Genomic DNA, 113506 nt, shown 5'->3' with positions numbered 1-113506 from the left:
ATGGCTGAAGCACTAAAGGCGGAACGGCAGGCTGCTGCGGCCAGCATCGCATACCTCACAAAGAAGGTGGAACTCCAATATGCAGAAATACGGGCGGCCGCGCGTTACAAGGATATCAATGTACCGTTTCGCGAACCTCGCCGGCAGAAGGTAGTTGATTGGGACGCGGCCTAAATCATTGAACAATTTAGACTGGCATCAATAGTATTGGTCGAAATGTACCAAAAGCGCCGAGTTCCATACGGTATATATGAGGGGGTCGGAAATTTTCGGCCGCCTCATGTGCTTTTTCGTGGCGCGGTGCTGCGTACTCTTATGAGAGGAATGGCCATCGCCACCGAAATCATTGAACAATTTCGATTGACGTCAATGGTTTTCGCCGAAATGGCCACAAAACGCAGTTTCGTGGAGTATATATATGAGAGGGTGGAAATTGCGCTCTGCGATACTCCAGACCTTTCGTTTGATTTTCCTACGCTTTCTAGGTTGGCATTTATAAAACGCCCCATCTGGACCTCTCAAACAGTCCCAGGTCCCCAAGTAGTGGGAAGACATTCACAAGTTTCAGCCCGCCGCGTGCGGGCTTTTTCTTTCCTCGCGACGCCGGATGAACGCGCGCGAGTATACCTTCGGCCTTAGCTCCATTAGGCCGAACGATAGGCCCGACCGCGGCAGCAACGATCGCGGTCGGGTTTATTTTTGCCGCCTCACAAGCAATTTGCACAATAAACAGGAGGCCACCGTGGCCACATTAAACGCTGCCATCGCTGCGCTGGAGCGACGCGTTGGTTTTTCTGCACCTCGAGCGCGGGTCGTCGCGCGTCATCTCCGTGAACAAGGATTACTGCCCGCCGGTGCGCCTGGCGTTGCGCCGAGCCTTGATCTCGACGATTTCACCAATCTTTTGATTGCACTCGCTGCCGACGTTCCGCTGCATCAGTCGGCCGACGCGGTACGCACGTATCGCAGCCTGACGCCTGGGGGCGCTGACGTGTCCCGCGCACCTGCGTCCGTGCCGCACAACGCTGGCGAAGAGATCGACGCCATTTCCAGTTTAGCCGCCGACGGCAATGGTGATGTCCGAGGCGTCAAGCTCGAATTTGTAACCAACTGGCCGGAAGTCGCCCTGCACTGGCACGACGGGAGCATCAGCCGCTTTCGAGAGCTCGGCGCGCTTGCTGCTGTTTGGGGCGCCGGCGGCCATCGACGCTCCACCAGCATCAGTGTCGCGGCTCTAGCCGACGCAATCAAAGAAACATTCAAGGGAGCCTGACAATGGCAGTTTTCAAGAAATCCTCGCCGGCCGCTGAGCCTTTTCGAGTGCCCTCGCTCGCATCGGATCCGGAGTATGGCGTGCATCACGCCAAGCAGGCCGAACTCCACCAGAGGCGCGGCGAGGTTGCGGCCGAGCGTCGTGAAGTAGAACGGCAGATCACTGAGGCTCCTGCTCCAGTGTTTAGGCCGGGTGTCGCCGCACTTCTCGGCGAAGCCGCTGACGGCACCACCAACCTGCGAACCCGCCTCACGGAACTCACTGCTCTGGAACGCGACATCGACGCGGCCCTCGAGGAGGTGCGCAGGCGTCTCTCCATTGCACGATCGGCTGCGAGCATGCGAATCTGTGATGCCGTAAAGCCCGAATATGGAAGGCGCGTCGCCAACGTTTGCCGTGCGTTAGAAGCAGTCGCCGAGGCTCGCGCAGAGTTCGAGGAGCTTAGAGACCAGTTCGAGCGTGAAGATATCGCTTGGTCGCGGCTCGTCCCGTTCTCACCCACCTTCCTTGGCGATCCACGCGATGGGCATATCGCGCGCTATCTTAAGGAAGCGAAGGAGGCCGGCTATGTCGATTGAGCGCGCCACCAAGAAAAGCGCAAAGGCAACGCGCAGTGTTACGCTGCCAGGCAAGCGGGCCGCCTACCTCAGCACAGACCCCGTCGACATCGCGCGTGAGCTTCGGGCTAAGTCGCGCCTGGGGCAGCGAGAGGCCAAGTTGGCTGCCGCGGAGGCCAAGCTGCGTGGCTGAGCAAATCTCTGGCTACGCAGCCAACTTCAATTCTCCCACCACCATCGCTGGTGAGTTTCGAGAGATGCTGGCTCCAGGCTGTTTCACCCGCACCCTCAGGGAAAACCCCGACGTTCTTGCCGTCCTCGATCATGATTTCGGCCGTATTCTTGGTCGCACAACGGCTGGCACCCTTGAGCTCAAAGAGGATAGCACTGGCCTGTGGTTCAACCTGCTGCCCGACCCGACCACACCAAGCGGCCAAGAGGCCATCGGGACAGTGCGGCGGGGAGACGTGAAGGGCTGCAGCTTCTCGTTCCGGGTGCGGGCCGAGCGATGGGAAGATGGCGGTGATCGGCTACCCCTCCGTATCCTCGAGGATGTAGACCTGTACGAGGTCACACTTACCGGCGTACCGGCGTATCCTACGACCACGGCAAGCCTACGCGTCGACGGCAGCGCGAACGCAACCTCATCGGCCATCAAGGCAAGGGCCGAGGCTAAGATGCTAGCCAGAGGCATCCCCCTCGCCTGACCGGGAGGGGGTGGAGTCATCCTTCCGGCCGCCGGCAGCGCATACCGGTGCTGCCCCACAGCGCGCATTTGTGATGCCCCGGTTGCCTAAAAAATCCGACCGGCCGCAGGCCCCCATTTTCAAGGATTCTGATAGGAGAAGACGGTGGCAAAATCACCGAAAACGCCGCCATATCTGCGGCCAGAGACACAGAAATGGTTTAAATCGGTGCTCGCCGACTTCGATCTTGATGGCCATCACGTGCGCCTTCTGACGCTTGCGGCCGAGGCTCTGGATCAAGCAAAGACGGCCCGCGAGGTACTAGACCGCGACGGGCAGACCTACACCGACCGCTTCGGCCAGCCAAAAGCTCGACCTGAGGTCGATATTCTACAGAACGCGCGCATATCGTTTGCCAGGCTCATTCGAGAGCTCGCACTGGATGGCGTCGACGCGCCAGAAGCGCCGCGCGGGCCGAGAACGGCCGACTACGGGAGTCGTCGCTGATGCCGGTTCGCCGTAGGACAAACCGTCGCCACGCTGGCGAGGCTGAAGCGTGGGCAGGATACATGATGTCTGGCTTCGATTTCTTCGATGAACTTAGCGCTATCGGCCTCACCGAGGAAACCGCCTGGCCGATAGCTGAAGCCACATGGCGACGCATCGGCCAGGATGTTATCGCGCACATCGATCGCCTCCATGAGGGGTACTACCCACCTCCCCGCCCGTTCTGGGCCGAAGAGGAATTCGGGCCGCCCAGTGCCCGCAAACGCTTGCGATAAGGGCGCGCCGCCTTTGTCTCCAGCACAGTATAGCGGCGGGTATCGTGCTGTCGGTCCAGTTACCGCATCTGGCGACCGTGCGTTTGGCCGATATCAGGTCATGGGATCCAACATTGCCGACTGGACAAAAGAAGCGATCGGCACTGCGCTCACCAGCGAGCAATTCCTGAATAATCCGGAGATTCAGGACAAGGTTTTCGACAAAATCTTCGGTGGTTACATTGATCGCTTTGGGCAGGAAGGCGCAGCGCAGGCTTGGTTTGGTGGCCCTGGGGCCGTCGGCAAGACTGGCCGGCAGGACCAACTTGGGACCAGCGTCGGCGATTACGGCAATCGCTTCACTGAGGGACTCGGCCAGGCAAAGGACGCATGGGAAGGTCTGCGGGACATAACGGCAAGCACGCGCCAGGAGACCGAGGCGCTAACCACGCAATACGACCAATTCGGCCAAGTGGCGCAGACCGCCATGAATGGTCTGGCAACGGCGCTCGCTGATGGCAAGCTGGAGGGGCGCGAGCTGCTGCAGATCCTTATGCAGGTGGTGCAGCAACTCATGTCGATTCCGTCACTCGGCGCCGGCGGGGGCGGTCTTGGCGGCATCTTCAGCGCCCTGCTCGGTGGTATCCCTGGCTTTGCGAACGGCACCCGCTCGGCACCCGGCGGCCTAGCCGTTGTGGGTGAGCGTGGGCCGGAATTGGTCAATCTGCCCAAGGGTTCGCAAGTCATCCCAAGCGCGCAGTCTATGCGGATGATGCGAGGCGGCCAGCAGGCGATGCAGGTGCAGGTCGGCGTTAGCGTCGACGACGAAGGTAAGCTGCAGGCTTACGTCAAGAAAGTGAGCAAGCAGGAGGTGGCCAGTGCCGCTCCGCGGATAGTGGGTGCGGCAAACCAGCAGGCCCCTGCCGCCGTCGCTCGCCACCAGGCCACCAAAGGCGGCGCCGATTGGCGCTGACCATCTAGCCCTCCTCCACAAATTACAGCCCGCCTCGCGGGCTTTTTCTTTTCATAGGAGACATCATGGTTCTCAACGCAGCCACCGTTTGGCGCGACTATAAAACCGACGGCATTCCGTCATCGGGTCCGCATAAGATTAAGAAGAGCGAGATTCGCACATGGGGCGGTGATCTTGAGAATTCTGTCTATGCCCTCACCCTTTCCACCAACGCGGCCGTCGTCCGGAGTACGAAAGCAGAGTTGGATGCAGTTGTTGGCAACTTCGCTGATGGAGACATTGGTCTTGCCGTTACCGATCCCACTATTGCACTCCGCGGCGTCTACGAGAAAACAGGAGGTGTTTGGGTCAAGCAGTCGGACCTTCCGACCGACGTTGCGCAGATTGCTGCTAATGCGGCTGAAGCCGCGCAGGCTGGCGCGGAAACCGCGCAAGACGGAGCCGAAGCGGCCCGCGACCTTGTTGAAGGGTGGGCTGGAGACATAGTCAGCCAAGGTAACGTGCCGATTTATGGCACAGTTTCCGGCATCTCTGCACTCACGATTCCTGTCGGCATCAATTTTATTCGCCTCAACGGCTATGCGAGCGTTGGCGATAAGGGCGACTGGCCGCTTGTTAAGGAGATCACGGAGGACGGCTCGCCTGTTCTGCCTGGTCAAGTAAGGTCCAACAGCAATACCCGTCGCTGGGAGCTAATTGCCGACGAAGCAGTGCCGGAGATGTTTGGGTCTGTTGCCAATAACACCGGCATCGACAACAGCGCGGCGCTTGTCGCGTGGCGTGACTACTGCAACAGGACGGGATCAAAACCAAAACTCCCGCGGGGGCGCATTTACAACGTCGCCAGCAGCCCTTCGCTCGGTGGACCAGGCGTCTTCATCATCGACGCAGAGCCAGGAAGCGGCTTCCGTGGTCCGTTTGTCGTCAATCCCAACATCCGAGCACGTGGCGCGGAATTCACCCTGAATTATGTCGGGACAGACGTGTATCAGTACGTCATGTCGCCGGCATATCAGTCGGACATGACGTCGCGACGGATTTGGCTTGATGCTGAAGGCGGCCTGGACCGATCAACGGTTCGTGCGGTCGATTGCACCACCGAGCCGGAGCACCTGACGCTGGCGTATCCTGGCGGTGATACGTATTCGGCGAGTACCGCCAGCAACGTCACCGCGGATTCGTTCACTCGTTCGCTCGCGAATGACGGGTTGATGAGACTTTCCCTGCTGCCCGCAGAACCGGCCGCAGAGCTGTCCGTCTACATGGATGACGTCGGCTCTGTGTTCAATCGAATTGCACACCTTAGGACCAGCAAAGGATACGTGCAGTTGCGTGCGAATGGCGATAGCGGATTCACTATCGAAGAGAAGCTCATCGGAGCAGCAGTTACTTCGTCGTCGACCTTGTGGGTAGGTCAACCGTTCCATACGGCCTACAGCCCAGTGAATGCGATGTGGACGCTGCGCAACTACGACGGCCGCACTGTCGGGCTGCTCCTTAACGGTCGCGAAATCGCGCGGTACAAGGCCGCCGGGTTTGTCACGCATTGGGGCTTCGGTGGCCTGGCTACCGCTTCAATCCAGATAGCGATCCGGAATTGGGCTATTCGCCGCAATATCGCGGTCCCATACGGCATCCCAGCCCTAAAAGTCGCCACCTTCGGCGATAGCTTCACCGCGCCCATCCAAGGCGATTGGCCTACCTACATGCGGCAGGTTCTTGAAGGTGCTCTGAGTGCGAGTGCGAAGGTAGACAATCTCGCCGTGAATGGGGCGAACAGCGATGGTGTCCTGAGCCAGATTACTGCTTATGATAAGACCGGATTGACCGATGCGGTCATCATGGTCAGCGTCAACGATCAGCAGGCCTCTGTTTCTGCGGCGACCCTCAGGGCTCGGCTGATATCGTCGATCGATGCTCTCCAGGTCGTTGGCGCTCGCGTCTACATCGTCCTTCAGACGCCATATTATGACAAGACGCTCGCTAATGGCGTCAATGCGAGCAACATGAATGGGGCGGGAAAGTATCGTTCCTACGTCCAGCGTGTGGCGGCGGAAAAGGGTTGCGTCGTGATCGACACGATGCAGCAACTGAAACCGGCGCTCGCGACGATGCTGTCTGACGGTTCTCTTGATCCAGGGCTCCGCGACAACCTGCACCCGACGGCGTTTGCCTACATGTTGATCGGCCGCATGGTAGCCCGCGCGATCCTGGCCGGTGCCTCGGCGAAGATCACGAAGTTGATGCCGCCGCAGGACCTACCGACATGGGCGCTGGCATCGTCTTGGACGCTCGGTACGCCGGCAGGCTCTGCAGAAATGAACGGCGACGGGATCGCGCGGCTTTCCGGCCGGCTCGTCCCCAGTGGCACCAAGACCGCGGGGACCGTGATCCTCAACTTGCCGGCGCCGTTACGTCCGGTGAAAGCCCAGCATTTCATCGTGAGAAGCGAGCTCGCATCTGTGTTGCTCGACATCGCGACGACGGGAGCGATCACGCTGCGAACCAACATGACTGGCATGAGCGACACTTGGGTATCGCTAGATGGGATCTCGTTCGCGACAGCGGCGAGCGCGTAAAGCAGGAGACCACAATCAATGAAAGACCTACTTGCGAAGCTCCATGGCGGCGCTGAATCAGCCATGTTCGCAACCATGGCTGCCACCAGCCGCATCGTTGATGTGCTGGTGGCCAAAGAAGTGCTGACCAAAAAGGAAGCCGCGGCTACTCTCATAGCAATCGCCGAAGAGATCCGCGACGACACCGGCGACATGGCGGCTCGAGAGCCGGCCGAAGAGATCGCCGCTTGGTTCGATAAGGTGGCGGCCGGGTATCGGGCGTAACTATGCCTTCGGCGCCACCGTCGGGCACTCAAACCAAAACTCGAATAGCGGCTTGCTCAACAGGTACCCGCGCGTGATCTTGCAGCCACCACGGCCAGTGTCAGCCAAATGTTGCTGCGCGGCTGCCTCGATCCTCTTCTCCGGCGTCATAGTATCGGCCAGTCCAAGGGTGGCGCCTTGGGCTGCGCCAATTGCCATGGTTTTGCCGAGGCTCGGCGCGACCATCAGCGAACTGTCAGTCTTGTGTTCGTAGACGCGGTAAGTGTCGTCGGCCATCTTCACGTGATGGACCGGAAACTTATAGGTGTTCATGCGCGACATGCTTTCGCTTGTGGCGCATGAAGTCATGGTCACGACTATGCCAGCCGCGGTTAGGATTTTGAGTTTCACGAGTCGCCCCCAGATTGTTGCTGGCAGGATGTTTGCTCGACTCTGGGTGGTGGTCAAGGGGCGAAGGCTGCCCGCCGAGGGCGCCGGTAACCGGACCCCTCAAAAAACTAACCGAACACTTGTAGAACATTTAGAATTCTACAACTATATAAACGCGAGAATCACGCGCGGGGACTCATGTTTCCGCGCCTTTTCGCTTGGCTTGTGGCACCAGAGGGAGGTTGCTGCTTTGAACAACACCCGACATGTGGTCAACACACTGCTACAGCGTGCCTTCAAGGAAGGCCGCACGGACGTTTCTCCGATGAAGGCCCAGAAGCTGCTGTTTTACACGCACGGCTGGCATCTCGCTACAACAGGCCGGCCCGCAATCGACATGCCGTTTCTCGTTTGGCCCTACGGCCCGGTTGTAAGCGACGTGTACCACGACCTAAAAAAATTCGGCTCGGGAGCCGTCACGTCGTACATTACCGCCCCTGGCGAGGATCGGCCCTACGTGATTAATCCTGACAACAAGTCACTTTACGAGTCCCTCGACATTGCCTGGGAGAAGTATATTGGCATTCCAGCGGTGAACCTGTCGGCGATGACGCACGAACCGGGTTCTCCTTGGGATATTGCTAGGAATCGTGGAATGTCCCAGATTCCTAACGAGTTGATCAGAGATTACTTTGTTAGAACCGCAACCAACTGACATTCACCTAGTGTCGATCGAGGATGCCCGCCGAGTTGAACCGACCGTGCGGGCTCCAGATGCGCTGGCACTAGAAGAGATGAAAAACAACCATGCGGCCGGGATGCACAAGATGCAGCGCGGCCTGGTTGGACTTGTAGTTGGCACTGGGCCAGAGAAGGCGGGAAACGTGGCGACATTAGCCATCGTTGCGTCATTTGCCCTAGTCATGATCTCGTTCTTCAAGTTCGATTTCGGAACGCAGTTCGACCTTTTTTACAAGATCCTGACAACAATGCTTGGCCCGGTTGGCCTTGCCCTGGGATACCTATTCGGATCGAAGGAGACGAAGTAGTTCGGCGCTCAAGGCGCCAAGTTCTTCCACTTCTTCAAGCGATGCAGTTCCGCACGTCCCTCGTCGGTCAGTGCGTAGCGAAACGCATTTCCGCTGGTGCCGACCAGGCGGGTAACCCCCTTCTCTATCAGCGCGTCTAGAACCTTCTGACCGGCGCCAGGGATCGTGTCGAAGGTGTCGCAGTCGGGGTGCTCCGCCATAAAGCGAAGAATTCGCTCCTGCCGAGCGTCTAGGCCCAGTAGCGGCCGGTGCTTCTCACGGCGCTTTTCTTTCTTCGCGCGCCAATCGTCGTAGTCGCTGCTGCTCTTTGCCCCGGCGCGCCCAGCGTCCCGTTCGCGCCGCCACTTCTGCAGGTCCGTCTCCTGCTTGCCGTGCTCGCGCATCCACTTGTCATATGCGCCTTCCGGTTCTGCTGAAGAACCAATGCCACTAATCTCGTCGAGCTTGGCATCAATGGCGCGCTTGTCCCACTTGCGGGTGCCAGGGACGGCAGGAGGCATCTTGTGCGTTGAAACCCAAAGGGAAAAGGTGCTTTCACCGATACCGCAATATGTCGCGGCTTCCTTGCGGCCGATTAGGCGGGGGGCGTCGGTCATGTGCGAGCCCTCCCGACTCGACCTCGCCCCTTCTTCTTGGCGGTAAGTTTCTGCAAAGTTTCATAGAGCCTCAGATCAGGCACATGCGCTTTCGCTGTCGGCAGTTTCGGGACTTTCGGCGGCTCGCGTAGAACCTGCCATAGCGCTAAAAGATCACTCTCGGAGAACAGATAGTTGCGGCCGGAGCGGGAACATAGGCCATGTTCCTTGGCGAGTTTGATCACGCCACGGTTGGTCAAGCGAAGACGTTCCGCAGCCTCATCAGCGGTGTAAATCGTATCGAGCGGAGCGGTTGGCACCATAGCCACCTCCATGAGCGAGAAAAGACATTTGCCGGCGGCACGGATGCCGACTGCAGGATCGTTGTCTCCTCGATGTGGTGGTACGCCTCGGAAGGCTGCGCTTGGTGGGCGCTACGGGAAGCTATTGGCAGAAATTGGCGCGGTCAAGAACATCTTAGTTCGTCGGGTGCATTGCGACGCCTGGCCCAGCAGCAACGTCGCCGTCTTCCAAGAATGTAACGCCAACCGCCTCGAGCGCAGCGCGGATAGCGGCCAGGTTGTTGGCGATCGGCACCCGCTTGCCGGACTCGAAATCACGAAGCGTCGAGGGTGATACGCCGGCCGCTTCGGCAAGATGCGGCTGTGTCCAGTTTACAAGTGCGCGCGCGGCGCGGCATTGCGCGGGTGTCACGGTCAACCTCATTAAAAAACACCAATGTCAGTATTTAGTGTTGACATTGGTGTGATGTTGGTGTTTTTTAATGACATACCGCTTTTTCGGCAACATCGCAACATGAGGAGACCGCCCATGACCACCAAAGCAAGATTAAGAGTAGTGCCTCCCATCGCCGTCGAACTCGACGAAGGCAGATTAAGACGCCAGTCCAACGAGACTGGCAGAAGCAACGTGCAGGGCGCTGGCAACGGCCGCCCTCACCACCCAGACGAGCTCCAGGACTGCCTGATGCGCGCTCGTATCTGTTACGCCCTCCTTGAGGAGGTATTCAGCAACGTGCGCTGCGTGGCAGACATCTACGAGACAACCATGCTCGACGACATTGGCCTTGATGAACTGGCCTATCAGTTATCAGAGGTTCGGAAGTCGGCCGAACGGCTGGCCTCTTGAGTTTCCTGCCCGCTGCACGGGCACCTTGCCGCGCTCCGTTCATCGTCGAGCGCGGCCTTTTATCCGAGACCCCGCGCGGGGCGCTGCGCCGCTTGGACCGGTGCAGCGGGCGGGTGGCGGCATTTCACAGGTGCCGTCGCCCGTCACCGAAACAAGAGGAATGGTGTCACATGAGAAAGTCGTATCCAGTTGGGTCGATAGTTTGCATTGGCGGGAAGCTTTACGAAGTCACGCGCCACGAAAATGATTGCACGATCCTTACCCAGAAGGGTCGCGAGCTGGTCACGCTCAAGTCGGCGATGCAGCACATGGTCACCGACTTCATCATACCGAACGTGAAAACAGCTGCCTGATCCAATGCAAGCCACACAGCGACCCGCCGGCCTCACCAGTCGACGGCTTATTAGCGCCAGTAGCTTCGCTTGGTGTCGACCGACGATCGACCCATCACGTAGCCAATAGCAAACGACAGCAAGCCGACCGTCAGTGTCAAGCCAGTTGCCGTATATGGATGGTCGGCGGCGCCGGTCACGAGAGCGTTCGCTTCACGACTGACAGCGTCGGTGGCTGTCTGGGCAGCCTTGCGCACGCCGGAAAGAGGTTCGTTGGGTGTGCCGTATTCGTCTTCGTTGGCCATGGGTTGGTTTCTCCTGTCGAGGCTGCAGGAGAAACGGAGGGCGGGGCAATCTGTTCCGGGGGAACGACGTGACGGTCTTTGCCTTCTGAATGACTTGCGCGAGTCACAGCGACCCGCGGGTCTCGCCAGCCGGCCGGTTCATTCCTGTGAATACCAGGCTTTGCGACGGCTAGTTTTCAACACCACATTGGAAGGATTACTTTTTTTCTCCTTGATTTGGAGAGAAATTCCTGTATGCGACGGGACAAGAGTCAAGCCGTTGATCGACAAGGAGTTTTTTCCGTATTCGATTCGCGATTCGCTGCGACTCGCGCATAATTGACAATGCTAGCTGTTGCAACATGTTGCAAATCAGTCTACTCGTTTTACGTATCCACAGTGGATGCAAAAAAAGAGCCCCGCAAAAGCGGGGCTAAGTTTGGTCACTTTGGGCTGGGTTTAAACGATGACTGCGCGGGAACGCGGCCAACGTCTGCAATGGGCGCAAACTTGCTCCCATTGCCCCAGTCTAAAACGCCAATATCGGATCACCGATACCGGCCTGTGAATCGGGCACACTATGCGCATGGCCCTCTCCTTCTTTACGAAGGCAAGAAGAGCTTGCCACCCCTTCGGTCACTTCCGCCGAAGCTAAAGTCCTCCCAAGCTAAGTTGGTCAGAAAGCTCCGAATCGGGCGTGCGCGAAAGCGTATGCCACAATTGGTATCTACAGGTTGCACAAGAAGTTCGCAAGCCGGGGGGCGTGTTCCCCCTATGTTTTCACTGACTAAGAACAGATTCTTGTCTTATGGCAAGCTTTAGGCCATGGGCTGAGTCTGCCATCTAAGTCCTTGAAAACAAACAGATGATGGCGGACAGAGAGGGATTCGAACCCTCGATACGCTTTCACGTATACACGCGTTCCAGGCGTGCGCCTTCAACCACTCGGCCACCTGTCCATCCGTCAGCAGCCGACGGTCAATCCGGCTGGATGGGAAGGGCGAGGCCCTTCGGTGCCAGCCGGCGTGAACCGGCGGACGCGCGTCTATATACCGATGATTTGCTTGGGATCAACTGCTTTCTGACAGATTGTTGACATCTTGTGAGACGAGCGACCCGTCGTCCCCATTGTGCGTGCCGGGCGGCACGCTTATCTCTTGCGCCGGGACGAGCGTCACGCTCCCGGGCAGGTCCAGACGCCGCATCGGCCAGTGTGCAGATCACCGCATAATTTCGCCGCCGGGCCTTGTCCGAGACCCATGCGATCGAGGAAGATGCCGCCGGGCGCCGCGCCTGACCATGACGACGCGCCCACCGATGGGACGAAGGGAATTTAGATCGATGCGGTTTCTACTGAGACTGGCGAGCGCCGTCGTGTTGTTTGCCGCCGTGCTTGCGGGCGTCGTCGATGCGATCCAGTCGGTCGCCGCATCGGAGCTGGTCATGACCTCGCTCGGCGACGATCTGGAAGCGCTTGGCGCCGATACGGCGAGCTGGGTCCAGTTTGCTGAGCGTTCCGATACGGCGCCGACGATCTGGCATCTGATTCTGCATTGGGTGCTGATGCAGCCGGCCTTCGCGGTGCTGGCACTGCTCGCGCTCGTTCTGTGGATGGCCGGATACAAGAAACGGCCGGCGGCTGGCCGCTTCGCCGCCTGATTTTCGCGGGGCTCACCTCCGCACCGACGAAGGGAGTAGGCTGATGTTCCTGATCGACATGTTCAACAAGAAGACGATCATGCCCGACGCGCAGACGGCGCTGCCGGGTCGCGACGAGGCGATCCCGACGGCCGAGACGCATTTCGTTTCCGGCCGGCCGCTGAAAGGCCCCTACCCGGAAGGCACGAGGAAGATCCTGCTCGGCATGGGCTGCTTCTGGGGCGCCGAACGGCTGCTCTGGAACATTTCCGGCGTCTATGTCACGGCCGTCGGTTATGCCGGCGGGCTGACGCGGAACCCGACCTATCAGGAGACGACCACGGGGCTCACCGGCCATGCCGAGGTGGTGCTGGTCCTCTATGATCCCGAGAAGGTTCCGCTTGCGACCCTGCTCAGGACTTTCTTCGAGGAGCACGACCCGACCCAGGGCATGCGCCAGGGCAACGATATCGGCACCACCTACCGCTCGGCGATCTATACCTATGACGACGAGCAGTTGGCGGAGGCCAAAGCTGCGCGCACGGCCTTCCAATCGGCACTGAAGCACGCCAACCATGGCGGCAGGATCACCACGGAGATCGGCAAGGCCGGCCCGTTCTACTTCGCCGAAAACTATCATCAGCAATATCTGGCGAAGAACCCGAACGGCTATTGCGGCCTGCGCGGCACCGGGGTGACCTGCCCCATTGGCCACTAGACCAGGGTGGTCGGGGTCAACTCGACCCGAACCATAAACATGATCGCTTCGTTTCGGCCAAAGCGGGATCGGGCAACAAGCACACATTTCCCGATCCCGCTCTGACACAGAGGCGCCGCTTTGGGCATCTCGAGCGCAAGAGGGATACCCACAACCCTGAGGCCGCGCCGGAGGGGCGCACACACTTGCCCGCGTCCTCAAAAGCACAACAGAACCGGTGCCTTAAGGGCAGCGGCATCTGTGGCTTCAATTTTTACCATCTGAAAAATTTTGAGTGTTTTTTTGCCGTGGCCGTGCAAGGATGCGCCACCCTAGCCCCAAGGAGAAGGGGGTGGGTTCCGCAGACAGGCTACCGTCAGGCAGCCGGCGGGAGGACCCAATAAGATCAATAGCGACAACAGGGCTGCACGATGAAAAAAACAATTCTCGGTCTCTTTGCCTTTTCGATGATGTCCGCCACGGCATTGGCCGCCGACATCAAGCCGGCGATCATCTACGATCTAGGCGGCAAGTTCGACAAATCCTTCAACGAGGCTGCCTATAACGGCGCCGAGAAGTTCAAGACGGAATCGGGTGTCGAATACCGCGAGTTTGAAATCGCCAACGACGCCCAGCGCGAGCAGGCGCTGCGCCGCTTTGCCAGCGACGGCAACAGCCCGATCGTCATGGCCGGCTTCAACTGGGCAGCTTCGCTCGAGAAGATCGCCCCTGAATATCCGAACACCAAGTTCGCGATCATCGACATGGTCGTCGAAAAGCCGAACGTCAAATCGGTTGTCTTCAAGGAACAGGAAGGCTCCTACCTCGTCGGCGTTCTCGCCGGCCTCGCTTCCAAGTCGAAGACCGTCAGCTTCGTCGGCGGCATGGACGTTCCGCTGATCCACAAGTTCGCCTGTGGTTACGTCGGCGGCGCCAAGTCGACCGGTGCTGATGTCAAGGTTCTGGAAGCCTACACCGGCACGACGCCCGACGCCTGGAACGACCCGGTCAAGGGTGGCGAAATCGCCAAGTCGCAGATCGACCAGGGCGCGGACGTCGTCTACCACGCTGCCGGCGGCACCGGCGTCGGCGTTCTGCAGGCGGCAGCGGATGCGGGCAAGCTCGGCATCGGCGTCGACTCCAACCAGAACGGCCTGCAGCCGGGCAAGGTCCTGACCTCGATGCTGAAGCGCGTCGATGTCGCCGTCTATGAAGCCTTCAAGGCGGCCAAGGACGACAAGTTCGAATTCGGCATTTCCAACCTCGGCCTCAAGGAAGACGGCGTCGGCTATGCGCTCGACGACAACAACAAGGCGCTGATCACGCCCGAGATGCTTGACGCGGTGGAAAAGGTGAAAGCCGAAATCATTGCCGGCAAGGTCGAAGTTCACGACTACATGAGCGACGAGTCCTGCCCCTACTAAGAGCAGCGCTTAGGTAACGAGAAAGGCCGCCGGTTCGTTGGACCGGCGGCCTTTTTGTTTGCTCCGGCTTTTGCGGCTGCGCTCAATAGTGCGGCGGCCGGGTGATCGCCGGCGCGTCGAGCGACTGCTCCTCGAGCGTCAGGAAGCGCTCCGTCAGCCGGTCGAGCTTGGCGCGCGTCTGCTCCACCACCTTCCATTGCTCGGCGAGCTGATCGGAAAGTTCCTCGATGGTTTTGGCCTGATGGGCGACCGTTTCTTCGAGATGGGTGATCCGTTCGTCCGTCTTGTTCATGTGCACCAACTCCGTCCTGCCATGCGCCGCCTGCGCGCAGCACAATGGGATTTTGCCGGCAGATTGGCCACAGCCGGCATGATGTCAAGCAAGGACGCCTCCTCAGGCCTTCGCCGCAGCACTGCCCGACAGCGAAAATCCGGGGTCCTTCGCCGAAAGTCGCTTATGCAGATGCACCATCAGACCGGCAGCAAAGAGCGGCGTCAGCAGGTTGACGACGGGCACCGCCAGAAAGGCCGCAAGCAGAAGGCCGGCGAGGAACACGGTGGAGCGGTGCTTCTCACGGAAGAGCCGGGCCTCCACCGGCGCACGATGGCGCATCGCCGCGAATTCGAAGAATTCGCGCCCGAGCAGGTAACCGTTGACCAGAAAGAAGGCGACCAGATTGACGCCCGGAACGAGCAGCAGGAAGAGTGCCACCAGGTTGCCGAGGATGACGACGCCGAGGAACTTCGCCGAGCCGGCGATCGCCTCGCCGAGCGGCAAAGGCCGCCCTTTGGGCTCGTTCGGATAGTCCCGCGTCTCGATCACCTCGGCAACGTCGTCGAGGAAGAAGCCGGCGATCAGCGCGGTGACGGGCGCGAGCAGCAGAGCAAGCGCGAGCGCCAACCCGAGGCTTGCAAAAATACCGAGAACGAACGTCAGCCAGCCGGCCCAGACGGGCGTGCCCGGCATCAGCGTATCGATCCACGGCAGCGCCAGCCAGACGAACAGTTCGCGCAGGGCAAACCAGAGGGCGACGAGCGCCAGGATCGTCAGGCCCAGCACCTTCCAGAACACCGACCTCGTCTCGGGCGCCAGCAGATTGGCGAGCGCAAGCCGTGCCGCATCCAATATCATCATCGCTCTCCAGTCTCGGCCAAGGTCCGATGCGGCATGTAGTGAGAGGCGTTGCGGCCGACAAGGCGTGCCCGGCCTGCGCATGGTCTTTATGCAAGATTCATGCGTCTCGCCTATGTGGAGCATGGAAAACGCCAAGGGCGACGATATGCTAGGGCGTATGCGCGGTTGCCCGTAGCAGGCAATAACGATGGTACGCGGAGGATGACATGACAGAACAGAAGACACTCGCCAGCCTTTCCGTGCTCGTTCAGAGCGGCAAGCTGGACCCCGTCGACCTCGCCAAGGAAACCTATGCGGCCATAGACGCGCATGGCGACTATGCCATCTTCGTCGAACTCACGACTGAGCGCGCGACGCGCGATGCGGACGCCGCCTCGAAACGCCTCAGGGCGGGACGTTCGCTCGGGCTTCTCGACGGCCTGCCGGTTGCGTGGAAGGACTTGTTCGACATGGCCGGCAGCGTCACGACCGCCGGCTCGACCGTGTTGCAGACAAGCGCGCCGGCAGGGAGCGACGCGCCCGTCGTTGCCGCCATTGCCGCCGCCGGCATGGTCAGCGTCGGCCGCACCAATATGAGCGAGTTCGCCTTTTCGGGCCTTGGCATCAACCCGCATCACGGCACGCCGAGGAACCCAGCGGCCACGGACGTCGAACGCATTCCCGGCGGCTCGTCGTCAGGCTCTGCGGTCGCGGTCGCGGCCGGGCTGGTGCCGGTGGCAATCGGCACCGATACCGGTGGCTCCGTCCGCATTCCCGCGGCGATGACCGGCATCGTCGGCTACAAGGCGACACGCGGCCGGTACGCGATGAAGGGCGTCTATCCGCTGGCCGAAAGCCTGGATTCGCTTGGACCGCTTTGCCATACGGTTCAGGATGCGGTCTGGGTCGACGCCGCCATGCATGGGCTGACGGCGCCGACGGTGCGCCGCGCCGACCTCTCGGGTGTTTCGCTGGTGATCCCGGAAACGGTGGTCTTCGACGATGCAGAGACAGAAGTCGTAGAGGCCTTCGAGGATGCCATCCGGCGGCTCGAAAGAGCCGGTGTTGCCATCACCCGCCGCGCCTTCCCGGCCTTTTCGGCGATCTTCGGGCTGATGGCGCGCCATGGCGCCCTGGTGACGGCGGAAGCCTATGCCCTTCACCGCGAGCGACTTGCCGGTCCCGAAGCCAATGCCATGGACCCGCGCGTCGTTGCCCGCACGCGGCTCGGCGAGAAGATCGCCATGCCCGATTACATTGCCCTGCTCGACGCGCGCGACCAACTGATCCACGAGACGGTCGATAGCCTGAAGCCGAACGAGCTCATCGCCCATCCGACGCTTCCGCATGTGGCGCCGCCGATCGCGCCGCTGATCGAGGACGACGAGCTGTTCTTCAAGACCAACGCCAAGACGCTCCGCAACACCTCGATCGGCAACTTCCTGGATTTCTGCGGCATCTCCATTCCCTGTGGTACCGGTGCGGCGGAAATGCCCGTCGGCTTCCAGCTTGCGGCCCCGCATCACCAGGACGACAGGCTGCTTTCGGTCGCGCTTTCGGCCGAAGCGATCATCCGGGGTGAGGCATGATCGTCTGTTTCGATATCGGTGGCTCGGCGATCAAGGGCGCGATCGTCCACTCGCGCGATCGGATCTTCCCGTTGCCGCGACGGACGACGCCGCTCGACAACTTCCGCCAGTTCGTGCAGGTGCTCGAATCGGTGCTCGACGAGGCCGGCGGACACCCGGACTGCGTGGCGATCTCGATCACCGGCGTCATCGATCCGGAGACGCGGCGGATCAAATGCGCCAACATCCCCTGCATCGACGGGCGTGAACTGGTCGCCGAACTGGAAGCGGCGCTGCACCTGCCAGTGAAGATCGCCAATGACGCCGACTGTTTTGCGCTCGCCGAAGCCGGCGCCGGCGCCGGGCGTGGGCATCGTATTGTCTTTGGCGCCATCCTCGGCACCGGGGTCGGCGGCGGCCTGGTGATCGACGGCCGACTGATCAATGCGGATGGCGGCTTTGCCGGCGAATGGGGCCACGGCCCGGCGATCGCGGCGCAGGCCGGTTATCCGCCGATCGCGATTCCCGCCTATGACTGCGGCTGCGGCCAGAAGCGCTGCGTCGATACTGTCGGCGGCGCGCGCGGGTTGGAGCGGCTGCACCAGACCGCACATGGCAAGACACTTTCGAGCCATGAGATCATCGAGGCCTGGCGGGCGGGCGACGCCGAGGCGAAGCGTACGGTCGAGCTTCTCGTCGATCTCGTCAGCTCGCCGCTGGCGCTCGTCATCAATATCACCGGCGCGACGATCGTGCCGGTCGGCGGCGGCCTTTCCAATTCTGAGGAATTGCTTGCCGAAATCGACGGCGCGGTCCGTAGCCGGATTCTGAGGCAATTCGACCGGCCGCTGGTGGTGCGGGGCGAGTGCCGGGTCGAGCCTGGCCTGATCGGCGCCGCACTGCTCGGACTGGAAGAGGAAAAGGCATGAACGGCATCAAGCTCGAAGTCTGCGTCGATGATACCGACGGGCTGAAGGCGGCCATTGAGGGCGGCGCCGACCGCATCGAGCTCTGCGCAGCACTTTCCGTCGGCGGCCTGACGCCCAATCCCGGACTGATGGCGCTGGCCGGTCCGCCGCCGGTACCCGTTTACGCGATGATCCGCCCCCGTCCTGGCGATTTCGTCTTCTCCGCCGCAGACCTCGACGTCATGCGCCGGGATATCGATGCGGCGCGGGCCGCCGGCCTGGCGGGCGTCGTGCTCGGCGCCTCGCTTGCCGACGGTCGCCTCGATGCCTCAATGCTCATCAAGCTTACCGGCCACGCAGCCGGCCTCGGCATGACGCTGCACCGCGCCTTCGATCTCGTGCCGGATTTTGCCGAGGCGATGGAGGTGGCGGTCGAACTCGGCTTCGAGCGCATCCTGACCTCGGGCGGCGCCAAGAGCGCGCCGCAGGCAATCGATCGGCTGGCCGAAATCGTCAGTCTCGCCAAGGGCAGGCTGTCGATCATGCCGGGGTCCGGCGTCACGCTCGATACGGTCGATGGTCTTCTCGACCGGTTGAGCGTCAGCGAGGTGCATTCCTCCTGCTCCGTTCGTGATCCGGCTCAGGATCGGCGGCTGGTCGAGATGGGCTTCGTCTCGGCAGATCGGCGGCGCACTGATATGGAAACGGTCCGGGCGATGAAGGCAAGGCTTTCAGTGCGCTGAGACAAGGTCACCCGACGTGAAAAGCCCCGGACAGGCTTTGCGTTGTCCGGGGCTTTTGCCTGACGGTGTGACAATCAGGCGGCGTAGACCTGAACGCCGCCAATCCAGGTGGAGCCCATGCCGAGCTCCGGCGTCAGCAGCACGAAATCCGCGTCGGCGCCAGGCTTCAGCCGTCCCTTGTGAGTGGCGATCCCCATGGCATCGGCCGGATAGGCGGAAGCCATGCGCAAGGCTTCTTCCACCGGCAGGCCGAGCTTCTCGTGCACGAAGCGGACCGAGGAGAGCATGTCGGTGTCGGCGCCGGCGAGCGTGCCGTCCGCAAGCGTCAGCCGGCCACCTTCGCGCAGGATCTCGCGGCCGTTCAACTGGAAGCTGGTCATGTCGGTGCCGATCGGCGACATTGCGTCAGTGACAAGGAAGATCTGGCCCGGACCGGTCTTGGCGCGAAGCGCCACGCCCATCGAGGCCGGCTCGACATGGTAGCCGTCGGCGATCAGGCCGGCATGCAGCGTGCCGGTGGCAAGCGCGGCGCCGACCACGCCCGGTTCGCGATGACCGAGACCGCTCATGGCGTTGAAGAGGTGCGTCACCGTCCTGGCGCCTGCTCTTGCATAGGCAACGGCGGTCTCGTAGCCGACATCGGTGTGGCCGAGGCTGACGACGACGCCGGCATCGGCCAGCGCCCGCACCTGCTCTCTGGTGGCGTTTTCCGGCGCCACCGTCACCATCAGAACGCCGAGCGCTTTCGCGCAATCGAGCATTTCCGCGAGATCGGCATCGTCCATCGGACGGATCAGTTTCGGATCATGGGCGCCCTTGCGCGCGACCGAGAGATGCGGGCCTTCGAGATGCAGCCCGAGGAAACCGGGCACGTGTGCGGCCTTGGCATCAAGCCCCGCCTTGATGGTGGCGCTTCTGACTTCGCGCGTATCGGTGATCAGCGTCGGCAGCAGTGCGGTGGTGCCGAACTTGGCATGCGCCGAACAGATCTGCCGGATGCCCTCGACGCTCGGCTCCTCATTGAGAAGCGCGCCGCCGCCGCCGTTGACCTGCAGGTCGATGAAGCCCGGTACGAGCAACATGCCATGCGCATCGATCCTTTCGGCATCGGCAGGAACATCGGCCGATGCCACGATCGCCTTGACGCGGCCGGCCTCGATCACGAGGGCACAGCCGTCGTGCCATTCGACGCCGTCGAACAGGCGGGCGCCGGTGATTGCCTTCCTCTCGCTCATCTCGTCTCCGTTACCTTCTTGAGGCTTGCCGGCGCATCGGGGTTGAGACCGCGCGAGCGCGACCAGGCTTCGACGAAGCCGTAAAACGGCAGGATCAAGGTCAGCGCGTCCGTGATCGGATGGCCCGTCTCGACGAACGGCAGGCGCTTGGCCTTGGCCGCACGGCTCGAGGTAACATGAACCACTGCGCCTTTTTCCGCCATACCGTCGGCGATGCCTGCGACCGAGGTTTCCGCCGCGTCGCGGGCTGCGAGCGTCAAGACCGGGAACTTGGCGCCGACGAGCGCCACCGGTCCGTGCAGCACTTCCGCCGCGGAATAGGCTTCGGCGTGCATGCCGGAGGTTTCCTTGAACTTCAGCGCCGCCTCGCTGGCAATCGCCAGAGCCGGCCCGCGGCCGAGCACGTAGAGCGATTCCGCCTCGCCGAGATCGTCGGCAAAGGCCTGCCAGTCGAGCTTCACCGCCTTGGCGAACTGGTTCGGCAGGTCGGCAACCGCGCTCTGAAGCGCGGCGTCACCGGTCCATTCGCCAAGGACGGCAAGGCCGGCAACGATCGAGTTGACGTAGGACTTGGTGGCCGCGACCGCGATCTCGGGGCCAGCCAGAATGTCGAGCGGGTGAGTGCAGGCCTCGGAAATTGGCGAGGGCAGCGTGTTGGTGAGCGCAATCGAGACGGCGCCGGCGTCGGTCGCGGCTTTAGCCATGGCGACGATATCCGGGCTCTTGCCCGATTGCGAAATCGCGATCGCCGCCGCACCGCCGAGCTTCAGCTTGGCGCCGTAGATCGAGGCGAGCGACGGGCCGAGCGAAGCGACCGGCCGATCGGCCTGCAGTTCGATCGCATATTTCAGGAAGAGCGCCGCGTGGTCGGATGAACCGCGGGCGATCGTCACCAGGAAGGCCGGATCCTTGGCGCGCAGAGCAGCGCCAGCGGCCTTCAACTGATCGGCGGAACGCTCGAGCAAGCGCTGGGCGGCTTCGGGTATCTCGTCGATTTCTCGGCGCATGTTGGTCTGCATGGTCAATTCCTTTCTGCGGGCGGTCGCTTTAGGATTCCGAAAGCGTCAGTTCCGCGACAAAATCATAGGCGTCGCCCCGGTAGAGCGAGCGGGTGAATTCGACGACACGTCCCGATGCAAGATAGGAGACGCGTTCGATGGAAAGGCCGGCCGAGCCGACGGCAACGCCGAGCATCGAGGCATCCGGGTCCTTGATGTTGCAGGCGGAGATGCGCTGAACGGCCCGAACCGGTCGCGAGCGGGTCTTGTCGAGCGCGGAATAGAGCGACGAGGTGACGGCCTGCGGATCCGGCAGGAACTCGGCCGAGATGCTGGCACGCTCGATCGCGAGCGGCATGTCGTCGGCAATGCGCAGGCGTCCGAGGCGGGCGACCAATGCATCAGCCGGCAGGCCCAGCGCCATCATCTCGTCCGGCGAAGGATGGAACAGGCCGCGCTCCAGCCAGCGCGCATGGGTATTGAGCCCGCGGCGCGCCATGTCCTCGGTGAACGAGGTCAGCCGCGACAGCGACTGCTGCACCTTGGATACCGGCTTGACGACGAAGGTGCCGGAACCGTGGCGGCGCACCAGCAATCCGTCGCGCACCAGATCGTCCACCGCCTTGCGCACGGTCACACGGCTGATATTGGCGTAGTCGGCGAGGTCGCGCTCCGGCGGCAAGGCGTCGCCGTGATTGAGCTTGCCCGATTGGATCGCCTCTTCGAGCGACTGCCGAAGCTTGAGATAGAGCGGCCCCGCTCCTCCGGATTGCAGACCCTCGAGCGGCAGGATGGATGCGAGCTGATGCGTCATGCGCCTGCCCTCGCCTGGGAGCCGAAGCGCTGGGCGGCAAGTGCGACCGCGCCGGTCAATGCGTCCGCTTCCGCCTCGACGAGCAGCGCCTGATGCCGCTCGGCAAGCCAGGGTCGATAGAGCGGCGCCAGTCCGCCAAGCAGGCACAGCCGCTCGCATCCCCTGGCGACGACCACGTCGAGCGCCTCATCCACGGTGACCGCCGCGGCTTTCAGGAGCCGCACGGCAACGGGGTCGCCGGCGGCAGCGCCTTCGAAGACGCGCGGCGCATAGCGGCCGAACTCGCCCGGCTTGGCAAGGCGGGCGAAATCGACGACATCGCGCGGGTCATTGTTGAATTCCGCCATGACGCTATCTGTAACGGCGGACGCCTCGTGGATATTGTCGAAGGCGAGCAGGCTTTCCTGCAAAAGGGCATGGCCGATGCGTGCGCCGCTGCCGTGATCGCCGATGGTGAAGCCCCAGCCGCCGACATAGCTGACGGTTTCGCCCTGGCGCAGGATATAGATGGTGCCGGTGCCGAGGATGGCGACCGCGCCGTCCCGGTTGCCGAGCGCGCCCTGCAGCGCGATCAAACCGTCCGATTCGATATCCGCGGCAGCGAAGGGCAGACGACGCTTCACGTAGTGCACGGCGTCACCGACATTATGGCCGGCCACACCGACTATCGCCTTCGCGGCGGTGATGCCCTCAGGATCGAGGCCGGCCTCTTCGAATGCAGCGCCCGCGGCTTCGCCAATATTGGCGAGCGCGGTCTCCGGGTCGGTCAGGATGTTGGCGGCGCCGGCCTTGCCGCGCCCGAGAATGCGCCCATCCGCCGTTGCCACGGCCGCCCGGCAGCTCGTTCCGCCGCCATCGATTCCAATCAGGTAATTTGTCATGAGCACCTCCGCCCATTGAGGATACCAAAAAAATACCAATAACCAAGTCCGAATCCGTTCAGCACTTTCGATTTCGACGCAATGCATTGAAATTTAAGCGCTAATTTAGACAATCAGTTTTTTCAGGCGCCAAAAGTTAAATTCTGCTGGACAATTGGTATTTTTTTGGCATTAATTTCAACCGAGAGGAGACACGACCCATGCCGCCAGCAAAGACCGAAGAGCGTCACGACAACGCCAAGGGCCTGGATCTCATGCATCCGGCGCTGGCGCTGCGGCTGCTCGCATCCGGCCAACAGGCGGCCGCCAAGAGCGTCGATGCGGCCATCGAGTCGATCTCTGCCGCTGCCTCCATCGCCGCCGAAGCACTTTCTTCGGGCCACCGCCTCGCCTATGCCGGCGCCGGCAGTTCCGGCCTGATGGCGATGGCCGATGCGCTCGAGCTGCCCGGCACCTACGGCATTGCCCAGGAGCAGATCGTCATCCTGCTTGCCGGCGGTTCTGCCAGCCTCAGTGATCTTGCCGGCGGCTATGAAGACGATATGGACCTTGCCCGCGAGGACGTGCGCAAGGCCGGCATCGGTGCGGGCGACTGTCTCGTTTCCGTTTCCGCCAGCGGCTCCACCCCTTATGCGCTTGCCGCCGCCGACGAGGCCCGTAAGCGCGGCGCGAAGGTGATCGCCGTCGCAAACAATCCGGGTGCCGCGCTCTTTAGGGATGCCGACGTCTCGATCCTCCTGCAAACGCCGCCGGAAGTGGTCTCCGGCTCGACCCGCATGGGCGCCGGCACGGCACAGAAGATCGCCTTCAACATGTTCTCGACGCTGGTCGGCATCCATCTCGGCCACGTGCTCGACGGCCATATGGTCAACCTGCGCGCCGACAATATCAAGCTGCACGGCCGCGCCATCCGCATCGTCACCGACATCACCGGCGTCAGCGCCGCCGAAGCCGGCCGGCTGATCAACATGGCCTCGGGCTCGGTCAAGGTCGCGATCCTTCTCGCCTCGGGCGCGAAGGACGTGGCGGCTGCCGACGCCGCGCTGAAAGAGGCCAAACAGAACCTGCGCCGGGCGATCGACATCGTCTCGGCCTAAATGAACTCTGGGATCTGAACCGCGCCGAAGTGGCGCCTATAAAGAGGGAGAACCTGCATGACCCGTACAACAATCAAAGGCCTGCTGCTCGCTTCGAGCATTCTCGGCACGGCCGGCCTGGCGCACGCCGAGGACGTGACGCTGACGATCGAAAGCTGGCGCAACGACGACCTGGCGATCTGGCAGGAAAAGCTGATCCCGGCCTTCGAAGCGAAGAACCCGGGCATCAAGATCAAGTTCGCCCCGACGGCGCCGACCGAATACAACGCGGCGCTGAACGCCAAGCTCGACGCCGGCTCTGCGGGCGATCTCATCACCTGCCGCCCGTTCGACGCCTCACTCGAGCTCTTCAACAAGAAGCACCTGACCGACCTGACCGCGCTGCCGGGCATGGAGAACTTCTCCCCGGTCGCTAGGTCCGCCTGGACCACCGACGACGGCAAGACGACCTTCTGCGTGCCGATGGCTTCGGTCATCCACGGCTTCATCTACAACAAGGACGCTTTCGACCAGCTCGGCATCCAGGTCCCGACGACCGAGGCCGAATTCTTCGCCGCACTCGACAAGATCAAGGCCGACGGCAACTACATTCCGATGGCGATGGGCACCAAGGACCTCTGGGAAGCCGCAACCATGGGCTACCAGAACATCGGCCCGACCTATTGGAAGGGTGAAGAGGGCCGTGCTGCCCTGATCAAGGGCGAACAGAAGCTGACCGACGAACCGTGGGTCGAGCCCTACCGCGTCCTTGCCAAGTGGAAGGACTATCTCGGCGACGGCTTCGAAGCCCAGACCTATCCGGACAGCCAGAACCTCTTCACGCTCGGCCGTGCCGCGATCTATCCGGCCGGCTCCTGGGAGATCGGCCTGTTCAACACCCAGGCACAGTTCAAGATGGGCGCCTTCCCGCCGCCGGTCAAAAACGCCGGCGACACCTGCTACATCTCGGACCACAACGACATCGGCATCGGCCTCAATGCCAAGAGCGCCCATGCGGAACAGGCCAAGACCTTCCTGACCTGGGTCGCTTCGCCGGAGTTCGCCGAGATCTACGCCAATGCGCTCCCGGGTTTCTTCAGCCTGAATTCGACCCCGGTGAAGATGGCCGATCCGCTCGCCCAGGAATTCGTCTCCTGGCGTGAAAAGTGCAAGCCGACGATCCGCTCGACCTACCAGATCCTGTCGCGCGGCACGCCGAACCTGGAAAACGAAACCTGGGTTGAATCGGCCAACGTGATCAACGGCACGGATACGCCGGAGGTTGCTGCCGAGAAGCTGCAGAAGGGCCTCGACGGCTGGTACAAGCCGGCGAAGTAAGACGTAAGCGCAACAGGTTCCCTCCCCTTCGGGGGAGGGTCGGCCCTACGGCACGCCCCCCGTGTCCTTCCGGACGCAGAATGGTCGCCGTAGCACTTTGAATGCTGCATGTTTGTCCTTGGGACATTTGCAGCAAGGCCGGGCGGGGCGGCATGCCGTATGAGGCACTCCCCCAGCCGAAGCGTCACAGGCCTCCCTTCTTGGGAGGCCACCGACGCAGTCGTTTGCAAAAGAACGCGATAGACTTAACCTTCGTCATGAAGCCCAAAACGGGCAGATGGCACACGGCGAGACCGGCCGTGTGGCGTCGGTGCGCATCGTGATTGTCTGGGGACCGGTCTTCTAGAAACGGATGGACCAATGAGTGACGCTCTTTCAGTGCAAGACGGACAGCCGACCGCAAGGCGGCCGAAGCGCTGGCACATCCTCGTTTTCCTGCTGCCGGCCTTCCTGATCTACTCGGCGGTCATGATCCTGCCGCTGATCGAAACGCTCCGGCTCTCGCTGTTCAACACGGTGGACGGACAGCCGGCCTTCGTCGGGCTCGCCAACTTCCAGACATTGTTCGGCGACGAGCGCTGGGCCCACGACTTCTGGAACGCGCTGAAGAACAACGTCATCTTCTTCATCATCCACATGTGCGTCCAGAACCCGATCGGTGTCGCGCTCGCCGCGATGCTGTCGATCCCGAAGCTGCGCTTCGTCACCTTCTACCGCACGGCAATCTTCCTGCCGACGCTCTTGTCCTTCGTCATCGTCGGCTTCATCTGGAAGCTGATCCTGTCGCCGATCTGGGGCGTGTCGCCCTGGATGCTCGATCTGGTCGGCCTGAAGTCGCTGTTTGCGCCCTGGCTCGGCAAGCCCGGTTCGGCGCTCATCGCCGTGTCGCTGATCTCGGTCTGGCAGTATGTCGGCATCCCGATGATGCTGATCTACGCGGCCCTGCTCAACATTCCGGATGAGGTGATCGAGGCCGCCGAATGCGACGGCGTCACCGGCTGGAGCCAGTTCTGGAAGATCAAGCTGCCGCTGATCCTGCCGGCCATCGGCATCATCTCGATCCTGACCTTCGTCGGCAACTTCAACGCCTTCGACCTGGTCTACACGGTCCAGGGTGCGCTTGCCGGTCCCGATGGTTCGACCGACATCCTCGGCACGCTGCTCTACCGCACCTTCTTCGGTTTCCAGCTCCAGCTCGGTGACCGCTCCATGGGCGCGACGATCGCCACGGTGATGTTCCTGATCATCCTCGCCGGCGTCTCGCTCTACCTCTTCGTCATCCAGCGCCGCATGCGCCGCTACCAGTTCTGAGGAGATCGGAGATGTCGAAAGCACGCAATTCCATCTTCCGCACCGGCTTCGTGCATGTGGCGCTGATCGCCTACACGCTCGTGTCGCTGTTCCCGGTGTTCCTGACGATCATCAACTCGTTCAAGGATCGCAACGCGATCTTCCGGGCGCCGTTGACGATCCCGACGCCGCAGACCTTCAGCCTGATCGGATATGAAACCGTCCTCGGCCAGGGGGATTTCGCCACCTATTTCCAGAACAGCTTCATCGTCACGATCGTCTCGATCGCGCTGGTGCTGCTCTTCGGCGCGATGGCCGCCTTCGCACTGTCGGAGTATCGCTTCCGCGGCAATACGGTGATGGGCCTCTATCTGGCGATCGGCATCATGATCCCGATCCGGCTCGGCACCGTCGCCATTCTCCAGGGCATGGTCGCCGCCAACCTGGTCAACACGCTGACAGCGCTGATCCTGGTCTATACGGCGCAAGGCTTGCCGCTCGCGATCTTCATACTCTCGGAGTTCATGCGAACGGTTTCGGACGATCTCAAGAACGCCGGGCGCATCGACGGACTGTCGGAATACTCGATCTTCTTCCGCCTGGTGCTGCCGCTGGTCAGACCGGCCATGGCGACGGTTGCAGTCTTCACGATGATCCCGATCTGGAACGACCTCTGGTTCCCGCTGATCCTGGCACCGGCGGAAGCGACCAAGACGGTGACGCTCGGCTCGCAGATCTTCATCGGCCAGTTCGTCACCAACTGGAACGCAGTGCTGGCCGCGCTCTCGCTCGCCATCCTTCCGGTCCTCGTTCTCTACGTCATCTTCTCGCGGCAACTGATCCGCGGCATCACGGCAGGAGCAGTCAAGTGAGTGCAAGCAGCAAACCGGTCCGGGTCCTCGTCGCAGGACTCGGCAACATGGGGCGCAGCCACGCGCTCGCCTATCACAACAATCCCGGCTTCGAGATCGTCGGCCTCGTCAACCGCTCGAAGGTGCCGCTGCCGGAGGAGCTCCGCGGCTATGAGATCCATCCGGATTTCAAGACGGCGCTTGCCGAGCTGAAACCGGATCTCTGCTCGATCTGCACCTATTCCGACAGCCATGCCGATTTTGCGGTCATGGCCTTCGAAGCCGGTGCCGACGTCTTCGTCGAGAAGCCGCTTGCAACCACGGTTGCCGATGCCGAGCGCGTCGTCGCGGCTGCGAAGAAGCACGGCCGCAAGCTGGTGATCGGCTACATCCTGCGCCATCACCCCTCGTGGATCCGGCTGATTGCCGAAGCGCGCAAGCTCGGCGGCCCCTACGTCTTCCGCATGAACCTGAATCAGCAGTCGAGCGGCCCGACCTGGGAGACGCACAAGGCGCTGATGAAGACGACGTCGCCGATTGTCGATTGCGGCGTGCACTATGTCGACGTCATGTGCCAGATCACCGACGCCAAACCGGTGGAAGTCCGTGGCATGGGCCTGCGCCTCTCCGACGAGATCGCACCCGACATGTACAACTATGGACACTTGCAGGTGATCTTCGAGGACGGTTCGGCCGGCTGGTACGAGGCCGGCTGGGGCCCGATGATCTCGGAAACGGCCTTCTTCGTGAAGGACGTGATGTCGCCGAACGGATCGGTGTCGATCGTCATGGACCAGAATGCGAAGTCCGACGACATCGACATGCATACCAAGACCGCGGTGATCCGCCTGCACAGCGCCGAAACCGGCCCGGACGGGCGGTTCCTCAGGGCTGACAAGGACCTGAAGATGGACGGCGAGCCCGGCCACCAGGAACTCTGCGACCGCGAGCAGGCCTATGTGCTGAAGGCCATTCGCGAGGACATCGACCTCGACCGTCACATGAACGACGCCGTCCAGTCGCTGCGCATCTGCCTCGCCGCAGATGAAAGCGTACGCACCGGCAGACCAGTCAAACTCTAAGGGGGCAACCAGGTGGGATCGCTTCAACTCAAATCCATCCGCAAGGCCTATGGTAGCCATGAGGTGCTGAAGGGCATCGACCTCGAGGTGAAGGACGGCGAGTTCGTCATCTTCGTCGGCCCGTCCGGCTGCGGCAAGTCGACCTTGCTGCGCACCATTGCCGGTCTCGAAGACGCGACCTCCGGCAGCGTCCAGATCGACGGCACCGAAGTCGGACACGTGGCACCGGCCAAACGCGGCATCGCCATGGTGTTCCAGTCCTATGCGCTCTATCCGCACCTGACGGTGAAGGACAATATGGGGCTCGGCCTGAAGCAGGCCGGCGCTCCGAAGGCTGAGATCGACAACAAGGTTGGCAAAGCGGCGAGCATGCTGTCTCTGGACCCCTATCTTGCCCGGCGCCCGGCCGAGCTTTCAGGCGGCCAGCGCCAGCGCGTCGCGATCGGCCGCGCGATCGTGCGCGAACCGAAGCTCTTCCTGTTCGACGAGCCGCTGTCCAACCTCGATGCGGCACTGCGCGTCAACACCCGTCTCGAGATCGCAAGGCTGCATCGCAGCCTCAAGGCAACGATGATCTACGTGACCCACGATCAGGTGGAGGCGATGACGCTCGCCGACAAGATCGTCGTCTTGAACGCCGGCAAGATCGAGCAGATCGGCTCGCCGATGGATCTCTACAACCGCCCCGCCAACGTCTTCGTCGCCGGCTTCATCGGCTCGCCGCAGATGAACTTCATCGAGGGCGCGCGGCTCGGCGACGCCGGCGCCAAGACGGTCGGCATCCGGCCTGAGCACATGGCGCTTTCGCGCGAGAGCGGCGACTGGAAGGGCAAGGTGATCCACGTCGAGCACCTCGGCGCCGACACGATCGTCTACATCGATTCCGAACAGGCCGGCACCATCACCGTTCGCCTCTTCGGCGAGCATCGCTATGCACCTGACGACATCGTCTATGCGACGCCGATGGTCGGCAGCATGCATCGTTTCGGCAACGACGACCGCATTCTCGCCTGATCCATCTTGGGGCCGGCGCCCCATCACAGCTGCGTGAAAATCAGCCGCTACAGGACTAACCCCCTGTGGCGGCTGAATTATTTTTTGACCCGACCTGTCGCAACACGCTGTTGCACTGCAACGCGAATTAACATACATTTGTGTTTGTATATTAGCTTTCCGGTATTTGCCGAACCTGATACCGGTTCCGCTCCCCTTCACATCCGGACCGCACGGGCACCTTGCGAGATGCACCTGTTGCCTGCGGTCACCGAATATGGACATCGCTATGCGCATGAACCGACCGACACTGGCCGCCGCCTTGGCAACTGTGATTCTTCTTTCCGGCTGCCAGAAAGAGGAAGCACAACAGGGCGCTGCCGCATTCCCACCGTCCGCCGTCGCGGTCTTCACGACCAAGGCCGAGACCCTGCCGATCACCAACGAGTTGCCCGGCCGCATCGCCGCGACCCGAGTCGCCGAGGTCCGCCCGCGCGTCTCCGGCATCGTCGTCGAGCGCGTCTTCCAGCAGGGCTCCAAGGTCAATGCGGGTGACGTGCTCTACCGCATCGATCCGGCTCCCTTCCGCGTGCAGGTCGAAAAGGCGGAGGCGACGCTGCGGCGCGCCCAATCCATCCGCGTCCAGGCTCAGCAGAAGGCCGACCGCCAGGAACAGTTGAAGAAGGCGAATGTCGTCGCCGCGCAGCAGTTCGACGATGCGGCCGCCCTGCTCGCGACCGCCGATGCCGATGTCGCGATCGCCGAGGCCGGCCTCGCCGCAGCCAAGCTCGACCTGCAATATGCCGACGTGACGGCACCGATCAGCGGCCGCATCGGCCGTGCGCTGATCACCGAAGGCGCCCTCGTCAGCACCAACAGCTCGGAAAATCTCGCAACGATCCAACAGCTCGATCCGCTCTATGCCGACTTCACCCAGTCGGCGACCGACCTCATTCGCCTGCGCAAGGCGCTCGAGGACGGCAAGATGATGAGCGGCGACGGCGAAGAAGCCGAAGTGCAGCTCGTGCTCGACGACGGCACGGCCTACGAGCACAAGGGCAAGCTCCTGTTCTCCGAAGCGGCCGTCGATGCGACGACCGGCCAGGTGACGCTGCGCGGTGAGTTCCCGAACCCCGACAACGACCTGCTTCCGGGCATGTATGTCCGCGTGCTGGTGCAGCAGGGCGTCGAGAAGGACGCGATCACCGTTCCGCAGCAGGCCGTCCAGCGCAACAATGCCGGCCAGTCGCAGGTCTATGTCGTAGGCGCCGACAACAAGGTCGAGTTCCGCAACGTGACGCTCGGCCGCACGATCGGCACCCGCTGGCAGGTGACCGCCGGCCTCAAGGCCGGCGAGAAGGTCATCGTCGAAGGCTTCCAGAAGATCGGCCCCGGCGCACCGGTCGAGCCGACGGATTGGAACCCGGAGGCCAAGCCTGTCGCCGAAGCGGCGCAGACGACGGCATCTGCCGACGAGAAGCCTGCCGAAGTTACAAAGTGAGTTTGATTGATGCCTAGTTTTTTCATCGACAGGCCTATTTTTGCCTGGGTGGTGGCGATCTTCATCATGGTCGCCGGCGTCATTGCGATCCCGCTTCTGCCGGTTTCGCAATATCCCGACGTCGCGCCGCCGCAGATCTCCATCAACACGAGCTACCCCGGCGCCTCGTCGCAGGACACCTATCAGAGCGTCACCCGACTGATCGAAGACGAGCTCAACGGCGTCGAAGGTCTGCTCTACTTCGAATCGACCTCGAGCGCCTCCGGTTCGGTCGAAATCAGCGCCACCTTCGCACCCGGCACCGATCCGGGACAGGCGGCGGTCGACATCCAGAACCGCGTTCGCCGCGTCGAGCCGCGCCTGCCCGATTCGGTCAAGCGCCAGGGCGTCCAGGTCGATGAGGCCGGCTCCGGCTTCCTTATGATCGTGGCCCTGACCTCGACCGACGGTTCGATGGATGCCATCGGCCTCGGCGACTATCTGAGCCGCAACGTTCTGAGCGAAATCCAGCGTGTACCCGGCGTCGGCCGCGCGCAGCTCTTCGCAACCGAACGCTCGATGCGCGTCTGGCTCGATCCGGACAAGATGCTGGGCCTCAACCTGACGGCCGCCGATGTGACGGCTGCGATCACTGCGCAAAACGCCCAGATCGCCTCCGGCTCGATCGGCGCACAGCCGAACCCGATCACCCAGCAGATCAGCGCGCCCGTCGTCGTCAAGGGCCAGCTTGAGAGCGCCGAAGAGTTCGGCGCGATCGTCCTTCGCGCCAATCCAGACGGTTCGTCAGTGCGGCTGCGCGACGTCGCCCGCATCGAGATCGGCGGCGAAAGCTACGCCTTCTCGACGCGGCTGAACGGCAAGCCCTCGGCAGCGATCGCTGTCCAGCTCTCGCCGAGCGGCAACGCCATGTCGACCTCGGCCGCCATCAAGGCGCGCATGGACGAACTGGCGAAGTTCTTCCCGCAGGGCCTCGAATATTCGGTTCCCTACGACACCTCGCCCTTCGTCGCCGTTTCGATCGAGAAGGTGCTTTCGACGCTCGTCGAAGCGGTGGCATTGGTGTTCATCGTGATGTTCCTGTTCCTGCAGAACATCCGCTACACCATCATCCCGACGCTCGTCGTGCCGGTGGCCCTGCTCGGCACCTGCGCGGTGATGCTGGCGATGGGCTTCTCGATCAACGTTCTGACCATGTTCGGCATGGTGCTGGCGATCGGTATCCTCGTCGACGATGCGATCATCGTCGTCGAAAACGTCGAGCGCATCATGTCCGAGGAAGGGCTGACGCCGAAGGAAGCGACCCGCAAGGCAATGAGGCAGATCACCGGCGCGGTCATCGGCATCACGCTGGTACTGGCTTCGGTGTTCATCCCGATGGCCTTCTTCCCGGGTGCCGTCGGTGTGATCTATCGCCAGTTCTCGCTGACGATGGTCGTCTCGATCCTGTTCTCGGCGCTTCTTGCGCTGTCGCTGACGCCGGCACTCTGCGCGAGCTTCCTGAAGCAGGTGCCGAAGGGCCACCACCACGCCAAGCGCGGCTTTTTCGGCTGGTTCAACCGCAGCTTCGACAAGACCTCGCACGGCTATAGCGGCATCGTGAAGCGCCTGGTGCACCGGACCGGCCGCTACATGATCGTCTATGTCGCGGTGCTCGCCGGCCTCGGCTGGCTGTTCATGAAGCTGCCGTCATCGTTCCTGCCGGACGAAGACCAGGGCTTCGTGATCGTCATGATGCAGCTACCGTCGGAAGCGACGGGCAACCGCACGACCGAGGTAGTGGAGCAGGCGGAGAAGATCTTCGGCCAGGAACCGTCTGTCGAACGCATCATCGCGATCAACGGCTTCTCCTTCTTCGGCACCGGCCAGAACGCAGCGCTCGCCTTCGTGACGCTCAAGGACTGGAAGGAACGTGACGCCAACAACGCCGCGCAGTCGATCGCCATGCGTGCGACGATGGCGATGAGCCAGATCAAGGACGCGATCAGCTTCGCGCTATCGCCGCCGGCGATCCAGGGCCTCGGCACCACGGGCGGCTTCTCGTTCCGCCTGCAGGACCGCGGCGGCCTTGGCCAGGCGGCACTGTCGCAGGCGCGCGACCAGCTTCTCGGTATGGCGGCCCAAAGCAAGGTGCTCGCCGGCGTCCGCTTCGAGGGTATGCCGGATGCGGCCCAGGTCAGCGTCAACATCGACCGCGAAAAGGCGAACACCTTCGGCGTGACCTTCGCCGACATCAACTCGACGATCTCGACCAACCTCGGCTCGTCCTACGTCAACGACTTCCCCAATGCCGGGCGCATGCAGCGCGTGACGGTACAGGCGGACGAAGGTCAGCGCATGCAGACCGCCGACCTGCTGAACCTGAACGTCCGCAACGCCAATGGCGGCATGGTGCCGCTGTCGGCCTTCGCGACGGTGGAATGGGTCAAGGCGTCGACGCAGACGATCGGCTACAACGGCTATCCCTCGGTCCGCATCAGCGGCGAGGCGGCACCCGGCTATTCGTCCGGTGACGCGATCGCCGAGATGCAGCGTCTCGCCGGGCAGCTTCCGGCCGGCTTCGGCTACGAATGGACGGGGCAGTCGCTGCAGGAAATCCAGTCCGGCACCCAGGCGCCTCTCCTGATCGCGCTGTCGTGCCTCCTGGTGTTCCTGTGCCTTGCGGCGCTCTACGAGAGCTGGTCGATCCCGGTTGCGGTGATCATGGTCGTTCCGCTTGGCGTCATCGGCGCCGTGCTGGCGGTCACCATGCGCGACATGCCGAACGACGTGTACTTCAAGGTGGGTCTGATCGCGATCATCGGCCTTTCGGCGAAGAACGCGATCCTGATCATCGAGTTCGCGAAGGAACTGCGCGAGCAGGGCAAGTCGCTGATCGACGCGACGCTGGAGGCGGCACATCTTCGCTTCCGGCCGATCCTGATGACGTCGCTGGCCTTCACGCTCGGCGTTCTGCCGCTGGCGATCGCCACCGGCGCCAGCTCCGGCAGCCAGCGCGCCATCGGCACGGGCGTCATGGGCGGGATGATCTCGGCAACGGTGCTTGCCATCTTCTTCGTTCCGGTCTTCTTCGTGTTCGTCACGAAGATCTTCGGACGAAAGAAGGTGGAAAACACACCGGCAGCCGCAGAAAACCCGACACCCGCCGAGTAAAATGACACTACAGCGCCGCGCGTCTATCAGACGCGCAAAGGTCGCTGTAGCACTTGGAAATGCTGCATGTTTTGTCCTTAAATCGGATACGATTTAAGGAAACATGCAGGAGACGGCCCGCTGCACATCACTGTCGGCGGGCCGTCTGACGAGGAGGAATGAATGCGCCGAACAAAAGCCGACGCAGAAGTAACGCGGCAGAAGATCCTCTGCGCCGCCGAGCGGGTCTTCTACGAAAAGGGCGTCTCGAACACGACGCTCGAAGAAATCGCCAGGGCTGCGGGCGTGACACGTGGTGCCATCTACTGGCACTTCGCCAACAAGACGGACCTGTTCCTCGCGCTGCACGATGCCGTGCCCCTGCCGCAGGAAGACATGATCGCCCGTGAAATCGAAGCGGAGGCCGCCGATACTCTTTCCATCCTCGAAAGCGCCATGGGCGATTGGCTGGATGCTCTCGCCGCCGACGAACAGCGCCAGCGCATTCTCACGATCATGCTGCGCACCAATTACGATGGCGACATGAGCGAGGTCCTGACCCGCCAGAAAGAGCTCGACGAGCGCCATAATGTCCTCCTGGAACTCGCTTTCTCCCGCGCCCTCGCCAAGGGGCAGATGCACGAGACCTGGACGCCGGCTTCGGCGACGAGAACGCTGCACTGGATGATGCTCGGGCTCTGTACCGAGTGGCTGCTTTTCGGCCGCCGCTTCGATCTGACGGCCGAGGGACGCGAAGGCTTGAGCCGGCTCTTTGCCAGCTTCCGCGCGCCGGCGGTCACCGCCACGGCCGTTGCAGCACACCCGTAACAGCCTTGACCGGCGCCCGTTCGGCACCGGCCAATCAGGTGCCTTTCTTAGCTGATTAGTTGAACACCACGGTCTTGTGGCCATTGAGCATGACGCGCCGCTCTAGATGCAGCTTGACGGCACGCGCGAGCACGCGGCTTTCGATATCGCGGCCGGTGGCGACGAAGTCCTCGGCCGTCAGCGCATGGCTGACGCGTTCGGTTTCCTGCTCGATGATCGGACCTTCGTCGAGGTCGGGCGTGACGTAATGCGCCGTCGCACCGATCAGCTTCACCCCGCGCTCATGCGCCTGATGATAGGGCTTGGCGCCCTTGAAGCTCGGCAGGAAGGAATGGTGGATGTTGATCGCCTTGCCGTAGAGTCGCTTCGACAGATTGTCGGAGAGGACCTGCATGTAGCGGGCGAGGATGACGAGATCGGCGCCAGTCTCCTGCACGAGGCGCAAGAGCCTCTCTTCCTGGTCGGCCTTGTTGTCCTTCGATACCGGCCAACAGTGATAAGGCAATCCTTCGGTCTCCGCCGTGCGTCGGCTGTCTTCGTGGTTGGAGACGATGGCGACGACTTCCGCGTTCAGCCAGCCGACACGGATCTGGTAGAGCAGGTGCAGGAGCGCATGATCGAACCTGGAGACGAGCACGAGGATCTTCGGCTTCACCGTGGCGTCGGCCAGGACCGTCCGCATCTGGAAACGCTCGACGGCCGGGGCCAACGCCCGCTCGACATCACTTGCCTGAACGCTCGCCGCAACCTGAAAGGCGATGCGCATGAAGAAGCTGTTGGTCTTGGTATCCCAGAACTGGTTGCTCTCGGCGATATTGGCGCCGAGGCCGGCGAGCTCGGTGGTGACGGCCGCAACAATGCCGGGTTTATCGTCGCAGGACAGGACAAGAATGAAGGTCTTCGGCGCCATGATCTCCTCCGATTGCAGCCGTTCCGGATGGGGCTTCAGGCCCCTTCCCAACCGCTGCCTATGAGGAGTTGAACGCGCCGGCAATCGTTCCGGCTGCGACAGCCGGCGCTTTCTATCATCCTGATGGAAAGGCGCCCGAAAGCCTCAAATGCCCCCGGGCGCTGCAAGATTCATCGCAGGCGATTTTTGCGGTTTCCTGAGAGGATTCCATCAGAAAACCCGGCACTGCGCCGACGGATTAATGCGCCTCGTCCCAGTTGGTCGCGGCCCGTGCGTCGACCTTGAGCGGCACCTTCATGTCGAGCGCCGGCATGGCGGCGTTTTCCATCACCGAGACGACGACCGGGATGGTCCTTTCGACCTCGGCGTCCTCGACCTCGAAGATCAGTTCGTCGTGCACCTGCAGCAGCATGCGGGCCGAAAGTTTCGCCTCGGTCAGTGCCGGCTCCATCTTCACCATGGCGCGGCGGATGATGTCGGCCGCCGAGCCCTGGATCGGCGCGTTGATCGCGGCGCGTTCGTTGAAGGCGCGATGCGACGGGATCGACGAGCGGATGTCCGGATAATGCGCGCGGCGGCCGAAGATGGTCTCGACGTAACCGTGTTCGCGAGCAAAGGCCTTGGTGCCTTCCATGTAGTCGCGAATGCCGGGGAAACGCTCGAAGTAGCGCTTGATGTAATCGCTCGCCTCGGAGCGTTCGATCGACAGCTGGTTGGCGAGGCCGAAGGCCGAGATGCCGTAGATGATGCCGAAGTTGATCGCCTTGGCGCGACGACGGATCTCGCCCGGCATGCCCTCAACCGGCACGCCGAACATTTCCGAGGCCGTCATCGCATGAATGTCGACGCCGTCGGCGAACGCCTGGCGGAGCTGCGGAATGTCGGCGACATGGGCGAGGACGCGCAGTTCGATCTGGCTATAGTCGGCGGAGACGAGCTTGTGGCCCGGCGTTGCGATGAAAGCCGTGCGGATCTTGCGGCCCTCGGCCGTGCGCACCGGAATGTTCTGCAGGTTCGGATCCGAAGACGACAGGCGCCCGGTCGTCGTCGCGGCAAGCGCATAGGACGTGTGCACACGCTTCGTCTCGGGATGAACGAAGCCCGGCAGCGCATCGGTGTAGGTCGATTTGAGCTTGGTCAGCTGCCGCCAGTCGACGATCTTGCGCGGCAATTCATGCCCTTCGGCGGCCAGGTCTTCCAGCACCTGGGCCGAGGTCGACCATTGGCCGGTCTTCGTCTTCGACCCGCCGGCAAAGCCCATCCTGCCGAACAGGATATCACCCAACTGCTTCGGTGAACCGATGGTGAAGGTTTCGCCGGCGAGCTTGTAGATCTCATCCTCCAGCGCTGCCGCCCCTTGCGCCAGTTCGCCCGAAAGCCGTGACAGGATCTGGCGATCGATGGTGATGCCGCGGTCCTCCATGCGTGCGAGCACGGCGACCAGCGGTCGCTCCAGGCGCTCATAGACGCGCGTCAGCCCCTTGGCAGCCAGCCGCGCCTTCAGGACGTGCCAGAGCCTCAGCGTGACGTCCGCATCCTCGGCCGCGTAGGCCGTTGCCTTGTCGATGTCGACGAAGTCGAAGGTCAGCGACGACTTGCCGGTACCGGTAATGTCCTTGTAGGCGATCGGCTTGTGGTTCAGCCAGCGCTCGGAGAGCGAGTCCATGCCGTGGGTGCCGTTGCCGGCATCGGCGACATAGGACATCAGCATCGTGTCGTCGAAGCTCTCGACCGTGATGCCGTGCCGCTTCATCACCAGGTAATCGTATTTCAGGTTCTGCGCGACCTTGAGCACCGATGGGTCTTCGAGCAGGCGCTTCAAGCGGCTGAGCGCCTCCCCAACCGGGATCTGGTTTTCGGCAAGCCCGCCGCCCAGGAGGTCGCCGATACCGGTCTTGTGGATCAGCGGGACATAGGCCGCCCGGACGGCGGTGCCCGTGGGGTCCGCCCGATGGTCGGCGATCGCCAGCGAGAAGCCGACGAGATCGGCCTGCATGGCATCAAGCGAGTTCGTTTCCGTGTCGAAACCGACGACGCCCGCTTCCCGCGCGGCTGATATCCACTGGTCGAGAACCGCGATATCGCGGATCGTCACATAGGCGCTGTGATCGAACGGCGCCTTGGCAAAGACTTCCGCCCGCGCCGCGGCCAGCGCCTGCGGTGTGGCATCGGTCGCGACCGGTTCGCCGGCGCGCGACAGCACAGCCGCCGCTTCGGCCGCCTCGCCTCGCGCGGCTGCCTTGGCGGCGGACGCCTCGCTGACGGCCGCCGCTTCGCCCTTGTCAAGGTCAGGCCCCCGCGCGTCCGCACCCCATTCGACCGGCACGTTGGCAGCTTCGACGGCGTCCGCGTCCGTGCCCGTCGCCGCCGCGACGCGGCGCGTCAGCGTGTTGAATTCCATCGCCTTAAGGAAGGCGATCAACTTCGGCCCATTTTGCGGCTCCAGGCTCAGCTCTTCCAGCGGGACATCGAGCGGCGTGTCGGTCTTGAGCTCCACGAGCTGGCGCGACAGGCGCGCGAGATCGGCATTGGCGATGATGTTTTCGCGGCGCTTGGCCTGCTTGATTTCGCCGGCGCGGGCAAGCAGTGTATCGAGTTCGCCGAATTCTTCCAGCAGCTGCGCCGCCGTCTTTGGACCGATCCCGGGAATGCCGGGAACGTTGTCGGTGGAATCACCGGTCATCGCCTGGAGATCGATCATCTTCTCCGGCGGCACGCCCCACTTTTCGATGACCTCGGGGATCGAGATCTGCTTGTCCTTCATGCTGTCGTACATCGACACGTTCGGTGTCACGAGCTGCATCAGGTCCTTGTCGGAGGAGACGATGGTAACATCGGCACCGGCCTGCTCGGCAAGCCTGGCATAGGTGGCGATCAGGTCGTCCGCCTCATAACCTTCCTTCTCGATGCAGGGCAGGTTGAAGGCGCGGGTCGCATGGCGGATCAGGCCGAACTGCGGAATGAGATCTTCCGGCGGCGCAGTCCGATTGGCCTTGTACTGATCGTAAAGCGCGTTGCGGAACGTCTTCGAGGAATAGTCGAAGATGACGGCGAAATGGGTCGGCGTGACGCCGACGGACGTGTCGCGCGCGTCGGTGAGCAGCTTCCACAGCATGTTGCAGAAACCCGATACCGCGTTGACCGGGAGGCCATCGGATTTGCGGTTGAGCGGCGGGATGGCGTGGAACGCCCGGAAGATGAATCCGGAGCCGTCGACGAGGAAGAGGTGATCACCGTTTTTCATGGGCAAATGGATAGCGCGGGGTGAGGCAAAGGTCCATTGCGGTTTTCCCGCCGAACACTACATTCTCGTCTCGAAAACAAGGCATCGAGCCGCTACCGGCAATTGTACCGGCGAAGTGGATTTCGCCATTTGCAAGGGGTGACGAGAGAGCGTCGCGTTTTCACGGAAACGTTACGTATTTGTAATGTCCGATTCGTGCCGCCTATCCTTGAAAAGCCACATTTGACTCCTCAAATCTTACCCAACGGCACCGAGTGATGCCGTCTTCTGGTGATTGGCCTGTCCCCCGCCCGCACCAGATGAGGACAAAGGCCTTATCCCCCTCTCCGGGCCTTTGTCCCGTTTTCAGGAAACCGTCACGGCGCCGCCTCCGCGCCGTGACGGTTTTTTGCTTTCCGGCCACGGCCTGCGTCTTTCCGGCCAGGGCCTGCGATCAAGTCCGCTCAATTCAAGGTGAGTGCCGGCTTTCCCTACAGCGGCGCGTGTCTTACCAGGCGCGCAAAGGTCGCTGCAGCACTTTGATTTGCTGCATGTCTTTGTCCTCAAATCGAAGTCAATTAAGGGAGACATGTAGTAGGGTTCATCGCCTGCATTGTAACTTGTCTTCAGGGCGCTTCGAGCGTACCGATAGGCATGGCCTTCAATCGGATGGAATCTGCGACCTATCTGGCCAGCCTGCTGGCGAAGAGCTTTTCGCGCGCCCTGCACGAGCGCGGCCAGAAGCTCGGGTTCGCGCCGGGACAGTTTCCCATTCTGCTGGAGCTTTGGGCCGAAGAAGGCCTGACGCAGAAGCAACTGCTTGATCGCCTCGACATCGAACAGGCGACGATGGCCAACACGCTCTCCCGCATGGAGCGCGACGGGCTCATCGTCCGCCGCAAGCATCCGCAGGACAAGCGCTCGCAGCAGATCTTCCTGACCGAGCGGGCGAAGGAGATGGAGGCAGCGGCCAAGGAAGCAGCCCTTGCCGCCGACCAGTCGCTGCTCTCCGGCCTCAGAAACTTCGAGCGCGAACTGATGCTCGAATATATGCGCATGGCGCTTGCCAACGTGGCGCGCGGCGACGGCCGCGCCTGACGCCTCGCACCGCCCCTGATCGATCCATCAAAATATTTGGCTTAAAGAGGATGGCCTTAGGCTCTAAACCAGAGCGCGCGCCTCCGGTGACTTTGCGCGCCTGAAGGCGCAGCGTCGAATGCCCGCCGGTCGCTGTAGAAGTTTGATTTACTGCATGTCTTTGTCCTTAAATCGAAGTCGATTAAAGGAGACCATGCAGGAGAACGTCGCCCGCGTGATTTCGTGCGCAAATCGATTTCGATTTGGCGATTCATGCAGTAGGTTCCGGCCAAACGAAGCAAGGATATGCATGATGGCAGATATCACCCCCGTTCTCGAACGCGCAGACGCCAACCTGCCGAAGAGCCTCGACCGGCTTTTCGATCTCGTTCGGATCAAGTCGATCTCGACCGACCCGGCCTTCAAGGCGGAATGCCGCAAGGCAGCCGAATGGCTGGTGGCGGAACTCAACAGCCTCGGCTTCACCGCCTCGGTGCGCGACACCCCCGGCCATCCCATGGTCGTCGCCCATCACGATGGCTCCAAGCCGGATGCGCCGCACGTGCTGTTCTACGGCCACTACGACGTCCAGCCGGTCGACCCGCTCAATCTCTGGGACACGGATCCTTTCGAGCCGGGCATCAAGGAAATCGAACCCGGCCGCAAGGTGATCACCGGCCGCGGCACGGCTGACGACAAGGGCCAGCTCTTGACCTTCGTCGAGGCAGTGCGCGCCTATAAGGACGTGCATGGCGGCCTGCCCTGCCGCGTCACCATTCTGTTCGAAGGCGAAGAGGAATCCGGCTCGCCGTCGCTGAAGCCCTTCCTCGAAGCCAATGCCGCCGAACTCAAGGCCGACTATGCGCTAGTCTGCGACACCAGCATGTGGGACCGCGAGACGCCGGCCATTTCCGCGGGCCTGCGCGGCCTCGTTGGCGAAGAAGTCATCATCAAGGCGGCCGACCGCGACCTGCATTCCGGTTACTTCGGCGGTGCCGCCGCCAACCCGATCCGCATCCTAACCACCATTCTCGCCGGCCTTCACGACGAGAACAGCCGCGTGACACTCCCCGGCTTCTACGAAGGCGTCGAAGAGACCCCGGCTGAGATCAAGGCTGCCTGGGAAACGCTCGGCCAGACGGCGGAGAAATTCCTCGGCGAAATCGGCCTCGCGATCCCGTCGGGCGAAAAGAACCGCTCGGTGCTGGAACTGACCTGGGCGCGCCCGACGGCGGAAGTCAATGGCATCACCGGCGGCTATACAGGCGAAGGCTTCAAGACGGTGATTGCGGCAGAGGCTTCGGCGAAGGTTTCCTTCCGCCTCGTCGGCAACCAGAACCCGGAAAAGATCCGCGAGGCGTTCCGCGCCTATGTCCGCTCCAAGGTTCCGGCCGATTGCTCGGTCGAGTTCCACGCCCATGGCGGTTCGCCGGCCATCCACCTGCCCTACGAATCGCCGCTGCTCAACACGGCGAAGGTGGCTCTTTCCGACGAATGGCCGAAGCCGGCCGTCATCATCGGCATGGGCGGCTCGATCCCGATCGTCGGCGACTTCCAGAAGATGCTCGGCATGGAATCGCTGCTGGTCGGCTTCGGCCTTTCCGACGACCGCATCCATTCGCCGAACGAGAAGTACGAGCTGCAGTCCTACCACAAGGGCATTCGTTCCTGGATCCGCATCCTGGACGCGCTGGCAGCCTGAGACGGTCAGGGCGGGATCGCAAATGTGCGCGGATTTCCGCCCGCACCCGCTCAACCGACTTGAACCAGGGCCGCGGCGAAACGACCCGCCGCGGCCTCATCGATAGGGTTGCGCACCCGCGACGATGCAGCCCCCACGGGCAATCCGTCTGCCGATGCGCTCGTGTTGCTATTCGATTGCCGTCCCGCCCGCGTTTTACCGTTTCCCCTTCACCGTTTCCGGGCGGTTTCTCCGTTTTCGGCGGGCCCTCAATCCTTGACCTCAGGGGTCTCAGGTGCTTCCTTTTTGTGAAACAAATCACAAAGGGAAATCGGATCGTTGGCAAGGGTAAGGACCGAAGCGTCGCGCTGCGGACGTGACGCTATGACGAAGCGGCTAAAACAGAATGTCTCCGCTTGGAGAACCACTCCGGCAGCCGCAACAGAAGCGTCCTCAGAACGCCTTGCCCAGGTCCTCACACCAATCGCGGCAGCGGTATGAAGAGGCTGCAAACCTATTTCTGGCCCGTTGTCGGCCTTCTCGCGATCCTCTTTTCGGTGAATGCTCTTTATCACGAGCTTCGCGGCCTTTCGCTCGACGAGTTCATCGCGAGCTTCAACGCCATTTCGTTCAGGAGCTGGCTGTTGGCGATCGCCTCGACGCTGGTCGCCTATGCGGCGCTTGCGGCCTACGACCGATTGGCGCTCGACCATCTCGGTCACCGCATCTCGATCTGGTTCATTACGCTCTGCTCGTTCACGACCTACGCACTTTCGCACAATCTCGGTGCATCGGTCTTTTCCGGCGCCGTCGTGCGCTACCGGGCCTATCGCTCCAAGGGGCTTTCTCCGGGTGAAGTCGGCGTGCTCGTCGCCTTCTGCTCCTTCACCTTCACGCTCGGCACGCTGGTGCTTTCCGCCATCGTCCTCCTGGTGCGGCCCGACATCATCGAACGCTTCGCCGAGTTCCTGCCGGTGGAAATGTCGCTGACGACCGGCGTGCTCATTCTCGTCGTCATCGGGCTCTATGTCATCGGCAGCCTCGTCGGGCTTCCATCGTTCCGGACGCGCTGGTTCCAGCTTCACTACCCGAAGCCGAAGATCGTCTTCCGGCAATTGGTGATCGCGCCCGTGGAACTGATCGGCGCTGCCGGCATCATCTATTTCGCGCTGCCGGAAACCGGAAACCCGGGTTATGTCGTCATCCTCGGCATCTTCCTCGCCTCGTTTTCGGCGGCGCTGCTCTCGCATGCGCCGGGCGGGATCGGCGTACTCGAACTGGTCTTCATCGCCGCGCTGCCGGAGATGGATCCGGCTGACGTTCTCGCCGCCCTTGCGATCTTCCGCCTGCTCTACCTGGTCATCCCCTTCGTCCTGGCGTTGGTGGTGATCCTCGTCTTCGAGCGGGCGCGCTTCGTGGCACAACGCCCTCCCCCTGGAGGGGCCGACCTTCCCTAGCGAGGACGGACGCCTTTCCGTGCTTCAGGGCGCATTGCAGACGGCCGGCAGCGCCTGCTCGAGCGGCCCCCTCACTTCCTCAAGCCGCGCCGCCTCGATCTGGTAGGGCGTGAAGGGCGGCACTTGCAGCGAGGGGTTGATGATGCGCGTAACATAGCAGCCGGCGAAGAACCGGACCCGTGCGCGCTTCTCGATGGATTTCACCGCAACCGGGACGGCGGAATAGATGCTGCCGGCACCGGCTTCGGTCTTCACCTTGCCGATCCTTACCTCGACCGACACGGTGCGATCATAGCCGCGGGTGAAGGACTTGAAGCCGCCGACGGGCTTCGATTCGCCGAAATAGCCGTAGGCGCGGGCATATTCCTTGCGGTTGATGGCGTTGTAGAGAGAGCGGACGAGGGTTGCCCCATCGGAGCGATCGTCGATATAGGCGACGTCGTCTTGCGCCAAGGCCTCGCCGTTCATCGCTGCGAATGCGCCGAGCGCGAGGACGGTGGATCGAAGCTGCATGGCAACCCTCCTTTGTCGTGCGATAGCCAAGCACAACAATAAGGCGAAGCCATAGCAGGATTCGCCGCCTGCCGGTTTCCTTAAATCGTCTCCACGCCGATGCCCGCGAGAACCCGCCGCGGCGCCCATGCCGCACGACAGATGCGACATGCGGGGAAACACGACTGCATTCGAGACATGAAAAGAGCCCCGTGTGGGAGGAGGTACACGGGGCTCTCGAACTTGATCGGCGACTGGGAGGAGGAGTGTCACCGATCCGCATCGGGCGCCGCGGGAGGAGGTGCAGCGCTTCGATAAGTCATATAATAATCATGCATCGCAGCAATTTCAAGTCATTATTTTTGCATTGCACAAAATCGTGAAGGCGAGCGCACTTGGTGCGATCTCGAACTCCTTCACCCGCGCCCGAGACGCGGATTCCCGCGCTAAAGACCGATGCTCGAAAGCCAAGCTTGGCGCGGTAACCGGCTGGAAACTACAACCCTTGATGGCCTTTTACTTTCCCTTCAGCTTTTCGGATATACGACTCTCAATAAGCTAAATGTATATTTTACTCTCATTAATTGCAGGATTTCAGATGAAATTGTTGCTCCAGATCCCCACCGCAATCATCGTCGTCCTGATCCTCGCGACCTGGGTTGCCAGCCTGCGCCTCGTGGTGCTGCCGCCGGGCTCCCTCAAGCTGAGGGCGATGACAGCGCTCGTTTATCAGGGACACGGCTACCGCCTGGTCGACAGCCCGCGCGCCATGTGCGGCCGGCAGGCCTATCCCGCGAAGGATTGCGAGGAAGTGGCGACAAACCATCTGGGCAAACGGGTCCTGCTTCAGCTTCCCTACAGCCAATGGCTCTACGACTTTACCGCGCCCGATGCTGCGGGACCGAGCGTGGCAGTCGAAGATACGCCGCTGCGTACCTCGATCCAGTAACCGCGACCCTATTTGGCGCGTCAACATAATGGGGGCGCGCGTCACCGCTACGATCCGGCGCACCGCCTGAACGCAAGTTGTTGAAGACCATGCGTATTTCACGTTCCGCTTCTTAACTCCCCCTTAAATTGCCGTATTTAAAGTTCACCCGGTCGCCGTGGCGGATGGGCGCAGAGTGCCGGTACCGCCGTCGAGATCGAAGTCACCGTCGCGGTTGAGCCAAGCGGCCCCCGCGGACGGCAGAGGGACAAATCCAAACGGCATGGCAACAAACGGCAGGTCAGGACAGCGGATCGAGCCATCGTTCGGCGGAAACGAGGACGACGATGACGATTTTCGCGTCGAGGCCAGCGATCGCGTGACCCGCAGCCGCAAGGCGTCCCGCAGCAAATCGTCGGGCAGCAGCAAGAAGGGCAACGGCAAGAAGAAGGCAGCCGGCAAGCGCGGCAGCGCACGGCGCTCCTCCGGCGGCGGCGGCTTCATCGGCCTTGTCCGCACGCTCTTCTACTGGTGCATCGTGCTCGGCATCTGGGGCGCCATGGGCGTCGGCGGCCTCGTGCTCTACTACGGCGCGCGCATGCCGAGCGCCGACAGCTGGTCGATCCCCGAACGGCCACCGAACGTCAAGATCCTTGCGGTCAGCGGCGACGTCATCGCCAATCGCGGCACCACCGGCGGCGAAGCGCTGTCGCTCGAAAACATGTCGCCCTATATCCCCCAGGCCGTCATCGCCATCGAGGACCGTCGCTTCTATTCGCATTTCGGCATCGATCCGCTGGGGCTCGCCCGCGCCATGCTGACGAACCTCACCACCGGCCGCATGGCGCAGGGCGGCTCGACCCTGACGCAGCAGCTTGCCAAGAACCTCTTCCTTTCGCCGGAGCGCACGCTCGAGCGCAAGGTGCAGGAAGTGCTGCTCGCCTTCTGGCTCGAGCAGAAATATTCCAAGGACCAGATTCTGGCGATGTATCTCAACCGGGTGTTCTTCGGCTCCAACGCCTATGGCGTCGAAGCGGCCTCGCGGCGCTACTTCAACAAGTCGGCGCGCGACGTGAACCTCGGCGAGGCCGCCTTGCTGGCCGGCCTGCTCAAGGCCCCCTCCCGCCTATCGCCGGCCCGCGACCCTAAGGCGGCGGAAGAGCGCGCCCAGGTCGTTCTCGGCGCCATGCGCGAGGAAGGCTACGTCACCGACAGCGAGATCAAGACGGCGATGTCGCAGACACCGACCAAGGCGAAGAGCTACTGGTCGGGCGCCGAACACTATGTCGCCGACATGGTGATGGACCAGCTTCCCGGCATGATCGGCGAGATCAAGGAAGATCTCGTCATCGACACGACGATCGACCTCGACCTCGAAAAGAAGGCCGAGGAGGTGATCGGCGCCACGCTTGATGCCGACGGCAAGAAGCTCGACGCTTCGCAGGCGGCGCTCGTCTCGATCGATGGCACCGGCGCCATCCGGGCGCTCGTCGGCGGCAAGGACTATGCCGAGAGCCAGTTCGACCGCGCCTCCAGGGCGAAGCGGCAGCCGGGCTCGGCCTTCAAGCCGTTCGTTTATGCCGCCGCGATGGAAATCGGCCGCACGCCGATGTCGATCCGCAATGACGGTCCGGTCCGTATCGGCAACTGGACGCCAGAGAATTACGACCAGAAATATCGCGGCGAGGTGACGCTCGCCGATGCGCTCGCCAATTCGCTGAACACCATCGCCGCGCAATTGGTGATGGAGGTCGGGCCGCAGAACGTCGTCAAGGTCGCCCATCGCCTCGGCATCGATTCCGAGATGCAGGCCAACGCCTCGATCGCGCTCGGCACATCCGAAGTCAGCCTCGTCGAGCTGACGTCGGCCTATGCGCCCTTCATGAATGGCGGCTTCAAGGCGACGCCGCATGTCATCCGCCGCATCTCCAAAGCGGACGGCACGGTGCTTTACGAGAATACCTACGACAACCCGCCGCGCGTGCTCGACCCGGCAATCGTCAGCGAAATGAACCAGATGATGGTCAGGGTGCTGACCAAAGGCACCGGCAAGAAGGCGCAGCTCAAGGGCTGGGAGGCGGCCGGCAAGACCGGCACGACGCAATCCTTCCGTGACGCGCTGTTCGTCGGCTACACCTCGAACCTCACGACCGGCGTCTGGTTCGGCAACGACGACGGCAAGTCGATGAAGAAGGTCACCGGCGGCGGCCTGCCGGCCAAGGCCTGGCACGATTTCATGATGGCGGCCCACGAAGGCCTCTCGCCCTCGCCGCTCTTCGGCACGACCGGCGTGCAGCCGGTCTTCGATGAAAGCGTGGGCGCACCGGCCAGCGACTTGGTCTCGGGCGATCCGGAAGCGTTTCCGGAAGCACCCGTTGGGGTCGATGGCGCCGTCGCGGTCGGCCAGCGTCCCGTGGACCAGGGCGGCGCATGGGGCGGCCAGAGCGCGGACGAGAGCAATGGCGGTCTCGTACCGCCGGCCGATGTCGGCCAGGCGACGGGTGCCACGCGCCGCACGACCCTCTTTGACATTTTGACCGGCGGTTGAGCCGGCGCGCGACCGGCGCCACAAGCGTGTGACTGGCGGCTTTCTCGCCGGCGGCGGATGGCCCATTTCCAGCTAGGCAAATCCCGCACTTGCATTTGCCCCCAAACGCCCCGCAGAATGCCTTGCAGTCCGAAACGCCGGTCCTTATATACGCCGCATCGGCGCAGTCTCGGCTGCGAAGAAATCCAGAGACCATCCCGTTAGGGGCTGTCTTACGAATGCCTGACCGGGTTCCGACAGTCCGCTGCAAGGAGAGAACGACATGGCTAAAGTTATTGGTATTGACCTGGGAACGACCAACTCCTGCGTCGCCGTCATGGACGGAAAAGATGCGAAGGTGATCGAAAACGCCGAGGGTGCGCGCACGACCCCCTCGATGGTGGCATTCAGCGACGACGGCGAACGTCTCGTCGGCCAGCCGGCCAAGCGCCAGGCCGTCACCAATCCGGAAAATACGCTTTTTGCGATCAAGCGCCTGATCGGCCGGACCTTCCAGGACCCGACCACGCAAAAAGACAAGGGCATGGTTCCTTACAAGATCATCAAGGCCGACAATGGCGATGCCTGGGTCGAAGCGCACGGCAAGGATTATTCGCCGTCGCAGATCTCCGCCATGATCCTCCAGAAGATGAAGGAAACGGCCGAATCTTATCTCGGTGAAAAGGTCGAAAAGGCCGTCATCACCGTTCCGGCCTACTTCAACGACGCCCAGCGCCAGGCAACCAAGGATGCCGGCAAGATCGCTGGCCTTGAAGTGCTGCGCATCATCAACGAGCCGACCGCGGCAGCGCTGGCCTATGGCCTCGACAAGAAGGACGGCAAGACGATCGCCGTTTACGACCTTGGCGGTGGTACCTTCGACATCTCGGTCCTGGAAATCGGCGACGGCGTCTTCGAAGTGAAGTCGACGAACGGCGACACCTTCCTCGGCGGTGAAGACTTCGACATGCGTCTCGTCGAGTATCTCGCTGGCGAGTTCAAGAAGGAACAGGGCATCGACCTGAAGAACGACAAGCTCGCCCTTCAGCGCCTGAAGGAAGCTGCCGAAAAGGCCAAGATCGAACTGTCCTCGTCGCAGCAGACCGAAATCAACCTGCCGTTCATCACGGCTGACGCTTCCGGTCCGAAGCACCTGACGATGAAGCTGTCGCGCGCCAAGTTCGAAAGCCTCGTCGACGACCTGATCCAGCGCACCGTCGCGCCGTGCAAGGCGGCCCTCAAGGATGCCGGCGTCTCGGCTGCCGAGATCGACGAAGTCGTTCTCGTCGGCGGCATGAGCCGCATGCCGAAGGTTCAGGAAACCGTGAAGCAGCTGTTCGGCAAGGAGCCGCACAAGGGCGTGAACCCGGATGAAGTGGTCGCCATGGGCGCCGCCATCCAGGCCGGCGTTCTGCAGGGCGACGTCAAGGACGTGCTGCTACTCGACGTCACCCCGCTGTCGCTCGGCATTGAAACCCTCGGTGGCGTCTTCACCCGCCTGATCGAGCGCAACACGACGATCCCGACCAAGAAGTCGCAGACCTTCTCGACCGCCGACGACAACCAGTCGGCCGTGACGATCCGCGTCTCCCAGGGTGAACGCGAAATGGCCGCCGACAACAAGCTGCTCGGCCAGTTCGACCTCGTTGGCATTCCGCCGGCACCGCGCGGCATGCCGCAGATCGAAGTCACCTTCGACATCGACGCCAACGGCATCGTGCAGGTTTCGGCCAAGGACAAGGGCACCGGCAAGGAACACCAGATCCGCATCCAGGCGTCTGGCGGTCTTTCCGACGCCGACATTGAGAAGATGGTCAAGGACGCCGAAGCCAATGCCGAGTCCGACAAGAAGCGCCGCGAAGGTGTCGAAGCCAAGAACCAGGCCGAAAGCCTGATCCACTCCAGCGAGAAGTCGCTGAAGGATTACGGCGACAAGGTTTCGGAAACCGACCGCAAGGCGATCTCCGACGCGATTGCCGCGCTGAAGACCGCCGTCGAAGCCTCCGAGCCGGACGCCGAAGACATCAAGGCCAAGACCAATACGCTCATGGAAGTTTCCATGAAGCTCGGCCAGGCGATCTACGAAGCACAGCAGGCTGAGGCGGCGCATGCGGATGCCGCAGCAGACGCTGCCCGCGATGGCGACGTCGTCGATGCCGACTACGAAGAAGTCAACGACGAGGACGACCGGAAGCGTTCGGCCTAAGTCGCCTTCGAACAGACGAAAAGCCCGGGTTCGCCCGGGTTTTTTGTTGCCTGCACAGTCGGGTGCGACGGACAAACATGGCGACAGGTGCCGCGACCCGCTGCAAACATTACTTTTCCGACAAAAAACCGCGTCTACCGCCGTTCGGGCTATGGTATCGCGCTTCAAGGTTTACTAAATCGGTGGCAAGGTAAACGGGCAGCCGCCGAGCCCTCGCGCTGGCACGCCTCGTCAATAGGACAGTCTTCGACGAATGAAACGTGATCTGTACGAAACGCTTGGGGTTGCCAAGAATGCCGATGAGAAGGAGCTGAAGAGCGCCTTCCGCAAACTCGCGATGAAGTATCACCCGGACAAGAACCCCGGCGACGCGGCATCGGAAAAGACCTTCAAGGAAATCAACGAAGCCTACGAGACGCTCAAGGACCCGCAGAAGCGCGCGGCGTACGATCGTTACGGTCATGCGGCCTTCGAGCAGGGTGGCATGGGCAACGGCTTCGGCGGCGGCGGTGCCGGCGGCTTCTCCGACATCTTCGAGGACATCTTCGGCGAGATGATGGGCGGCGGACGCCAGCGGCGCTCATCGGGCGGCCGTGAGCGCGGCGCGGATCTTCGCTACAACATGGAGATCTCGCTCGAAGAAGCCTTTAGCGGCAAGACCGCGCAGATCCGCGTCCCGACTTCGATCACCTGCGACGTCTGCAGCGGCTCCGGCGCCAAGCCCGGCACGAGCCCGAAGACCTGCGGCACCTGTCACGGCTCCGGCCGTGTGCGCGCCGCCCAGGGCTTCTTCTCGATCGAGCGCACCTGCCCCACCTGCGGCGGACGCGGCCAGACGATCACCGATCCCTGCGGCAAGTGCCATGGCCAGGGCCGGGTCACCGAAGAGCGCACGCTCTCGGTCAACATTCCGGCCGGCATCGAGGACGGAACGCGCATCCGTCTCTCCGGCGAGGGCGAGGCAGGGCTTCGCGGCGGACCGGCGGGCGACCTCTACATCTTCCTTTCCGTCAGACCGCATGAATTCTACCAGCGTGATGGCGCCGATCTCTATTGCAGCGTGCCGATCTCGATGACGACGGCAGCCCTTGGCGGCAAATTCGATGTGACGACGCTTGACGGCACCAAGTCGCGCGTCACGGTTCCCGAGGGCACCCAGGCCGGCAAGCAGTTCCGCCTCAAGGGCAAGGGCATGCCGGTGCTGCGCTCGGCCCAGTCCGGCGACCTCTACATCCAGATCCAGATCGAGACGCCGCAGAAGCTGACCAAGCGCCAGCGCGAGCTGCTGCAGGAATTCGAGCAGATCTCGTCCAAGGACAACAATCCGGAATCGACCGGCTTCTTCGCCAGGATGAAGGATTTCTTCGACACGCTGAGCGAATGAGGCGCGCGCCAAGCGTTCCCAAAGCGATCTTGCGCGCCGGAGATGGCGCGCGGCGCCGGGCGCTTACGTCATGGCCGCAAGCTGCCACAGCCCGGCCATGACGAGCCCCACCCCGGCGACACGGGACAAGAGCCGGCCGCCGGGCACGACCTTTTCGGCGAGCACGAAAATGGCGATCGCCGCAATCCACAACACGTTCATCACCCCGCCGACGAATAGAAGCGCCATCAGCGCCCAGCAGCAGCCGACGCAATAGAGGCCGTGCTGCAGCCCGAGGCCGAGGGCAGCGCCTGCCTCGCGGCGAAAACCGCCGTGGCTCTGGATGAAAAGCAGCGGCGCCCGGCATTGCCGGAGGCATCGCTCCTTGAGCGGCGTCCACTGGAACAGGCCGACGACGACCAGGACAACGCCGCTCATCGCCTGGCTGGCGCTCGAAAGCATCGGGGTGAGCAGCAGAGCGTGGTCCAGGAGCCATTGCCCGAGAACGGCAATCAGTGCGAACAGGGTCCAGGCCAGCAGATAGCCGCCAGCGAAGTAGCCGGTCCCGGCGAAGGGCTTTCCCTGCTGGGCCGCCTGGCGGCCGACGCGGGCATAGAGCAGGATCATCGGCGTTGCCGACGGCACCATCATGCCCACCATCATCACGGCCCACATGACAAAGGCGTAGGCGAAGGTCGCCGTGGTCCAGGGACCGGCCGCCGCAGTCGCCATGGACGTCATAGAGCCCTCTTGCGCCTCCGTGGGCATGTTCATCGGCATGTCCATGGGCATATCCATGTCCATGCCAGAACCCATATCCATGCTGCCGGAAGACGCTGGCGCGGTGGCCGTGTCCATGGCCGACGCCAGCCACAGGATGTAGAGCCAACTGACTGCCGTCAACGTGACCAGCGCCACCACGACAATGGCGCGATCGCGTCTGAGCAGAGTTTCGAGCGCCGTATCCCTCATGGGCGTCAGTGGATCACGCCGCTTTCAGTCAGGTGCGTTCTGGCGAAATGGGCGTGCGAGTCCGCGAGCGCCAAAGTCAGCGGCCCCTTCGTGTCGGCCCATCCGCGTCCGACTTCGCAGAGATCATATTCAAAACCCTGCGGGAGATTGATGCGAGCCTGGTGGGCGACACCGGTCACCGGGTTGAGGATCGGCTCGCCGCGCGCGGTGATCCAGCCGGGCACATTCAGCCGTGCCGTACGCCCACTCACATCGACATCGAAGTCGATCTCGGCAAAGACCGGATCGTACATGGTCTCGAAGGTGGTCGCGAAGACCTGGAAGAATGTGGCGCCCGGTTCGGTATCCTCACCGCTCATGATGCGCAGCAGTGCATTGCGCTGCGGCTCCGAGGCGCGGATGTCGATGATCGGCACCACCTGCCCCCGCCCCTCATGGATCGCGCCCGGCCAGGCGGCGATCAGGCCGCAGCGAAGTCCGTCGAGCCGCGTTTCGCCGTGATAGCCTTCCTCGATCTCGAAGGCGCCGATGGCACTGCAATGGCCCTGCGTCGGTCGCGCGTTAAACTGGCAGGGGCAGCCATAGGCACAGTTGCAATGAATGAACTCGCGCCCCTTCATCATCCATCTGACACTCGTCATCGTCTCCTCCCGGGATCTGATCGGTGTTCGTCTCGCGGCTCCCCCGCGAACGGATGCATTTTATTAGATCGCAGAAATATACTCTTCTCCATTGCCAATGCCAACGGAGGCAGGCACGACAGCGCCGCGGATCCGAAGGAACGCGCGGCGCTCGAAGAGTGTTCAGGCTGCTCAGTTCGCTGGCACCAGCACGATCACAGCGTCGCCATGCCGCCGTCGACGATCAACTCGGCGCCGACGGTGAAGGTCGCTTCGTCGGAGGCGAGGAAGACGACCGCCTTGGCGATCTCGCTCGGGTCGCCGAAGCGGCCAAGCGGGATCTGCGCGGCAATGGTATCGACAACCTGCCTGTTTTCCTCGGGCGTCGGGGCGTGACCGTCATGGAGCGGTGTGCGGATCGGGCCGGGGCTGACGGCATTCACCCGAATGCCGCGACCGATGAGCTCGCCGGACAGCGTGCGTGCCAGCGAGAGAAGTCCAGCCTTGGTCAGCGCATAGACGCTCGACGTCGGCATGCCGATATGGGCGTTGATCGAAGTGTTGAGCACGACCGAAGCCCGCTTCGAGAAGACAGGCAGCAGCGCCTGGATCAGGAAATACGGTCCCTTGAGGTTGATGGCGAGCGAACGGTCAAAACCTTGTTCGTCCCACTGTTCGATCGGCTGCAGCTTGGCGATGCCGGCATTGACGAACAGGATGTCGAGCGAGCCGAAGGCGGCGCGGATCTTTTCGGCGACCGCCGCTTGACCCGCGACATTGCCGGCATCCGCCTCGATGATGAGGGCCGCCTCGCCAAGGATCGCACGAGCTTCGGCGATGTTCTTCGGATTGGTGCCGGTCACGGCGACCCTGGCGCCTTCGGCGATGAATTGGCGCGCGGCTTCGAGGCCGATGCCGCTGGTGCCGCCGGTGATGAGTGCCGTCTTGTTCTCTAAACGTGACATGATGAAAGTCCTCTTGCTGGGTTGAAGAAGAGGTCGGTTCAATTGGCTGGAACCGTCGTCCTCGGATGCAGGGAAATATGGCGGAAAACGATCGTTCGGATTAGTCTTCCAATTCTGGAACTCGAATTCGGAAAAGCCGAACGATGATGAAGATCGAAGGAATAGCGGCCTTTGTCGCGGTGGCCGAAGCCGGCTCGATCAGCGAAGCGGCGCGGCGCCTGCGTCTGTCGAAATCCGTAGTCAGCGAAAGGGTTGCAGAGCTGGAGCGGACGCTCAACGCCACCCTGCTCCATCGCACGACGCGCAAGCTGACGCTCACCGAGGATGGCATCGCCTTCCGCGAACGCGCGGTCCGGATCGTCAGCGAGGTGCAGGCCGCTGCCAGCGATCTTGCCGAACGCCGCGGGCTCCTGACGGGACCGCTCAGGATCGCTGCTCCCGTCAGTTTCGGCCGCCGGCATCTCGGTCCGGCGCTCTATCCGTTCCTGGCGCGCCATCCGGAAATAGAACTGACGCTCGATCTCGATGACCGCCGGGTGGACGCGGCGTCGGAAGGCTATGACGCGATCGTCCGCCACGGCGTGATCGCCGATTCCCGCCTGGTCGTCTGGAAGCTTGCGAGAAGCCGGCGTTTGCTCGTCGCCGCGCCGGATTATCTCGGACGCCACGGCACGCCGGCGTCGCTTGTCGAGCTCGGAGGCCATCGCGGCATCTTCTACACCAATCGCGGCGCGGCCGACTGGCGGTTCGAGGGACCTTCAGGTGCAACGGTCGTCCGGGCGCGCCAGGCACTCGGCATAAACAATGGCGACATGATGCACGATGCTGCCGTCGCCGGGCTTGGCATCGCGCTGTTGCCCGCCTTTATCGCCGGTCCCGCAGTGCGCGAAGGACAACTGCGCGAGATCGATGTCGGGCTGCGCCCGGAGCCCGAATTCATCTACATGGCTCATCCGGAAGGACGACGGGTCTCGGCCAAGCTCCGGGCCATCGCCCAACATCTGAAGGAAGCGTTCGGCGATCCGCCCTATTGGGATCCGTGACGCATTTCCGCAATCTCGGCGCAATCGTTGCCGGCGACGGTTCCTCACCGATTGCCGATCAAGCCTCGACAGAAGCTTGATCGAAGCCGGCTGGCATCCGCCTCACCTTTGCAACCAAAGATTGGCCTCCTATCTTTTCATCATGCGGACCTTCTTTCTGAACTGGATCGTCGTCATGACGCTTGGCACCACCGCCCATGCGGGTTCCCCTTCCACGGCCCCGACCGATGCCGAAATCCTGGATATTCTGACCGACCGCATCGACAAGCAGCAGCAGTCGATCGGCATCGTCGTCGGCATCACCGATGCCAATGGCCGGCGCATCGTCGCGCACGGCCATCCGGCCAAAGGCGACCCGCGCCCGGTCGATGGGCGCACGGTGTTCGAGATCGGCTCGGTCACCAAGGTGTTCACCGCACTGCTGCTCGCCGACGCGGTCGAGAGAGGTACGCTCGGCCTCGATACGCCTGTCTCGACATTGTTGCCGCCCGGAGTGACGATGCCGGAGGACAAGCAGGCTCCGATCACGCTGACAGACCTGGCGACGCACATGTCGGGCTTGCCGCGGCTACCGACCAATTTAACGCCGGCCGACATCACCAATCCCTATGCGGACTACGACACTACCAAGCTCTACAGCTTTCTCTCCGGCCACAAGCCGCAGCGCCGCCCGGGCGTCGAGCACGAATACTCCAATCTCGGCGCGGGGCTTCTCGGCCACGTGCTGGCGCTGAAGGCCGGGCTTTCCTATGAGGATCTCGTCGGAAGACGCATCTCCAGGCCGCTCGGCCTCGAGGATACGGCGATCACGCCGCAGCCCGACTGGTCCGGACGCCGGGCAACGGGCCACGATGCGGCACTGGAGCCGGTGAGAGACTGGGATCTCAACGCGCTGCAGGGAGCCGGTGCTCTGCGCTCTACAGCGGACGACCTGCTGATCTTCCTCGAGGCCGCCATGGGGAAAACGCCCTCACCGTTGGCGTCCGCCTTCGCCACCCTGCTGGCGACACGGCAGCCGTTCGGCGAGGGCGCGGGCGAGCAGGCGCTGGGCTGGGTGATTTCCGGCAAGGGTGACCAGCAGGTGATCTGGCACAATGGCGGCACTGGCGGCTATCGATCCTTCGTCGGCTACCGTCCGTCGACCGGGATCGGCGTCGTCGCCCTGTCGAATACGTCGACCGAAGTGGGCGTCGACGATATCGGCCAACATCTGCCCAACCGCAACGTCCCGCTCGCGCCCGCCACCGTCCGGCGCACTGCCATAACGGTCGATCCGGCGACCTACGATGCCTATCTCGGCACCTACAGGCTGGCGCCGGGTTTCGACCTGACGATCTTTCGTGACGGCAATCGACTGTTTGCCCAGGCAACCGGCCAGGACCGGCTTGAAATCCTTCCGGAGGCCGAACATCGGTTCTTTGCGAAGCTCATTGATGCGCAGATCAGCTTCACGCTCAACGGTACCCGCGCCGAAAGCCTGACCTTGCATCAGGGCGGGCGGGACAGCCCTGCGCCGCGCGTAGAGAAATGATGCATATCTCCCGCCCAAAAGGCGGGAGATGGTCCCTGTATCGATCAGAACAGCAGATCGATCGTGAAGTAGGCCAGCGCCGAGATCGCCGCCGCTGCCGGCATGGTGATGAACCAGGCAATCACGATATTGCCTGCAAGCCCCCAACGCACGGCCGAGACGCGGCGCGCAGCACCTACGCCGATGATCGCGCCGGTGATGGTGTGCGTCGTCGATACCGGAATGCCGAGCCAGGTGGCGGCAAAGAGCGTGATCGCTCCGCCCGTTTCGGCACAGAAACCCTGCATCGGATTGAGCCTGGTGATCTTCGAGCCCATGGTGTGAACGATGCGCCAGCCGCCGAACAGCGTGCCGAGCGCGATCGCCGCCTGGCAGGTGATCACGACCCAGAAGGGCACGTAGAACTCCGAACCGAGATAACCCTGCGAGAAGAGCAGAACGGCAATGATGCCCATGGTCTTCTGCGCGTCATTGCCGCCGTGGCCGAGCGAGTAGAGCGACGCCGAGAGGAACTGCATCACGCGGAAGGTGCGATCGACGGCAAAGGGCGTCTGCCGCACGAACAGCCAGGAGACGATCAGCACCAGTATCAGCGCCAGGAAAAAGCCGATCGCCGGCGACATGAAAATGGCGCCGACGGTCTTGAGAAGACCGGTCCAGACGATGGAATTGAAGCCCGTGCTGGCAAGGCCGGCGCCGACGAGGCCGCCGATCAGCGCGTGCGATGAGCTCGACGGAATGCCGAACAGCCAGGTGACGATGTTCCAGACGATGGCCCCCATGAGGGCCGAGAAGATCACCAACGGTGTCACGATGCCGGGATCGATAATGCCCTTGCCGAGCGTCTCGGCCACGTGCAGACCGAAGAACAGGAAGGCGATGAAGTTGAAGAAGGCCGCCCATAGGACCGCATATTGCGGCCTGAGCACCCGCGTCGAGACGATCGTCGCGATGGAGTTGGCGGCATCGTGCAAGCCGTTCAGGAAGTCGAAGAACAGCGCGATGGCGATCAATCCCGCGAGCAACGGAAAGGCGAGCGTCGCATCCATCAGACGTTCTCGATCACGATGCCGCTGATTTCATTGGCAACGTCCTCGAACCGGTCGATGACTTTTTCCAGCTGGCCATAGATCTCGCTGCCGACGATATAGGCCATCGCGTTGCCGGTACCGTAGCGGTGGAACAGCTCCTTGAGGCCTTGCTCGTGCAGTTCGTCGGAATGTCCCTCGATGCGGGTGATCTCCTCGGCGATGGCGATGAGGCGATCATGATTGGCGCCGATACGGTCCAGCAGCGGGACAGCCTCGGCAATCAGGTGCGCAGCCCGGCCGACAATCGCGCCCATTTCGCGCATGCCCGGTTCGAAGCTCTTCTGTTCGTAGAGCCTGATCGTCTTGACCGTCTTGTGCATCATGTCGATGGCATCGTCCATCGACTGGATCAGGTCCTTGATGTCGCCGCGGTCGAAGGGCGTGATGAAGGAGCGGCGGACCGCCAGGAGCACTTCGGCAGTGATGTGGTCCGCTTCATCTTCGAGCGCGACGATCCTGTCGCACTGTTTCTCCATGTCATCGCCGCCGGCAAGCAGCTTGTCGAGCGCCTCGGCGGCGCCGACGACGGTGAGCGAGTGTTTTGCGAAAAGCTCGAAAAAGCGATCCTCGCGGGGAAGTAGTTTGCGGAACCAGGCCAGCATCACAAATATGTCCATTCGTGGATTGTCATGAAACTGTCATATTGGACCGGAGCGCCCAAGAAAAGCACCTGATCCAAGTGGTTTGTCGCCTTTCCCCCGCCGAAATCGGCCAACTTGCACCGATATGGACAAGCATGCCGTTTCACCTTGCCTTGGCGCCTGCTTTCGTCCTAGCTGCGCCCAACGTCGAATCCGGACTGCCGATGCCACACAAGGTCTTTCTCAATCGCCTGAAGCTCACGGAGTTCCGCAACTATGCGGCCCTCTCGCTGGAGCTCGACCAGCGCCACCTGGTGCTGACGGGAGAGAACGGCGCCGGCAAGACCAACCTGATGGAGGCGGTCTCGTTCCTCTCTCCCGGTCGGGGCTTGCGGCGTGCGGCCTATGCCGACGTCACCCGTGTTGGCGCCAGTGACGGCTTTTCCGTCTTTGCCGCTGTCGAGGGCATGGAGGGGCCGGTCGAAATCGGCACCGGCACCGCCGGCGTGACCGAGGGGCAGTCCCGACGACTGCGGCTCAACGGAACGGCAGCGGCGAGCGTCGACGAACTGACCGATCACCTGCGCGTCATCTGGCTGACGCCGTCGATGGACGGCCTCTTCACCGGGCCGTCTTCCGATCGACGACGCTTTCTTGATCGGCTGGTGCTTTCGCTTGATCCGGAACATGGCCGCCGCGCCAGCGAGTTCGACCGCGCGATGCGCAGCCGGAACCGGCTGCTGACCGAGTTTCGCCCGGACCCGGCCTGGCTGACCGCGATCGAACGCGAGATGGCCGGCCTCGGCGTTTCCATGGCGCTGGCGCGGCAGGAAATGCTCGGCCTGCTCACCGCGCTCGTCGAACGGAACGTGGACGGCGACGTTTTTCCGTCGGCGCGGCTGGCGCTATCCGGGTTTCTCGACGACGAGGGTCATCGCCCTGCCTATGATCTCGAAGAGCAATATCTGACGATGCTGCGAGATGGACGGCCGCGCGACGCGGCGGCAGGCCGCACGCTCGACGGGCCGCATCGGAGCGACCTGCTCGTTCGCCACCGTGAGAAGGATATGGAGGCGGCACGCTGCTCGACCGGTGAGCAGAAGGCGTTGCTCGTCGGCCTGGTGCTGGCGCATGCACGTCTCGTCGGCGACATGACCGGCCACGCGCCGATACTTCTGCTCGACGAGATCGCAGCGCATCTCGACATCAACCGGCGCGCGGCCCTGTTCGACCTCGTCGACGGCCTCGGCGGCCAGGCCTTCATGACCGGCACGGACCGGGCGATGTTCGAGGCGCTTGGCGATCGCGGCCGTTTCCTGACCGTTTCGCATGGCAGCGTTACGGGCTAAGCAGGAGCCGGATGAGGAAAGTGTTTGCGGTTTTCCGTGCGGAACCGCTCTCCCTTTTGGGTGTCGATCACGTTTATGATTTGGTCGAGCCGACCCAAGATCTAGAGATCGGCCGCCACCGAGGAGGATGTTGCCATGACCGGTGAGAACAAGCTCGACCAATCGGAGATCTCCCGCTACGCCCGCCATATCGTGCTGCCGGAAATCGGCGGCGCCGGCCAGCAGAAGCTGAAGGCGGCGAACGTGTTGGTCATCGGCGCCGGCGGTCTCGGCGCGCCGGTGCTGCACTACCTCGCAGCCGCCGGCATCGGTCGCATCGGTATCGTCGATGATGACACCGTTTCGCTCTCCAACCTGCAACGGCAGGTCATCCATCGCACCGAGGACATCGGCCGCGCCAAGGTCGAGCGGGCGGCGGAAGCAATTGCCTCGCTCAATCCGCATGTCGTCGTTGAGGGCCACCAGATCAGGCTCAACCCCGACAATGCCGAGGCACTGTTCCGGCAATATCACCTGGTGATCGACGGCTCGGACAATTTCGACACGCGCTACCTCGCAGCCGATACGGCGGCAAGGGTCGGCATTCCACTGGTGACCGGCGCCGTCGGCCGCTTCGACGGCTCGCTGACGGTGCTGATGCCGTACAAAGCCGGCGCGGACGGCCGGCCGAACCCCTCCTATCGCGATCTTTTTCCCGAAGCGCCACCGGCGGGCGTCGTGCCCTCCTGCGCCGAAGCGGGCATCGTCGGCGCGTTGACCGGCGTCATCGGCACGCTCCAGGCGATGGAAGCGATCAAGGTGATTGCCGGCTTCGGCGAGCCGCTCGTCGGAAGGCTGTTGATGTATGACGCGCTGACGGCGCAGTTCAACACCATCCGCTACCGTCGCAGGGCATAGGCCAACCATGGTGCAGATCTTTCGCATCGACGAAACATTCGACCGGCACGAGGAGTTGCTGGCGCTTATCCTTGGCGCCTTCTCCTACATGGACGGGCAGATCGACCCGCCCTCGTCGGCGCATGCATTGAACGTCGGATCGCTCCGGCAAAAGATCGCTGACGAGATCGCCTTCGGTGTCAGCGACGGCGAAAGACTCGTCGGCTGCATCTTCTGCAAGCCCGAGGCCGATTGTCTCTATATCGGCAAGCTCGCGGTTGCTCCGCAGACACAGGGAAAGGGCATTGGCCGGCGGCTGCTCGCGGAAGCGGAAATGACGGCACGGAGGCTCGGCCTTCCCGCGCTGCGTCTGCTGACCCGCATCGAACTCGTCGACAACCACCGCGCCTTTGCCGCCTGGGGATTCGTCCAGAGCGGCACGATGTGCCATCCCGGCTTTACCCGGCCGACGGCAATCGAAATGCGCAAGACGCTCTAGCTTTCAATCCGGACGGACAGCGGCACGTCAGGGCCGTGCGGTGCTTCGCGATCAATCGCGGCCCGGAAGCACGCGGTCCGGCGGGCGGTGACCGTCGAAGAAGGTGCGGATGTTGATCACGACCTTGTCGCCCATGTCGATCCGGCCCTCGAGCGTCGCCGAGCTCATGTGCGGCAGCAGCACGACCTTGCCTTCGCCGGCGAGCTTGATCAGTTTCGGATTGACGGCCGGCTCGTTCTCGAAGACGTCGAGACCGGCGCCGGCGATCTTGCCTTCGCGCAGGCACTTGATCAGCGCCGTCTCGTCGATGATGCCGCCACGGGCGGTGTTGACGATGTAGCTGTCAGGTCGCATCAGCGCCAGGCGGCGGGCCGAGAGCAAATGATAGGTCGCCGGCGTCGACGGGCAGTTGACCGAAACGATGTCGACGCGGGCAAGCATCTGGTCGAGGCTGTCCCAGTAGGTCGCCTCCAGCATCTCTTCGGTCTCCGCCTTTACCCGGTGGCGGTTGTGGTAGTGGATCGAGAGGCCGAAGGCCTTGGCACGGCGGGCAACGGCAGTGCCGATCCGGCCCATGCCGACGATGCCGATGCGCTTGCCGGCAATGCGGCGGCCGAGCATCCAGGTCGGCGACCAGCCGGCCCATTCGCCCTTGCGGTCGGTCAGGATCTGCGCACCTTCGGCAAGCCGGCGCGGCACGGCGAGAATCAGAGCCATCGCCATGTCGGCCGTGTCTTCGGTCAGCACGTTCGGCGTGTTGGTGACGGTGATGCCCTTGCGCGCGGCGGCGTCGACATCGATGTTGTCGACGCCGTTCGAGAAGCTGGCGATCAGCTTCAGTTGCGGGCCGGCCTGCTCGATCAGCGCCGCATCGATGCGATCGGTCACCGTCGGCACCAGCACGTCGGCGCGTTTCACAGCCGCGACAAGCTCCGGCTGGCTGCGCGGCGTATCGTCGATGTTCAACTCCGCGTCGAAGAGTTCGCGCATGCGCGTCTCGACGATATCCGGCAATTTGCGGGTGATGTAGACCGTGGGCTTCTTCTTGCTTGTCATTGCTGCGACGGGCCTTGTTGACGGGTCTTTAACCAAGTTGGGCGATACTTTCTCCCTGTAGCCGCATTTTCTAACAGACCCCACCGGGAAGACAAACAAAACTCGCGTCGTCGTCCCCGCGATTTCAGCCCGCGAGCTGGGCCTCGAATGAACTGCGCCTGCATAAGCGCCTGCATGTCTCCTTAAATCGTTTCCGATTGAAGGACAAAGACATGCAGCAACTCAAAGTCCTACAGCGACCTTTGCGCGTCTCAGGACGCGCGGCGCTGTAGTGCCACGGATAATGAGCTTCGTCATGCGTCATGTCATTTCCAGATTCTCGTTCTCGTTGATCGCCGCCTGCCTTGGCGCCGGGATCATGACGTCGGCGGCTTACGCTCAAGCCGCCAAGGGCGCCAGCGGACTGCCGCTGCCGCGATTCGTCAGCCTCAAGTCCAAGAGCGTCAATCTCAGGATCGGCCCGAGCGTCGATTACGCGGTCGCGTTCCGCTACATGAAGCCCGGCGTGCCGGTGGAGATCATCCAGGAATACGATAACTGGCGCCGTATCCGCGATGCCGACGGCACCGAAGGCTGGGTGAACCAGGCGCTGCTTTCCGGCGACCGCACTGCAGTGGCAGCGCCCTGGATGCGCGGCAAGGGCGAAGGCGTCTTCGTCAACATGCGCCGCGACCCGCAGGGAACGGCCCCGATCACCGCCCGCATGGAACCTGGTGTCATCGTCCGTGTCGGCGAATGCAATGGCGACTGGTGCCATGTCGAGACGCAGGGCGTCGAAGGCTGGATCGCCCAGAGCGAGATCTGGGGTGCCTATCCGGGCGAGGCCTTCAAGTAAGGCCGCGCCCGTTTTTCGCAAAACTCAATCAGGGCGAATCAGGCGAGACCGGCCTGCTTGGCGGCAGTTGACAGCGACACCATCGGTCGCGGTCCGATCTGACCGATGACGATGCCGGCAGCGAGGTTGCCGAGCCTGCTGCAATCTTCGAGCGAGCGTCCGGTCGTGTAGCCGTACAGGAAGCCCGCAGCATAGAGGTCGCCGGCGCCGGTGGTATCGACGACCTGGGCGATCGGCTTTGCGCCGACGCGGACCCGCTCTTCTCCACGCACGACCACGGACCCTTCTTCGCTGAGCGTCACGGCGGCGAGCTTGCAGTCCTTCGAGAGTTTTTCCAGCGCCAGATCGAAGTCCTCGGTCTCGTAGAGCGCCAGCGCTTCCTGCTTGTTGGCGAAGACGATATCGACCGTGCCGGAACGCATGAGCTCGAGGAACTCGTCGCGGTAGCGATGGACGCAAAAGCTGTCCGAGAGCGTGATCGCGGTTTCGCGGCCGTTTTCGTGGGCGATCCGGGCGGTTTCGCGGATCGCGTCCTTGGCCCGCGGCGGATCCCACAGATAGCCTTCGAAATAGGTGACCTTGGACTGGGCGACGACGTCAGCCTCCACATCCTCGGGGCCGAGCTCGACGCAGGCGCCGAGATAGGTGTTCATCGAACGCTCGCCGTCCTCGGTGACGAAGATCATCGAGCGCGCGGTCGGCGGCACGCTTTCGAGCGGCTTCGTCTCGAAGTAAACGCCCTGGGCGCGGATGTCGTGCGCAAAGATCTCGCCGAGCTGGTCGCTCGCGGTCTTGCCGAAATAGGCGGCACGACCGCCGAGGCTGGCGACACCGGCTGCTGTATTGCCGGCACTGCCGCCGGAGGCTTCGACTGCCGGCCCCATGCGCGAGTACAATAGCTCGGCGCGTTCGGCATCGATGAGGTTCATGGCGCCTTTTATGATGCCGTTTTCATTGAGAAAGGCATCGTCGCAGCGCGCGATGATATCAACGATGGCATTGCCGATCGTCAGCACGTCGTATTTTGTCATGAACCTCGTCCGGTCTCCGTGGTGGCCGGTGTTCGTTAATACCGGTTTTCCCACCATTTGGAAGCCAAAAGACGCGTGCCGGCTCCTCACGCCGCAGGAAGCGCGCTCTCATCATATACAGCGGCGAAATCGGCGCTCGGCGGAACGATCTGACGATATCGATCAGCTTGCGGCGGAGATGATCTGCGGCGGCAGTTCGACGAGCGGCGCCGGGACATCGCAGGTCTTTTCCGGCGACTTGCAGAGATCGGCGATGACACAGCGTTCGCATTCGGGCTTGCGCGCCTTGCAGCAATAGCGCCCGTGCAGGATCAGCCAGTGATGTGCGTGGTAGAGATACTCGTCCGGGATGATCTTGATCAGCTTCTCTTCCACCTCGTCCCGGGTCTTGCCCGGCGCCAGGCGGATGCGATTGGCGATGCGGAAGATGTGGGTGTCGACGGCGATCGTCGACTGGCCGAAAGCCATGGAGAGCACCACATTGGCGGTCTTGCGGCCGACGCCCGGCAGGGTCACCAGCTCTTCGCGCGTGCGCGGCACCTCTCCGCCGAAATCGCGGATCAGTTTTTCGCTGAGCGCGATGACGTTCTTCGCCTTGTTGCGATAGAGACCGATGGTCTTGATGTAGTCCCGGAGCTTCTCTTCCCCGAGCGCCAACATCTTCTCCGGCGTATCGGCGACGGCGAAGAGCGCCCGCGTCGCCTTGTTGACGCCGGCATCGGTCGCCTGCGCCGAAAGCGCCACGGCGACGACCAGCGTGAACGGATTGACGTGCTCCAACTCCCCCTTCGGCTCCGGCCGCTGGATCGAGAAGCGGCGGAAGATCTCCTTGAGCTCGTCCCGGCTATAGAGGCTCTTCACGCGCGGTGTTGCGCGGCGGGCGGTCGCCGACTTCGGTTTTGCGGCGCCAGCGGGCAATTTCGGCTTCACGTTTTTCATGATGCATCTATAGTCAAAGGTCATGATCAATGGCAACGTCACCACCCCGCCCGAAGATGCGCCGGTCTTCACAGCCGAGCTCACGCCCTATCGCTCGCTCGGGCGCCGCGGCTTCAGGATCTTCTTTCTGATCGCCGGGCTTTTGAGTCTCGTGCACGCCTTCGTCTTCCTCGTCATCGGCGCCTGGCCGGTCGTGTTCTTCTTCGGCCTCGACTATCTGCTGCTGTTCGGCGCCTTCTGGCTGAACAATCGCTCGGCACTCAGCCGCGAGGAGGTCAGCGTATCCAGGACCGATGTTTCCGTGCGCAAGTTCACCCCCTCCGGAAAGATCACCGAACACCGCTTCAATCCTTTCTGGGCGCGCTTCAACGTCGCCCGGCACCAGGAGATCGGCATCGTCTCGATGACGATCAGCGGTGGTGGCCGGCGGACCGATATCGGTTCGTTTCTCAATCGCGACGATCGCGAAACCTTCGCGCTCGCCCTTTCGGGCGCGCTTGCGACCGTTCGCCGCCGCTAACGTCCGCCGATCGACCAATGGGATCCAAATCCGCGCATTCACTCAAGTTTCGGGTGGTTGCCGGGGCCGCCAAATGGTTACCTGTGGCATGACAGGAGAAGAGCCATGAACATTGCGACATCCGTACCCACAGACATCACGCCGAAAGGCACCGACTACGATACGGTCAGCCGCGTGATCGAAATGCTGACCGAGGACTATCGCGACCAGCCATCGCTGGAAACCGTGGCGCAGCGCCTGAAACAATCACCGACGCAGCTTCAGAAGGTCTTCACCCGCTGGGCCGGACTTTCGCCGAAAGCCTTCCTCCAGGCCGTGACGCTCGACCATGCCAAACGCCTACTGCGCAAGGAAGACATGCCGCTGCTCGAAACCAGCATCGAGGTGGGGCTATCAGGGCCGAGTCGCCTGCATGACCTGTTCGTCACCCACGAGGCGATGTCACCCGGCGAATGGAAGGCGCGCGGCGAGGGTCTCACGATCCGCTACGGCTACCACCCCTCCCCCTTCGGCACCGCGCTCGTGATGATCACCGAGCGGGGACTTGCCGGCCTTGCCTTCAACGATGCCGGCGGCGAAAAGGCAAGCTTCGAGGACATGGCGCAGCGCTGGCCGAACGCCAGCTACATCGAGGACAGCGCGGCGACGGCCTATTATGCTGCACGCATCTTCGATCCGTCGCGCTGGCGCCCGGACGAGCCGTTGCGTATCTTCCTGATCGGCTCCGATTTCCAGATCCGGGTGTGGCAGGCGCTGTTGAAGATCCCGCTCGGCTGCGCCACCACCTATTCGAACATCGCCGGAAACATCGGCCAGCCGACGGCGTCGCGCGCGGTCGGTGCTGCCGTCGGCCGCAACCCGATCTCCTTCGTGGTCCCCTGCCACCGCGCACTCGGCAAGAGCGGGGACCTCACCGGCTATCACTGGGGCCTGACGCGCAAGCGCGCGATTCTCGGATGGGAGGCCGGAAAGGCGGCGGACGGCACGATCTGATAGGTCACGCAGTACGGAAAACCGCTTCACAACTTTTCCCGGCACTGCTTGGCAATAATAAAAGGGGCGCTTGCTCGGCGCCCCTTCTCCATTCTGCATTCCGGAATGCTCAGTGGGCGCCGGACATGTCGCCCAGCACTTCCTTGGAAGCGACGGTCGAGTCGGCGTTGAGCTTGTAGACCATCGGCACGCCGGTCGCGAGATTGAGCTTCAGGATCTGCTCCTTGGTCAGGCGGTCGAGCACCATGACCAGCGAGCGCAGCGAGTTGCCGTGGGCGGCAACCAGGACCTTCTGGCCGGACAGCACGCGCGGCAGGATCTCGGTCAGGTAATAGGGCCAGACGCGGGCACCGGTGTCGCGCAGGCTTTCGCCGCCCGGAGGCGGCACGTCGTAGGAGCGGCGCCAGACATGCACCTGCTCCTCACCCCATTTCTCGCGCGCGTCGTCCTTGTTGAGCCCCGCGAGGTCGCCGTAGTCGCGCTCGTTCAGCGCCTGGTCACGGATCGTTTCGAGCGAGGACTGGCCGACGGCGTCGAGCACGAACTGGCAGGTACGCTGGGCGCGGACGAGGGCCGAGGTGAAGGCGATGTCGAATTTGATGCCGTAGTCGGCAAGCGCCTTGCCGCCGGCCTTGGCTTCCTCGACGCCGAGTTCCGTCAGGTCCGGATCGCGCCAGCCGGTGAACAGGTTCTTGAGGTTCCAGTCGCTCTGGCCATGCCGGACGAGGACGAGAGTACCGCTCATGTCGAATTCCCCTTGAGACTTGAGAGTGAAAAGGTCAGTTGAGCCCGAGCACATCGAGCATGGAGTAGAAGCCGGGCTTCTGGCCGCGGGCCCAGAGCGCCGCAGTCACGGCGCCGCGCGCGAAGATGGAGCGATCCGTAGCGCTGTGCGACAGCGTCACCTGCTCACCTTCGCCGGCGAGAATGACCGAATGCTCGCCAACGACCGAGCCGCCCCGCAGCGTCGCAAAACCGATCGCACTGGCCGGACGCGGGCCGGTATGGCCGTCACGCACGCGCACCGAATTGTCGGCAAGGCCGATGCCGCGGCCCCTTGCCGCCGCTTCGCCGAGAAGCAGCGCCGTGCCCGAGGGCGCATCCACCTTGTGCTTGTGATGCATTTCGAGGATTTCGATGTCCCAGTTGGCGGGATCGAGGGCCCGCGCCGCCTTCTCCGTGAGCACGCCAAGCAGGTTCACGCCGAGGCTCATGTTGCCCGATTTGACGATGCGGGCGTGGCGCGCGGCAGCACGAATCTTCGCCTCGTCGTCGGCCGAGCAGCCGGTGGTCCCGATGACATGGACGATACGAGCCTGGGCCGCCAGACCGGCGAACTCGACAGTGCCCGCCGGCGCCGTGAAATCAAGCACGCCTTCGGCCTCGACGAAAGCCTCCAGCGGCTGGTCGGTGACCGGCACGCCGATCGGCCCGAGACCGGCCAGTTCGCCGGCGTCACGGCCGATGAAGGGGGAACCCGGACGTTCGATGGCGGCGTGCAGGCTGACGCCACCCATCGCGTGAACCGTGCGAATCAGCGTCTGGCCCATGCGGCCAGCGGCACCCACCACCACGAGCTTCATATCGGTTTCGCCCATCGGTGATTTCCTTCTCGTCCGTTTTTAGATTTCCGCGCCGGCCGGCGCTTCGGGAGTCTTGGCCTCGGGCGACTGACCCTGAAGATTGTGAAGCCGAGCGTAGAGACCGTCCGGTCGCCGTGCAAGGTCGGCATGCGTGCCCTCCTCGACGACAGAACCATCCTTCATGACGATGATCTTGTCGGCATTGACGACGGTCGAGAGGCGATGCGCGATGACGATCACCGTGCGGCCGTTCATGGCGTGATCGAGTGCCTTCTGCACGGCGGCTTCCGATTCGGTATCGAGCGCCGAGGTGGCCTCGTCGAGCAGCAGGATCGGGGCATTGCGCACGAGCGCGCGGGCGATCGACAGGCGCTGGCGCTGGCCGCCGGAAAGCGTCATGCCGTTCTCGCCGACGGGAGTGTCGTAACCCTGCGGCTGCGCCAGAATGAAATCATGCGCATAGGCAAGCCGTGCGGCTTCCTCGATCTCCGCTTCGGTCGCGTCGATGCGGCCGTAGCGGATGTTGTCGCGGATCGATCCTTCGAAGAGATAGGGTTGCTGCGACACATAGGCGATGCCCTTGCGCAGCGACTGCTTGGTCACGTCGGCAATGTCCTGTCCATCGATCAGGATCTGGCCGGAAGCCGGATCATAGAACCGCGGGATGAGGCTGATGACCGTCGATTTTCCGGCGCCGGAGGGACCGACGAGCGCCGTCGTCTTGCCGCCTTCGGCGACGAAGCTGACGCCTTTCAGAACCTCGTCGCCATTGGCGTATTGGAAACGGACGTCGCGCAGCTCCACGGCGGCGGCGGTGAAGGCCAGTTCCTTGGCATCGGGCTTGTCGCGCTGGTGCGGCACGGTGTCGAGAATCTCATAGACCATGCGGGCATTGACGGCGGCACGTTCCAGCGAGACCTGCAGCCGCGCCAGTCGGCGGGCCGGATCGTAAGCCATCAGGAGGGCCACCACGAAGGCGAAGAAGGCACCGGGCGGCACGTCCGCATAGATCGAGCGGAAGGCGGAATAGGCGAGAACGGCGGAAATCGCGAGGCCGGCGAAGGTCTCGGTCATCGGTGCCGTGCGCTCGCTTAAGCGCGCGATTCGGTTCGCCCGGTTCTCGGCCCGATCGATGATGGCCTCGACCTTGCCGCGCAGTTCGCCTTCCATGGTGAAGGCCTTGACGATGGTGATGCCCTGGATCGTTTCCTGCATCGCGCCGAGAACGCGGCTATTGACCTCGATCGATTCGCGCGTCGCCGAGCGCAGGCGCCTGGAAACGTAGCGCAGGCCGAGCAGCAAAGGCGGCGCGGCGACGAAGACGATGATCGACAGCAGCCAGTCCTTGGCGAACATGACGCCGACCAGGCCGATCAGGGTCAGCAGATCGCGGGCGATCGACGTGACCGTCAGATTGAGCACGTCGCGAATGCCGCTGACGTTCTGGCTGATCTGGGCCGCAAGCTGTGCCGACCGCGTCTCGTTGAAATAGCCGACGCTCAGCGCCATCAGGTGGGCGTAGAGCCGGCGCTGGTAACGCGCGACGATGTTGTTGCCGATCTTCGACAGGGCAACGGCCTGGCCGTAGGTGGCGAAGCCGCGCAACACGAAGGCCGCAAGGATCGCGCCGCAGACGAGCAGGACGATGTCCGCCCGCTTGTTGGCGAAGGCCTCGTTGATCACGGTTTCCATGATCGAAGCCGTGAATCCGGTTGTTGCCGCAACGACAGCCAGGCAGGCGATAGCAAAGACATAGCCGCGAATGTGGTCGCGACCGTTTTCCGCAATGACCCGTTTCAGAATTCCGCTGATCGTATCGGAATCGACCGCGTGCTGTTTTCTATTGCTGGCGCTCAAAAAGCCCGTCTTCCCTGGACCCAGTGTGGCGAGCCAGTTTCCGGCCCGACCTTTCCCGGGGCTCTATAGTGCTTTGGTGTCGTTTTGGCGAGTCTTTGCACGCGCCGACTGCTTAGCTTCTCCAGCGGCGTCCCTCCGTTGCAACACCGAAATCCCACGGCGTGCGGGCAAAGGCGGCAAGACCCGAGAGGGCTGCCATCGGATGAATGACGGCAAAAGTCGGGATTGTCTTCATCAGCGCCGAGTGCGGTGCCTTGTCTTCAAAGGCGGCACGGAACGGTGATTTCATGAGCGCCGGCAGGATCTTCTGCGAAATGCCACCGGCCAGGAAAACGCCGCCGCGGGCCATGAAAATCAGCGCCATGTCGCCGGCAACGCGGCCGAGATAGGTGCAGAACAACGAAATCGTCTCGATGGCCGCCCTGTCGCTCTCGGCAAGCGCCTGCGTCGTCACTTCCGCCGGTTCGGCGAGCACCGGATCGACACCATCGGCAGCGCAGACGGCGCGATAGAGATTCATGATGCCGCGGCCGCAAAGGATCTGCTCGCCGGCCATGCGCCCTTCGATCGGCTCGAGGAAGGGCCAGATCTGAAAGTCGCGTTCGCTGCGCGGGCCGATGTCGACATGGCCGCCTTCGCCCGGTACCGGGATCCAGGTGTGCTGGGCAAAGACCAGTCCGCCGACGCCGAGACCGGTGCCCGGGCCGAGAACGACGCGCGACGTCAGCGGGCGGACGCTGCCGCCGCCGATCTGCACGAGATCCTCGTCCGCCGGCGCGGCGACCGCGAGCGCCTGCGCCTCGAAATCGTTGATGATCAGCACGTCTTCGAGGCCAAGGCTCGAAAGCATGTCCTTCGGCCTGATCACCCAGCCGGCATTGGTGAGCGGAATTTCGTCGCCCCGGATGGGACCGGCCACGGCCAAAATAGCCGAACGCGGCTGGACCGAGGTCTTGTCGAGGATGCTCTTCTGCATCGCCTCCTCGATCGTTTCGAAATCACCGGTCTTGATCGGCGGCAGCTGTTTCGGCTCGGCAAAGGCATCGACGAGCAAGGCAAAGCGGGCATTGGTGCCACCGATATCGCCGATCAGGATCGGAAAGGGGAAGACGTTTTCACTGGTGCCGGGCATCGCAAGATCCATCCTGATCGGTCGTGGCAGGTATATAGCGTTGTCTATCAGTTAGGGCGGGATAAGGGAAAGTGTGCGACTTTCCGCCGGCATCCGCCCAACTCATGAGAAGCGATCACGTTTATGGTTTTGGGTTGAAGTCGAGCAACTGTTCGGCCGTCGCCCGGTTAAGAGCCATCGGAATGTCGTAGACGATCGCAAGACGCATCAGCGCCTTGACGTCCACGTCATGCGGCATTGCCGTCAGGGGATCGACGAAGAAGATCAGTAATTGCACCTCGCCGGTGGCAATCATCGCGCCGATCTGCTGGTCACCGCCGAGCGGACCGCTTTTCAGTCGCGTGATATCGAGCCCCGGACAGACATCGAGGACACGGCCGCCTGTCGTGCCTGTCGCAACGATGCGCCATTGGGACAAAACCGCCTCATGCGCCTTGGCGAACGCAGCTAGATCGTCCTTCTTCTGATCGTGAGCGATCAGGGCAATGCATTTCCGATCCGCCATGTCGGGCCTCGCATCAATCTTTAAATCGATTTGATCGCCCTATACATGAACGCTGCGGCAATGGAAAGGTTGAAGCCTTCCCACTCCGCTCATGCGTCCATGATCTATTGCAAGGTCGGACGGGCCAGCGGCACCGGAACATCGGCCGGCGGCACGTCGCCTGCGACAGCGCCGATCACCTGCTCTATCCCCTTCTCGGCCGCGGGGGCCGGCGCAGCCGCGCGATAGGCCGTGCCAAAGGTGGCGGCCTCTTCCGAGGCCGGCGCGGGGCCGTTCAGCACCAGCGCACAGGCCTTCGGCAGGTCGGCGAGCGTCGTCACCTTCGGCTTCACGGGTTTTTCGCCCGGCTTCTTCGCAGGCTTCGCCCAGGGCTCGTCGGTAAACCACCAGGCCAGCGATTTGTCGCAGCCATCGCCAGCGGGCACGGCCGCCTGATCCTTGCAGCTCGTTGCACCCGCCGGGCATTTGATGCGGATGTGGAAGTGATAGTCGTGACCATAGATCGGCCGAACCTTGCCGAGCGCCGAACGGTCGCCGGTCCAGGTGTCGCAGAGCTTCTTCTTGATCGCCGGATTGACAAAGACGCGCTCCACCTGCGGGTAACTCGCGGCCAGCATGATGAGCTGCGCGTGTTTCGGCGTCCAAATGGAACGGTCGACGGTCAGGAACTTGTTCTTCTGCAACATCGAGGTCGCGGAGATATCCTCGCGCTCACGATAGGTGAGCGTGCGCTGCGGCATCGGCGTCAGCCAGATATCGGCATCGAGGCCGATCTGGTGGGAGGCATGTCCCGACAGCATCGGGCCGCCGCGCGGCTGCGAGATATCACCGAGCAAAAGGCCCGGCCAGCCGACCTTTTCGGCAGCATCACGCGAAAACTGTTCGATCAGCGAGATCATCTGCGGGTGACCCCAGCGGCGGTTGCGCGACAGCCGCATCGCCTGCCAGGTGGGCCCGTCGGTCGGGATCGCGACCCCGCCGGCAAGACAACCCTTGGCGTAGAAACCATAGGGGTTGGCAGCCATTTCGGCCGGCAGGGCCTTGGCGCCGAACAGCGCCTTGGCCGGCGTTTCGTCCGCTACCGCATTGTCGGCAATCAGTAGGCTTGTGCCCAGCAAGAGCGCCAGAAGCGCCGAACCGCAGCGTCGAAATGGAGCAATCATCAAAACTCGTCCCGTTTGTCCCGCGGACATCCGCGCCGACGCGCAGCCTGCGATGTCCTACGAACCCCTATCCTAGAGCCAGGTCTTTGCCTGAGCCTTGCGACTCACGCGGTCGTGAATCACCGGGATGTGACTCAAAAATTTCGCCTGATTTGCGGCAGTGCCTGTCAATTGCCGGGATTTCGCCTATGCTCTCAAAAAAGAAGATTGAAATATAAAGGGGTACCGGCTGGATGCCAAACTTCTGCAGGACCATGAAACCTGGCCTCGCAACGTCACTTCTGGCTGCGGCGCTTCTTCTCCTTCCTCCTGCAGCCAATGCCGAACACCCCGACTGGCATCATGGGCTGTCGCTCGTCGGCGAACTCAAATACAAGCCCAACTTCCCGCACTACGACTATGTCAATCCGGACGCACCGAAGGGCGGCGACGTCAGGCTCTCGAACACCGGCACCTTCGATACCTTCAATCCGATCCTCGACAGGGGCGAGGCCGCCGTCGGTTTGGCGCTGGTCTTCGACACCTTGATGAAGCCCGCGGACGACGAAATCTCGACGGCCTATGGCCTGCTTGCCGAGGGCGTCTCCTATCCCGCCGACATCTCTTCGGCCACCTTCCGCCTGCGGCAGGAAGCGAAATGGGCGGACGGAAAGCCGGTGACGCCGGAAGACGTCATCTTCAGCTTCGATAAGACCAAGGAACTCAATCCGCTCTATTCGAACTACTACAAGCACGTGAAGTCGGCCGAAAAGACCGGAGAACGCGACGTCACCTTCCATTTCGACGAGAAGAACAACCACGAACTGCCAAATATTCTCGGGCAATTCCTGATCTTGCCGAAGCACTGGTGGGAGGGGCAAGGGCCGGATGGCAAGCCGCGCGACATCAACAAGACGACGCTGGAACCGGTGATGGGCTCCGGCCCCTACAAGATCGCTTCCTTTTCGGCCGGAGCGACAATCCGCTACGAGCTCAGGGACGACTATTGGGGCAAGTCGCTCAACGTCAATGTCGGACACAACAATTTCGGCTCGATCAGCTATACGTTCTTCGGTGACCGCGATGTCGAGTTCGAGGCGTTTCGTTCGGGCAACAGCGACTATTGGCAGGAGAACCAGGCGAGCCGCTGGGCCACCGGCTATGACTTCCCGGCGGTCAAGGACGGCCGCATCAAGCGCGAGAGCCTGCCCAATCCGCTGAAGGCCACCGGCATCATGCAGGCCCTGGTGCCCAACATGCGCCGGGCGCCCTTCAACGACGAACGGGTGCGCCAGGCACTGAACTATGCCTTCGACTTCGAAGAGATGAACCGCACCGTCTTCTACAACCAGTATACGCGGGTCGACAGCTACTTCTGGAACACGGAGCTCGCCTCTTCGGGCCTGCCGGAAGGGGATGAGCTCGCCATCCTCAACGAAGTGAAGGACAAGGTGCCACCGGAAGTCTTCACGACGCCCTACAAGAACCCCGTGGGGGGCACGCCGCAGGCAGGGCGCGACAACCTGCGCCAGGCGATCGCCCTGCTCAAGGAAGCCGGCTACGAGCTGAAGGGCAACCGGATGGTCGAGGCAAAATCGGGAAGGCCGTTCTCGTTCGAGATCCTGTTGAGCAGCGCCACGCTCGAGCGCGTCGCACTGCCCTATGCGCAGAACCTCAAGAAGATCGGCATCGATGCGCGCGTACGCACGGTCGATCCGTCGCAATACACCAACCGCACGCGCGCCTTCGACTATGACATGACCTGGATCGTGTGGGGCGAGACCCTCAGCCCCGGAAACGAGCAGCTCGACCAATGGGGATCGAGGGCCGCCAAGGAGCCCGGCTCGCGAAATTATGCCGGGATCGCCGATCCCGGTGTCGACGCGCTGATCGAAAAGGTGATCTTCGCCAAGGACCGCAAGGCGCTCGTAGCGGCGACGAAAGCCCTCGACCGCGTCCTGCTCGCGCACGATTTCGTCGTGCCGCTCTACTACGGCAGGGACATGCACATCGCCTATTGGGACAAGTTCGCCCGGCCTGCCGAGCTACCGACCTATGCGATCGGCTTTCCCGAGATCTGGTGGTCGAAAACCGCCGCTGCCAAATGAAGTCCTTGCACTCCAGCGGCGTCTCGATTCCAAATGCAAAAAAACGAATCACTGAAACAAGCACCAGCCCCGATCCGGGCCTGACAGCCGCAAGGAGACGCAAGGATTGAGACATCATAGACGGCATGCCGACGCTTCGCGGGTCCGGGCCACCGCCCACACGTCGATCGAAAGGCTGGCCTGATGGGTGCCTATATCCTGCGCCGCCTGCTGCTGATGATCCCGACGCTGTTCGGGATCATGGCGATCTCCTTCATCGTCGTTCAGTTCGCGCCGGGCGGCCCGGTCGAGCAGGTGATCTCTGAACTTACCAATGCCAGCGGCTCCGATCGGCTGAGCGGCAATGGCGGCGACCTGCTGCAGCGCGGCGGCGAGGAAAGCGGCCGCTATCGCGGCGCCCAGGGTCTTGATCCGGAATTCATCGCCAAACTTGAAAAGCAGTTCGGCTTCGACAAGCCGCCGCTCGAACGCTTCGTCACGATGATGTGGAACTATATCCGCTTCGATTTCGGCGAGAGCTTCTTCCGCAACACCTCGGTCATCGATCTCATCAAGGAGAAGATGCCGGTCTCGATCTCGCTCGGCCTCTGGATTCTCCTGTTTTCCTACGCGATCTCCATCCCGCTCGGCATCAAGAAGGCGGTCACCGACGGCTCCACCTTCGATGTGTGGACCTCCGGCGTCATCATCATCGGCTATGCCGTGCCGAGCTTCCTGTTCGGCATCCTGCTGATCGTCGTGTTCGCTGGCGGATCGTTCTTCGACTGGTTCCCGCTGCGCGGCATCGTCTCGGACAATTTCTGGCAATTGCCCTGGTGGCAGAAGCCGCTCGACTATATCTGGCACATGACGCTGCCGCTGATCACGCTGCTGCTTTCGGCGTTTGCGACCACGACGCTCCTCACCAAGAATTCCTTCATCGACGAGATCAAGAAGCAATATGTGACGACGGCGCGCGCCAAGGGGCTCAACGATCGCCAGGTGCTCTACGGCCACGTGTTCCGCAACGCCATGCTCATCATCATCGCCGGCTTTCCCGGTGCCTTCATCTCGGCCTTTTTCACCGGCTCGCTGCTGATCGAATACATCTTCTCGCTCGATGGTCTCGGCCGTCTCGGCTATGATTCGGTCGTCAAGCGCGACTATCCGATCGTCTTCGCGACGCTCTTCATCTTCTCGCTGATGGGCCTGCTCGTCAGCCTGCTCTCGGACCTCATCTACACCTGGGTCGATCCGCGCATCGACTTCGAGCGGAGGGATGTCTGATGGCTGATGTGACGACCTCTCCGACTGCCCCCGCGGCCGTGCCGCCGCGCGGCTGGCTATCCCCGGTCAACCAGCGGCGTTGGCAGAATTTCAAGGCAAACCGGCGCGGCTACTGGTCGCTCTGGATCTTTCTCGTGCTCTTCGGGCTCAGCCTCTGTGCCGAGTTCATCGCCAACGACAGGCCGATCGTTGCCTCCTACAAGGGCGAACTGCTGTTTCCCGTGGTCATCAACTACGCTGAAGAGAAGTTTGGCGGCTTCCTTGCGGAAACCGACTACCGCTCCGACTTCATTCGCGACGAGATCGAGGCTAACGGCTGGATGATCTGGCCGCCGATCCGCTATTCCTACCAGACGGTGAATTCCAACATCCCGCATTCGGCGCCGACGGCGCCCTTCTGGCTGATGAGCAAGGAGGAGCGCTGCTCCGCCTATCCGGACGGTGTGAACGACCGCAACTGCGTCGTCGGCAATCTCAATTGGCTCGGCACCGACGATCAGGCGCGCGACGTCATGGCGCGGATGATCTACGGCTTCCGAATCTCGGTGCTCTTCGGCCTGACGCTGACCATCGCCTCCGCCGTGATCGGCGTTACGGCCGGCGCCGTCCAGGGCTATTTCGGTGGCTGGACGGATCTCCTGATGCAACGCTTCATCGAAATCTGGTCGTCAATGCCGGTGCTCTACATCCTGCTGATCATCGCCGCGATCCTGCCGCCCGGCTTCTTCATTCTGCTCGGCATCATGCTCTTGTTTTCCTGGGTCGGCTTCGTCGGCGTCGTGCGCGCCGAGTTCCTCCGGGCACGCAACTTCGAATATGTGAACGCAGCCCGCGCCCTCGGAGTCGGCAACGGCACGATCATGTATCGCCACCTGCTGCCGAACGCGATGGTCGCAACGCTGACCTTCCTGCCCTTCATTCTCTCCGGCTCGATCACGACGCTGACCTCTCTCGACTTCCTCGGTTTCGGCATGCCGCCGGGCTCGCCTTCGCTGGGTGAGATGATCGCCCAGGGCAAATCCAACCTGCAGGCGCCCTGGTTGGGACTGACGGCCTTCTGCGTCATGTCGATCATGCTGTCGCTGCTGATCTTCGTCGGCGAGGCAACGCGCGACGCCTTCGACCCGAGAAAGACGTTCCGGTGAGCGCGACGATGACAGATCCCCTTCTCTCGGTCCGTGACCTCTCCGTCGCCTTCCATCAGGGCGGCAGCACCTCCATTGCGGTCGACCACATCTCCTTCGACATCCAGCGCGGCGAGACCGTTGCGCTCGTCGGCGAATCCGGTTCCGGCAAATCGGTCTCGGCCAATTCGATCCTGAAGCTTCTGCCCTACCCTTCCGCCAGCCATCCGAGCGGCGAGATCCTCTTCAACGGCAAGGACCTCCTGAAGGCCAATGACCCGGAGCTGCGCAACGTGCGCGGCAACGACATCACCATGATCTTCCAGGAACCGATGACCTCGCTCAATCCGCTGCATTCGATCGAGCGGCAGATCGGCGAGATCCTCGAACTGCACCAGGGGCTCGAAGGGGCCGCTGCGCGCACCCGCATTCTCGAACTCCTGAACCAGGTCGGCATTCGTGAGCCGGAGAAGCGCCTCAGCGCCTATCCGCATGAGCTCTCCGGTGGCCAGCGCCAGCGCGTCATGATCGCCATGGCGCTCGCCAACCGGCCAGAACTGCTGATTGCCGACGAACCGACGACCGCGCTCGACGTCACCGTCCAGGCGCAGATCCTCGAGCTTCTGAAGAAGCTCAAGGACGAACACGGCATGTCGATGCTGTTCATCACCCACGACCTCGGCATCGTACGCAAGATCGCCGACCGGGTTTGCGTGATGACCAAGGGCAAGATTGTCGAGACCGGACCGACCGCCGAGATCTTCGCCAACCCGCAACACGCCTATACCCGCCATCTGCTGGCGTCCGAACCGAAGGGCAACCCGCCGCCCTCTGATGCGTCGAAGCCGATCGTGATGGAAGCCTCCGACATGAAGGTCTGGTTCCCGATCAAGGCCGGCTTCCTGCGTAAGGTGGTCGACCATGTGAAGGCGGTTGACGGTATCGACCTCAGGCTGCGTGCCGGTCAGACGCTCGGAGTCGTCGGGGAATCCGGCTCCGGCAAGACGACCCTCGGGCTGGCGCTGACACGACTGATCTCGTCCAAGGGACGCATCGCCTTCGTCGGCAAGGACATCGACCGTTACAGCTTCAACGAGATGCGGCCGCTGCGAAACCGGATGCAGATCGTCTTCCAGGACCCCTATGGCTCGCTCAGCCCGCGCATGTCGGTGGCCGACATCATTGCCGAGGGCCTGAAGATCCACGAGCGATCCCTCTCTGAAAACGAGCGCGATGCGCGCGTCGCCGCCGCACTCGACGAGGTCGGCCTCGATCCTTCGACCCGCTGGCGCTACCCGCACGAATTTTCCGGCGGGCAACGCCAGCGCATCGCCATCGCCCGTGCCATGGTGCTCAAGCCGCAATTCGTCATGCTCGACGAACCGACTTCGGCCCTCGACATGAGCGTGCAGGCGCAGGTCGTCGATCTTCTGCGTGACCTGCAGAGTAAACACGACCTCGCCTATCTGTTCATCAGCCACGACCTGAAAGTCGTGCGGGCACTTGCGAACGAGATGATCGTGATGCGCATGGGGAAGGTGGTGGAACAGGGGCCGGCCGAACGCATCTTCAACGCGCCGACCGAGGACTATACCAAGGCGCTGATGGCGGCCGCATTTAACATCGAAGCCGTCAATCTCAACGCGATCCGCCAGTAGAGTGCCCGCAATGTCTGCAAAGAGCCCCGTCATCGTCGATCTGAAGTTCATTCCGGAAGAGGTGGAGGAGGCCCTTCGCGGCGCCTTTCCCGATCGCGAGGTGATCAATCGCGCCGATGTCGTGCATCACAATCGCGACCTCTCGGGCATCGACTATGCGGTCGTCTGGAAATCGGCACCGGACCTCTTCGAGCGGGCGCCTGATCTCAAGGTGGTCTTCTCCGGCGGTGCCGGCGTCGATCACGTGCTGACGCTTCCCGGTCTTCCCGAGGTCCCGCTCGTGCGCTTCGTCGATCAGACGCTGACGACGCGCATGAGCGAATGGGTCGTCATGCAGTGCCTCATGCATCTGCGCCAGCACCGCGCCTACGAGGCGCTGGCGGCGAAGCGCGAGTGGCGGGATCTGACCCAGCCGGAAGCCGCCGACGTCACGGTCGGCATCATGGGCATGGGCGTGCTCGGCCAGGACGCCGCCCGCAAGCTCTCCCTGATGGGCTTCAAGGTGGTGGGTTGGTCGCGAACCAAGAGGTCAGTCCCGGGCATCGAGACCTTTGGCGGCAGCGAACTCGACACCTTCCTGGCGCGCACGGATTTCCTCGTCGGCCTGCTGCCGCTGACCCCGGATACGCGGGGTATCTTCAATCTGCGCCTGTTTGCCAAACTCAGCCGCAATGGCCCGTTCGGTGCGCCTGTCTTCATCAATGCCGGCCGCGGCGGCAGCCAGGTCGAAGCCGATATCCTGAAGGCACTCGACAGTGGCGTGCTCGGCGGCGCCTCGCTCGATGTCTTCGAAGAGGAACCGCTTGTCCGCGACAGCCGCTTCTGGACCATGCCGAACGTCTATGTGACGCCGCATGTGGCGGCATCCTCCGACGTCAAGGCGCTGTTCCGCCATGTCGAGAACCAGATCGCCCGCTTCGAGAGCGGGCAGCCGCTCGAACATGTGGTCGACAAAGTAGCCGGCTATTGATCGAGCTGAGGCGCGGCGCACAAGCTTACAGCGTCGCGCGTCCTTTCAGACATGGAACTGTCGCTGCAGCGCTTTGAATGCGTTTTGTCCCTGGATCGGCGACGACGAAGCAAGCAGTAGCCTCCTTCCCCCGCACAACGGGCAATCAGGGACGACGATAGCCCGTCGGCTGCTCATAGAGCCAACCAATACGTTCGATCGAGGCTTCCAACCCCTCGCGCGCAACGGTCATCGTGTGACCGTTGGCATGGATCAGGGTTTTGTCGTCCTCCATCAGCGCGACGTGCCCTTTCCAGAAGACGAGGTCGCCGCGCTTGAGTTCCTCGCGCGCAATCGGCGTTCCCAGGCCTGTCGCCTGCATGTCCGAATCGCGCGGCGCGAGCCTGCCGACCATCATCATCGACAGTTGCACAAGGCCGGAGCAATCGATGCCGAAGCCGGAGCGACCGCCCCAGAGATACGGCGTTTCGACGAAACGGGCAGCGACCGAGACATAGTCTCCCGGCACGACACTGCCGACCTCGATGCAGTGATTGGCGATGACCGCCTGGCCGCCATCGAGCAGAAAGTAGCGCGTTCCCCGGGTCTCACGCTCGTCGACAACCGTCAAGCGACTGCCCATCGACAGCGGATAAACGGTCGGAAGGCGCAGATCATGGCCGGTATAGACGAAGGTGCGCGGCGCTGAGACGATATGTGTCGGGCTCTTGACCACCGGCGCGAGGCAATATTCCGGCAGGTAGCCGACATAACCGTCGAGATCGGCCTTCACCCAGCACCAGCTCGCGTTGGTGTCGAGCACCCGAACCGATTCGCCAAGCAGCAGCTCCGTGTCGGTGCCGCAGGTGAGTTCGGGCTTCGCCCGCAGGGGCGCAACCGGAACCGAGACGCGGGCTACGCTTCCCTCGACATAGCGTTCGGCCTGCACCACACCGCGAAGACGGCTCTCTGCGAGGTCGGGTCGATAGGCATTCAAGCGGCGATCGGGGAGTGCAGACATATCTACTCACTTGGGCTGTTTGCGGCCCTGATCAATGATCAGGTCACCGAATTTTTCAAGATAGATGGCACCCTCGACTGTCCTTTTGATGACGACGTTGCGGCGATCGCGGTCATCGCGGACGCGATCGACAAGACCAAGCGCCCCCATGGTATCGAGCGCGCGGGTGATAACCGGCTTGGTGACGCCCAGCGTCGCCGCCAGACCGCGCACGGTATGGGGCGGTGGCACGAGGTAGATATGCAGGAGGATCGCCAACTGCCGCAAGGTCAGGTCGCGGCTGTCGACACGAACCTGGGCGAGCGACACCGCATGCCAAAGCCCGAGGGCCTGGGAAGGCGTAAGCTCGATCGGCAATGGCGGCTCCTGCGCATGAGACTGATCCGCCACGATAGCGGCGGATCGTTACGCAAGCGTTTCTTTTTACAGACCGAATAGGGCCAGTCTATTTCGCCATCTTCTGGATGTGATGATAGAGCGCCCGGATGGCCTGTGCCTCGCCGCCAACCGGCGAATGCGGCCGCTCGGACTGCGCCCATCCGAAGATGTCGAAATGCACCCAGCTCTTGGTATTGGTGACGAAACGCCTGAGGAAGAGCGCCGCGGTGATCGAGCCGGCCATGCCGCCCCCCGGCGCATTGGTGAGATCTGCGATCCGCGCCGAAACGTCCTTGTCGTAGCCATTGTAGAGCGGCATGCGCCACATCGGATCGTCAACCTCGAGGCTTGCTTCCGAGAGATCGTGGGCGAGATCGGCATCGTCGGTGAAGAACGGCGGCAGGTCCGGGCCAAGCGCGACGCGGGCGGCGCCGGTCAGCGTCGCCATATCGACGAGCAGGTCGGTCTTTTCCTCGTCGGCGTAAGCCAGCGCATCCGCCAGGATCAGCCGGCCCTCGGCATCGGTGTTGTCGATCTGAACCGTCAGCCCCTTGCGGCTGCGGTAGATGTCACCGGGGCGGAAGGCATTGGCGGAGATCGAATTTTCGACCACCGGCACAATGACGCGCAGATCGACCTTGAGCTTGGCGTCCATGATCATCAGCGCGAGGCCGAGCACGTTGGCGGCACCGCCCATGTCCTTCTTCATCAGCAGCATTGAGGCGGACGGCTTGATGTCGAGGCCGCCGGTATCGAAGCAGACGCCCTTGCCGACCAGCGTTATCTTCCTGTGACCCTTCTTGCCCCAGCGCAACTCGAGAAGGCGCGGCGCCTCGGCGCTGGCGCGACCGACGGTATGGACCAGCGGGAAGTTCTGCGTCAGCAGCGCTTCGCCTGATATGACGGAGACATCGGCCTTGTAATGGGCGGCCAGCGCCCGGAATGCCGCCTCGAGCGCTTCCGGTCCCATATCGTTGGTCGGCGTGTTGATGAGGTCGCGCGCCAGGAATACGCCGGCAAGCTGCCGCTTGATGTCAGTCGCGTCGGCGTCGGCGGGGATTAGCAGCGTCGGCGGCTCACCCTTGGCGGATTTGTAGCGTTCGAAGCGATAGGAGCCGAGGCCGTAGCCGAGCGCCAGCCGGTTGGCGGTCAGCGGGGCGGTTTCGATATGCCACTTGCCGGCCGGCAGTGCACGCGCCAGCTTGCCGGCCAGAAACGGCGCCTCCGACGGGTTGCTGCCGAGACCGAAGAGCGCGCCGCCGAGATGGCCGTCGGAAGACGGGATCAACAGCACCGCGCCGGATTCGGCGGTAAAGCCAGCCTTGCGCGCCCAGTCCAAAGCGATCGGATCGATCGTCCCCGTCTCGATGTGCGCCGGCGTGACCGCGAAGATCGGCAGGGTCTTGCCGGCGCTGGTGTTGAACGGCGACGGCCGCTCGATGAACTGATAGGGAGCCATGAAAGTCCTCGGCTGACAGAGATGGAATCGCGCCATTAACGCTCTGTTAGGGTTAACAGATTATTGCTGGAGTGAAAGTTGCGCCGGTGTTGTCTGAAGTTCAGGTGCGCGAATGCATGCTGGGGACACTCATGGCCAAACGCACGACTTCACGCTTGAAAGCCGCTTATCTCTTCCAGGGCACGGCGATTGCGCTGGTGGCGCTCACGCTGGCGGGCTGCGCCAATCAGCCGAAGAAGGAACTGACCACGGGCTCGATTTCGCGCACGCCGAAGCCGGTGCAGTCGATGACCGCGACGGAGCTTTCGGCAGCGGCCGAAAGCATCGGCCAGGCCTATGAAAAGAACCCGAGGGATCGCGAAGCCGGGCTGAACTACGCCAACCTTCTGCGCATGACCGGCCGCAACGAGCAGGCCCTCGCCGTCATGCAGCAGGTCGCGATCAACAATCCATCGGACCGGGAAGTGCTCGGCGCCTATGGCAAGGCGCAGGCCGCGGCCGGCCAGCTCGACCAGGCGCTGGCGACGATCAGCCGGGCCCAGACCCCAGACCGTCCGGACTGGAAGCTGAAATCGGCCGAGGGCGCGATCCTCGACCAGCTCGGACGCCCGCAGGAGGCGCGCACGCGCTACCGCGAAGCGCTCGACCTCAAGCCGAATGAGCCGTCCGTGCTCTCCAACCTTGGCATGTCCTACCTCCTGACCAAGGATCTTCGCACGGCAGAAACCTATCTCAAGTCGGCAGCAGGCCAGCCCGGCGCCGATAGCAGCGTGCGGCAGAACCTGGCGCTGGCCGTCGGGCTTCAGGGCCGTTTTCAAGAGGCCGAGACAATCGCCCGGCAGGAGCTTTCCAGCGAACAGGCGGAAGCGAACGTCGCCTATCTGCGCTCGATGCTCTCCCAGCAGGGAGCGTGGAAGCAACTCGCCAAGGCTGACGAGGCAAAGGCCACCAACTAACGAAGAGCGCAAATCCCCGCGGTCGCGCGCGCAAGCGCTCCCCGGACGGGTGATTTCAAGCTAACCGAGGCGGATTACTGCGCGCCCGGTTGCCGCCTACGGCGGCGATCTGGTGCAACGCCGAGACAGGTTCGACTGCCACCGGCTATCCTCCAAAACACACCGCGCAAAGCGCAAGGTCGAATCTCAAGGTCGGCGACGCGTTTTAGAACTTATCGGCGATCTGGATGCCGGCCGGTCCGAGGATGACGGCGACCAGCACCGGCAAGAAGAAGAGGATCATCGGCACCGTCAGCTTCGGCGGCAGCGCCGCCGCTTTCTTTTCAGCCGCCGTCATGCGCTGATCGCGGCTTTCCTGCGCAAGAACACGCAGGGCCTGGGCGATCGGCGTACCGTAGCGGTCCGCCTGGATGAGGGCCTGGACGACCGACTTGACCTCCTCGAGGCCGGTGCGGAGGCCGAGGTTTTCGAGCGCCGCACGACGGTCAGGCAGGAAGGAAAGTTCTGCGGTCGTCAGCACCATTTCTTCTGCCAAAGGCTGCGACTGGGCCGCGATTTCGTCTGCGACACGCCGCATGGCCAGTTCCATCGACACGCCCGATTCCACGCAGATCAGGAGAAGGTCCAGCGCGTCCGGCCAGGCGCGACGAATGGACGCCTGGCGTTTGGAGACGGCATTGGCGACAACAATGTTCGGCGCGTAGAAGCCCAGATAGGCGAAACCGATCGCGAAGAAGAGGCGCACCATCAGCGGCTTCTCGACGAAATTTCCGAGCACGAAAATGTAGACGAGGGCGATGAGCAGAAACAGGAAAGGCAGGCAGAAGCGCGCGAACAGAAAGGTATTGAGGGCATTCTGTGAGCGGAAGCCGGCCATTTTCAAACGGTTGACCGTGTTGTCATCCACGAGCGCCGTACGCAGATTGAGCCTTTCGACGACCTGGCGAATCGAGGCGTTGTTCTGGCCACGCAGGCTCGCCCTGCCGCTCTGTGCTTCGGCAAGCCGCGCCCGTTCGCGTGCGCGGATTTGCTCCCGCTCACTCGCAACCGACTTCATCCGCTTTCCGAGATCGCCCCGTTCGAAGAACGGCACGATTAGCGAGTAAAATGTCGCGAGCACGGCGAGTGAAACCAGAACGGCGATGACGACGTTCCGATCGGTCAGCGTCTTGATCAGGTCCATGCTCATCGATGCGCCTCAGATATCGAAATTGATCATGTTACGCATCACCAAGATGCCGATGCTCATCCAGACGAGGCCAGCGCCGACGATGAGGTGGCCGCGCGGGTCGGTGAACAGCACCATCATGTATGCGGGCGAGGTCACGTAGACCAGTAATGAAACGATGAATGGTAGGGCACCGATGATGCAGGCCGACGCCTTGGCCTCCATCGACAGCGCGCCGACCTTGGCCTTCATCTTCCTGCGGTCGCGCAGCACCCTCGACAGGTTGCCGAGGGCTTCCGAGAGGTTCCCGCCCGCCTGCGCCTGGATGGCGATGACGATCGCGAAGAAATTCACCTCGGGAAGCGGAATGCTGTTGATCATGCGGGCACAGGCCTCGGCAACACTCAGGCCGACCTGCTGGGATTCGACCACACGGCGGAACTCTGTCTTGACCGGCTCCTGCCCATCGGCGGCGATGAGGCGGAGCGCGTCATTGAGCGGAAGGCCGGATTTGATCGAGCGGACCATGATCTCGAGCGCGTTCGGAAACTCCTCGAGAAACTTCTTGCAGCGTCGCTTGACGAGGAAGCCGACAAACCACCGAGGCAGGCCAAGGCCGGCGATCAAGGCGATTCCGAGGCCGATGGCGGGTCCGGCTCCCATGATCAGGGCGACGAGAAAGGCGAAGACGCCGAAAAGCGCGCTGAACAGATAGAAGCGTCCCAAGGACATCGAGAGGTCCGCCTGGGTCAGTCGGACCTTCATCGAGGGCGAAGACTTGGCCGAGCGCTCCTGCTGTTTCTTTTCGAGTTCCTTCAGCGAATCCTGCACGGATTTGCGCCGCTTCGACAGTTCGCTGACACGGTCTCGCGCCGCCTTAACCTTCGCGCGATCCGTTTCCGCCGCGCTGACCTTGCGCACGCGACTTTCCGCCTTCTTTTCGCTTTCGATACGCGAGAACAGCAGGCCGTAGGCAAGCGTCGCCGCCGATATCGCGACAAGAGCGGCCAATGCAAGAACGGTGATGTCTGTGCCGAACATCGCGGCTCCTAGTTCTTATCCATCGTGTCAAGGGTGGCGGCCAGACGCTTGTCCTCGTTGAAGTAGCGGGCGCGCTCCCAGAAATGCGGCCGGCCGATGCCGGTTGAGGTATGGCGGCCAATGATGCGTCCGTTGGCATCCTCGCCTTCGATCTCGTAGCGCATCAGGTCCTGCGTGATGATGACGTCACCCTCCATGCCCACCACTTCGGTTATGTGGGTAATGCGGCGGGAGCCGTCGCGCAAACGCGACGCCTGGATGATCACGTCCACCGATCCGGCAATGATCTCGCGCACGGTCTTGGCTGGCAGGCTGTAACCGCCCAGGGCGATCATCGATTCCATTCGGCTCAAGCATTCACGCGGCGTGTTGGCATGGATCGTTCCCATCGAGCCGTCATGGCCGGTGTTCATCGCCTGAAGCAGATCGAAGACCTCGGGGCCACGCACTTCGCCGACAATGATGCGTTCCGGCCGCATGCGCAGGCAGTTCTTGATGAGATCGCGCATGGTGATCTCGCCTTCGCCTTCGATGTTCGGCGGGCGTGTTTCCAGGCGCACGACATGCGGCTGCTGCAGTTGCAATTCCGCCGTATCCTCGCAGGTGATCACCCGCTCGTCGGCGTCGATGTAGCGCGTGAGGCAGTTGAGAAGTGTCGTCTTGCCCGAGCCCGTACCGCCAGAGATGACAATGTTGCAGCGGACACGACCGATGATCTGCAGCAGGGTGGCGCCTTCCGGCGTTACCGACCCGAAGCGGACGAGCTGCTCCAGCGTCAGCTTGTCCTTTTTGAACTTTCGGATCGTCAGCGCCGTGCCGTCGATCGCAAGCGGCGGGGCGATGACGTTGACGCGCGATCCGTCCGGCAGGCGGGCGTCGCAGATGGGGCTCGATTCATCGACGCGGCGGCCGACCTGGCCGACGATACGCTGGCAGATCGACAGGAGCTGGGCATTGTCGCGGAAGCGGATTTCCGATTCCTGTACCTTGCCGCCAACTTCGATGAAGGTCTGCCCCGCGCCGTTGACCATGATGTCGGCTATGTCGTCGCGGGCAAGCAGCGGTTCGAGCGGGCCGTATCCCAGCACGTCGTTACAGATATCGTCGAGCAGCTCTTCCTGCTCGGAGATCGACATCGCGAAATTCTTGATCGTGATGATGTCGTTGACGATGTCGCGAATTTCTTCGCGCGCGCTTTCGGTATCCAGCTTGGCGAGCTGCGACAGATCGATCGTGTCGATCAGCGCCGAAAACACCTGCGACTTCGTATCGTAATAATCTTCCGTTCGTGCGGTGCGACGACGGGCGGGCGACGCGGCGGCAGGCTGGATCTTCGGGATCGCGGGGGTCGGCTCGCCGAGGACCGGGACGGCGGGCCGTTCGGTCGCCGCCGGTTGCCCAACAGCCACGGGCGGAGGAACGGCGGGACCCGGGGTACCGCTTTTGCCGAAGCCTTCGTTTCCGCGTTTGCCAAACATTTGCGTGATCCTACGTCCTGTCTATTTCCTACCGAGCGCGGCAAGCACCTTGCCAAGTCCGCCGCGCCGGGCCTTCTTCATCGTTACCCGGCCGGTCAAGAGATGTGCGAGCTGTGAGAACGTTTCGGCTGCCGGCGCCTTCTTGTCGATTTCCGCGATCATCCGTCCGCTGTTCGAAGCGTTGCCGAAGAGCGCCGCGTCAAAGGGAATAATGGCCACCGCTTCGGTTTCCAGCGAATCGCAGAACTCGCTCGCCGTAATCTCCGGACGCTTCGGCATCCCGACCTGGTTCAGAACCAGGTGGGGCGGCTTGTCGTTTGGACGCAGCTTCTTCATGGCGTCGAGCAGGTTCTTGGTGTTGCGCAGGCTGGCGAGATCGGGGATCGCGGTAATCACCACTTCGTCGGCTTCCGCGAGCACGGCGCGGGTCCAGTCCGTCCACAGATGCGGAACATCGAGAACGGAAACGGGCGCGCTGCGCTGCAGGATCTCCAGGATCGGGTGGAACGCACCGGTCTCGAAATCATAGGCGCGGTCGAGCATGGAGGGAGCAGCCAGCAGCGACAGGTGGTCGGAGCATTTGGTCAGCAGCCGGTCAAGGAACACCTCGTCCAGGCGCTCCGGCGCAAACACCGCTTCGGCAATGCCCTGCGGCGGATCCTGGTCGAAATCGATATTGGCCGTACCATAGGGAAGGTCGAGATCGGCGAGAATGGTCTCGGTCGAGAAGAGGCTGGAGATGCCCCAGGCGCAATTGTGCGCGATCACCGACGAGCCGCAACCGCCCTTTGCACCGATGAAGGCGATGCTTCGGCCGAGCGGCTCGGCATCCGGATCGACGAAGATCGCTGAAACGGCAGTGAGAATATCCGGCATGGACACCGGTGCGACCATGTATTCGGAAATGCCGTTGCGGATGAGTTCGCGATAGAGCCCGATATCATTGTGCTTACCGACGAGGATCACCTTGGTACTCGGGTCGCAGACCTCCGCAAGCGGCGCGAGTTCCGCCAGAAGCGACCGCGGTTCGGTCGATGTCTCGAGGATGATGAGATTGGGAGTGGATACGGTCGCGAACATGTTTGCGGCTGCGTCGATGCTGCCGCTGTTGATGCGCAGGCTGACCTTCGTCATGCGCCGGTCCTGCCCGCAACACTCCATCAGCCGCTGCATTGCATTGGTTTCGCAGAAGGCGTGGATCGAAATCCGCGGCAGCGGACGGACCTGCTCCAGATCGCCCGTACGCACCTGGTCGAAGAAGGGATCGCCCCCCTCGCCACCGGTCTCGATCTTATAGTCGATCGTGCTCATTTCCTCATCCCGCCGCTATCAGTTGAAGATGACGACCGGGCCGTCGCTCTTGTCGGTTCCACGCCAGTCCTTGATGACCTGACCGCGTTGTTCCGCATCGATCGGCGACGTCTGGCGCGGACCGAGCAAGTCTGTCGGGTTGGCGATCTGGGCGGCCAGGTTCGATTGCGAGGCGCAACCGAAATTGTAATAGTTCTTGTTTTCCATCGTGTTGAGGTTCAGATCCTCCGGCCAGGTGCCGCAAGGCGCCGTCTGGGCGGTAATCGCAACATAGCTCAAGCGGATCGGTGCCGCGTCGCCATAGGCTCCGGCGTCGTAACTCGTCTCGAGGAGGCGTTTGGCCGGGACGCCCGCGGCAACCAGAACGCTGCGGATCTCCCTGCGCATCGCTTGCGCTGCATGGCTGTTGGCCGCGCCGCGCGGCATCATGATCTGCACGACGCCGCTTGCCGAATTGTGATAGTCGGAAGCGAAACCGGCGATGACATCGCGCGTTCCCTGGGTCAGGCGACGGTCTCCCGACGCGATCGGGATATCGATGGCGCGTTCGCCTTCGGCGAGCACGATCGGATGCCGCGTGCGATAGTCGTCCGGAATCGAGCCGGTGGCGAGATTGTCCTTCGTCCCGCAGCTCGCAAGGAAGATGCCGGCGATGGCCAGCATGGCCACGCGGCCCGTGCATCGCATGACGACGCTGGATGTGCTCAGGGGCATGGCATTCGGCCTTTCAGGTGACTTGTGGGAACCGGTTCGAAGCGTCATGACCCGACCTATTTGTAGATGAAGCCAACATTGCCGTGATAGCGCCCTGCCGGAGCCGCGGCCTCCGGCCGCCCGTAGATGCGGTTCACGCGGCCAAGGAAGTAGCTGTCGAGATCATTGGCCGGATTGAAATTGTCGTCAGGCCGGGAGATCGCGCTTCTGGCGACCGGACGGACCAGATAGGGCGTCGCGATGATGACGAGCTCGGTCTCGTTACGCACGAAATCCTTGCTGCGGAACAGCGTTCCGAGGATCGGGATCTTAGCTGCCCCCGGCAGGCCCGACATCGCCTGGCGAATATTGTCCTGAACCAGGCCTGCAATCACGATCGAGCCGCCGGACGGCAGTTCGACGCTGGTTGATGCCTCGCGCTTGCGGATCCCAAGGAAGGTGTTGCCGGGAACTGTGGCTTTGCCGTTACCGGTGACAACCGATCCCTCGTAGGTGGGCTCCGAAACGTTTGTTTCGATCTGCAGACTGATGCGCCCTGGGCCCAGAACGACGGGCTTGAAGTTCAGGCGAATGCCGTATTCGACGTCATTGACTTCGCGTGTGACCTTGTCGTCCCCGGTCTTTTCGTCGGCCGAAACTTCCTGGGTTCCCGCCAGGCGGAATTCACCACCGACATAGAACTTTGCTTCTTGACCGGAAATCGCCGTCAGGCTCGGCTCGGCCAGCGTGCGCATCACGCCCGCCTGCTCCATCGCGTTGATGTAGCTCGCAATCGTCGTTCCGCCGACCGTCCCTCTGACAATCGCGTTGACACCGACGCCGACCGCATCCCCGAGATTGGCCGGATTGCGGAAACCGATGCCGCTTTCGCCATCGCTGACACGGCCGTTGAAACCGAGCTGCTTCAGCACCTGGCGGCTGACTTCTGCAACTGTGACCTTGAGGTTGACCTGGTCATCGCCGTCGATCGTCAGGAGGTTGACAATCTGCGAGACCTGCCGGTCTTCTGCGAAGATGTCGGCATCGCCGTTGTTGCCTTGGGCGGTAATGTTGCGCGTGGTCGCCTCACCGCCCTGGAGGAAGGCCTTGGCGAGATCGACGGCGCGGGTGGAATCGAGCGGTGTTCGCACCGTTCCGGTCAGTACGATGTTGTCGGAGATGATCTCGACATTGATATCGGCGTCCGGAATGAAGCGACGCAAATTCGACTGAAGGTTGGCGATATCGCGCTCGACTTCGATGTCGAGGCTGACGATCTCCTCACCATTGGGACCGAAGACGAAGATGTTGGTCTGACCGACGGACTTGCCGAAGAGGTAGATGCGCCGTGACGTACGGGTCACGGCATCGGCCAGCGAAGGATCTGCCACGAGAATATCGTGCGCGTCGGCGGGGAGGTCGACGACCACGGCCTTGTTCAGGCCGAGGCTGACCTTCTTCTTGACGCCGGGACCACTTTCAACGATCCGTACGACCGAGGAAGCGGCGGCGAGTGCCACCGACGGCATCGGCAGGTACATGCCGGAAAACGCCAGGCAGAAGGATAGACCGGCTGCGACAGTCACCCGAAATTTGTTCCCGCTCCGTTTCACCTTATGCCCCGTTCTAACCTGATTACTGCTGTGTATGGCCGGCGGCGCCATCGCTCTTGACGATGGATCCGGACTTGATGACCTGGATGCTCGGCTGGCCGTCACCGCTCAACAGATAGTCTGCGGCGTCGGTGTCGGACTCCTGTGCGTCGGCGACGCTTCTGAGGGCCAATGAAATGCGCTCGGCCATTTGCTGCGCGACCGTCATTACCTTCGACTGGTCGGGCGTCAGCTCCAGGGTGGCCGTGGTACCGACGACGGCTTTCGTGCCGTCGTCCTTCTCCTCGACCTGCTGGTCGATTGCCAGGACACGCACATTGCTGAGCACGGTTTCGGTCAGGTAAAGTTCGCCATCGCCCTTGCGGACCATGATGACGTCGACACGGTCATTGGGAAGGATGAAGCCGCCGGCACCGGTTGCGACCGTGATTTCCGTCGCGACGGCGCGTTTGCCCGCCGGCAACAGCGACGACATGATGCGGCTGGACGAGTCTGCGACCTTCTCGTGGCGGACCGGCTCGCCGTTGAAGATCGGCAGGCGGACGACGGCCCCCGTGAGGTCGTCGATTGCCGACGGTTGATTTTCGTCGGTGATCAAGCCGTCAACCACACCGTCCTTCGGCCAGGCCATCCACTGGATGGAATCGCCGCCAAGGCGCGATCCGACGGGCAGGCTCTTGCTGGCAACCAGGACGTTGACGGTCGGAGCCCGCTCGATCACCGGCTCGGCCATCTGGGGCGCCGGCGCCCGCGTCAGTTTCATCGCCAAAAGACCGGCCATCGCAGCCGAAAGCACGGCCACCGCCAGTATGATGATGCGAACCGGTTTCATGATCGTTTCCAAGCCCCGAAGAAATGCAGGGTCAGATTGATCAGGAATTGGTGTAATTATGGTTAACGGATTACTTATGAGGAGAGTTAACGAAAGGTGACGCCTCGCACCTGAGCCTCAAGCGCGTCGCGATCTTTCAGATTCGCTCCGTTGCTTTAAGTTTTTGATACTTCGCATGTCGTTACCGCAAAACCGCTTCGCACTTTTGCGCGACATGCTTTAGGAAAGACGCGCAAAGGCCGTCTCCATAAGCGGCGAAGACGGGTAGGCGGCAAAGCCACCAAGCGCGATTGCGACACCGTAGGGAATCTTCTTGGCTGTCAGCAAAAGTTGCGGAACCGGGATGCCACTCGCAAGAATCACGTTCTCCTGCCGGCGCAGCAGCAGGATGGCCAGCGTCAGCAGACCGCCGAAAATGGAGACGTAGAGGAGAAAGGCGGTCAACGACGGCGTGAATCCGAACCAGATGGCGCTGGCGGTCAGGAGCTTGGCATCACCGCCGCCCATCACGTTTGCTGCAAACAGGCCGAAGCACACAGCAAAGACAGCCAGGGCCACAGCCATATGCTGGCCGATCTCCCCGAAATCGAGTCCCGCCATCAGCGCCACGACAAGAAAGCTGCCCAGAAGCACCACCGAAACGCGATTGGGAATCGTCATAGTCAGCAGGTCTGAAAACGCCGCAACCCCCAGACAAAATGGAAAAACCACGAAAATAGCAGCCTCAGTCATGGTTCCTGCCTCCAAGATGAGTGCACGTAATCTCCGGTTCCCCATGGGGTTCCAGATAAAAATGGAGCCGCTCTTGCAGCGGCTCCATTTCAGGTTCTTGCGGGACCGGTTCGTTAGCTCTTGCCGCTCGTCGCAATACTGGACGCAATGGTACTCAGCGTTGTATCGAGCGTATTGCCGATCGTTGTCGCGCCGGCAATCAGGGCCGCGGAAACGAGCACCGCGATCAGGCCATACTCGATGGCAGTCGCGCCGCTGTCATCCCGCTGCAGGCGACGGAAAATCTTCGCCATGCGAATCTCTCCTCGCTTGAACCGGTCGCACCGATTAGAGTTTGGAGGTGCTATCCGTCAGCGCGCCGCCGAGGGAGCTGAAGGTGGTGTTGAGCGCGTTGCCGAGGGTCGTTGCACCGGCGATCAGGGCAACGGAGATAAGGGCGGCGATCAGGCCGTATTCAATGGCGGTCGCGCCGGACTCGTCCTTCATCAGACGGGCAAAAATCTTCTTCATGATGATTCTCCTACTTCACATTTGTTGTTCAGCACTTCCGCCAACTGTTGCCGTTGATCGGATGGCCTCAAACTAGTCCTGGCGCATTGCCATCGACTTAAGGAAGGCGGTTACCGACAAGTTAACGAAGCGTCCCTGATTTTTGGGTAAACGAACAGAAAACGGCGCAGCATCCGCAAAGCCTCGAAATGGCGGGCTTAACGGTTCATTCACCAAGATGAGTAAGTGTAGGGGGTGAGCACCATCCCAAGGATCCGCCATGACCATGCCATCAGCGACGAGCCGAGCCGCCATCTTAGCATTCGCGATCGCCGCGCTTGCCCCGGCGGTTGCCGTTGCGACCGAAAGCGACATGATGCGCGTCTACATGGATCACGCGCGCGTGCTCAAGCTCGATCGCCCGGTCAGCAAGGTCATCATCGGCAATGCCGAAGTGGCGGACGCCACAGTTGCCGACGCCCGAACCATCGTCATCACCGGCCGCAATTTTGGCACCACCAATCTCGTCATCCTCGACCAGGACGGAAACGCCATTGTCGATGAGCGGATTCTGGTGTCGATCGACGAAGGAAACACCGTGCGTGTCTACAAGCAGACATCGCGCACCGTGCTCTCCTGTACGCCAAATTGTGAACGGCACGCCGAACGTAAAACCACAGGTAGCACCAACTGAATTTTATGGGTTTTGACCCGCGATTCGTTAAAATGCACCTGATCCGCGGGAACGAAATATCAACGGTTGCTCCATAATCTGCCGCCCGTCTGGCGTAACATGATGGGACGGCACAATGAGCATCGAGCAGGCAATCGAACGTCCGAGCGGGCCTGATATCAGACGAAAAGGCATTCTGCGCCGCTTCGTCCGCAACCGCAAAGGCACGACGAGTATCGAGTTCGCCATCCTCGCTTTGCCCTTCTTTCTGGTGATTTTCGCCTCGCTTGAAACCTTTGCCGCCTTCTACGGCGACCAGCTCCTGGCGAACGCAACGGAGACGATGGCGCGCAAGGTCCGCACCGGCCAGATCACCTTCCAGCAAGGCAAGGTCACGGACATGACGCAGGCGCAGTTCCGCCAGGCCTTCTGCGATGAAATCTCGGTCCTGATGAAATGCTCCGCCACCGAAGCGACCCAGCCCTCGCAGTTCTACCTGGACGTCCGGGCGGTCTCAGACCTCACCAAATTTCCCGTGCACATCCCACGGAAGGCGGGCTCGACAGATATTGATACGGCTGACTTCAAATTTGCCCCCGGCGGCCCGGGTACCTTCAACGTGGTGCGTGCCTACTACCGATGGAGTGTGATCACCGACCTCGTCAGGCCGTTCGTCACCAACTTGCGACCCGCCGGCGCGAGCATGCCGAAGGATTATCTCATGGTGGCAACGGCCACGTTCCGAAACGAGAGCGAGTGAGGTTCGCCATGAAGCAGATTGCGGGGCAAAAGATCCGGCGCCTCCAGGCGGTTTTCGGCATGTTTCACGCGCTACGGCGGGATAGGCGCGGCGTGGGAGCCGTTGAATTCGCGATTGTCGCACCCTTGCTGATCATGACCTATCTGGGCGCGTTCGAGCTTTCGGTCGGCTTTACGGTTGCAGGCAAGACTGCACGCGCCGCAAGCGCCGTCGCCGACGTCGTCGCACAACAGTCGGAAGTCAACAAAGCCTTCCTCACCAACGTGTCGAATGTCGCAAAAAGCATTCTCCAGCCCTATGGGAACGCGAATTACACGCTGAAGATCACCGGCATCGAGGTCTCGGGCACCAACGAGGGAACCGTCATTTGGTCGCGCGATCAGGCGGGCGCGGTTCCCTACACCGTGAATTCGAAAGTCACCCTGCCCGGCCAATTCACGGCCAACAAGTCCTTTGTCATTCGGACGGAGCTCACCGTTCCGCATGAGTTGATGCTCTATGCTCCGAGCCTTCAGGCCACGTCCAAAACGATAGACCTCTCCAAGACAGCCTACTTCCACTCGCGCCTGGCTCAATCAATAAAATGCACCGATTGCTGATCGGGCACTGATCCGGCGCAATTGCATTGCGTCCTGTGCAGCGTTATCCCTTCGGGATTGCGGCGGCGCGCCTTTAGGCGTCGTCGCGCCCTTCCAGAAGCTATCGGAGCGCGATGCCAGCGCTTCCGCTGTCAGGTGCATCATGGCGCGTGCATTTCTTTTCGTTCTCGATTCCTTCGGCATAGGCGGCGCGCCGGATGCCGAAGCCTATGGTGACCTTGGCGCCAACACGCTCGGACATATCGCTGAGTTCTGCGCTGTCGGCGCTGCCGACCGGGCGGGTCTGCGCGAAGGCCCGCTCAGCCTGCCGAACATGTCTGCCCTTGGTCTCGTCCATGCGGCAAAGCTTGCCAATGGCACCATTCCTCGGGGCATGCCGGTGCCCAACCGCGTCTACGGCGCCTTTGGCGCCGCGAGCGAGGTTTCACGTGGCAAGGACACGCCTTCCGGGCACTGGGAAATCGCCGGCACGCCGGTCATGTTCGACTGGGGTTACTTTTCGGCCGAAGGCGACGCCTTTCCGGCCGAACTCGTCGAAGCCATCTGCCGCGAAGGCAACATTCCCGGCATCCTCGGCAATTGCCATGCTTCCGGTACCGACATCATCGCCCGCTACGGCGAGGAGCATATGCGCAGCGGCAAGCCGATCTGCTACACGTCTTCGGACTCGGTCTTCCAGATCGCGGCGCATGAGCAGAGCTTCGGGCTCGACCGCCTGCTCGAGCTTTGCCAGACCGTCCGGCGTCTGCTCGACGACTACAATATCGGCCGGGTGATTGCGCGCCCCTTCGTCGGCACGAGCCCGCAGAGCTTTACCCGCACCGGCAACCGGCGCGACTATTCGGTGCTGCCGCCGGAGCCAACGGTCCTCGACCGGTTGACGGAAGCCGGGCGCACGGTTCACGCGATCGGCAAGATCGGCGACATCTTCGCGCATCAGGGCGTGACCAAGCTTACAAAGGCCGATGGCAACATGGCGCTCTTCGACGCGAGCCTCGCGGCCATTGACGAGGCTGCGGACGGCAGCCTGGTGTTCACCAATTTCGTCGATTTCGACATGCTCTACGGCCATCGCCGCGACGTCGCCGGCTATGCAGCCGCGCTCGAGGCGTTCGACGCGCGCCTGCCGGATCTCGACCGCCGCCTGCAACCGACCGATATCGTCATCCTGACCGCCGATCACGGCTGCGACCCGACCTGGCGCGGCACCGACCACACGCGCGAGCGGGTGCCAGTGCTGATGTTCGGACCGTCGCTGCGCAGCCGCTCGCTCGGCGTTGCCAACACCTTCGCGCATATTGGCGAGAGCGTCGCCAAACATCTCGGCATCGCGCCGGGCCACCATGGGAGAAGCCTCATTTGACCGCACATCTGAAGAAGGCGGAACTGCATTGCCACATCGAAGGCGCAACACCGCCCGAGCTGGCGCTCGCCCAGGCCGAAAAATACGGCATCGATACCAGCGCGATCATCCGCGACAAGACCTATGTCTGGGAAGACTTCACCAGCTTCGTGAAGTGCTACGACGCCATCGCCTCGCTGTTTCGGACCGAGGAAGACTATGCGCTGCTTACCGAAGCCTATCTGACCGAGCTTGCCGAAGCGGGCACGATCTATAGCGAGATCATCGTTTCGCCCGATCACGGCAACACGATCGGGCTGGGCGCCCATGCCTATCTCGAAGGCCTCGCTGCCGGCATGGAGGCCGCCCGGCAGAAGACCGGCATCGAATCACGCATGCTGATAACAGGCATTCGCCACCTCGGCCCGGAATCGGTCATCAAGACAGCCGAATTCGCGGCCAGACGCGAACATGCGCTCGTCACCGGCTTCAATCTGGCCGGAGAAGAACGCATGCACAAGGTTGGCGATTTCGCCCGCGCTTTCGATATCGTGCGTGACGCCGGTCTGGGGCTGACGATCCATGCCGGCGAGCTCTCCGGCGCCTTCAGCGTTCGCGACGCGCTCGACCACGTGCGCCCATCCCGCATCAGCCACGGTGTCCGGGCGATCGAAGACATAGAGCTCGTGCGGCGCCTTGCCGACGCCGGCGTGGTACTCGAAGTCTGTCCCGGTTCCAACATCTCGCTACAGGTCTTCCCGGACTTCGCCTCGCATCCGTTGCGGGCGCTTCACGAAGCCGGCGTGCGCGTGACGCTCAACTCGGACGATCCGCCATTCTTCCATACGTCGCTCGCGCAGGAATACGACATCGCCTCCGCGGTCATGGGCTTTTCCGACGAGGAGATCAACGGCATGACCCGCACGGCGATCGAAGCTGCCTTCGTCGACGAGCCGACACGTCAGCGGCTGCTCGCGCGGATCTAGAGGGGCGTGCGTTCAGACGAACGCACCAAGCTCGCTCTAGAATTTTGATTATGTCTCCTCAAATCGAGGTCGATTTAAGGAGACATGCCGTACGGGCGCGCACCGACAGGAATTCGTCGACTGGGGATGACGTTCTCCGGCCGGCCAATACCCTTGCGGCGACGACGCTTTCCATGGAAAAAGGACGGATACAAAAATCCGGAAAGGTGAGCCATGAACGGCGTTACAGTGATCGATCATCCGCTTGTGCAACACAAGCTGACCATCATGCGCAAGAAGGAGACCTCGACCGCGGGTTTCCGCCGGCTTCTCCGGGAGATCTCGACCCTGCTCTGCTACGAGGTGACGCGCGACCTCGAGCTGACGATGGAGCGCATCGAAACGCCGCTGCAGGAAATGGACTCACCGGTCCTCGAGGGCAAGAAGCTCGTCTTCGCCTCGATCCTGCGCGCCGGCAACGGGCTCCTGGAAGGCATGCTCGAACTCGTGCCTTCGGCCCGCGTCTCCCACATCGGCGTCTACCGCGACCATGAGACGCTGGAAGCGGTGGAGTATTTCTTCAAGGCGCCGGAAAGCCTGTCCGAACGCCTCATCATCGTCGTCGACCCGATGCTCGCCACCGGCAATTCCTCGATCGCGGCGATCGACAAACTGAAGGAGCGCGGCGCCAAGAATATCCGCTTCCTGTGCCTGCTCGCGGCTCCCGAAGGCATCCGCAACTTCCAGAGCGCGCATCCCGATGTGCCGATCTTTACGGCGTCGATCGACAGCCATTTGAACGAACTCGGCTACATCATGCCGGGTCTCGGCGATGCGGGCGACCGCATGTACGGCACCAAGTGATTTCCTGATCCTTAACCAGGATTGCAATTGCACGCGAAAGCCGCCGGTCTCCGGCGGCTTTTTTATGTCGTCTTAGGCGTCATCCAGTCTACTGCCCTGTAGCGCGCGCGGGCGCGTCAAAGGTTGCCGCGGCATCTTGAGATTGCTGCATCCGCTGCCATGGGGAGTGATGTCCATGCTCGTTCGCCTGCTTACATTGGCCGGTGTGGCCGCATTTGCAGCAATGGTGGTACCGCATCTCGCGACGACCGCCCTGACACCACGCAGTGACAGGACGGCTGCCGAAGCACCGGCCCCGCCGGCGACCACGGCAAAATACGCCGCGGGGCGGAGCGTGGTGCTCGATGCCGATGGCACCGGCCATTTCTTCGGCACGTTCCGTATCAATGGCCGGAGCGAGCGCGGGCTGGTCGACACCGGCGCCAGTGCGATCGCCATCAACCTTTCGACCGCGCGCCGCCTCGGCATTTCGCCGGGCACGCTCTCTTTCACCGCCCGCGTCAACACCGCCAATGGTGTCGTCGAAGCGGCCCCGGCCGTGCTGAACCGGATCGAAATCGGCGGCATATCCGTACGCGACGTCCAGGCGCTGGTGCTGCCGGACAAGGCACTTTCCGGCACGCTTATCGGCATGACGTTCCTGAGCCGGCTGTCATCCTTCCGCGTCGAGGACGGCGCCTTGCATCTCGTCAGGTAATCTTCGCCAGGATCGGCGAACGTTTCACCGGCTCGATATCGTCGATCGTGTAGAGCTCGTGCAGGCGACGGCGGGCCGCCTCTGCCGCATCCTGGTCCGCCGCATGGACGAATGCGATCAGTTCGCCCTTCTCGATCCGCGTTCCGAGTGGCTTCAGCGCGTCGAAGCCGACCCGATGATCTATCCTGTCATCCGGATGCGACCGCCCGCCGCCAAGCGCAATGACGGCCACGCCCAGCTCGCGCGTCTCGCAGGCCGCAAGGTAACCGGACCGCTTCGCTTCGACCGGCAGGATGACCGGCGCCCGCCCCAGATAGTCCACCGCGCTCTCGACAAAATCCGCCGGCCCGCCAAGGGCATGCACCATTTTCCCGAAGCGTTCGAGCGCCGCACCGCTGCCAAGCACTTTGCGCGCCAGCGCCTCGCCCTGCTCCGGATTGTCGGCGAGACCTCCTGCCACCAGCATTTCGGCGGCGAAAGCCAGGACGACCGTTTCAAGCCGCGTCCCGGTCTTTTCGCCGCGCAGGAAGGCCAGGCAATTGTCGATCTCAAGCGCATTTCCGGCGGCATCGGCCAGCGGCTCGTTCATGTCGGTCAGGAGCGCAGACGTGCGGACGCCGGCGCCGTTGGCAACGTCCACCAGCGAGCGCGCCAGGATTTCGGCCTCTTGCGCATCGCTCATGAAGGAGCCGTTGCCGAGTTTGACGTCGAGCACCAGCGACTGGAGGCCGGCGGCGAGCTTCTTGGAAAGGATCGAGGCCGTGATCAGCGGCACGGAGTCGACGGTCGCGGTGACGTCGCGGATCGCATAGAGCCGTTTGTCGGCCGGAGCGAGGTTCGCCGTTTGGCCGATGATCGCACAGCCGATCTCGTCGACCGTCTTGCGGAACACTGCCGCCGACGGCTGGATGTTATAGCCGGGTATCGATTCGAGCTTGTCGAGCGTGCCGCCGGTGTGTCCCAAGCCACGCCCTGATATCATCGGCACGGCAAGACCGCAGGCAGCGACGATGGGCGCCAGCATCAGCGAGACATTGTCGCCGACACCACCGGTCGAATGCTTGTCTGCGATCGGGCGGCCAATCGCACTCCAGTCGAGTGTTTCGCCGGAGTCGCGCATCGCGAGCGTCAAGGCCACGGTCTCTTCGCGGCCCATGCCGGAGAACCAGACAGCCATGGCGAAGGCTGCCACCTGCCCTTCGGAGATCGAGCCATCCGAGAGGCCGCGGACAAAGTCGGCAATCTCGGCCGGAGCGAGGCGTTCACCGTTACGCTTGCGCCTGATGGTTTCCTGCGGAAGCATCGTCACCCGCGCACCGTGTCGGCGGCGATCATGTCGGCGAGGATAGCGGCAAGCCGCTTGCCGCCGACCGGCGCCATGTCCTTGGTCTCGTGGTGGCTGATCTCGCCCCCGGTCATGCCGGCGCCGAAATTGGTGATCACCGAAGCGGCGACGACCCGGAGCCCGAAGAAGCGCGCGAGAATGACTTCCGGAACGGTGGACATGCCGACGGCATCGGCACCAAGGATGCGTGCCATACGGATCTCGGCCGGCGTCTCGAAGCTTGGCCCGGAGAACCACATATAGACGCCGCCGATGAGCGGGATACCGAGGCGCTCGGCGCTCTTCTGCATTCTGGCGGCAAGCTCGGCATCATAGGCATTGGTCATGCCCACGAAGCGATCGTCGCTCTCGACGCCGATCAGCGGATTGAAGCCCGAATAGTTGATGTGATCGGAAATCCGCATCACCGAGCCCGGCGGCAGATCTTCGCGCAGCGACCCGGCGGAATTGGTGAGAACCAGGCACTCGATGCCGAGTTCCTTCAGCGTCTCCAGCGGCAGGCGCATCGCATTGGCGTCGCCCTGCTCGTAATAGTGGACCCGGCCGGAAAGCATGATGATCGGCACGCCCGAGAGCGTTCCGGCGACCAGTTCGCCGGCATGACCGGAGACGCTGCTGACCGGAAAGCCGGGGATCTCGGCATAGGAGAGCCGCAGCGTCTCCTCCACGGCATCGACCAGCGAGCCGAGCCCGGACCCAAGCACGATGCCATAGCGCGGAGAAAAGCCCGCGAGCCGGGCCTTCAGCAATTCAGCGGCGGCGGTCATCCGAGGATCTCGGTCTCGAAGCTGTGTGGCAGCAGATCCGACAGCGCCAAGGTCTTTTTCACGCCGGTCTCGTCGCACAGGAAGATGCGCGTGCTGGCGCCGGAGAACTCCGCGAGCCGCTGGCGGCAGCCGCCGCAGGGCGGGCAGAGCGCCAGTTTCTCGGCAATGACAGCCACTTCCAGGATCTTGCGCTGGCCGGCCATGACCATATGGCTGATGGCGGTGGTCTCAGCGCACCAGCCCTCCGGGAACGACAGGTTCTCGATGTTGGCGCCGGTATAGATCTTGCCATCCTCGGCGCGGATCGCCGCACCGACCGGAAACTTCGAATAGGGCGCATGTGCCTTGGCCATCGCGTCACGGGCGGCCTCGAACAGTTCGTTTTCCATGGTTCTAGCGCTCCTTGACATAGGGGACGCCGCCAGCCTTCGGCGGGATTGCCTTGCCGATAAATCCGGCCAGCAGGATCACAGTGAGGATATAGGGCAGCGCCTGCATCAACTGCACCGGCACCTGGCCGATCAGCGGCAGCGGATTGCCCTGGAGACGGATCGCCAGCGCATCGAGGAAGCCGAAGAGCAGGCAAGCCAGCATGATGTTGAACGGCCGCCATTTGGCGAAGATCAGAGCTGCAAGCGCGATGTAGCCCTTGCCGGCGGTCATCCCCTTGACGAAGCCGGCGGTCATTGCCAGTGACAGATAGGCGCCAGCAAAACCGCAAAGGATGCCGCAGCAGATGACGGCGCGATACCGCAGCCAGAGAACCGAGATGCCAGCCGTATCGACCGCGCCCGGGTTTTCGCCGACTGCGCGCAAGCGGAGGCCGAAGCGGGTGCGGTAGAGGATCCACCAGCTGATCGGCACCATGGCGAAGGCGACATAGGTCAGGAGGAAATGCCCGGAGAGCAGGTCCGAATAGATCGGGCCCAGGATCGGGATCTCCCTGACGCTGTCGGCAAAGGGAAACTTGATCGTCTGGAAGCGGGAGCCCTCGGCAAGCGCCGGGGTGCGGCCGCCCTGGCGGAACCAGGCTTCGCCGAGAATGACGGTCGAACCGGCCACGATGAAGTTGATCGCGACACCGGAGACGATCTGGTTGCCGCGCTGGGTGATCGAGGCGTAGCCATGCACCAGCGACAAGGCAATCGAGATCAGAATGGCCGCCAGCAAGCCCATCCAGACGGACTGGGTGACGGCGGCGACAGCGCCGGCCGCAAAGGCCGCGCCGAGCATCTTGCCTTCGAGGCCGATGTCGAAGACGCCGGCGCGTTCGGTGAAGAGCCCGGCAAGCGCTGCAAAGATCAGCGGAACGGAAACGCGGATGGTGGACTCGAGGAGCACCACGATGACGTGGAAGAAATCCATGGCTTCAAGCTCCCTTGGTCTGTGCCACGACGGCCGCACGGCGGCTCTGCATCGCGAACAGCCGGGTGATCGCCGGCCGGAACATGTTTTCGAGTGCGCCGGCAAAGAGAATGACCAGGCCTTGGATGATGACGATCATGTCACGGGAAATCGACGGCATTTCGAAGGAAATCTCGGCTCCACCCTGATAGAGCATGCCGAAGAGGACGGCGGCCGGGATGATGCCGGCCGGATGCGAGCGGCCCATCAATGCCACGGCGATGCCGACGAAGCCTGCCCCTTGGACGAAATCGAGCTGCATGCGCGCCTGTTCGCCCATGATCGGGTTCAGCGCCATCATGCCCGCGAGACCGCCCGAGATCATCATGGTGATCACGGTTATGCGGCTTTCGCTCATGCCGGCGTAGCGCGCTGCCGAGGGGCTGTGGCCCATGGTGCGCATTTCATAGCCGAGCTTGGTGCGCCAGATCAGGAGCCAGACGCAGAAGGCCGCGACCAGCGCCAGCAGGAACGAGACGTTGAACGGCGCCGTCCCGACATCCAGCCCGAAGATCGCGAGCAGCCAGTCCAGCTTCGGCAATTGCCCGCCTTCAGCGAACGTCCGCGTTTGCGGCGCCATCGAACCGAGCGGCTTCAAGACGCGCGTCAACAGATAGACCATCAGACTCGACGCGATGAAGTTGAACATGATCGTGGTGATGACGATATGGCTGCCGCGCTTGGCCTGTAGCCAACCGGGAAGGAATGCCCAGGCCGCGCCGAAGAAAGCCGAACCGAGGATCGCCAGCGGGAAGACGACGTACCAGGGCATCGTCTGGTCAAGCCAGAGGCAGGCGAGTGCGACACCGATGCCGCCGACATAGGCCTGGCCCTCGCCGCCGATGTTGAAGAGGCCGGCATGGAAGGCGACGGCGACCGCAAGGCCGGTGAAGATGAAGGTCGTCGCATAGTAGAGCGTAAAGCCGAGATATTCGCCGCGGCCGAAGGCGCCGTTGATCAGGTGATAGGCGGCTTCCAGCGGATTTTCGCCGACGAGCAGCACGACGAGGCCGGCAACGAGGAAGGCGACCGCGAGATTGATCAGCGGGATGAGGCCATATTCGACCCAGCCCGGGAGCTTTGCATAAGGGGTGCTCATTCTGCGGCCTCCTTGCGGCCTTCGACACCGGCCATCAGCAGGCCGAGTTCGCCCTCGGTGGCATCCGGATCGCGCTCGCCAACGACGCGGCCGGCGAACATGACCAGGATACGGTCCGAAAGCGCGCGGATTTCATCGAGTTCGACGGATACCAGGAGGACAGCCTTGCCCTGGTCGCGCATCTCGATGATCCGCCTGTGGATGAATTCGATCGCGCCGACGTCGACGCCGCGGGTCGGCTGGCCGATGATCAGCACATCGGGTCCGCGCTCCATCTCGCGCGCCAGCACAATCTTCTGCTGGTTGCCGCCGGAGAAATTCGCGGTTTTCAGCCGCGCGTTCGGCGGGCGGATGTCGTATTCGGCAATGCGCTTCTCGGCATCCTTGCGGATCGCATCGATGTTCAGGAAGACGCCGTTGAGATACCGCTCGTCATGATGGTAGCCGAGGATGGCGTTTTCGCACTCCTCGAACTTCAGCACCAGACCGACATGGTGGCGATCTTCGGGCACATGGGCGAGGCCGCGATCGCGCAGATCCGCCGGGTCGGCATGGCCGGTGACGTCGATCGGCTTGCCATTCAGGTGCACGGAGCCGGAAACGGCGCGACGAATGCCGGCGATCGCCTCGAGCAGCTCCGACTGGCCGTTACCGGCGACGCCGGCGATGCCGACAATCTCGCCAGCCCGGAGATTGAACGAAACGTTGTCGACCATGGTGACGCCGCGGCCATCCTTGACGGTCAGCCCCTCGACTGCGAGCTTGACCTCGCCGGGCTTCGCCTCGCCCTTCTCGACGCGCAGCAATACGCGCCGCCCGACCATGAGCTCGGCGAGTTCTTCCACCGAGGTCTCGGCCGTGGTCCGCGTCGCCACCATCTCGCCGCGGCGCATGACCGACACTTCGTCGGTGATCGCCATGATCTCACGCAGCTTGTGGGTGATGAGGATGATCGTCTTTCCCTGGCTCTTCAGCTGTTCGAGAACGCGGAAGAGGTGGTCGGCCTCGGCCGGCGTCAGCACACCGGTCGGCTCGTCGAGGATCAGGATATCGGCACGGCGATAGAGCGCCTTCAGGATTTCGACGCGCTGCTGCAAACCGACCGGCAATTCCTCGATGAGCGCATCCGGATTGACCTCGAGCGCGTATTCGCGCTCCAGCCGCTTCAGTTCGACGCGCGCCTTGGCGATGCCCTTGTTGAGGATCTGGCTATCCTCGGCGCCGAGCATGACGTTTTCCAGCACCGTGAAATTCTCGACCAGCATGAAGTGCTGGTGGACCATGCCGATGCCGGCGGCGATCGCCGCATTCGGGTCGCGGATGGCGACGGGCTTGCCGTCGACGAGGATTTCACCGCTATCGGCCTGGTAGAAGCCGTAGAGGATCGACATCAGGGTCGATTTTCCCGCACCGTTTTCGCCAATGATGCCGTGGATCGTCCCTTTGCGGACCTTTAGATTGATGTTCTTGTTGGCGTGGACCGGGCCGAAACTCTTGTCGATCCCACGCAGTTCGATGGCAATATTGTCCATATTGGCCTTACGATCCCCAAACTGGCCCGCTTCGGCATTCTTCCCAGAAACCGTGCCGGCGATTTTTTTACCATTTGGTCTAAGTTTATCATCGATTTTTCGAGGCGAAAGCCCTCAATCGTGATCTCCTTATACTCTCATCAGATCGCTGGTCAGAGTCCAGCGTGAATATACACAGGCACTTGGACGCGAAAAACCGGCGACAACGGGTGCCGCCGGCCCTCTTTTGATATTTCCCCTGTCGTTACCGCAAACATGCTTTTGGGGACTTTTAGGTCGTTCAAGCGGCTCGCACGGGCCGAAGCAGCCGCAGCGCGTTCATGGTGACGAGCACCGTGGCGCCGGTGTCGGCCAGGATGGCAGGCCAGAGACCGGTGACGCCAATGATCGTCGTCACCAGGAAGACCGCCTTCAGGCCCAGCGCGATCGTGATGTTCTCAACGATGTTGCGCATCGTCGAGCGGGAAAGCCGGATCATCGCCGCCACGTCGCCGACCCGGCCATGCAGCACGGCTGCATCCGCCGTTTCCAGCGCGACGTCCGTGCCGCCCCCCATGGCAATGCCGATATCGGCGGCAGCCAGCGCCGGCGCGTCGTTGATACCGTCGCCGATCTTGGCGACGTTGAAGCCTTCGGCCTTCAGTTCACGAATGATGCGTTGCTTGTCCTCCGGCAGCAGTTCGGCCCGAACGTCCATGCCGAACTGACGGCCGATCGCCTCCGCCGTGCGCCGGTTGTCGCCGGTCAGCATGACGACGCGGAGGCCGGCATCGGTCAACGCCTTCACTCCGGCGGCCGCGTCCGGGCGGGGCTCGTCGCGCATGGCGATAACGCCGGCAATCACGCCACCGGCGACCAGCACCGAGACCGTCTTGCCTTCATCGTTGAGGGCTGCGACGCGCGCCTTCTCTTCGGCGGTCATCGGGGCCCGCTCGACGGCGGCCTTGGGCGAGCCGAAGAACAGCGCAATGCCATCGACGGTCCCTTCAAGCCCCTTGCCGCCGACCGCATTCACGGTCGCGATATTGGGCATAACAAGGCCATCGGCCGTGCTTCGCTCCAGGATGGCGCGGGCGAGCGGATGGCTCGATCCCTGCTCCAGCGCAGCCGCCAGACGCAGAACCTCCTTCTCCGACCGGCCGAAGCCGAGGATGTCCGTTACTTTCGGCTTGCCTTCGGTGAGGGTCCCGGTCTTGTCGAAGGCGGCGGCGGTTATCTTGCCAACGTTTTCCAGCACCGCGCCGCCCTTCATCAGCAGCCCGCGCCGGGCGCCCGCCGATAGGCTGGCGGCGATTGCGGCCGGTGTCGAGATCACCAGCGCACAGGGGCAACCGATCAGCAGGATGGCGAGGCCCTTGTAGATCCACTCATCCCAGGAGCCACCCCAGAGAAGCGGCGGCAGCACGGTGACAAGCGCCGCGACCACGACGACACTTGGCGTATAATAACGCGAGAAACGATCGATGAAGCGCTCGGTCGGCGCCTTGCTTTCCTGCGCTTCCTCCACCAGGCGGACGATACGTGCAATGGTGTTGTCGGCCGCGGCGGCCGTTACCCGGACGCGCAGCGCACCGGAACCATTGACGGTGCCTGCAACGACGGTGTCATTCACTTCCTTGCGCACCGGCGTGCTCTCGCCGGTCACCGGCGCCTCGTCGACGGCGCTTTCACCGGAAAGCACCACGCCATCGGCTGGAATGCGGTCGCCGGGGCGCACGAGAATAACGGCGCCGACGGCGAGCGTCTCGGCAGGAACTTCGTCAAGCCGGCCATCGCGCTCGACGAAGGCGGATTTCGGAACGAGCGCCGTCAGCGACTGGATGCTGGCGCGCGCCTTCCCCGCCGCCACGCCCTCCAGAAGCTCACCGATCAGGAAAAGCAGCACGACCATGGCGGCTTCTTCGGTCGCGCCGATGAAAACCGCGCCGACGGCAGCGATGGTCATCAGCATCTCGATCGAGAACGGCGTACCCATGGTGGCAGCCGCAATGGCGCGGCGCGCGATCGGCAGCAGGCCGACGAGCATGGCCAGGGTGAAGATCCAGGGTTCGGTGACCGGGGCCAGCTTGCCGACAGCATAGGCGGCGATCATCGCCAAGCCGCTGGCGATCGTCAGCTTACCCTTGCCCGATTTCCACCAGGGACCACTGGTCGGGCCATGGTCGTGGCCATGAAGCTCCATGGCCGTCGCCGCGGCGTTTTCACCCTTCGATCCGGCGCGCTCCTCATGATGATGATCGTGTTGGTGGTGATGCTCATGGTCGTGGGCATGATGGTGACCATGATCGCCGTGGTCATGGTCATGGCCGGAGCACACATGCGCCGCTTTCCGTTCCAGCGTCTGGCCGGCGTTGATCGGGTGCAAGCGATAACCGAGCTTTCCGACCTTGCTCACGATCGACGTTGCAAGATCGTTCTCGTCGGCGAATTTTACCGACATCGTGCCAGCCGACACGGAAACCGAGACCTCCTCGACGCCCGACAGCCTGCGCACTGCCGTGTCGATCTTGGTCGCGCAGGACGCGCAATCCATGCCTTCGACGCGATAACGGGCTTCCCGAATAGTGCTCGCCATAACCTGCTCCTTGCAAATCCTGAAGCAAGGCTACGACCTCTAGCAACTAGAGCTACAAGTCGAAATTGCAGTGTGGATGCAGATTTTTTAAGCAGCTATCGCGACAGGAAACGGATGACCCAGGCGGCGATGCCCCGATAGGGCGGCTTCACCAGGTCGCTCGGCGCCGGGTCATATTTTCTCAAGATCGGCATCGCCTTGGAGAAGGTCAGGAATCCGTCGCGGCCGTGGTAGTGGCCCATGCCGCTGGCACCGACGCCGCCGAAGGGCAGATCGTTGCAGCCGAACTGGTAGAGCGTGTCGTTGACGCAGACGCCGCCTGCGACGACACGCGAGAGAATGACTTCGATTTCGGCCTCGCTGCGGCTAAAGCAATAGAGCGCCAGCGGGCGATCGTGACCAAGCACACAGCCGATCGCGTTCTCGATCGAGGCGTAGCTGATCACCGGCAGGATTGGCCCGAAGATTTCTTCGCCCATCACAGCGCTGTCGCGATCCGGGTCAATGACGAGCGTCGGCGGGAGAAGGCGCGGCCTAGCCCGTTGCATCCCATCGAGAAGTGGAACCACCTCATGGCCGCGCGCCGCAGCATCGGCAATCAGGCGCTGCAGGCGCTCGTACTGTGCGGCATTGATGATAGACGTATAATCGTCGAGCTTTCGCTTTGCAGGATAACGCGCCGCAACTTCCTGTCTCAGCAGAGCTACGAAGGCATCGCGCCGGCTCTCATGAACGAGGACGTAGTCGGGCGCGATACAGGTCTGGCCGGCATTGAAGAATTTACCGGTTACGACACGCGCGGCGGCCTTCGCGAGGTCGGCCGTCTCTCCGATGATCGCCGGCGACTTGCCGCCGAGCTCCAGGGTTACCGGCGTCAGGTTCTGCGCGGCCGCCGCCATCACCTTGCGCCCAACGGCGGTCGAGCCGGTGAAGAAAAGATGATCGAACGGCAGGGCCGAGAAGGCAGCGGAGAGCTCGAGGCCGCCAATCGCGACCGCCACCCGCTCTTCCGGAAACACTTCGGCAAGCAGCGATCGCAGAAACTCGGCCGTGTGCGGCGTATGCTCCGAGGGCTTCAGGTAAACGTGATTGCCGGCGGCGATTGCCGCCACGAGAGGGGCAAGCGCCAGGTTGACCGGGTAGTTCCACGGCGAGATGATGCCGACGACACCGAGCGGCACGAAGCGCACTTCCGCCTTGGCCGGCCAGAGCTTCCATCCTGCCTTGCGCCTCTCCGGCCGGACCCAGTGCTTGAGCTTCGCCAATGTGTGGTCGATCTCGGAAAGCACCACGCCGCCTTCGCCAAGCAACGACTCATGCCGGGCCCGATGGCCGAAATCCGCGTCGATCGCATTGCACATCTCGTCAATACGGGTGCGCAGGCGGTTCCTGAGCCGGCTCAGATCCTCGCGGCGCTGCCCGAGGGGCGGGCGCCCCTCCAGCCATGCCCGCCGCAAGCGGTCGAAGGTGGCGGCGAGATCCGAAGGGGTATCAGGTGTGATTGTCATCGAATTTCTGTCGAGCGAGCGAAGAACCACTGCGCCGCATAATAGGTGGCGAGCACCCAAAGGGCATTGAAGGGAATGTCCCAGCGGAAGCGGCCATAGGCGAGTACCGTGTCGCTGACCAGAAACAACAGGCCACCGATCGCGGCCTGGCGGGCGCCACTTTCCTGCGGCGTTGCCGAAAGCTGCCGGGCGCGGGAGACGGCCTGGGCAGCCATCGCACCAAGTGCCAGTGCGTAAATGATGACCGGAATTCGCATCGCCGATGGCAGCGACGTCCACAAACCGCCGACGACGAGAAGCGCAATCACGGCGAAGAAGCCAAACACTCCAGGATAGGCGGCTAATCTGGCGTCGCGGGTGAGCGCAAAGATATAGGCGCAATGGGTCAGCAGAAAACAGACGAGGCCTGCGAGAAAATAATCGCTCGGCAACATGAGAAAGACATCGCCGGCGGCAGCAAAGGCGAGACCGATCACGATCGCCATGGCATAGGCGCTGGACGATCGGCGAGCGTTGCGCAGGACAGCGACGAGCAGCAACAGCGTTGCCGTCGGTTTCGTCAGGTAGTGCAACCAGCGCCAGGCGGAACCGTCAGTTCCGGCGAGCAGGCTGCCGAGGATCGCCAAGGCGGCACACACGAAAAACAGCATATGGAAAGAGCGATTGCGCTCTACGCTTGGAGTCTCCCGGTAGTTCATCCTCGTTCCCCCGTCATCAGCTGCATCCGGCTTTGCCGCCGGCCGCTGATTTGCCCTTGCATCGATAGTTTCGATTTTTTCGGGATTGTCCAGTTGGGGGTGCTGCTCGAGTCTTCTAACTTCAGGTTAGATCGACCTGACGCCCGATCCCCATTGCAGCTTCAAATATTGGCGGAGCACAAGGCCCGCGGACTTTTGTCGCGCGAGCTTTGTGGCTTGCTGCGGAGCAGCGACGTTCGGACCGGACCCAGCAGTTCCGGCCGCGCGCGTGCACTGCTTATCCGGCTTTCGGCTCGATCGGTTGCCATATGCTGACCTGGCGAGTCTCGGGCATAAGCATGAGCGCGAGCACGAAGCACACGGCAGGGACGATGATCGGATAGAGCAACGCGTAGCCGACGCTGCCGGTCGCCGCGAAGGCGGCCGACGTCACGAACGGCACCAATCCGCCGCCCCAGCCGTTGCCGATGTGATAAGGCACCGATACCGACGTGTAGCGTATCCTGCCGGGGAAGTATTCTGCCAGGAACGCGCCGACCGGTCCATAAACCATCCCGACATAGCAGACGAGGATGAAGATGATGAAGATCGCCGCCGGATAGTTGATGTTGTCGGGCTGTGTGACCGTTCCGAGCCACAAATAGAGCGGATAATAGGTCAGCGCAGCGAGCAACATGCCGCCCAGGATCACCGGCTTGCGACCGATGATATCGGACAGCCAGCCAAAGAAGATCAGGCTCGGCGCTGCGAGGAGCAAGGCTGCGCCGACGATGTAGGACGAGTTCAGCGCGTCGACCTTGGACACCTGCTGCAGGAAGTACAGTGCCCAGAATTGGCCGCTGTACCAGACCACGCCTTGGCCGATCAGCACGATGGTCGCGATCCCCACGTATTTCACGTTGGAACTCAGGAAGGCTTCCCGCCAAGGATTTCGCGTCATCTGCCCCTTGGCCTTGATCTCCGCGAAGATCGGCGTCTCCTGGAGCTGTAGCCGGATGTAGATTGCGATGGCCACCAACAGGAACGACACCAGGAACGGCACGCGCCAGGCCCAGGCGTCGAAGGCCTCATTGCCGAAGTAGGTGCGCGTCGCGATGATCACGGCCAGCGACACGACGATCCCGAGGGTGGGGGATGTCTGCAGCCAGCCGGTATAGTAGCCACGGCGTTCATCGGGCACATGCTCGGCGACATAGGTGATTGCGCCGCCATACTCGCCGCCAAGGCAAAGCCCCTGGATCATCCGCAAGCCGAAGAGAAGGAAAGCAGCGGTGAGGCCGATCGCCTCATAGGTCGGGATCAGGCCGATTGCGCCTGTGCCCAAACCCATGCCACTCAAGGTAATGAGGAAGGTATATTTGCGGCCGACACGGTCACCCATCCAGCCAAACAAAAACGCCCCCAAGGGGCGAATCAGGAAACCGGCCGTGAAGAGGGCAATCGTGCTGAGCAATGCTGCGACTGGGTGCGATTCTTCGAAAAACTTGACCGACAGAACTGCGGCCAAGCTACCGAAAATATAGAAGTCGTACCATTCGATGATGTTTCCCACCGACGCAGCAACGATGACGCGGCGGAAATCGGTCGGGACTTGGATAGCCATGTCTTTTCCTTCCGTTTCAACACATGGCCTGTCCGTAAATATTTTAGCACGAAAATAGTACGAATGAAAAAACTTTGCGCGAGCGACAGAAGATCTCGCAAGCTATGGTTTGCCCGGAAAACCCGACTTTGCAGCACACGGAACCATCATCACAAAGCGCGGCGGGGCATCGACGACCTTGCTTACGCTGTGCGCGCGGACGTGAACGCGCTTGCTGGCGCCGGGCGGGCGTTGTCCTCTCGCGTTTCGGCGCGGTTTTGTTTGTTGTCGTCTGGTGTTCTTGAGACGCAAAAGCCGCCCTGGAGGGCGGCTTTATGGATGTATTGTGGTTTGGTTGCGGGGGCAGGATTTGAACCTGCGGCCTTCAGGTTATGAGCCTGACGAGCTACCGGGCTGCTCCACCCCGCGTTACCCGGGTTTTGCCGAAGGCAAAATCCCGTTTATCCGGTCCGGGTTTTGCGTGAGCAAAATCCCGTTAGTTTCTGTGATCGTACAGACTCAAAAAGGCCGCTTGTTGGCAGCCCTTTGTTTCGGCAGGGCCGAAGGAGAAGAGAAGGTTGATCTTTGTTTCGGTTGTTTATCTTGCGTTTTGCAGACCTGGCAGCGACCTACTCTCCCGCGTCTTAAGACGAAGTACCATCGGCGCTGGGGCGTTTCACGGCCGTGTTCGGAATGGGAACGGGTGCAGCCACCCCGCCAGAACCACCAGGTCGGCAAAGCGCAAGATTTGCGCCCGAAGGGCGCAAACCGAATGAGAAGCTGGTGAGATGGGAGGCCATCTCTTTGATTTGAACACGTCTTGCGTCTTATCCGGATAATTCCAGCAGCCGGCAGAGCCGAGCCGCCGGAAGTCCGGCGCGCCGTCCGCAGCGCCTTTGGCGCGTGAGGACGTATATAGCATCATCAAACTTCGTTTGATGAGCATGAGCAATGGGAACGATCAAGCCGATCGAACGATTAGTACTGGTAAGCTTCATGCGTTGCCGCACTTCCACACCCAGCCTATCAACGTGGTCGTCTTCCACGGTTCTCAAGGGAATACTCGTTTTCAGGTTGGTTTCCCGCTTAGATGCCTTCAGCGGTTATCCATTCCATATATAGCTACCCTGCTATGCCCTTGGCAGGACAACAGGTCCACCAGAGATATGTCCATCCCGGTCCTCTCGTACTAGGGACAGATCCTGTCAATATTCCTACACCCACGGCAGATAGGGACCGAACTGTCTCACGACGTTCTGAACCCAGCTCACGTACCGCTTTAATTGGCGAACAGCCAAACCCTTGGGACCTGCTCCAGCCCCAGGATGCGATGAGCCGACATCGAGGTGCCAAACAACCCCGTCGATATGGACTCTTGGGGGTCATCAGCCTGTTATCCCCGGCGTACCTTTTATCCGTTGAGCGATGGCCCTTCCACGCGGGACCACCGGATCACTATGACCGACTTTCGTCTCTGCTCGACTTGTCAGTCTCGCAGTCAGGCGGGCTTATGCCATTGCACTCGACGAGCGATTTCCGACCGCTCTGAGCCCACCATCGCGCGCCTCCGTTACTCTTTCGGAGGCGACCGCCCCAGTCAAACTACCCACCATACACTGTCCCGGATCCGGATGACGGACCGCGGTTAGACATCCATGACGATAAGGGTGGTATTTCAAGGATGGCTCCACAAGAACTGGCGTCCCTGCTTCAAAGCCTACCACCTATCCTACACATGCCGACACGAATGCCAGTGTAAAGCTATAGTAAAGGTGCACGGGGTCTTTCCGTCTGACCGCAGGAACCCCGCATCTTCACGGGGAATTCAATTTCACTGAGTCTATGCTGGAGACAGCGGGGAAGTCGTTACGCCATTCGTGCAGGTCGGAACTTACCCGACAAGGAATTTCGCTACCTTAGGACCGTTATAGTTACGGCCGCCGTTTACTGGGGCTTCGATTCAGAGCTTGCACCCCTCCTCTTAACCTTCCAGCACCGGGCAGGCGTCAGACCCTATACGTCGTCTTGCGACTTCGCAGAGCCCTGTGTTTTTGATAAACAGTCGCTACCCCCTGGTCTGTGCCACCCCAAAAGACTTGCGTCCATTGGGGTCACGCTTCTTCCGAAGTTACGCGTGCAATTTGCCGAGTTCCTTCAGCATAGTTCTCTCAAGCGCCTTGGTATACTCTACCTGACCACCTGTGTCGGTTTCGGGTACGGTCTATAATGATGGAGCTATTTCCTGGAACCGCGTCCCCGCCCGGACAATCCAATAAGTCCAGACAAGTTAAGCGATCCGTCACTACCACCAGGCCCACGAATATTAACGTGGTTCCCATCGACTACGCGTGTCCGCCTCGTCTTAGGGGCCGGCTAACCCTGCTCAGATTAACTTTAAGCAGGAACCCTTGGTCTTTCGGCGAGAGGGTCTCTCACCCTCTTTATCGTTACTCATGTCAACATTCGCACTTCCGATACCTCCAGGACCCCTCACGGGTATCCCTTCGCAGGCTTACGGAACGCTCCGCTACCACTCCTCAAAGAGGAATCCTCAGCTTCGGTGCATGGCTTTAGCCCCGTTACATTTTCGGCGCAAAGACCCTTATTTAGACCAGTGAGCTGTTACGCTTTCTTTAAATGATGGCTGCTTCTAAGCCAACATCCTGGTTGTTTTGGGATCCTCACATCCTTTCCCACTTAGCCATGACTTGGGGACCTTAGCTGGAGGTCAGGGTTGTTGCCCTTTTCACGACGGACGTTAGCACCCGCCGTGTGTCTGCCGACTAGTACTCCTCGGTATTCGGAGTTTGGTTAGGATCAGTAAGACGGTGAGTCCCCATAGCCCATCCAGTGCTCTACCCCCGAGGGTATTCGGTC

The 113506-nt window shown here is 62.3% G+C and carries 107 protein-coding genes, 2 tRNA genes and 2 rRNA genes (2 of these 111 only partly in view); 56 read left to right on the top strand and 55 right to left on the bottom strand.

Translation table 11 applies throughout. The features are described 5' to 3' along the window. From QM996_RS17960 to QM996_RS17915, 10 genes are all read left to right on the top strand, one after another. Positions 1–174, top strand: partial view of a hypothetical protein gene (locus QM996_RS17960; protein ID WP_500268586.1) — the final stretch only. Its footprint begins 282 nt before the window's first position; the window shows 174 of its 456 coding nt (coding positions 283–456); the start codon falls outside the window, past its left edge; it ends in the stop codon at positions 172–174. Positions 175–742: 568 nt separating this feature from the next. After that, positions 743–1273, top strand: a complete 531-nt coding sequence (locus QM996_RS17955) for a hypothetical protein (protein ID WP_500268585.1) — start codon at positions 743–745, stop codon at positions 1271–1273. Positions 1274–1275: 2 nt separating this feature from the next. Further along, a complete protein-coding gene (locus tag QM996_RS17950) occupies positions 1276–1851 on the top strand; it encodes a hypothetical protein (RefSeq protein ID WP_500268584.1) in 576 nt (191 codons plus the stop codon). Beyond that, positions 1841–2023 carry a hypothetical protein gene (locus QM996_RS17945; RefSeq protein ID WP_500268583.1) on the top strand — a complete coding sequence of 61 codons (183 nt, stop codon included), beginning with the start codon at positions 1841–1843 and terminating at the stop codon, positions 2021–2023. The genes QM996_RS17950 and QM996_RS17945 overlap by 11 nt, the downstream gene beginning before the upstream one ends. After that, entirely contained in the window at positions 2016–2537 is a 522-nt protein-coding gene (locus tag QM996_RS17940) for an HK97 family phage prohead protease (RefSeq protein ID WP_500268582.1), read from the top strand. Before QM996_RS17945 ends, QM996_RS17940 begins: the two co-directional genes overlap by 8 nt. 144 nt (positions 2538–2681) lie before the next feature. Then, positions 2682–3023, top strand: a complete 342-nt coding sequence (locus QM996_RS17935; protein WP_500268581.1) for a P27 family phage terminase small subunit — start codon at positions 2682–2684, stop codon at positions 3021–3023. A gap of 62 nt (positions 3024–3085) precedes the next feature. Next, entirely contained in the window at positions 3086–3298 is a 213-nt protein-coding gene (locus QM996_RS17930; RefSeq protein WP_500268580.1) for a hypothetical protein, read from the top strand. A 100-nt stretch (positions 3299–3398) separates the two neighbouring features. Next, positions 3399–4250 (top strand): hypothetical protein, encoded by an 852-nt coding sequence (locus tag QM996_RS17925; RefSeq protein ID WP_500268579.1) that lies wholly within the window; start codon positions 3399–3401, stop codon positions 4248–4250. 65 nt (positions 4251–4315) lie between these two features. After that, complete coding sequence (locus QM996_RS17920) at positions 4316–6829, top strand: SGNH/GDSL hydrolase family protein (RefSeq protein WP_500268578.1); 2514 nt, start codon at positions 4316–4318, stop codon at positions 6827–6829. 18 nt (positions 6830–6847) lie between these two features. Further along, positions 6848–7093, top strand: coding sequence for a hypothetical protein (locus tag QM996_RS17915; protein ID WP_500268577.1), 246 nt, complete (start codon positions 6848–6850; stop codon positions 7091–7093). Here the strand turns inward: QM996_RS17915 and QM996_RS17910 are convergent, their stop codons facing one another. Beyond that, a complete protein-coding gene (locus QM996_RS17910; RefSeq protein ID WP_500268576.1) occupies positions 7094–7405 on the bottom strand; it encodes a hypothetical protein in 312 nt (103 codons plus the stop codon). On the opposite strand from QM996_RS17910, the gene QM996_RS17905 reads away from it, so the two are divergent. Beyond that, positions 7404–8177, top strand: a complete 774-nt coding sequence (locus tag QM996_RS17905) for a Panacea domain-containing protein (protein ID WP_500270352.1) — start codon at positions 7404–7406, stop codon at positions 8175–8177. The two genes, QM996_RS17910 and QM996_RS17905, sit on opposite strands and share 2 nt — an antisense overlap. 10 nt (positions 8178–8187) lie before the next feature. Then, the gene (locus tag QM996_RS17900) at positions 8188–8511 is read left to right on the top strand and encodes a hypothetical protein (protein WP_134885735.1); all 324 of its coding nucleotides are present in this window, start codon (positions 8188–8190) and stop codon (positions 8509–8511) included. Positions 8512–8519: 8 nt separating this feature from the next. Here QM996_RS17900 and QM996_RS17895 read toward each other — a convergent pair whose 3' ends face one another. The 3 genes from QM996_RS17895 to QM996_RS17885 all read right to left on the bottom strand — a co-directional run bounded on the left by QM996_RS17895 (position 8520) and on the right by QM996_RS17885 (position 9800). Continuing rightward, positions 8520–9107, bottom strand: coding sequence for a hypothetical protein (locus tag QM996_RS17895; RefSeq protein WP_500268575.1), 588 nt, complete (start codon positions 9105–9107; stop codon positions 8520–8522). Beyond that, positions 9104–9409, bottom strand: coding sequence for a helix-turn-helix domain-containing protein (locus QM996_RS17890; protein WP_500268574.1), 306 nt, complete (start codon positions 9407–9409; stop codon positions 9104–9106). Before QM996_RS17890 ends, QM996_RS17895 begins: the two co-directional genes overlap by 4 nt. A gap of 154 nt (positions 9410–9563) precedes the next feature. Then, entirely contained in the window at positions 9564–9800 is a 237-nt protein-coding gene (locus QM996_RS17885) for a helix-turn-helix domain-containing protein (RefSeq protein WP_104662874.1), read from the bottom strand. Positions 9801–9917: 117 nt separating this feature from the next. Between QM996_RS17885 and QM996_RS17880 the strand changes: the two genes are divergently transcribed. Beyond that, entirely contained in the window at positions 9918–10235 is a 318-nt protein-coding gene (locus QM996_RS17880) for a hypothetical protein (RefSeq protein WP_500268573.1), read from the top strand. Positions 10236–10638: 403 nt separating this feature from the next. Here QM996_RS17880 and QM996_RS17875 read toward each other — a convergent pair whose 3' ends face one another. After that, the gene (locus QM996_RS17875; protein WP_500268572.1) at positions 10639–10872 is read right to left on the bottom strand and encodes a hypothetical protein; all 234 of its coding nucleotides are present in this window, start codon (positions 10870–10872) and stop codon (positions 10639–10641) included. Positions 10873–11720: 848 nt separating this feature from the next. Beyond that, positions 11721–11810: transfer RNA gene (locus QM996_RS17870), tRNA-Ser, on the bottom strand. Between the two features lie 382 nt (positions 11811–12192). Between QM996_RS17870 and QM996_RS17865 the strand changes: the two genes are divergently transcribed. The 3 genes from QM996_RS17865 (at position 12193) to QM996_RS17855 (ending at position 14610) form a co-directional block, all read left to right on the top strand. Next, on the top strand, positions 12193–12510 hold the full coding sequence (locus QM996_RS17865) for a hypothetical protein (RefSeq protein WP_500268571.1): 318 nt from the start codon (positions 12193–12195) through the stop codon (positions 12508–12510). A gap of 43 nt (positions 12511–12553) precedes the next feature. After that, a complete protein-coding gene (gene msrA / locus QM996_RS17860) occupies positions 12554–13207 on the top strand; it encodes a peptide-methionine (S)-S-oxide reductase (protein WP_500268570.1) in 654 nt (217 codons plus the stop codon). 410 nt (positions 13208–13617) lie between these two features. Beyond that, positions 13618–14610 (top strand): BMP family lipoprotein, encoded by a 993-nt coding sequence (locus QM996_RS17855; RefSeq protein WP_173515138.1) that lies wholly within the window; start codon positions 13618–13620, stop codon positions 14608–14610. An 82-nt stretch (positions 14611–14692) separates the two neighbouring features. Here the strand turns inward: QM996_RS17855 and QM996_RS17850 are convergent, their stop codons facing one another. Together QM996_RS17850 and QM996_RS17845 are read right to left on the bottom strand one after the other, a co-directional pair. After that, positions 14693–14902 (bottom strand): SlyX family protein, encoded by a 210-nt coding sequence (locus QM996_RS17850; protein WP_173515137.1) that lies wholly within the window; start codon positions 14900–14902, stop codon positions 14693–14695. A 102-nt stretch (positions 14903–15004) separates the two neighbouring features. Continuing rightward, on the bottom strand, positions 15005–15742 hold the full coding sequence (locus QM996_RS17845; protein ID WP_500270351.1) for a sulfate transporter family protein: 738 nt from the start codon (positions 15740–15742) through the stop codon (positions 15005–15007). A 209-nt stretch (positions 15743–15951) separates the two neighbouring features. Here QM996_RS17845 and QM996_RS17840 point away from each other — a divergent pair, with 209 nt between their 5' ends. From QM996_RS17840 to QM996_RS17830, 3 genes are read left to right on the top strand one after another with little or no spacing between them, the layout of a single operon-like run. Beyond that, entirely contained in the window at positions 15952–17313 is a 1362-nt protein-coding gene (locus tag QM996_RS17840) for an amidase family protein (protein ID WP_500268569.1), read from the top strand. Further along, entirely contained in the window at positions 17310–18221 is a 912-nt protein-coding gene (locus QM996_RS17835) for an ROK family protein (RefSeq protein ID WP_500268568.1), read from the top strand. Before QM996_RS17840 ends, QM996_RS17835 begins: the two co-directional genes overlap by 4 nt. Then, on the top strand, positions 18218–18943 hold the full coding sequence (locus QM996_RS17830) for a copper homeostasis protein CutC (protein ID WP_500268567.1): 726 nt from the start codon (positions 18218–18220) through the stop codon (positions 18941–18943). Before QM996_RS17835 ends, QM996_RS17830 begins: the two co-directional genes overlap by 4 nt. Before the next feature lie 74 nt (positions 18944–19017). Here QM996_RS17830 and nagA read toward each other — a convergent pair whose 3' ends face one another. From nagA to QM996_RS17810, 4 genes are read right to left on the bottom strand one after another with little or no spacing between them, the layout of a single operon-like run. Beyond that, on the bottom strand, positions 19018–20178 hold the full coding sequence (gene nagA, locus QM996_RS17825; protein WP_500268566.1) for an N-acetylglucosamine-6-phosphate deacetylase: 1161 nt from the start codon (positions 20176–20178) through the stop codon (positions 19018–19020). Further along, the gene (locus tag QM996_RS17820) at positions 20175–21197 is read right to left on the bottom strand and encodes an SIS domain-containing protein (RefSeq protein WP_500268565.1); all 1023 of its coding nucleotides are present in this window, start codon (positions 21195–21197) and stop codon (positions 20175–20177) included. Before QM996_RS17820 ends, nagA begins: the two co-directional genes overlap by 4 nt. 28 nt (positions 21198–21225) lie before the next feature. Next, positions 21226–21990: a GntR family transcriptional regulator gene (locus QM996_RS17815; protein WP_429810686.1), complete on the bottom strand. Its 765-nt coding sequence runs from the start codon at positions 21988–21990 to the stop codon at positions 21226–21228. Next, positions 21987–22871 carry a glucosamine kinase nucleotide-binding domain-containing protein gene (locus tag QM996_RS17810; protein ID WP_500268564.1) on the bottom strand — a complete coding sequence of 295 codons (885 nt, stop codon included), beginning with the start codon at positions 22869–22871 and terminating at the stop codon, positions 21987–21989. Before QM996_RS17810 ends, QM996_RS17815 begins: the two co-directional genes overlap by 4 nt. 200 nt (positions 22872–23071) lie before the next feature. Here QM996_RS17810 and QM996_RS17805 point away from each other — a divergent pair, with 200 nt between their 5' ends. The 9 genes from QM996_RS17805 (at position 23072) to QM996_RS17765 (ending at position 34959) form a co-directional block, all read left to right on the top strand. Beyond that, on the top strand, positions 23072–23968 hold the full coding sequence (locus QM996_RS17805; protein ID WP_500268563.1) for an N-acetylmuramic acid 6-phosphate etherase: 897 nt from the start codon (positions 23072–23074) through the stop codon (positions 23966–23968). 57 nt (positions 23969–24025) lie between these two features. Then, positions 24026–25285 (top strand): ABC transporter substrate-binding protein, encoded by a 1260-nt coding sequence (locus QM996_RS17800; RefSeq protein ID WP_500268562.1) that lies wholly within the window; start codon positions 24026–24028, stop codon positions 25283–25285. 360 nt (positions 25286–25645) lie between these two features. Further along, a complete protein-coding gene (locus QM996_RS17795) occupies positions 25646–26596 on the top strand; it encodes a carbohydrate ABC transporter permease (RefSeq protein WP_429810678.1) in 951 nt (316 codons plus the stop codon). 11 nt (positions 26597–26607) lie between these two features. After that, on the top strand, positions 26608–27447 hold the full coding sequence (locus QM996_RS17790; protein ID WP_500268561.1) for a carbohydrate ABC transporter permease: 840 nt from the start codon (positions 26608–26610) through the stop codon (positions 27445–27447). Continuing rightward, a complete protein-coding gene (locus tag QM996_RS17785) occupies positions 27444–28508 on the top strand; it encodes a Gfo/Idh/MocA family protein (RefSeq protein WP_500268560.1) in 1065 nt (354 codons plus the stop codon). The genes QM996_RS17790 and QM996_RS17785 overlap by 4 nt, the downstream gene beginning before the upstream one ends. A gap of 12 nt (positions 28509–28520) precedes the next feature. Further along, positions 28521–29522 carry an ABC transporter ATP-binding protein gene (locus tag QM996_RS17780; protein ID WP_500268559.1) on the top strand — a complete coding sequence of 334 codons (1002 nt, stop codon included), beginning with the start codon at positions 28521–28523 and terminating at the stop codon, positions 29520–29522. A gap of 268 nt (positions 29523–29790) precedes the next feature. Then, positions 29791–31002, top strand: coding sequence for an efflux RND transporter periplasmic adaptor subunit (locus QM996_RS17775; RefSeq protein WP_500268558.1), 1212 nt, complete (start codon positions 29791–29793; stop codon positions 31000–31002). A 9-nt stretch (positions 31003–31011) separates the two neighbouring features. Further along, positions 31012–34152 (top strand): efflux RND transporter permease subunit, encoded by a 3141-nt coding sequence (locus QM996_RS17770; RefSeq protein ID WP_500268557.1) that lies wholly within the window; start codon positions 31012–31014, stop codon positions 34150–34152. 162 nt (positions 34153–34314) lie between these two features. Further along, positions 34315–34959 carry a TetR family transcriptional regulator gene (locus tag QM996_RS17765; RefSeq protein ID WP_500268556.1) on the top strand — a complete coding sequence of 215 codons (645 nt, stop codon included), beginning with the start codon at positions 34315–34317 and terminating at the stop codon, positions 34957–34959. A gap of 55 nt (positions 34960–35014) precedes the next feature. Here QM996_RS17765 and purU read toward each other — a convergent pair whose 3' ends face one another. Both purU and polA read right to left on the bottom strand, forming a co-directional pair. Next, complete coding sequence (gene purU, locus QM996_RS17760; RefSeq protein WP_500268555.1) at positions 35015–35869, bottom strand: formyltetrahydrofolate deformylase; 855 nt, start codon at positions 35867–35869, stop codon at positions 35015–35017. 238 nt (positions 35870–36107) lie between these two features. Further along, the gene (polA, locus tag QM996_RS17755) at positions 36108–39113 is read right to left on the bottom strand and encodes a DNA polymerase I (RefSeq protein ID WP_500268554.1); all 3006 of its coding nucleotides are present in this window, start codon (positions 39111–39113) and stop codon (positions 36108–36110) included. Between the two features lie 633 nt (positions 39114–39746). Here polA and QM996_RS17750 point away from each other — a divergent pair. The 3 genes from QM996_RS17750 (at position 39747) to QM996_RS17740 (ending at position 43307) form a co-directional block, all read left to right on the top strand. Continuing rightward, positions 39747–40190 (top strand): MarR family winged helix-turn-helix transcriptional regulator, encoded by a 444-nt coding sequence (locus QM996_RS17750; RefSeq protein WP_483500753.1) that lies wholly within the window; start codon positions 39747–39749, stop codon positions 40188–40190. A 289-nt stretch (positions 40191–40479) separates the two neighbouring features. Next, positions 40480–41871 carry a M20/M25/M40 family metallo-hydrolase gene (locus QM996_RS17745; RefSeq protein WP_500268553.1) on the top strand — a complete coding sequence of 464 codons (1392 nt, stop codon included), beginning with the start codon at positions 40480–40482 and terminating at the stop codon, positions 41869–41871. A gap of 476 nt (positions 41872–42347) precedes the next feature. Further along, positions 42348–43307 carry a lysylphosphatidylglycerol synthase transmembrane domain-containing protein gene (locus tag QM996_RS17740; protein WP_500268552.1) on the top strand — a complete coding sequence of 320 codons (960 nt, stop codon included), beginning with the start codon at positions 42348–42350 and terminating at the stop codon, positions 43305–43307. 24 nt (positions 43308–43331) lie between these two features. Here QM996_RS17740 and QM996_RS17735 read toward each other — a convergent pair whose 3' ends face one another. Further along, positions 43332–43820 carry a hypothetical protein gene (locus QM996_RS17735; protein WP_500268551.1) on the bottom strand — a complete coding sequence of 163 codons (489 nt, stop codon included), beginning with the start codon at positions 43818–43820 and terminating at the stop codon, positions 43332–43334. A 577-nt stretch (positions 43821–44397) separates the two neighbouring features. On the opposite strand from QM996_RS17735, the gene QM996_RS17730 reads away from it, so the two are divergent. The 4 genes from QM996_RS17730 (at position 44398) to dnaJ (ending at position 50844) form a co-directional block, all read left to right on the top strand. Beyond that, positions 44398–44748 carry a hypothetical protein gene (locus QM996_RS17730; protein ID WP_500268550.1) on the top strand — a complete coding sequence of 117 codons (351 nt, stop codon included), beginning with the start codon at positions 44398–44400 and terminating at the stop codon, positions 44746–44748. A gap of 262 nt (positions 44749–45010) precedes the next feature. Next, entirely contained in the window at positions 45011–47275 is a 2265-nt protein-coding gene (locus tag QM996_RS17725) for a transglycosylase domain-containing protein (protein ID WP_500268549.1), read from the top strand. Positions 47276–47537: 262 nt separating this feature from the next. Further along, the gene (gene dnaK, locus QM996_RS17720) at positions 47538–49460 is read left to right on the top strand and encodes an Hsp70 family protein (protein ID WP_500268548.1); all 1923 of its coding nucleotides are present in this window, start codon (positions 47538–47540) and stop codon (positions 49458–49460) included. A gap of 253 nt (positions 49461–49713) precedes the next feature. Continuing rightward, positions 49714–50844 carry a molecular chaperone DnaJ gene (gene dnaJ / locus QM996_RS17715; RefSeq protein WP_500268547.1) on the top strand — a complete coding sequence of 377 codons (1131 nt, stop codon included), beginning with the start codon at positions 49714–49716 and terminating at the stop codon, positions 50842–50844. Positions 50845–50907: 63 nt separating this feature from the next. Here dnaJ and QM996_RS17710 read toward each other — a convergent pair whose 3' ends face one another. From QM996_RS17710 to QM996_RS17700, 3 genes are all read right to left on the bottom strand, one after another. Next, positions 50908–51795, bottom strand: a complete 888-nt coding sequence (locus QM996_RS17710; RefSeq protein WP_500268546.1) for a DUF2182 domain-containing protein — start codon at positions 51793–51795, stop codon at positions 50908–50910. A gap of 5 nt (positions 51796–51800) precedes the next feature. Further along, a complete protein-coding gene (locus QM996_RS17705) occupies positions 51801–52436 on the bottom strand; it encodes a DUF1326 domain-containing protein (RefSeq protein ID WP_500268545.1) in 636 nt (211 codons plus the stop codon). Between the two features lie 194 nt (positions 52437–52630). Further along, on the bottom strand, positions 52631–53380 hold the full coding sequence (locus tag QM996_RS17700; protein ID WP_500268544.1) for an SDR family oxidoreductase: 750 nt from the start codon (positions 53378–53380) through the stop codon (positions 52631–52633). A gap of 143 nt (positions 53381–53523) precedes the next feature. Here QM996_RS17700 and QM996_RS17695 point away from each other — a divergent pair, with 143 nt between their 5' ends. Together QM996_RS17695 and QM996_RS17690 are read left to right on the top strand one after the other, a co-directional pair. After that, positions 53524–54423: a LysR family transcriptional regulator gene (locus tag QM996_RS17695; protein ID WP_500268543.1), complete on the top strand. Its 900-nt coding sequence runs from the start codon at positions 53524–53526 to the stop codon at positions 54421–54423. A gap of 121 nt (positions 54424–54544) precedes the next feature. Next, positions 54545–55954: a serine hydrolase gene (locus QM996_RS17690; RefSeq protein WP_500268542.1), complete on the top strand. Its 1410-nt coding sequence runs from the start codon at positions 54545–54547 to the stop codon at positions 55952–55954. 44 nt (positions 55955–55998) lie between these two features. Here the strand turns inward: QM996_RS17690 and QM996_RS17685 are convergent, their stop codons facing one another. Then, complete coding sequence (locus QM996_RS17685) at positions 55999–57003, bottom strand: inorganic phosphate transporter (protein WP_500268541.1); 1005 nt, start codon at positions 57001–57003, stop codon at positions 55999–56001. Further along, complete coding sequence (locus tag QM996_RS17680) at positions 57003–57647, bottom strand: DUF47 domain-containing protein (protein WP_500270350.1); 645 nt, start codon at positions 57645–57647, stop codon at positions 57003–57005. Before QM996_RS17680 ends, QM996_RS17685 begins: the two co-directional genes overlap by 1 nt. Positions 57648–57850: 203 nt before the next feature. Here QM996_RS17680 and recF point away from each other — a divergent pair, with 203 nt between their 5' ends. The 3 genes from recF (at position 57851) to QM996_RS17665 (ending at position 60350) form a co-directional block, all read left to right on the top strand. Beyond that, positions 57851–58975, top strand: coding sequence for a DNA replication/repair protein RecF (gene recF, locus QM996_RS17675; RefSeq protein WP_500268540.1), 1125 nt, complete (start codon positions 57851–57853; stop codon positions 58973–58975). A 135-nt stretch (positions 58976–59110) separates the two neighbouring features. Further along, on the top strand, positions 59111–59872 hold the full coding sequence (locus QM996_RS17670; RefSeq protein ID WP_500268539.1) for a molybdopterin-synthase adenylyltransferase MoeB: 762 nt from the start codon (positions 59111–59113) through the stop codon (positions 59870–59872). Positions 59873–59882: 10 nt separating this feature from the next. Further along, positions 59883–60350: a GNAT family N-acetyltransferase gene (locus QM996_RS17665; RefSeq protein ID WP_500270349.1), complete on the top strand. Its 468-nt coding sequence runs from the start codon at positions 59883–59885 to the stop codon at positions 60348–60350. A gap of 51 nt (positions 60351–60401) precedes the next feature. Here the strand turns inward: QM996_RS17665 and QM996_RS17660 are convergent, their stop codons facing one another. Then, positions 60402–61406 (bottom strand): 2-hydroxyacid dehydrogenase, encoded by a 1005-nt coding sequence (locus tag QM996_RS17660; RefSeq protein WP_077962855.1) that lies wholly within the window; start codon positions 61404–61406, stop codon positions 60402–60404. Positions 61407–61689: 283 nt separating this feature from the next. Between QM996_RS17660 and QM996_RS17655 the strand changes: the two genes are divergently transcribed. Next, complete coding sequence (locus tag QM996_RS17655; protein WP_483500728.1) at positions 61690–62241, top strand: SH3 domain-containing protein; 552 nt, start codon at positions 61690–61692, stop codon at positions 62239–62241. Positions 62242–62279: 38 nt separating this feature from the next. Here QM996_RS17655 and QM996_RS17650 read toward each other — a convergent pair whose 3' ends face one another. Continuing rightward, positions 62280–63272, bottom strand: a complete 993-nt coding sequence (locus QM996_RS17650; RefSeq protein WP_500268538.1) for an adenosine kinase — start codon at positions 63270–63272, stop codon at positions 62280–62282. A gap of 162 nt (positions 63273–63434) precedes the next feature. Beyond that, positions 63435–64211 (bottom strand): endonuclease III domain-containing protein, encoded by a 777-nt coding sequence (gene nth / locus QM996_RS17645; RefSeq protein ID WP_500268537.1) that lies wholly within the window; start codon positions 64209–64211, stop codon positions 63435–63437. Positions 64212–64233: 22 nt separating this feature from the next. Here nth and QM996_RS17640 point away from each other — a divergent pair, with 22 nt between their 5' ends. After that, positions 64234–64731, top strand: a complete 498-nt coding sequence (locus QM996_RS17640; RefSeq protein ID WP_500268536.1) for a DUF2244 domain-containing protein — start codon at positions 64234–64236, stop codon at positions 64729–64731. 105 nt (positions 64732–64836) lie between these two features. Beyond that, positions 64837–65724: a methylated-DNA--[protein]-cysteine S-methyltransferase gene (locus QM996_RS17635; RefSeq protein WP_500268535.1), complete on the top strand. Its 888-nt coding sequence runs from the start codon at positions 64837–64839 to the stop codon at positions 65722–65724. 109 nt (positions 65725–65833) lie between these two features. On the opposite strand, the gene QM996_RS17630 is transcribed toward QM996_RS17635, so the two are convergent. From QM996_RS17630 to mepA, 6 genes are all read right to left on the bottom strand, one after another. Beyond that, the gene (locus tag QM996_RS17630; protein WP_429810615.1) at positions 65834–66469 is read right to left on the bottom strand and encodes a 2,3-bisphosphoglycerate-dependent phosphoglycerate mutase; all 636 of its coding nucleotides are present in this window, start codon (positions 66467–66469) and stop codon (positions 65834–65836) included. Positions 66470–66503: 34 nt separating this feature from the next. Then, entirely contained in the window at positions 66504–67322 is an 819-nt protein-coding gene (gene dapB, locus QM996_RS17625; RefSeq protein ID WP_500268534.1) for a 4-hydroxy-tetrahydrodipicolinate reductase, read from the bottom strand. A gap of 24 nt (positions 67323–67346) precedes the next feature. Beyond that, a complete protein-coding gene (locus QM996_RS17620; RefSeq protein ID WP_500268533.1) occupies positions 67347–69164 on the bottom strand; it encodes an ABC transporter ATP-binding protein in 1818 nt (605 codons plus the stop codon). A gap of 112 nt (positions 69165–69276) precedes the next feature. Continuing rightward, positions 69277–70296 carry a glucokinase gene (locus QM996_RS17615; protein ID WP_500268532.1) on the bottom strand — a complete coding sequence of 340 codons (1020 nt, stop codon included), beginning with the start codon at positions 70294–70296 and terminating at the stop codon, positions 69277–69279. Positions 70297–70417: 121 nt separating this feature from the next. Then, entirely contained in the window at positions 70418–70801 is a 384-nt protein-coding gene (locus QM996_RS17610; protein WP_500268531.1) for a methylglyoxal synthase, read from the bottom strand. A 104-nt stretch (positions 70802–70905) separates the two neighbouring features. After that, positions 70906–71964: a penicillin-insensitive murein endopeptidase gene (gene mepA / locus QM996_RS17605; RefSeq protein ID WP_500268530.1), complete on the bottom strand. Its 1059-nt coding sequence runs from the start codon at positions 71962–71964 to the stop codon at positions 70906–70908. Positions 71965–72197: 233 nt separating this feature from the next. Between mepA and QM996_RS17600 the strand changes: the two genes are divergently transcribed. The 5 genes from QM996_RS17600 to QM996_RS17580 all read left to right on the top strand — a co-directional run bounded on the left by QM996_RS17600 (position 72198) and on the right by QM996_RS17580 (position 79069). Continuing rightward, on the top strand, positions 72198–74051 hold the full coding sequence (locus QM996_RS17600) for an extracellular solute-binding protein (protein ID WP_500268529.1): 1854 nt from the start codon (positions 72198–72200) through the stop codon (positions 74049–74051). Positions 74052–74234: 183 nt separating this feature from the next. Next, complete coding sequence (locus tag QM996_RS17595) at positions 74235–75317, top strand: microcin C ABC transporter permease YejB (protein WP_173515089.1); 1083 nt, start codon at positions 74235–74237, stop codon at positions 75315–75317. Further along, positions 75317–76462: an ABC transporter permease gene (locus tag QM996_RS17590; RefSeq protein ID WP_500268528.1), complete on the top strand. Its 1146-nt coding sequence runs from the start codon at positions 75317–75319 to the stop codon at positions 76460–76462. Before QM996_RS17595 ends, QM996_RS17590 begins: the two co-directional genes overlap by 1 nt. 8 nt (positions 76463–76470) lie before the next feature. Continuing rightward, a complete protein-coding gene (locus QM996_RS17585) occupies positions 76471–78099 on the top strand; it encodes an ABC transporter ATP-binding protein (RefSeq protein ID WP_500268527.1) in 1629 nt (542 codons plus the stop codon). A 10-nt stretch (positions 78100–78109) separates the two neighbouring features. Further along, complete coding sequence (locus tag QM996_RS17580) at positions 78110–79069, top strand: 2-hydroxyacid dehydrogenase (protein ID WP_500268526.1); 960 nt, start codon at positions 78110–78112, stop codon at positions 79067–79069. Positions 79070–79214: 145 nt separating this feature from the next. Here QM996_RS17580 and QM996_RS17575 read toward each other — a convergent pair whose 3' ends face one another. From QM996_RS17575 to QM996_RS17565, 3 genes are all read right to left on the bottom strand, one after another. Further along, positions 79215–80069, bottom strand: coding sequence for a C40 family peptidase (locus QM996_RS17575; protein ID WP_500268525.1), 855 nt, complete (start codon positions 80067–80069; stop codon positions 79215–79217). Positions 80070–80075: 6 nt separating this feature from the next. After that, the gene (locus QM996_RS17570; RefSeq protein WP_173515084.1) at positions 80076–80426 is read right to left on the bottom strand and encodes a MarR family transcriptional regulator; all 351 of its coding nucleotides are present in this window, start codon (positions 80424–80426) and stop codon (positions 80076–80078) included. Between the two features lie 88 nt (positions 80427–80514). Then, positions 80515–81906, bottom strand: a complete 1392-nt coding sequence (locus QM996_RS17565; protein ID WP_500268524.1) for a leucyl aminopeptidase family protein — start codon at positions 81904–81906, stop codon at positions 80515–80517. 131 nt (positions 81907–82037) lie between these two features. On the opposite strand from QM996_RS17565, the gene QM996_RS17560 reads away from it, so the two are divergent. Further along, the gene (locus tag QM996_RS17560; protein ID WP_500268523.1) at positions 82038–82862 is read left to right on the top strand and encodes a tetratricopeptide repeat protein; all 825 of its coding nucleotides are present in this window, start codon (positions 82038–82040) and stop codon (positions 82860–82862) included. A gap of 205 nt (positions 82863–83067) precedes the next feature. On the opposite strand, the gene QM996_RS17555 is transcribed toward QM996_RS17560, so the two are convergent. From QM996_RS17555 to QM996_RS17510, 10 genes are all read right to left on the bottom strand, one after another. Then, positions 83068–84051: a type II secretion system F family protein gene (locus tag QM996_RS17555; protein ID WP_500268522.1), complete on the bottom strand. Its 984-nt coding sequence runs from the start codon at positions 84049–84051 to the stop codon at positions 83068–83070. A 9-nt stretch (positions 84052–84060) separates the two neighbouring features. Next, the gene (locus QM996_RS17550) at positions 84061–85071 is read right to left on the bottom strand and encodes a type II secretion system F family protein (RefSeq protein WP_500268521.1); all 1011 of its coding nucleotides are present in this window, start codon (positions 85069–85071) and stop codon (positions 84061–84063) included. Positions 85072–85079: 8 nt separating this feature from the next. Then, on the bottom strand, positions 85080–86549 hold the full coding sequence (locus QM996_RS17545) for a TadA family conjugal transfer-associated ATPase (RefSeq protein ID WP_500268520.1): 1470 nt from the start codon (positions 86547–86549) through the stop codon (positions 85080–85082). A 21-nt stretch (positions 86550–86570) separates the two neighbouring features. Beyond that, complete coding sequence (locus QM996_RS17540; RefSeq protein ID WP_500268519.1) at positions 86571–87860, bottom strand: CpaE/TadZ family protein; 1290 nt, start codon at positions 87858–87860, stop codon at positions 86571–86573. 18 nt (positions 87861–87878) lie between these two features. Further along, on the bottom strand, positions 87879–88574 hold the full coding sequence (locus QM996_RS17535; protein ID WP_500268518.1) for a CpaD family pilus assembly protein: 696 nt from the start codon (positions 88572–88574) through the stop codon (positions 87879–87881). A 56-nt stretch (positions 88575–88630) separates the two neighbouring features. Further along, positions 88631–90094: a type II and III secretion system protein family protein gene (locus tag QM996_RS17530; RefSeq protein WP_500270348.1), complete on the bottom strand. Its 1464-nt coding sequence runs from the start codon at positions 90092–90094 to the stop codon at positions 88631–88633. 94 nt (positions 90095–90188) lie between these two features. Then, positions 90189–90998, bottom strand: a complete 810-nt coding sequence (gene cpaB / locus QM996_RS17525; protein ID WP_500268517.1) for a Flp pilus assembly protein CpaB — start codon at positions 90996–90998, stop codon at positions 90189–90191. A 219-nt stretch (positions 90999–91217) separates the two neighbouring features. Then, the gene (locus QM996_RS17520; RefSeq protein ID WP_500268516.1) at positions 91218–91730 is read right to left on the bottom strand and encodes an A24 family peptidase; all 513 of its coding nucleotides are present in this window, start codon (positions 91728–91730) and stop codon (positions 91218–91220) included. A 113-nt stretch (positions 91731–91843) separates the two neighbouring features. Further along, positions 91844–92023: a Flp family type IVb pilin gene (locus tag QM996_RS17515; RefSeq protein ID WP_500268515.1), complete on the bottom strand. Its 180-nt coding sequence runs from the start codon at positions 92021–92023 to the stop codon at positions 91844–91846. Positions 92024–92057: 34 nt separating this feature from the next. After that, positions 92058–92240 (bottom strand): Flp family type IVb pilin, encoded by a 183-nt coding sequence (locus QM996_RS17510; protein ID WP_500268514.1) that lies wholly within the window; start codon positions 92238–92240, stop codon positions 92058–92060. 259 nt (positions 92241–92499) lie between these two features. Here QM996_RS17510 and QM996_RS17505 point away from each other — a divergent pair, with 259 nt between their 5' ends. From QM996_RS17505 to QM996_RS17475, 7 genes are all read left to right on the top strand, one after another. Then, entirely contained in the window at positions 92500–92913 is a 414-nt protein-coding gene (locus QM996_RS17505; protein WP_500268513.1) for a pilus assembly protein N-terminal domain-containing protein, read from the top strand. Positions 92914–93028: 115 nt separating this feature from the next. Further along, the gene (locus QM996_RS17500; protein WP_500268512.1) at positions 93029–93652 is read left to right on the top strand and encodes a TadE/TadG family type IV pilus assembly protein; all 624 of its coding nucleotides are present in this window, start codon (positions 93029–93031) and stop codon (positions 93650–93652) included. A gap of 8 nt (positions 93653–93660) precedes the next feature. Further along, on the top strand, positions 93661–94251 hold the full coding sequence (locus tag QM996_RS17495) for a TadE/TadG family type IV pilus assembly protein (protein ID WP_500268511.1): 591 nt from the start codon (positions 93661–93663) through the stop codon (positions 94249–94251). A 142-nt stretch (positions 94252–94393) separates the two neighbouring features. Continuing rightward, positions 94394–95614, top strand: coding sequence for a phosphopentomutase (locus QM996_RS17490; RefSeq protein WP_500268510.1), 1221 nt, complete (start codon positions 94394–94396; stop codon positions 95612–95614). Continuing rightward, positions 95611–96579, top strand: a complete 969-nt coding sequence (locus QM996_RS17485) for an adenosine deaminase family protein (RefSeq protein ID WP_500268509.1) — start codon at positions 95611–95613, stop codon at positions 96577–96579. The genes QM996_RS17490 and QM996_RS17485 overlap by 4 nt, the downstream gene beginning before the upstream one ends. A 213-nt stretch (positions 96580–96792) precedes the next feature. Further along, positions 96793–97422: a uracil phosphoribosyltransferase gene (gene upp, locus QM996_RS17480; RefSeq protein ID WP_500268508.1), complete on the top strand. Its 630-nt coding sequence runs from the start codon at positions 96793–96795 to the stop codon at positions 97420–97422. Positions 97423–97597: 175 nt separating this feature from the next. Continuing rightward, positions 97598–98119, top strand: a complete 522-nt coding sequence (locus tag QM996_RS17475) for a pepsin/retropepsin-like aspartic protease family protein (protein ID WP_500268507.1) — start codon at positions 97598–97600, stop codon at positions 98117–98119. Here QM996_RS17475 and deoA read toward each other — a convergent pair. The 13 genes from deoA to QM996_RS17410 form a co-directional block, all read right to left on the bottom strand. Next, positions 98112–99428 carry a thymidine/pyrimidine-nucleoside phosphorylase gene (deoA, locus tag QM996_RS17470; RefSeq protein WP_500268506.1) on the bottom strand — a complete coding sequence of 439 codons (1317 nt, stop codon included), beginning with the start codon at positions 99426–99428 and terminating at the stop codon, positions 98112–98114. The two genes, QM996_RS17475 and deoA, sit on opposite strands and share 8 nt — an antisense overlap. Continuing rightward, positions 99425–100231: a purine-nucleoside phosphorylase gene (locus QM996_RS17465; RefSeq protein ID WP_500268505.1), complete on the bottom strand. Its 807-nt coding sequence runs from the start codon at positions 100229–100231 to the stop codon at positions 99425–99427. The genes deoA and QM996_RS17465 overlap by 4 nt, the downstream gene beginning before the upstream one ends. Next, positions 100228–100620 carry a cytidine deaminase gene (locus QM996_RS17460; RefSeq protein ID WP_429810551.1) on the bottom strand — a complete coding sequence of 131 codons (393 nt, stop codon included), beginning with the start codon at positions 100618–100620 and terminating at the stop codon, positions 100228–100230. The genes QM996_RS17465 and QM996_RS17460 overlap by 4 nt, the downstream gene beginning before the upstream one ends. Positions 100621–100624: 4 nt before the next feature. Then, complete coding sequence (locus QM996_RS17455) at positions 100625–101596, bottom strand: ABC transporter permease (protein WP_500268504.1); 972 nt, start codon at positions 101594–101596, stop codon at positions 100625–100627. 4 nt (positions 101597–101600) lie between these two features. Continuing rightward, a complete protein-coding gene (locus QM996_RS17450; protein WP_500268503.1) occupies positions 101601–102734 on the bottom strand; it encodes an ABC transporter permease in 1134 nt (377 codons plus the stop codon). Further along, entirely contained in the window at positions 102731–104266 is a 1536-nt protein-coding gene (locus QM996_RS17445) for an ABC transporter ATP-binding protein (protein WP_500268502.1), read from the bottom strand. The genes QM996_RS17450 and QM996_RS17445 overlap by 4 nt, the downstream gene beginning before the upstream one ends. Positions 104267–104546: 280 nt before the next feature. Beyond that, positions 104547–106841: a heavy metal translocating P-type ATPase gene (locus QM996_RS17440; protein WP_500268501.1), complete on the bottom strand. Its 2295-nt coding sequence runs from the start codon at positions 106839–106841 to the stop codon at positions 104547–104549. A 95-nt stretch (positions 106842–106936) separates the two neighbouring features. Next, positions 106937–108343, bottom strand: a complete 1407-nt coding sequence (locus tag QM996_RS17435; protein ID WP_500270347.1) for a coniferyl aldehyde dehydrogenase — start codon at positions 108341–108343, stop codon at positions 106937–106939. Between the two features lie 2 nt (positions 108344–108345). After that, the gene (locus QM996_RS17430; protein ID WP_500268500.1) at positions 108346–109047 is read right to left on the bottom strand and encodes a lysoplasmalogenase; all 702 of its coding nucleotides are present in this window, start codon (positions 109045–109047) and stop codon (positions 108346–108348) included. 277 nt (positions 109048–109324) lie between these two features. After that, positions 109325–110650: an MFS transporter gene (locus QM996_RS17425; protein ID WP_500268499.1), complete on the bottom strand. Its 1326-nt coding sequence runs from the start codon at positions 110648–110650 to the stop codon at positions 109325–109327. Between the two features lie 331 nt (positions 110651–110981). Continuing rightward, positions 110982–111058, bottom strand: a tRNA-Met gene (locus QM996_RS17420). A gap of 187 nt (positions 111059–111245) precedes the next feature. Beyond that, positions 111246–111360, bottom strand: a 5S ribosomal RNA gene (gene rrf, locus QM996_RS17415). 226 nt (positions 111361–111586) lie between these two features. Next, positions 111587–113506 (bottom strand): 23S ribosomal RNA (locus tag QM996_RS17410); it runs 877 nt beyond the window's last position.

Source organism: Sinorhizobium chiapasense, from assembly GCF_045277575.1.
Lineage (GTDB): Bacteria > Pseudomonadota > Alphaproteobacteria > Rhizobiales > Rhizobiaceae > Ensifer > Ensifer chiapasense_A.
This window is presented reverse-complemented; position numbering and strand designations above follow the sequence as displayed.

Coding starts and splice junctions, on each gene's coding strand:
- QM996_RS17865 (WP_500268571.1), top strand. CDS start 12,193: ATGCGGTTTCTACTGAGACTGGCGAGCGCCGTCGTGTTGTTTGCCGCC.
- QM996_RS17890 (WP_500268574.1), bottom strand. CDS start 9,409: ATGGTGCCAACCGCTCCGCTCGATACGATTTACACCGCTGATGAGGCT.
- QM996_RS17855 (WP_173515138.1), top strand. CDS start 13,618: ATGAAAAAAACAATTCTCGGTCTCTTTGCCTTTTCGATGATGTCCGCC.
- QM996_RS17440 (WP_500268501.1), bottom strand. CDS start 106,841: ATGGCGAGCACTATTCGGGAAGCCCGTTATCGCGTCGAAGGCATGGAT.
- msrA (WP_500268570.1), top strand. CDS start 12,554: ATGTTCCTGATCGACATGTTCAACAAGAAGACGATCATGCCCGACGCG.
- QM996_RS17950 (WP_500268584.1), top strand. CDS start 1,276: ATGGCAGTTTTCAAGAAATCCTCGCCGGCCGCTGAGCCTTTTCGAGTG.
- QM996_RS17545 (WP_500268520.1), bottom strand. CDS start 86,549: ATGTTTGGCAAACGCGGAAACGAAGGCTTCGGCAAAAGCGGTACCCCG.
- cpaB (WP_500268517.1), bottom strand. CDS start 90,998: ATGAAACCGGTTCGCATCATCATACTGGCGGTGGCCGTGCTTTCGGCT.
- QM996_RS17815 (WP_429810686.1), bottom strand. CDS start 21,990: ATGACGCATCAGCTCGCATCCATCCTGCCGCTCGAGGGTCTGCAATCC.
- dnaK (WP_500268548.1), top strand. CDS start 47,538: ATGGCTAAAGTTATTGGTATTGACCTGGGAACGACCAACTCCTGCGTC.
- QM996_RS17660 (WP_077962855.1), bottom strand. CDS start 61,406: ATGACAAGCAAGAAGAAGCCCACGGTCTACATCACCCGCAAATTGCCG.
- QM996_RS17555 (WP_500268522.1), bottom strand. CDS start 84,051: ATGAGCATGGACCTGATCAAGACGCTGACCGATCGGAACGTCGTCATC.
- QM996_RS17475 (WP_500268507.1), top strand. CDS start 97,598: ATGCTCGTTCGCCTGCTTACATTGGCCGGTGTGGCCGCATTTGCAGCA.
- QM996_RS17735 (WP_500268551.1), bottom strand. CDS start 43,820: ATGCAGCTTCGATCCACCGTCCTCGCGCTCGGCGCATTCGCAGCGATG.
- QM996_RS17600 (WP_500268529.1), top strand. CDS start 72,198: ATGCCAAACTTCTGCAGGACCATGAAACCTGGCCTCGCAACGTCACTT.
- QM996_RS17585 (WP_500268527.1), top strand. CDS start 76,471: ATGACAGATCCCCTTCTCTCGGTCCGTGACCTCTCCGTCGCCTTCCAT.
- QM996_RS17535 (WP_500268518.1), bottom strand. CDS start 88,574: ATGCCCCTGAGCACATCCAGCGTCGTCATGCGATGCACGGGCCGCGTG.
- QM996_RS17575 (WP_500268525.1), bottom strand. CDS start 80,069: ATGTCTGCACTCCCCGATCGCCGCTTGAATGCCTATCGACCCGACCTC.
- QM996_RS17590 (WP_500268528.1), top strand. CDS start 75,317: ATGGCTGATGTGACGACCTCTCCGACTGCCCCCGCGGCCGTGCCGCCG.
- polA (WP_500268554.1), bottom strand. CDS start 39,113: ATGAAAAACGGTGATCACCTCTTCCTCGTCGACGGCTCCGGATTCATC.
- QM996_RS17510 (WP_500268514.1), bottom strand. CDS start 92,240: ATGAAGAAGATTTTTGCCCGTCTGATGAAGGACGAGTCCGGCGCGACC.
- QM996_RS17530 (WP_500270348.1), bottom strand. CDS start 90,094: ATGTACCTGCCGATGCCGTCGGTGGCACTCGCCGCCGCTTCCTCGGTC.
- QM996_RS17830 (WP_500268567.1), top strand. CDS start 18,218: ATGAACGGCATCAAGCTCGAAGTCTGCGTCGATGATACCGACGGGCTG.
- QM996_RS17460 (WP_429810551.1), bottom strand. CDS start 100,620: ATGGAAAACGAACTGTTCGAGGCCGCCCGTGACGCGATGGCCAAGGCA.
- QM996_RS17465 (WP_500268505.1), bottom strand. CDS start 100,231: ATGACCGCCGCCGCTGAATTGCTGAAGGCCCGGCTCGCGGGCTTTTCT.
- QM996_RS17505 (WP_500268513.1), top strand. CDS start 92,500: ATGACCATGCCATCAGCGACGAGCCGAGCCGCCATCTTAGCATTCGCG.
- QM996_RS17750 (WP_483500753.1), top strand. CDS start 39,747: ATGGCCTTCAATCGGATGGAATCTGCGACCTATCTGGCCAGCCTGCTG.
- nth (WP_500268537.1), bottom strand. CDS start 64,211: ATGAAAAACGTGAAGCCGAAATTGCCCGCTGGCGCCGCAAAACCGAAG.
- upp (WP_500268508.1), top strand. CDS start 96,793: ATGAACGGCGTTACAGTGATCGATCATCCGCTTGTGCAACACAAGCTG.
- QM996_RS17705 (WP_500268545.1), bottom strand. CDS start 52,436: ATGACGAGTGTCAGATGGATGATGAAGGGGCGCGAGTTCATTCATTGC.
- QM996_RS17835 (WP_500268568.1), top strand. CDS start 17,310: ATGATCGTCTGTTTCGATATCGGTGGCTCGGCGATCAAGGGCGCGATC.
- QM996_RS17800 (WP_500268562.1), top strand. CDS start 24,026: ATGACCCGTACAACAATCAAAGGCCTGCTGCTCGCTTCGAGCATTCTC.
- dapB (WP_500268534.1), bottom strand. CDS start 67,322: ATGGGCGAAACCGATATGAAGCTCGTGGTGGTGGGTGCCGCTGGCCGC.
- QM996_RS17550 (WP_500268521.1), bottom strand. CDS start 85,071: ATGTTCGGCACAGACATCACCGTTCTTGCATTGGCCGCTCTTGTCGCG.
- QM996_RS17915 (WP_500268577.1), top strand. CDS start 6,848: ATGAAAGACCTACTTGCGAAGCTCCATGGCGGCGCTGAATCAGCCATG.
- QM996_RS17730 (WP_500268550.1), top strand. CDS start 44,398: ATGAAATTGTTGCTCCAGATCCCCACCGCAATCATCGTCGTCCTGATC.
- QM996_RS17520 (WP_500268516.1), bottom strand. CDS start 91,730: ATGACTGAGGCTGCTATTTTCGTGGTTTTTCCATTTTGTCTGGGGGTT.
- QM996_RS17875 (WP_500268572.1), bottom strand. CDS start 10,872: ATGGCCAACGAAGACGAATACGGCACACCCAACGAACCTCTTTCCGGC.
- QM996_RS17610 (WP_500268531.1), bottom strand. CDS start 70,801: ATGGCGGATCGGAAATGCATTGCCCTGATCGCTCACGATCAGAAGAAG.
- QM996_RS17615 (WP_500268532.1), bottom strand. CDS start 70,296: ATGCCCGGCACCAGTGAAAACGTCTTCCCCTTTCCGATCCTGATCGGC.
- QM996_RS17805 (WP_500268563.1), top strand. CDS start 23,072: ATGCCGCCAGCAAAGACCGAAGAGCGTCACGACAACGCCAAGGGCCTG.
- QM996_RS17425 (WP_500268499.1), bottom strand. CDS start 110,650: ATGGCTATCCAAGTCCCGACCGATTTCCGCCGCGTCATCGTTGCTGCG.
- QM996_RS17450 (WP_500268503.1), bottom strand. CDS start 102,734: ATGAGCACCCCTTATGCAAAGCTCCCGGGCTGGGTCGAATATGGCCTC.
- QM996_RS17430 (WP_500268500.1), bottom strand. CDS start 109,047: ATGAACTACCGGGAGACTCCAAGCGTAGAGCGCAATCGCTCTTTCCAT.
- QM996_RS17640 (WP_500268536.1), top strand. CDS start 64,234: ATGATCAATGGCAACGTCACCACCCCGCCCGAAGATGCGCCGGTCTTC.
- QM996_RS17810 (WP_500268564.1), bottom strand. CDS start 22,871: ATGACAAATTACCTGATTGGAATCGATGGCGGCGGAACGAGCTGCCGG.
- QM996_RS17595 (WP_173515089.1), top strand. CDS start 74,235: ATGGGTGCCTATATCCTGCGCCGCCTGCTGCTGATGATCCCGACGCTG.
- dnaJ (WP_500268547.1), top strand. CDS start 49,714: ATGAAACGTGATCTGTACGAAACGCTTGGGGTTGCCAAGAATGCCGAT.
- QM996_RS17850 (WP_173515137.1), bottom strand. CDS start 14,902: ATGAACAAGACGGACGAACGGATCACCCATCTCGAAGAAACGGTCGCC.
- QM996_RS17925 (WP_500268579.1), top strand. CDS start 3,399: ATGGGATCCAACATTGCCGACTGGACAAAAGAAGCGATCGGCACTGCG.
- QM996_RS17930 (WP_500268580.1), top strand. CDS start 3,086: ATGATGTCTGGCTTCGATTTCTTCGATGAACTTAGCGCTATCGGCCTC.
- QM996_RS17895 (WP_500268575.1), bottom strand. CDS start 9,107: ATGACCGACGCCCCCCGCCTAATCGGCCGCAAGGAAGCCGCGACATAT.
- nagA (WP_500268566.1), bottom strand. CDS start 20,178: ATGAGCGAGAGGAAGGCAATCACCGGCGCCCGCCTGTTCGACGGCGTC.
- QM996_RS17945 (WP_500268583.1), top strand. CDS start 1,841: ATGTCGATTGAGCGCGCCACCAAGAAAAGCGCAAAGGCAACGCGCAGT.
- QM996_RS17445 (WP_500268502.1), bottom strand. CDS start 104,266: ATGGACAATATTGCCATCGAACTGCGTGGGATCGACAAGAGTTTCGGC.
- QM996_RS17840 (WP_500268569.1), top strand. CDS start 15,952: ATGACAGAACAGAAGACACTCGCCAGCCTTTCCGTGCTCGTTCAGAGC.
- QM996_RS17765 (WP_500268556.1), top strand. CDS start 34,315: ATGCGCCGAACAAAAGCCGACGCAGAAGTAACGCGGCAGAAGATCCTC.
- QM996_RS17770 (WP_500268557.1), top strand. CDS start 31,012: ATGCCTAGTTTTTTCATCGACAGGCCTATTTTTGCCTGGGTGGTGGCG.
- QM996_RS17905 (WP_500270352.1), top strand. CDS start 7,404: ATGCGCGACATGCTTTCGCTTGTGGCGCATGAAGTCATGGTCACGACT.
- QM996_RS17495 (WP_500268511.1), top strand. CDS start 93,661: ATGAAGCAGATTGCGGGGCAAAAGATCCGGCGCCTCCAGGCGGTTTTC.
- QM996_RS17820 (WP_500268565.1), bottom strand. CDS start 21,197: ATGCAGACCAACATGCGCCGAGAAATCGACGAGATACCCGAAGCCGCC.
- QM996_RS17455 (WP_500268504.1), bottom strand. CDS start 101,596: ATGGATTTCTTCCACGTCATCGTGGTGCTCCTCGAGTCCACCATCCGC.
- purU (WP_500268555.1), bottom strand. CDS start 35,869: ATGGCGCCGAAGACCTTCATTCTTGTCCTGTCCTGCGACGATAAACCC.
- QM996_RS17790 (WP_500268561.1), top strand. CDS start 26,608: ATGTCGAAAGCACGCAATTCCATCTTCCGCACCGGCTTCGTGCATGTG.
- QM996_RS17515 (WP_500268515.1), bottom strand. CDS start 92,023: ATGGCGAAGATTTTCCGTCGCCTGCAGCGGGATGACAGCGGCGCGACT.
- QM996_RS17725 (WP_500268549.1), top strand. CDS start 45,011: ATGGCAACAAACGGCAGGTCAGGACAGCGGATCGAGCCATCGTTCGGC.
- mepA (WP_500268530.1), bottom strand. CDS start 71,964: ATGATTGCTCCATTTCGACGCTGCGGTTCGGCGCTTCTGGCGCTCTTG.
- recF (WP_500268540.1), top strand. CDS start 57,851: ATGCCACACAAGGTCTTTCTCAATCGCCTGAAGCTCACGGAGTTCCGC.
- QM996_RS17655 (WP_483500728.1), top strand. CDS start 61,690: ATGAGCTTCGTCATGCGTCATGTCATTTCCAGATTCTCGTTCTCGTTG.
- QM996_RS17635 (WP_500268535.1), top strand. CDS start 64,837: ATGAACATTGCGACATCCGTACCCACAGACATCACGCCGAAAGGCACC.
- QM996_RS17795 (WP_429810678.1), top strand. CDS start 25,646: ATGAGTGACGCTCTTTCAGTGCAAGACGGACAGCCGACCGCAAGGCGG.
- QM996_RS17745 (WP_500268553.1), top strand. CDS start 40,480: ATGATGGCAGATATCACCCCCGTTCTCGAACGCGCAGACGCCAACCTG.
- QM996_RS17910 (WP_500268576.1), bottom strand. CDS start 7,405: ATGAACACCTATAAGTTTCCGGTCCATCACGTGAAGATGGCCGACGAC.
- QM996_RS17710 (WP_500268546.1), bottom strand. CDS start 51,795: ATGAGGGATACGGCGCTCGAAACTCTGCTCAGACGCGATCGCGCCATT.
- QM996_RS17740 (WP_500268552.1), top strand. CDS start 42,348: ATGAAGAGGCTGCAAACCTATTTCTGGCCCGTTGTCGGCCTTCTCGCG.
- QM996_RS17500 (WP_500268512.1), top strand. CDS start 93,029: ATGAGCATCGAGCAGGCAATCGAACGTCCGAGCGGGCCTGATATCAGA.
- QM996_RS17490 (WP_500268510.1), top strand. CDS start 94,394: ATGGCGCGTGCATTTCTTTTCGTTCTCGATTCCTTCGGCATAGGCGGC.
- QM996_RS17685 (WP_500268541.1), bottom strand. CDS start 57,003: ATGGATGCGACGCTCGCCTTTCCGTTGCTCGCGGGATTGATCGCCATC.
- QM996_RS17775 (WP_500268558.1), top strand. CDS start 29,791: ATGCGCATGAACCGACCGACACTGGCCGCCGCCTTGGCAACTGTGATT.
- QM996_RS17560 (WP_500268523.1), top strand. CDS start 82,038: ATGGCCAAACGCACGACTTCACGCTTGAAAGCCGCTTATCTCTTCCAG.
- QM996_RS17630 (WP_429810615.1), bottom strand. CDS start 66,469: ATGAGCGGTACTCTCGTCCTCGTCCGGCATGGCCAGAGCGACTGGAAC.
- QM996_RS17920 (WP_500268578.1), top strand. CDS start 4,316: ATGGTTCTCAACGCAGCCACCGTTTGGCGCGACTATAAAACCGACGGC.
- QM996_RS17650 (WP_500268538.1), bottom strand. CDS start 63,272: ATGACAAAATACGACGTGCTGACGATCGGCAATGCCATCGTTGATATC.
- QM996_RS17680 (WP_500270350.1), bottom strand. CDS start 57,647: ATGCTGGCCTGGTTCCGCAAACTACTTCCCCGCGAGGATCGCTTTTTC.
- QM996_RS17565 (WP_500268524.1), bottom strand. CDS start 81,906: ATGGCTCCCTATCAGTTCATCGAGCGGCCGTCGCCGTTCAACACCAGC.
- QM996_RS17880 (WP_500268573.1), top strand. CDS start 9,918: ATGACCACCAAAGCAAGATTAAGAGTAGTGCCTCCCATCGCCGTCGAA.
- QM996_RS17670 (WP_500268539.1), top strand. CDS start 59,111: ATGACCGGTGAGAACAAGCTCGACCAATCGGAGATCTCCCGCTACGCC.
- QM996_RS17580 (WP_500268526.1), top strand. CDS start 78,110: ATGTCTGCAAAGAGCCCCGTCATCGTCGATCTGAAGTTCATTCCGGAA.
- QM996_RS17845 (WP_500270351.1), bottom strand. CDS start 15,742: ATGATATTGGATGCGGCACGGCTTGCGCTCGCCAATCTGCTGGCGCCC.
- QM996_RS17540 (WP_500268519.1), bottom strand. CDS start 87,860: ATGAGCACGATCGACTATAAGATCGAGACCGGTGGCGAGGGGGGCGAT.
- QM996_RS17700 (WP_500268544.1), bottom strand. CDS start 53,380: ATGTCACGTTTAGAGAACAAGACGGCACTCATCACCGGCGGCACCAGC.
- QM996_RS17695 (WP_500268543.1), top strand. CDS start 53,524: ATGATGAAGATCGAAGGAATAGCGGCCTTTGTCGCGGTGGCCGAAGCC.